Origin of the sequence: Staphylococcus sp. GDY8P67P (genome assembly GCF_017892545.1) — a bacterium.
GTDB lineage: Bacteria > Bacillota > Bacilli > Staphylococcales > Staphylococcaceae > Staphylococcus > Staphylococcus ureilyticus.
Genome location: NZ_JAESLH010000022.1, coordinates 1 through 115343, shown reverse-complemented (window position 1 = coordinate 115343; position 115343 = coordinate 1). Strand labels below are relative to the sequence as shown.

The window sequence follows — 115343 nt, the reverse complement described above, 5'->3', positions numbered from 1 at the left end:
TTTAGCTAACATACCTATGATGTCATTTACATACAATATCAATGTAAACTCTCTTGTTTCCTCTAATTTTTCGTCAACTGGAAATATCGTGTCTCGATATTTATAAAACGCACTGCGGGATAAATCGAATTGCTTCACTGCTTCAAATATGGACAATGATGGGTCATTTTTCAAAACTTCTTTGATTTGTAAGGTTTTAACCACTGATTCAGGTAAAACATCTTCACGAATTAAATAAAACTTTTTATTTTCATTTTTGTCCATATCAAGCACTCCTATTCAACAAATTCAAATTCTCCACCAAGTATTCTTACAATATCTCCATTTTCACAACCACGTTCACGTAGTGCATCGTCAATACCCATTGAACGCATTTGACGCGCAAAACGTCTAACGGCTGGATCACTGTTAAAGTCAGTCATTTTGAACATTCTTTCTATGGCTTTACCACTCACTACGTAAGCAGCATCATCGTCTCTTGTAATCGTAAATGCATCCTGGCTAGGCGTGTGTTTATAGACAACTCTATTAACACCCAAATCTTCTTCCTTATTAAAATCTACATCTTTAACTTCTTCTAGTGTATCAGCAATAGCATATAATAATTCATCAATATTGTCGTGCATTACTGTAGACAACGGAATAATACGTACACTGGTATCATTTAATTGTTCTTTAAAAATAGTTAGATTATCTTCTGCATCGGGGATATCCATTTTATTAGCAACAACTATTTGTGGTCGATCTTCTAATCTATGTTCATAAGCTTTTAATTCTTCATTAATAATTTGATAATCTTCGTAAGGATCTCGACCTTCTGAACCACTCATATCAATCATATGCACAATTACTTTGGTTCTCTCAACGTGTCTTAAAAACTGATGACCTAATCCGATACCTTCAGAAGCGCCTTGTATAAGACCAGGTAAATCCGCCATCACAAAACTTCGATGATCTTTGGTAGAGACAACACCTAAGTTAGGTTTAATAGTCGTAAAATGATAAGCTCCAATCTTTGGTTTTGCTTTAGAAACTGTTGATAGTAATGTAGATTTCCCAACACTTGGGAAACCGACTAAACCAACATCTGCAAGTAGTTTTAATTCCAAAGTAACCTCAATTTCTTCACCTGGTTCACCATTTTCACTAAAATCTGGTGCAGGGTTTCGTGGAGAAGCAAAGCGTGAATTCCCACGACCACCACGACCGCCTCTAGCAACTGTAGCACGCTGTCCATTCTCTACTAAATCTGCTAATACTTCTTCAGTTTCAACACTTTTAATGATTGTACCTGGTGGCACTTTTAATACTAAATGCTCAGCGTTTTTCCCGTGCATATTACTACTTTGGCCACCTTCACCTCTTTTAGCTTTGAAATGTGTTTGATATCTGAAATCTAATAACGTTCTTAGACCTTCATCTACTTCGAACACAATTGAAGCTCCGTTACCACCGTCACCACCAGCTGGTCCACCAAATGGTACGTATTTTTCTCTTCTGTATGCAGTTATGCCATTACCACCATCACCAGCTTTAAGTGATATTTTAACTTGATCAACAAACATGATTTCACCTCTTTTTTACTAAATTTAATTTACATATCTTGTATATTATAGCATTTTCTAGATAACTAGAAAATAAAGACAAAAATAAACACCAGAAGTCATCACTTCTGGTGTTAACATTAACAAAAATTACTCAGCAGCTGCGTATACAGATACTTGTTTTTTGTCTCGACCTTTACGTTCGAATTTTACAACGCCGTCGATTTTAGCGAATAATGTATCGTCGCCACCACGACCAACATTTTCACCAGGATAAATTTTAGTACCACGTTGACGGAACAAAATAGAACCGCCAGTAACGAATTGACCATCCGCACGCTTAGCACCTAAACGTTTTGATTCAGAGTCACGTCCGTTTTTTGTAGAACTTACCCCTTTTTTAGATGCGAAGAACTGTAAGTTTAATTTTAACATTTGGTTGCACCTCACTTATAATTTAATCTAATATTTTCTTTGTATTCTTCTTCAATTGTCTGCAAAGAGACTAACATTGCCTGAAGAATTAATTGCGCTTTTTCGTTATGTGTATCGACACTTCTAACATGGAAGTATCCACCGTCATCACTATAGTCAATGTCGGGTTTCTCGGTTGTTAATCCCATTATAGCATTAACACTACCGAAAATAACTGCAGATGCTCCTGCACATACAATGTCATAACCATACTCACCATGTTCGGCATGACCATCCATGACAACGTCTGTTACTTGGCCCGAATCATTTAATGTAACATCTACATTAATCATAGTTATGCGTTGATTTTGTCGATTGTTAATTTAGTGTATGGTTGACGATGACCTTTTTTACGTTTAGAGTCTTTACGACGTCTATAAGTGAATACAGTAATTTTTTTACCGCGACCTTGTTTGTTTACAGTAGCAGTAACTGTTGCACCTTCAACTGTTGGCGCACCAACTTTAACTGAATCTCCACCTACAAATAATACTTTATCAAAAGTGAAAGAATCACCTTCATTTACGTCTAATCTTTCAACGAAAATTTCTTGTCCTTCTTCAACTTTTACTTGTTTTCCACCTGTTTCAATAATAGCAAACATACTTTGCACCTCCTATAATTTAAGTCACGCCAAAATCAGGTGACATCACTGTACTTGAACCTGAATTTGAGCGGTTGTATGTAGCTAGAAACTACTCAACTACTGCATTTTAGCATTACAATCTTTTACTGTCAATCTTCAATTGGATTTTTTTGAGAAATTTTGTTATTAGCGGATACAAAATAATTAATAAAATAAAGTTTAGTATAAACGTCGGTAACATTCTAAAAATCACAAATTCAAATAAATTAAATTGAACTAATCCTAAAGCACTATATATAATTGCTACATAAATTTCTAACACGAGTGTACTCAACAATACGATTGTAAATAGCATCGAATGATCTCGATAAAATACTTTGAAGAAAAAATCCATGATGACAACTAATAAAATATAACCAAATAAATATAGTCCGTAAAAACTTCCATAATATAAATCGGTAATTAATCCTAAGACAATTGAGAAAACCATTGCTACACCAAAACCTCTATAGACACTCATGATTAAGATGTACATTATCGTTAAATGAGGCACGAAGATGATTTCATTTCCAGAAATTTGCATAGGTATCACTAGTGCAATTGCAGTATCAATATAAAAAAGAATGATACCAATAAGAAAGTAGTAAAACGTACGCATTAATTATCACCACTTTCAGTATCAGGCACCGTATTAGGGTCTCTTTTAGCAACATAAACATGGCTTAAATCAGCTAAATCAGTACCAGTTTTCACTCTAACTTCTTTAGATAAGCCATACTCATCATTTTCAACTTTTGCTACTTCACCTATGTATAACCCTGTTGGAAGCTGATCAGCTAATCCACTTGTAACTACTTTATCTCCTTTTTTAATACTGTCTTTATTGTTTATATCAGATATTACTAGCTCTTCAGTTTTAGCATCATAATGGTCTATGAGACCAAACACATTTTTGTCATCATGTTGAATATTGACAGATAAGCGATTCGCCCTTGTATTTGTTGATATTAAATCTACTTGTGAAGAGAATTGATTCACTTTAGAGATACGTCCAACTAATCCATCAGAAGTCATTACTGCCATATTATTTTTGATGCCATCTTTTGCACCCTGATTAATCACTAATGTATTCATCCACTGATCAGGATTTCTTGAAAGAACTGTGCTTGAAATTGGATCAAATTTAGATATATCTTCAATATCTAATTCTTTTTTATACTTTTTATTTTCTGATTTTAACCTTTGATTTTCTGCTTCTAACTGTTTTATTTCACTTGATTGCTTTTTGGAGTCGCCATTAGAAAAAATACTATTGATAGATCCAGTAACAAAGTGGACTGGATAACTCACAGCTTTTTGGCCAAAAGCAACCGTATCTCCCACATATTGTTCAACATGTGATTGTGATTGTGAGCGTAATGACACACCAATCAAGGCTATAAACACAATGATTGCACATAATATAACAATCAATTTGTTGTTTCTAAAAAACTTTGACAACCTAAACACCTCTATTAACCAACTATTTTATCTTCTTCTTATCATTTTATATTACTACTAAAACGAAATAAAGCACGAACATAAAGAATATAGAACAAAATTTATTTACGGATTCAAATATGAAGATAAGTTTATTATATTTTATATTCAAACATTGTGATAACTTGTATTATAGCAGTAATTATATAGAATAGTGTATTATTTAGTATTGATTTTAACACATCAATTAATTTTTATAATAGGCAACTAAAAATAACGTCAAGGTAACCCATTATTCATTTCAATAAATATCCAACCGCATAAAAAAAGAACGAGTCAAAATCAATCATATCCAAATCGACTTTAAAACTCGTCCTGCTTATTTATCCTATTTATTTTTAAAAATCTAAGAAATGCTTAGAAGCAGTGTAAACTGCTCTTACATACACATTCGATTAACTTTTAGTACTTGATTAAATAAATCTAATTTTTTTCTTCATCTGATGATGTTTTAGAGTCGTTAGACTTACTAGATTCTTTTTCATCTTCTTTATAAAGCGTTTCTTCTTTACGCCAACGTGCAAATAAATTTTGTGCTTTTGCTTGTTCGTCTGCTTTTTTTTCATTAGATTTTTCACTCATTATAAACACCAACCTTTTCTTATTACTTATATAAGGCTAACTTATTTATTAAAAGAATTCAAATCCATTACTCATAATTTGATGCTGGCTTTAATTCTATATGTTCACCTAATTGATTAAGGTCTTGATTCATCTCTATTTCAGTTTTATAAACTCTCATAGATTCAGAACCAAATTTATATATAATAAATTCATCGCCACGTTGCCCAGCCAAATAAGAGTCGTTATATCCCATTCTTTCAATACCAGTTACTGACATAAACTCTCGTTTATCAATCCAATTAAACATATTCTTCGTTTGACTAAGTGGAACGTTATTTAAAATATCATTATCTTCCACTGAATATCTTTGTCCACCTGTTAGATGCCCTTTATTTGCGCTATTATTTAAGGATGATTCATCATTGTGCATTGGATTCCAATCTTGGTCTTTTAAAAAAGGCGCGTATTTGAGTGCGAAAAATACAATTACTATAATGGCAATAATAGCTATAATATTCTTTATAATGCTAAATATGAAACGCATGAACCATCCTCCTATTTTATTCATCAAAATTATAGTATGTTCAATAAAGTTTATCATCAGACTATAGGTGTATTTATATTTTAACTATAGACCGATGTATGTTTCATGCATTAATATTAAACTATATTAAAAGGAGTGAATAGACAATGAGTATTTTATCTATAATCCTGCTTGCACTCTTAGTTATCTTATTATTTAGAGTAGGTTTATCTATTTTAAGATTTTTAATCTATGTTGGCATAATTGTATTATGTATTTACCTAGGATACCAAGGCATTCTTTGGTTAATGGAAAATTATAATCAATTTTTCAGTTTTATAAATTAAAATTTTAGCGCTTATAGACATTGATGTCCAATAAGCGCCTTTTTTTAATTCATATGACTGTTTTCGCAATTACACGCTTACATTAATAACAAGCACACAATAATAACGCCCAAATTAATCTAACGACGACCGTACTAAAAATGAATAATCCTAATCTTTCAAAAATTAAGACGCGTTGATGAAACTGTACCGCCAACCGTCAAAATCAAAATAGTACTATATAAATGCATTATAATCATTTTAATCATTTGCATTTAATAAATCACAGGTAATAATAGCGCAACTAAAAGTATATTGCCTACTGCTTAACCAGCTAATTTGATGTCTCGGATGTAAAATAACTATTTAGTATATAATGACAGAGCCATTCAATATCATCAGCAATATTAACTCCATTTAAACTAACACAGTTTAATCAAAATATCCTTCTTCTACCATACTTAAATATTCATGGTCTCCTATAATGACATGGTCTAATAAATCAATACCTAAAAGTTGTCCACATTCTCTAAGTCTTTCGGTGGTTTTAATATCTTCATTTGAAGGTGTTGTATCACCAGATGGATGGTTATGTAAAACGATAATCGCATTACTGGCACATTTAATCGCTTCACTAAATATTTCTCTTGGATGTACGATTGAAGCATTTAACGTACCTATAAATATTGTTTTCTTTTTTATAACGATATTTTTGGAATTTAAGAAAAGTACAATAAATTTTTCTTGTTTTAAGTGTTCCATCTGACCCATCATAAAGTCCGCCACATCTTTAGGGCTAGTGATTTGAATTTTATCATCGACGCTTCCAGAATGTATGCGCTCTCCTAATTCAAATGCTGCTTTCAATATAAGTGCTTTATACAGTCCCACACCTTTTATTTTGTTTAAATCGTTAATGGATAATGCTTTTAACTCCTTTAAATTATCTACTGATTTTAGTAATTCATTAGCTATGTCTAAACTTGAACTACCTTTTCTACCTGTATTAATTAGAATAGCTAATAATTCAGCATGTGATAAATACCTAGCACCCTGACTCAACATACGTTCTCTTGGTTTTTGATGATCTGCAAGTTCATTTATTTTCAATAAATAACAACTCCTATGAAATAATCTAGATGTATTACAATATTGGTAAACTTAATCATTTGTAATGTCATTGGAATAAGATTCTTTAGAAGATTTCAAAAGTGAGATGTATTTATTCTACTACGAATGATATCTCATGTAGACTTTTTTCTCATTAATCTAATAATTGTTAATTTCTAGCTAAAAATTTTTAATTCAATATGAAACAGTTGCATCATTAAAATTTATGATTATCAAAATGATTACTATCATGCTGATATTTTCTAAAACTATCTATTAAAACGAAAATGCCTAATCCAAGTATGATTAAAGGAAGTATGATGATGAAATATATTGTGAGTTTCCCAAATATATTAGTTAAAAATGCTAAAGCAAATATTATTAAAAATACAAAATTTAATAAACTTAATGGTGTCGTTCTATTCATAACTGAATCCATCCTTAAATTAATGTCTGTTCAAAGATATCTCATAATTGTGCGTTAAAATTCGACAAATAAAATCATACATTATATATAATTAAAAAGCATAGTAAGTTTCAACATGAAAATCTTACATATTAAAATAACTATGCTTTTAATCAAACTACTCTTCTTTTTTAACTTCTTCTACTGTTTTTTCAACTTCTTCACGTGTCATTTTTTCACGTCCATTTTTCATTGCTTTTAATGTTTTATGTGCGAACGCTAATGGTAAACGACAGAACAACAATATCGTTCTTTTATTGATAGCCTTCATGTATTCATCAGCTTTTGCTAAATTTTCTTCAGCATATACAAATAAATCTGCGCGAGTCCAACCATCTGGAACAAAGCTTACGTCACGTTCTTCAAGATCTTCTTCCTCGTTACGAAGGATGTTGACAGCCTGAAGTCCTCTACCGTAGCCTATTGCTAAATCTCTATCTGTTTTAACGTTTGCACAAACATCCCAGAGTTTAGATAGCATTACACCTACAAGCCCAGCCACATAATATGTATAATCATCTAAATCATCGCGAGATTTAATTCTCCAATTAGCTTTTGCCCATTTTGCCATACCATACGCCATTTCACTAGAAGATTCTCTAACGATTGACCGTGTGTGTTCAGGGCAAGCATCCAACCAATCTTCCAATCTTACTGTAACCTCTGGTAATTTATCTTTGACTGGATTTATGATTTCTAAATATTTTTCTGAATCAAAAGGTGTTTTAAGTAAATCGCTAATTTGCATTAACATATGATACTTTAAATCATTACTAATTTCTTCATGATCTTCAATTTCATCAATTGCACGCATAACTAAATATGCACAAGCTACAGAATGTTTTAGTTCTTTTTCTAAAAAAGTAATTGGAATATAAAACGTACGGCTTGTCTCTTTTAAAACGCGCATTGCATCTTTTGGGAATTTCTTTTCTGCCATTTTATGAGTTCCCCTCCCTTTTCTTGATATTATCATATTTTTAAATATTAAAATAGCATATGCTATACTGTTAGCAGATTTATACTTATGTTATTTAAATATATTAAAAAGCGAGAATAAAATCGACTAAAATTAATCAATTCTATTGCCCGCTTTTAGGAGTTAGCAAACACAGATTTTTAAAATACTAAGCTTCTAAAGATTTTAGTACTTAAATGTAACTTTAAATTCTATTATACAAACTCTTCGTATTCATAAGGATTTTGTCCTTCAACACGACCATTTTCACCTTTGTCTAATGCATCAATTTTAGCAATATCTTGATCTGATAGTTCAAAGTCTAGATATTTAAAGTTATCACGTTGATGGTTATATTGTGATGCTTTAACTACAGGAAAAACATGTTTTTGGTTTACCCAATTAATAATGACTTGTGCTGTAGAACGATGATATTTTTCAGCAATTTCTTTAATTGTATCATTCATTAGCACATCATTAATCTCACGACCCAATGGACTCCACGCTTCTGATAAAATACCACGCTTATCATTTTCTTCAATTAATTCACTATTATTAAAGTATGGGTGAATTTCTATTTGGTTAGTTACCGGAGTAACTCCTGTTGCCTCAATGATGTCATCTAAATGATCAGGCATAAAATTAGATACACCTATTGATTTTATTAATCCATATTTTTGAGCATCAACTAATGCTTGCCAAGCTTCTACATATTTACCTTGTTTAGGATTAGGCCAATGAACTAGATATTTATCAAAATAATCTAAACCTGTTCTATAAAGAGATTCTTGTATCAAGTTAATTGCCTTATCATATTCATGAGCCGAACCTGGTAATTTGGCACTGACATAAATTTCTTCTCTTGGAATACTAGAACGACGAATAGCTTCACCTACCATCCCTTCATTATTGTAGTTAGTAGAAGTATCAATGACGCTATAACCTAGATTTAATGCATTTTCTAATTCTTTAACACCTTTACCACCTTGAATATTAACTGTACCTAATGCTATATGAGGTAATGTGGTACCATCATTTAATAGAAACTTTTTATTTAAACTCAATTTATAACTTCCTTTCAATATTAGGTGAGTTTTGTTACAAATCAACCTTAAATTGATTTTAAATCATTACTTTTATATTTTACCCTCTTTTAAGCATTTTTAATCGCTATAGTTGCCTAAATTAATCATAAATATCTAAATCCTACTTCGAAAATTCTTAAATGTAATAAAACTGTCTCTATACAAAAAGCAAGATATATAAATGGGATAAGTGGTATTTTAATTTTTCGTTTTTTTGTTTGAAGCACTAATATCGTTGAAATTACACTGCCTAGTAAGAAAGTAAGAAAGAGTATGTTAATAAAGATGGAATAAGGTATTAAGTAAGATAAAAGTGAACAAATTAATATATCGCCATATCCAATAGCATGTTTGAACAAGAAATAAAATATGTGTAGAAAGAATGTAACAATGACAAAATAATTAAGATGACCCTCAAAAATTATTGCACTAACAAAAGCAAATATTAAAAATATATGTAATGGGATAGAAAGTGTTTGTATATCAAAGAGAGCAAAAACAAGCAGAAATAAATATAAACATATGAAAGTACTTAACGCTTGTACACTTGGATGAAATAGTGTATAAAGTGCTGGTACTACTGACAATATTTCACCTAAGATATAACATCTACTAAGCGTTTGTTTACAGCACGACGCCTTTCCAAAAAGTCTAATATAACTGAATATTGGTATGATATCTCTGTACCTCAATTGCTTATTACAGAAATCACATTTAGATCTACTTACCAAATACTTTAATTTAAAAGTTTCTACAAAACATAACTGGTAAAGAAAACTAAATAATACAGGACATACAACAAACAATAACAGCAATGAATCGCCTCCTCTTGCTTATTATACCTGCAAGAGCCTAGCTTTTTAACAAAAATATCATTTTTTAAAGAATAGTAAATATTTGTAGAAAAAGCTAGTTAACTATTTAACAAAAACAATAAATACCTTTGGTTAAGTTGTAAAATAGTAACTAGCTTTATGATATTCAAATAAAAATATTTAGAAATTCACTTTCGCTTTAACTTCACTAATGAAATACAAACTACCTGTAATGACTAATCCTTGTCCTTCATAGTTTTCAATAAATTGAACAAAATCATCTACAGTTTCTTTTTGCTCGAATCGTATTTCATCATAAATTTCTTCTTTTGTACATGCTTTTGGAAAATCAAAATCGGTAATATACATTGTAGAAGCAATTGTTTTTAATTGATCAACCATTGCGTGGATAGGTTTGCCATTAATAGCTGCATACAAAACGTCCACATTGTCTATTTTATAATAATCTTTTAATGTCTTTATGAGTGCTTCTATACTTTCTAAATTATGCGCACCATCTATAATCATCAATGGATCATCTTTAACCTTTTCAATTCTTCCTGTCCAATGCACTGCTTCAATCCCATTGATCATCTTGTTAAAATCTAATTCCACTAACCCTGATTCATTTAATTCGATTAATGCTGTAATTGCCAATGCTGCATTCTCTTTTTGATGTTCACCAAACATATCCAAAATAAGCGTTTCTAGTTCATAATTCTTATAGCGATATGTAAATTCCTCACCTTGTGAAATCACACTGATATCTCTATCTAACTCGATACCTTCTGCATTTTGTTGTTCTACAAAATCACGAATGACTTTAAGTGCATCTTCATTCTTCACAGCATATATAACAGGTGTTTCAGGTTTAACAATTGCACCTTTATCTTTGGCAATATCTACATATGTGTCGCCTAAAATATCAACATGATCTAAACCAATACTTGTTAAAATGCTAAGTATTGGTTTAAATACATTGGTAGAATCATTTTTTATACCCAAGCCTGCTTCTACTATTACAAAGTCAACCGGATGAATTTCTCCAAAATATAGAAACATCATCGTTGTAATAATTTCAAATTCTGTTGCTGTTCCAAGTTCTGTTTCTGCTTCTAATGCTTCACTTACTGGTTTTACCTTTTGAACTAATTCTACAATGGCATCATCGCTAATTGGTACACCATTTAAACTTATACGTTCATTAAACGTTTCTATAAAAGGAGATGTAAAGGTCCCAATTTCATATCCATTGTCAACAAGCGCTGACCTTAAATAGGCAACTGTTGATCCTTTACCATTTGTACCACCGACATGAATACCATTGATATTAAATTGTGGATTGTTTAATTTATCTAGCATCCACTCCATGCGTTTAACACCTGGTTTAATGCCAAATTTAGTTCGTTCATGTATCCAATATAAGCTGTCTAGGTAATTCATGTTAAGGACTCCTATGCTTTTAATTGATTAATGCGTTCTTGTACACCATCATATTTTTCTTGATATGTTTGCTTTTTCTCACGTTCTTCATTAATAATTTTTTCAGGTGCTTTATTAACAAAGTTTTCATTTGCTAGTTTCTTATTAACACGGTCTAACTCTTTTTCCCATTTTTTGAGTTCATTTTCTAAGCGCGTAATTTCTTTATCCATGTCAATCAAGCCTTCTAATGGTAATACGACTTCACCAGCAGAAGTAATAGATGTCATTGCTTTTTCAGGGATATCTATTGTAGTTTTAATAATCAACTCACTTGGATGACAAAATCTATCAATATAATTTGAATTATTTAATAAAGTCTCTTTTATATTTTCATTTTTTGCTTGAATAAAAATTGGAATTGCTTTAGATAATGGCGTATCTACTTCTAAGCGTGATTGTCTTACGGATTTAATTATTTCAACAAGTTGTTGCATCGTTTCTTTACTTTCATCAAATACTAACTCATTATTGGATTTTGGCCAAGCTGCATTGACAATCGTTTCACCTTCGTGTGGTAAATTTTGCCAGATTTGTTCTGTTACAAATGGCATAAATGGGTGCAACATTCTCATCGTATTATCTAATACATATGTTAATACAGAACGTGTAACTTGTTTTTGATCTTCATCTTCTCCGTTCATAGGTATTTTACTCATTTCTATATACCAATCGCAGAATTCATCCCAAATAAAGTTATATAAAGCTCTGCCAACTTCTCCAAATTCATAACGTTCACTTAAATCAGTGACTGTATCTATTGTTTCATTTAAGCGTGTTAAAATCCATTTATCTGCTAATGATAAATTACGAGTTAAGTCAACATCTTCAACTTTGAAATTGTCACCAATATTCATCAGACTAAATCTAGCAGCATTCCAAATTTTATTAATAAAATTCCAAATTGATTCAACTTTTTCCGTAGAATAACGTAAATCATGACCAGGAGATGACCCAGTTGCTAAGAAATATCTTAAACTATCTGCGCCGTACTCATCGATTACGTCCATAGGATCAACACCATTGCCTAAAGATTTACTCATTTTACGGCCATCTTCAGCACGTACTAATCCATGTAATAACACATCATTAAATGGTCGTTGTCCTGTAAACTCAAGTCCTTGGAATATCATTCTGGCAACCCAAAAGAAAATAATATCATAACCGGTTACAAGTACATTAGTTGGATAATAACGTTGAAAATCTTCGTTTTCAGTATCAGGCCAACCTAATGTTGAAAATGGCCAAAGCGCACTTGAGAACCAAGTGTCTAATACATCCTCATCTTGCGTCCATTCTTCTGAATTTTGTGGAGGTGTTTCACCGACGTAAATTTCTCCTGTTTCATTATGATACCATGCAGGTATTTGATGCCCCCACCATAATTGTCGTGAAATCGTCCAATCTCTAATTTCTTCCATCCAACGATTAAATGTTTTTTCAAATCTTTGAGGTACAAAATCAATTCTATTATCCGTTTTTTGGTTATTTAACGCTTGTTCTGCTAATGGTTTCATTTTAACAAACCATTGTGTGGATAGATAAGGTTCAACGACCGCACCAGAACGTTCAGAATGTCCAACAGAGTGTTCATGTTCTTCAATTTTAATCACTAAATCCTGTTCTTGTAAATCTTTTACTAATGCTTCACGACATTCAAATCTATCCATACCTTGATATTTACCAGCATGTGCATTCATATGACCAGACTCATCCATAACAGTAATACGCTCTAGATCATGACGGTTACCAATTTCAAAGTCATTTGGATCATGTGATGGCGTAACTTTCATCGCACCACTACCAAAATCGATATCCACATATTCATCTGCTAGAATTGGTAATTCTCTACCAATTATAGGCAAGATTACAGTTTTACCTATCACATCTTTATAACGGGCATCATTCGGATTCACCACGATTGCAGTGTCACCTAACATTGTCTCAGGGCGCGTAGTTGCTATTTCTATATACCCATTGCCATCTGCGTAAGGATATTTGAAATGATAGAACTTGCCTTGAACATCTTCATGAATGACTTCTATATCAGATAAAGCAGTACGTGCAACTGGGTCCCAGTTGATAATGTATTCACCTCGATAGATGAGTCCTTTATTATACATATCGACGAATACTTTTTTTACCGCTTTACTAAGTCCTTCATCTAACGTAAAGCGTTCTCTACTATAATCTAAACCTAAACCTAATTTTGCCCATTGTTGTCTGATAAAATCAGCATACTCTTCTTTCCAGTCCCAGGCTTTTTCGAGGAATTTTTCTCTACCTAAGTCATGGCGAGATAAACCTTCTTCTTTGAGTTTCGCTTCTACTTTAGCTTGTGTCGCGATGCCAGCATGATCCATACCTGGTAAATATAGTGTGTCATACCCTTGCATACGTTTCATTCTTGTTATAATGTCTTGTAATGTTGTATCCCAGGCATGACCTAAATGTAATTTACCTGTTACGTTTGGGGGTGGAATAACAATTGTATATGTTTCTTTTGAATGATCTTCTGCTGCTTTAAAATAGCCATTACTGACCCATTGATCATAACGCCCAGCTTCAACTTCGTTTGGATTATATTTGGGGTTCATTTCCATGTTTAAAATCCTCCTTAAATAAATAAAAACCCATCCTATAAAATAGGACGGGTTTACCGTGGTACCACCTAAATTCAAGAAATTAACATAATAATTTCAAGCACTTAAAATTATGATTAACGCTCAAACACGCTTTAACCTACTTTATTATCTTTGTTTTGACAAATTTCAGCTAAAGTTCAATGAGGGCTACCTTCAATAAGTTAAACTGTACATTTTCAGCGACCATGTACTCTCTGTTAAATTTCAGCTTATTTACTCTTCCCATTAGACAATATTTCTTTACTTGATTATAGTATAATGGATATGAAAATAAGTCAATAAAATGGAGTGAAATTTATGAATGAATGTGCGTTTGGCACTACAGATCCTGTATATATTAATTATCACAATGAAAGTTGGGGACATCCTATATATGATAGTTTGAAATTGTTTAAATTAATGGCGTTAGAATCCCAACATGCTGGTCTATCTTGGTTAACCATTTTAAAGAAAAAAGAAGCGTATGAACAAGCATTTTATAATTTCAATCCAGCTAAAATTGTAAAAATGACTTCAGAAGATATTGATAAGTTAATGGCATTTCCTAATATTGTTCATAACAGAAAAAAATTAGAGGCTATTGTCAATCAAGCTAAAGGTTATTTCAAAATTGAGCAAGATTACGGCAGTTTCAGTAAATTTTTATGGTCTTATGTCGATCATAAACCACTCGATTTAGGTTATATTCAATCAAGTGAACGGATTACAGTCGATCAACGTGCAACTGAACTTTCTAAAAAATTAAAACAATATGGATTTAGTTTTTTAGGTCCGGTAACTGTCTTCTCATTTTTAGAGGCAGCAGGACTATATAACGCTCACTTACAATCATGTCCTTATAATCCTAATATATACAACGGTGAGGGTTTTCATTAACATCAAACTAGTTTTGGTATAAAAAGTGACATGCTCCCTCATAGTTTTTATTTTTAAATGTCTACATGGAGGAGCATATTAGAGACTTTGTCGTCAGTCTGGCATGAGCTTTTGTTCATGTTTTTAGATTAAACAACTAGGAATCTTTCAAAAGTGAATCGATGTCATAAATATATAAATGATATGCATAAAATCATGAAAATTTAAATTTATAAAAACCACTCCGAAGAGTGGTCAAAAGGATGAAGTACTGGAGGTACTTCTCTTCTATAATATCAAACAGAAATGTGTTGTTCAATATATTAAATATTAAATTATTGTAAAAAAATAAAAGATTTACAAAGTTATATTTCGCTAATCATTTTTATTGCTTTCACGTTGACTTTCTCTAAATTTAAGAAAATAATTTAACATCGGTGCAATTAAAAATAATATAAAGAAAATTCTAAAGATATGATAACTAGATATCATCGCAACATCTGCGCCAGTTTCAATAGCAACTAATACGATTTGACTCATACCCCCAGGCGCAGCACCAAGGAATAGTTCATTTACTTGATGATGAGATACCGTTGCTATAAACAAGACCATGACAAATGCTAATAATATCAATAAAATATTCTGAAATGCTATTGCTATTGCAATTCTTCCTTTCATTTGGTCAAGTAATTTTGCTATTTGTATCCCTATTCGAATCATATATATGATTTGTGCTGCAGCAATGATGTAATTATCTAATGTGAAAGTCACGCCTGTAACTAAGTTCCAACATATCAGTACGAGGATAGGCGCAAGTAATTGCTTGGTTGGAAAATTTATTTTTGACATAACAAAATAAATAGCGACTATTGCGATAATGAGTAAAGCCATATTGGGAATTGTTAAAGCCCGTGTCAAAACTTCTGTAGATTGTCCAGACGTTGAATGATTTCCAGGGCTTTGAAAAAAATACGAAATAAATGGCACTAATATAACTACGAAAATGATTCTTGATGTTTGAGTTAAACTAACAACCATGATATTCGCTTTTTTATTTTCTTCTGCCATTATTAACATTTGACTTAAAGCGCCAGGAATTACACTTAAAATTGCCGTTTCAGTATTTACATTGGCAATTTTTTTGAAAAAATAAGCAATGATTAATGCTAAAATAAGTAACATAATTGTTATTAAAACAATCGTGAGCCAATCATCTTTAATGTCAAATATGACATTTTTAGTAAACGTAGAGCCAATTTGAACACCTAAAAGCACTAACCCGATTTGGCTCAACCAAAACGGCCACTTTATATCTAAATGTAAATAGCGTATACAAACGATACTAGCAATAATTGGACCAAACATAAATGGTAGCAAAACATGGGCAGCATTTAGTGCCAAACTAAAAATAAGCGCTAATATTAATACGATTATATTATTTTTAAAATGCTTATTCATATGCTCACAACTTTCCTTAGTATCGTTATATATACATGTCTAACTAAAACAATGGAGCGAGTTAGAAATCAAAATGCTTAATTTGATTTCGAATCCTCGCCCCATTAAGGTAAAAAGAACTCTAAAAAGTAAGTACAATTAAATATTTGTTAATGAAGCTTTTAAAATACTGTTTAATTTGGCTAAGTAGTAAATACCAACATTAAATTTTTAAATGACTAACATTAAACAATACGACTTAAAGCAGTATCAAATGCTGCTAATGTTTTTTCTATGTCCGCTTCTGTATGGGCAGTAGAAAGGAAAGTCCCCTCGAATTGAGAAGGTGGTAAAAATACGCCTTCTTTAGCCATTTCTCTGTACATTTGACTAAACATTTCTAAATCACTTTGGTTTGCTTCTTCAAAATTAGTTACCGGTCCTTCATTCAGGAAATACCCTATCATAGAACCTGCACGATTCACAGTTATGGGTACATTATGTTTTTTAAAAATATCTTTTAATCCACTTTCTAATATATCTCCCAGTCTATTGAAATAATCATATGACTCTGGTGTTAATTGTTTCAAAGTTTCATAACCGCTTGTCATAGCTAGCGGATTTCCTGATAATGTTCCTGCTTGATATATATTACCTGATGGTGCTATATGGTCCATGATTTCTTTTTTACCGCCAAATGCTGCTGCAGGTAATCCACCACCTATAACCTTACCGAGACAAGTTAAATCTGGCATCACATCAAAGTAACCTTGTGCACAATGATAACCTACTCTAAAGCCAGTCATAACTTCATCAAATATTAATAATGAGCCATATTCATTTGTGATATCTCTTAAACCTTGTAAGAATCCATCAACTGGTGGTACAACACCCATATTGCCTGCTACTGGTTCAACGATAACGCCAGCAATGTCATCACCAAACTCTTCGAAAGCTACTTTTAATGATGCCAAGTCATTATATGGCACTGATATTGTATTTTTAGCAATACCTTCGGGTACGCCAGGAGAATCTGGTAATCCTAAAGTTGCAACGCCAGATCCAGCTTTGATTAAAAGCGAATCGCTATGACCATGATAACATCCAGTGAATTTCACTATTTTATTTCTACCAGTATAACCTCTTGCTAAACGTAATGCATCTAATGTTGCTTCTGTTCCTGAAGATACCATACGTAGTTTTTCAATGGAAGGTACACGATCAATAACTAATTCTGCTAACTTGTTTTCAATTAATGTAGAAGCACCAAAACTTGTTCCATTATCAACAGCTTCATGTAATTTTTCATTAACTTGTTTATTTTTATGACCTAAGATTAATGGTCCCCAACTTAGAACATAGTCAATATATTCATTGCCATCAATATCGTATATTTTTGAACCTTCTCCATGATCCATAAAAATCGCAGGTGTATCTACAGACTTAAATGCTCTAACTGGACTATTTACGCCCCCTGGCATTAGATTTTCAGCTGTCTTCATTGCTTCTATAGAATTATTATATCCCATTTAAAATTGCCTCCTTATTGTTCATCAATATATCTACAAATATCTTTAGAGAAATATGTGATAATCATGTCTGCGCCTGCACGTTTCATTGAAATCATCTGTTCCATCACAACTTGTTTTTCATCAATCCAACCATTAAGTGCAGCAGCTTTTGTCATGCTATATTCACCACTTACATTGTATGCAATTACTGGTACATTAGTCGTATTTCGCACATCTCTAATAATGTCTAAAAAGCTTAATGCCGGTTTAACTATCATCATATCTGCACCTTCATGTAAATCACTGTCTAGCTCTCTCAATGCTTCTCTTCTATTTGCTGGATCCATTTGATACGTTTTTCTATCGCCAAATTGAGGTGCAGACTCAGCAGCATCACGGAATGGACCGAAAAAGCTAGAAGCATATTTTATACCGTAACTCATGATTGGTATATTATAATAACCAGCATCATCTAAACCTGCTCTAATTTCTGCAACAAAACCATCCATCATATTACTTGGTGCAATGATATCAGCACCCGCTTCTACTTGTGAAATAGCAGTTTTCACTAGTAATGGTAAAGATTTATCATTGTCTACATCATTTGTTTTTTCATCAATAACACCGCAATGACCATGGTCAGTATACTCACATAAACAAGTGTCTGCAACAACGAGTAAATCACTGTACATTGCTTTGGCTTTTCTTGTTGCTTCTTGAACAATACCATTATGATCAAAAGCGCCTGTACCGATGGCATCTTTTTCATTAGGTACACCAAAGAACATGATGCCTCTGATACCTAAATCATATGCTTCTTTAATTTCTTCATCTAGCAGATTTAAACTAAGTTGATACACACCTGGCATTGACTTAATTTCTTCTTTAACATTGTCTCGTTCTACCACAAAAATAGGATAAATTAAATCTTCTTTGTGTATATGTGTTTCACGAACCATTTCTCTCATAGATTTACTACTACGTAATCTTCTATGTCTATCAAATTGCATCATTTTCCCAACTTTCTTCAACTTTATTTATTAATGAATCTAACGTTTGAATATTTGATGTTGTTGCATCATAACCATATTGTTTGACCGTGTCTAAGGTTTGTTGTCCTATGACATAATAATGATTAAATCGCGGTGTTTCACTTTGCTCAAAAAAATATTTTACTGCAGATGAACTCGCAAAAGTAATGACATCTAGCTCATTATTTCGCATCATACGTTTAACATCTGCTATATTTTTAGTATGTGGTACTGGACGGTATAAATCAATTTTACAAACTTGATACCCTTGTTGATATAAACTTCTCTGCAATAAAGGACGTGCATAAGCACTTGAAGGAATCAATATTTTACTGTTTTTTGCAGTTTGAAAACATTTAAGAAAACCTTCTTGTGAATAATCTGAAGGATAAAATAATACATCTAATCCCAATGATTTACAATATTCTGCAGTTTTAGCGCCTATTGCAGCAAAATTTTTTACGTTCACTTGCGATAGAAATGGTTGAAAATACTTCACTGCGTTCTTAGACGAAAAAATAAGCCAGTCATAGTCGACATCTAATAAATTTATATCAAATGATAAAGGTTCTACATCTATAAACGGCTTGTGTAAAATATGCTTATCATCTTGTTTAAATTTAGAAGTTTGTGTCATAACTATAACTGGTCTCATTATTTTCACCTCGAACGATTATTGTTCTTCGTTTAGTGCTTTTATTATTTCGTACGCACCTTGTGCATTTAAGACTTCTGTTACTTTTTCACCTAATTCAACAGGATCATTCCCGCGCTCGGTATGTTCGTAACGTTCTTTACCATCAGGTGACATAATTAGTCCTGTAAATTCTATTGTACCATCGCTATTTTTACTAGCATAGCCCCCTATAGGCACTTGACAACTTCCATTCATGCGTTCTAAAAATGTACGTTCGGCAGTTACACATTCTGCAACATCCTCATTGTGGACTTTAGCAAGAAGCTCTAGCAGCTCCTTGTCATCAGAACGACATTCTATACCCAATGCACCTTGACCGATTGCAGGGATCAAAGTATGCTCATCTAAATATGATGTTACGATATCATCTGACCAACCCATACGTTTTAGCCCTGCTGCAGCTAATAATATGGCATCATAATCTTCATTATTTAATTTACTCAATCGTGTGTCAATGTTACCGCGAATCCATTTTATTTGTAAATGTGGATATTTTGCAAGTATTTGTGCACCACGTCTTAGCGAACTGGTACCAACAATACTTTGATTTGGCAATGATTCTAGCGGAACATGATTTTTAGCAATATATGCATCGTATGGATTTTCTCTGTCAGGTATGCAACCTAAAGTCAATCCATCTGGAATTACGCTTGGAACATCTTTTAAAGAATGAATTGCCATATCAATTTCTCCATTAAATAGGGCATTTTGAATTTCTTTAACAAATAGACCTTTTCCGCCCACTTTAGATAATTGTTTATCTAAAATTCGATCGCCTTTCGTTACGATTTCTTTTATTTCCACTTCTAAACTAGGATCTACCATTTTTAATTTATCAATAAATTGTCTACTTTGTGTTAAAGCTAACTTACTTCTTCGTGAACCTACTACTAATTTACGCATCATGCGCAACCTCCTAGAAACAAGTCTATTCATTCAACTAAATCACACTTCAATAAATACCTGTCCATTGATGAAAATCAGATATATGTGAAGCGAAAAATAAATTAATCATACTAAGACAAAACAATATGATATTAAAATAAATTAATTTGTGCTTTGTTAGCATTTTTTTAACTCTAAAAATTAAATAAATTCCATATAATAATGTTATGATTGAAGACATAATAACTTTAGGGTCTACAATGATATTTACCCCTAATGTATTAAACCCCCATTGTGCACCTAATACAATACTTAATATGATGAATATGAAACCAATTAAACTACTGTAAAATACCACTTGTTCAAGCGTAGCTACACTACCTATTCTAAAATATTTCTGGTCAAACCGTTTTTGCTTCAAATTATTGTATTGTATTAAATATAAGATACAATTTACAAACGCAAAGGCAAATAATGCGTAACTAATTACCGCCAAACTTATATGCACAATAAGCAATTCATTGATAATATTGAGTTTTTCACCAGTGCTTTGATAATGCATAGGTTGGAACGTATTGATTGCAATAAATAAAAAACCAATCATATTAAATAAAAATATAGATAAGTTTATTTGTTTTATCACATTGATTACTATGGAAATAGAAATAATAAGCCATGCTACAGCAAAAAACACATCAAATATATTACCTAATGGAATTTGTTTCGTTACATTTACATATAAAGATAAAGAGATTGTTTGTAACATCCAAACAATCCCCAATGAAACAAAACCAATCATTTTAACTCTATGATGCTTTTTCAAAAAATCATAAAAATAACAAGCAATGCTAAATAAATAAATTAATAATATAAGTTCATTTAATCTAATGAACGAAAATTCTTGCATATCATCACCATTTGCATTTACTTATTCAAAACTAAAAATTTGACTTGTTGTTGTTACATTGCGTTTTTTCTCTTTTGGTTTATAGGCTTGTTCAGCTTCAATGTCAAAAATGTTTTGAAATAGCTCTAATTTTTCGTTACTTTTTTTGTCACTACTCAACTCTTTTGCTTGCTTAATAGGATCTTTTAACATTTGATTTATGATACTTTTAGTGTGTTTTGATATCACTTTACGTTCTCTTTCTGTTAATCCAGGGAGTTTTCGATCAATACTACTCATTGTATCTTCTTGAATATCCATCGCTTTTTCTCTAAGCGCGCGAATAACAGGAACAACACCTAACATATTAACCCATTCATTATGTGCATCAATTTCTGCTGGAATTCTTTGTAAAATTTCATCAGCAGCATTTTGACGTTGTTTTAGGTTCGCGTCTACTAAACCTTTCAAATCGTCAACATCATAATTAAAAACATCTTGAATCGTATCTATGCCTGGTTCAATATCTCTTGGAACCGCAATATCTATCAACACGAGAGAATCATTTTTCCGTTGTGATTGAATCGTAGCCATCATGCTATTTGTAATGATATATTCATCTGAACTCGTTGAACTAATCACAATATCCGCATGTGCCAAAAGTTGTGGTAGTGCCTCTATAGATTCATATTTAACATTGTGTGCAGTTGCTAATTTCTGTGCTTTACTCACAGTCCTATTAACAATGGTTACATCAGTTACGTCTGAACCTATCAAATTCAAGAGTGATAGCTCACTCATATCCCCTGCACCAATAATCAAAGCACTTTTATTATTAATTTTGCCAAATACTTTTTTACTAAGTTCAACTGCTGCATATGAAACACTAACTGCATTATCTGCAATATCCGTTTCATTATGCGCTTTTTTCGCAAAAGTAATCGCTTGTTTAAACAGATGATTAAATATAGTACCAGTTGTATCTTCTTCTTGAGCAATAAAGAATGCATCTCTAATTTGTCCAAGAATTTGAGTTTCTCCTAACACTACAGAATCTAAGCCTGAAGTAACTTGCAATAAATGTCTTACTGCTGCGTCCCCCACAGTTACTTCAGTCATTTCTTTAATCTCTTCAACATCAAACCCAAAATTTCTCGCTAAAAAACGTTGAATATAATAGCGACCTGTATGAATTTGATCAACAACAGCATATACTTCTGTGCGATTACAAGTTGATAATATTACATTTTCTAAAATAGATTTAGTTTCGAATAAATCAACATTGGCTGAACGTATGGCATCATCTTTAAAAGCAACTTGTTCTCTTAGTGCTACATCTGCTGTACGATGATTAATGCTTATCGCAATTAAATGCATTTATAACGCCCTCCATACATATTACAATAACTAAATTATAACACAATTATCATTTGAGTTAAGCATATTGCACACGTAAATTAGAAATATTCTAATCTACATTCAAATAGTTGTCATAATTTATAGGCTTTAACCGTTTTCTCAACATTCTATATATATTTTGCAATTATATCCCATACTTGTTGTTGCTTATTCGCTTGGATAGAAGAATAACTGATAATTTCATCTTCAGGTTCCATTTCAAGTTTTCGCTGGACATTGGCTAAATGTTTCTGTACTTTACCTTTAGCGATTTTATCTTCTTTTGTAGCAACTACTAATGTCGGAATATCAAAATACTTCAAATAGTTATACATTAAAATATCATCTTCTGTAGGATTATGTCTCAAATCAACAAGCTGAATGACAAGTTTTAAAGACGTTCTCTGAGAAATATATTTTTCAATCATTTTTCCAAACGCTTCACGTTGTTTTTTACTCACTTTAGCATAACCATAACCTGGCACATCTACAAATACCAGTTGATTATCAATATTATAAAAATTGAGCGTTTGTGTTTTACCTGGTTGTTGTGAAGTTCGTGCCATATTTTTACGTCCAATCATACTATTAATAAAAGATGATTTACCAACATTGGAACGACCACTGAGTCCTACCTCGCTCAAACCAGTTTCAGGATATTGTTCAGGCTTTACCGCACTGATTAATAATTCTATTTCATTAGGATTTATTTTCATTACCGACCCTCTTTTCTATTAAAGTCACTTCATTATTATATTACACAATTTCACTTATTTATATGTATTTTTATATGATTTATATTCCATTTTAAAAGAAAAAGGCTAAGACACATTTATAATGTCTCAGCCTTTTAGTCTTAATTTTCAACATTGACTAATATAAAACTTTGATAATCTAATATATACAACGTTAATCAAAACTCATAGGGCAACCAGTACTAATCAATTGATTCGCTTTGATTCAGCCCTTTATTTTCAAACTATTTTATTAAGCAGAAGTTTGTTCCTTATTAACGAGATTTCCTTCTTTATCGTATAGTTCAGGATCTTTTTCATCATTAATCGTTTCTTCAGTGATTACCACTTTTACAACACCATCAGAAGATGGAACATCATACATAATATCGATTAATGCTTCTTCAATGATTGAACGTAAGCCACGCGCACCTGTTTTACGCTCAATCGCTTTGTTACTAATTGCAGACAATGCTTCGTCTGTAAATTCTAGTTCTACATCATCTAGTTCTAACATTTTTGTATATTGTTTTACTAAAGCATTTTTTGGTTGTGTTAAAATATTTTTCAATGCATCAACATCTAGTGTTTCTAGATTTGCAACAATAGGCACACGACCAATAAACTCTGGAATTAGACCGTATGATTGTAAATCTTCAGGTCTGATTTGTTCTAAGATAGCATCCTCATCATATTTAGATGCTTCACTACTAGAAAATCCAATGACTTTTTCACCTAGTCTGCGTTTAATGACTTCATCAATACCGTCAAATGCACCACCAAGTACAAACAAGATATTTGTAGTATCTATTTGAATTAATTCTTGGTTAGGATGTTTACGTCCGCCTTGTGGTGGCACGCTTGCAGTTGTACCTTCAAGAATTTTCAATAGCGCTTGTTGTACACCTTCACCTGAAACATCTCTTGTGATAGAAGTATTTTCTGATTTTCTAGCAATTTTGTCGATTTCATCGACATAAATGATACCTTTTTCAGCTTTATCTATATCAAAATCAGCTGCTTGAATTAAACGAAGTAATATATTTTCAACGTCATCGCCAACATATCCGGCTTCAGTGAGACTCGTAGCGTCTGCGATTGCAAAAGGCACATTTAATGTTTTAGCTAAAGTTTGGGCTAAAAGGGTTTTACCGCTACCTGTTGGCCCAATTAAAGCAACGTTACTTTTTTGTAATTCTACGTCATCTTCATTTGGACCTAAATTTTGAACACGTTTATAATGATTATATACTGCGACAGCTAAAGATTTTTTAGCTTTTTCTTGGCCAATAACATAATCATTTAATTGATCCATAATTTCTTTAGGAGTTGGTAATTCTGTTAGTCCTTCTGATTCTGATTGAGCTAACTCTTCTTCAACTATTTCTGAGCATAACTCAATACATTCGTTACAAATATATACGCCACTTCCTGCGACCAATTTTTTAACTTGGTCTTGATCTTTACCACAGAAAGAGCATTTTAAATTTTCTTCATCTTCATTGAATTTGAACATTCTATTTACACCCCTATTCCCTAAAGACTATACTAGATAGCATTTTAATATGCAACTTGAACAAATCTCAAGTTTTTTGCACAAAACATTGTAGCAGACACATTAATTGAATGCATCTGCTACTAGTTTACAATATTAAACAACTATACTTTGTTTCTACAAACAATATGCTTGTGACATTTTTAGTTATGCTTCAGAGTCATCTTTAGATGGTTCTACTAATTTCGCTTCTTCTACTAACATATCAATAACCTTTTGAATACGTACATCATTTTTAACAATGTCAGTGTTACCAAGTGTTTGTTTAATATCTTCTACAGATATATTAAACTGTTCACTCATTTTTTCTAATTCTTTGTCGATGTCAGCATCAGATACTTCTACTTCTTCTGCATCAGCAATCGCAGTTAATGTTAAATTTGTTTTAACGCGTTCCTCAGCATCATCTTTCATTTGCTCTCTTAATTGTGACTCATCTTGTCCAGAAATTTGGAAATAAGTTTCTAAATTAAGACCTTGTTGTTGCATACGTTGTCCAAATTCTTGAACCATGCGGTCTAACTCAGTTTTAATCATCGCTTCTGGAACATCAATTGTTGTGTTATTCGTAGCTTTATTAATAGCTTCTTCTTTTTGAGTATTCTCAGCGTCTGTAGCTTTTTGTTCAGCTAAACGTTTACGTAAGTTTTCTTTATACTCATCAACTGAGTTAGCCTCTGCATCTAATTCGTTTGCAATTTCATCATTTAATTCTGGAACGTCTTTATATTTGATTTCATTAACTTTTGTTTTGAAAGTAGCTTCTTTTCCAGCTAATTCTTCAGCATGGTATTCTTCTGGGAATGTTACATTAACATCTTTTTCTTCGCCAGTTTTAACACCAACCAATTGTTCTTCAAAACCTGGAATAAATGAACCTGAACCAATTTCAAGGTCGTAGCCTTCAGCTTGTCCACCTTCAAATTGTTCACCATCAACATAACCATCAAAATCAATGTTTACCGTATCACCATTTTCAACTGCACCATCTTCTTTAACAACCATTTCTGCTAGATGTCCAAGTTGATGATCGATTGATTCTTGTACTTCTTCTTCAGTTAATTCAGTATTTTGTTTTTCAATTTCTAAACCTTTGTAATCACCAAGTTCAACTTCAGGTTCAACTACAACATTTGCTTCAAATGTCATGTCTTTACCTTTTTCAATTGATGTTACATTGATTTCTGGTTGATCAACTGGTTTAATGCCAGTTTCGTCAATAGCTTCACCATACGCTTCTGGTAATAAGATATCAACTGCATCTTGATACAATGCTTCTACACCAAAGCGTTGTTCAAAAATTTGGCGAGGTACTTTCCCTTTACGGAAGCCCGGCACATTAATTTGTTTAACCACTTTTTTGAAAGCTTGATCAATTGCTTTGTCTACTTTTTCTGCTGGAACAGTAACAGATAAAACACCTTCGTTACCTTCCTTTTTTTCCCAAGTTGCTGTCATGTATAAAAACCTCCATGATTATCCTATTTTATTTTTTCAACTTCATTATTATAGCACACGTCAAAGCTCGACACAAATTATGAATTTTATATGAATAATTAATAAAAAGTTGAAATTTATTATAATTTTATATTACCTCTTAACTCCATTACCCATTTTTCATATGAGTTAATGATAAAACTACTTATTTTTCTTTATCTAACGACTCAATGAATGCAAGCACATGATTCGTTTCATCGATACTTTCTAAACCTAACATTGATTTGAAATAATTTGTATAACCTTCTATCCAAGTTTCCTTTGTTGCAATGAGTTCAACATTTAATGGATAAAGTAAAATGGCATGATTATTCAGCATATGAAGCGCTTCTTCTACAAGTTGTTGTGCTGCACCATCTTCAAGTTGCTTCAGAACGTTAGGTATAACTTCAGTTTTAAATAAAGTTTGTTCTAGCCCTTCAAGATTCTGTGGAATCACATTGATTTCATATCCATATTTATGAATAGAAATCGTTTGGTCATTTTTTGCAAAACGCAAGTATTCCAACATAATAGTTACGACATTCGGTGCGAGTTTCAGCTCATTCAACAAATGAATCACTGTATCTTGATAACGATATTGACTATGATCTATGAGCGTCAGCATAATGTTAACTTGTTCTTTAAGTGTTAATGTATCAAAACTTTGTAGCATTTGAGCTGCATGTTCATTATGTTTATCAATTTGGCTTAAAGCAAATTCCTTGATTGGAAATAATTCCATTCTAGTCTTATGATCATTGACTTCATCTATGATTTGATTAATAATTTCAACAACTTCAAAATATTGTCCTAAGCCATTTAAACTTTTAACATAATAAATCATCAAATCATCATAATTAGATATACCTTGTTTTAATAGAATGATTGCCTCTTCACGTAGCTCTAAATAATGTTCCATTTTAAAAAGCATCGCACATTTTAATAAAGCCATTTGTTCATCAAGTTCGAACTGAGCTTCTAATGACTCAAACAACTGATAAGCTTGTGCTAAATTATTTTCATTAAAAGCTTGTTTAATTTCTCTAATCAACTTTTCTTTTGATCTCGGAAATGGAATGATATCAGACATTAATCAACACCTCTATTGTATTGCCTGTAAAATGAGCGCACTCCATGTTTCAAATTCATCATAATTGTCTATCTTGTTATGGTTGACCCATTTAATTTTTAAAGTGTCGGTCTCTTTTGCTTCTACATCATTACTGTTAACATTAATCTTAAATACAACACCTAAATGTACTTCACCAACTTCATTTGTATCATCATTGATAAAGCCTATGTATGCTAAATTTTGTGATTTACTTTCAGAAAGGCCTACTTCTTCATTTAATTCTCTCTGAGCGTTCACTCTAAGCACTTCATTAATAGATTCAGCACCTTTAACGTCATTCATATGGCCACCAACACCGATCGAAGACTGACCATGCAAACGCGTTTCTCCGCCACCTGAGAGTCGTTCATAAACTAATATTTCATCGTGCTCATTTTCTAAAATGCAATACGAAATAAGTTGTTTATAACTTGGATCTTCTTCCATATCACCACGTCGTTTAATTTCATAATTCGATAGTGTTTCAAAAATGTCTTGTCCCTTGTTCGAATTTTTATCTAAAAATCCATTAAACTGATTATTTTCATTATCAAATAAAATTTTTCTTGGTACTACCGTAATCATTTCGTCAAATTTAGACATTAGTTTCTCCTTCATATGTGACTTCCTTGTCATTTTATCAAAACATTCACGTATCTCAAAACAATACTAATAGCAAAACGCTTACTCGCAGGTAAATTATTAATCATCTAATATTTCAACCTTTGAATCTAAATCATTAACCTTATAAAGGTATTAACACAAGCATATCTATCATAAAGTATTTACGCAGTGCCAATACCACATAAAAGCCTGAGACAATATGGTGTCCCAGGCTTTATTTAAAAATTATTTTAAAGCTTCTTTAGCTTTTGCTACTAATTCACCAAAAGCTTTGTCATCTGAAATCGCGATTTCAGAAAGCATTTTACGGTTTACGTCGATATCAGCTTTTTTCAAACCATTCATTAATCTTGAATAACTCATATCATGTTGACGTGCTGCAGCATTAATACGTGTAATCCATAATTTACGGAAGTCACGTTTTCTTTGACGACGGTCACGGAAAGCATATTGACCTGATTTCATAACTTGTTGTTTTGCAACTTTATACAATGTGCGTTTTGCACCAAAGTAACCTTTAGCTAATTTAATCGTCTTTTTACGACGCGCTCTTGTTACTGTTCCACCTTTTACTCGTGGCATAATAAATTCCTCCTTAAAATGTGTACATTCTTAAATTTTTCGCTGTTTCTCAGGCTATCTCATCAATTATTTTTTATAAGATAATAATTGTTTTACACGTTTCATGTCTGATTTGTGCACTAATGAAGCTTTACGTAATTTACGTTTTTGTTTAGTTGTTTTATTTGCAAACATATGTGAAGTGAAAGCTCTTGAACGTTTTAATTGACCTGAAGCAGTTCTTTTAACACGTTTAGCAGCTCCACGGTGGGTTTTCATTTTAGGCATGATTCATTTCCTCCTGTATTATCTAATATTATTTTTCGTTTATTGGGTTAAGCATAATGAACATTTGACGACCGTCCATTTTAGGTCTTTGCCCAATAGTTGCGATATCTTTACATTCTTCAGCGAATTTTTCTAAAACTCGTTGACCAATTTCTTTATGCGTAATCGCACGTCCTCTGAAACGAATAGAAACTTTACATTTATCGCCTTTTTCTAAGAACTTACGTCCATTTTTCAATTTAGTTTGGAAATCATGTTCCTCAATTGTTGGACTTAAGCGAATTTCTTTAAGGTTGATTGTTTTTTGTTTCTTTTTCATTTCTTTTTCTTTTTTCTGTTGTTCGAATTTGTATTTACCGTAATCCATAATCCTTGCAACAGGTGGTTTAGCGTTTGGAGCCATTAAGACTACATCTAAACCTACTCTTTCAGCCATTTCTAGGGCTTCGGATTTTGATTTAACACCAATTTGTTCTCCGTCTTGCCCTATCAAACGTAATTCTTTTGCGCGAATCTTTTCGTTAACTTGAGTCTGATCTTTTGCTATGGTTGACACCTCCAAGATTTTTACGAAATTATCCCAAGCAAAAAGAGCGAGTATATAATATACCCGCTCTTCTCTACACATGATATTTTCATGTATATATAGACCTGCCAACTGCATTTAGCGTCGCTACAGGTGAGAAGCGGGAGCTTCTACTTGGTTCGTTTCGTATTCAACATTACCTATCTTAGCAACTATCTTCAAATAAGTCAACAGTTTATTTTAATTATGTTTAATTTCGTCCATATCTATGTCTTGTCGTAAGTTCACTTTCTCTAATGGTACCATTTTCGTTTTATAACGTAATTTATGATAAATAAAGAATGCTAGAAATACTGGAATACCCATATATGTGATAATAAATCGGTTCAGGTTAAAGTCACCTGTTTTGATAAAATCTACGTCTTGTCCAATAATGACTAACACACATAGGACACCAGCAAAGATTGGGCCAAATGGGAATAGTTTAGCTTTGTATTTTAATTTAGATTTATCATAATTTTGCTTGTCAAATGCTTTTCTGAATCTATAATGACTGACTGCGATACCTACCCAAGCGATAAAACCAGTCATACCACTTGCAGCAACAATATATTCGTAAGCATCACCACTCAAATGTTGCAATACAAAGATGCCCACGACAATCACAGCTGTCGTAATTAACGATACATACGGTACGCCGTTTCTATTTGTTTTACCAAAAACTGGATATGCTAATTTGTCTTTACTCATGGAGTATAGCATTCTAGTCGATGCATACATTCCAGAATTACCAGCAGATAATACCGATGTTAAGATAACGGCATTCATAAATGATGCTGCAAATGCTAATCCAGCATTTTTAAATACAAGTGTAAATGGTGAGGTAGCAATATCATCGCCACCACCCATTAAAGAAGGACTATCATACGGTATTAACATACCAATTACAAAAATTGCTAATATATAGAAAATCAATATTCTCCAAAATACTTGTTTAATTGCTTTAGGTACTGCTCGTTCTGGATTTTCAGATTCACCAGCTGTAATACCGATTAATTCAGTACCTTGGAATGAGAAGCCTGCAACTAAGAATACACCAAGAATTGTCAGTAGACTACCACCTAAGCCGTCACCAAGAATTGGGCCACCGCCTTTAGAAAATGTGTCAAAACCTACGAATTCTCCACCCATAATTCCAAGTATAGTAAGTAGACCGATGGCAATAAAAATGATAACTGTAACAACTTTAATTAATGCAAACCAGTATTCACTTTCACCATAAACTCTAACAGACAAAGCGTTTAGTCCAAATATAATAATTAGGAACAAACAGCTCCAACTCCAAGCTGGTATACCTGAAAGAGGTGTCCAATATTGAATCACTTGTGCAGCAATCGTAACATCTGCAGCAACTGTAATAACCCAGTTGAACCAATAATTCCATCCCAATGCAAATCCAAGTGATGGATCAACAAAACGCGTAGCATAAGTACTAAATGAACCAGAAACAGGTAAATAAGTAGCCATTTCTCCTAAAGATGTCATAAGGAAAAATACCATTGCTCCAATAATTGCATATGCAAGTAATGCACCCAAGGCACCTGCATCATGAATTGCACCACCAGAAGTCATAAATAAACCAGTACCAATACAACCACCAATAGCTATCATGGATATATGACGATCTTTTAGCCCTCTTTTAACTCCATTATTTTGATTTACTTCTTTTGCCATAGATGCTCCCTTTCCTTTAAACTTAGAGGCCAACTTACTATGCGATTATAATTATACTTTTATAGTTATTAATAACCTTTACATCGGAATATACATGTTATTTAACCAATTTGCTATAAATTTCCCGTTTTAGTATGAATAATAATCTTAAACCTAAATAAAATGGTTACATACCTATTAGATATGCAACCATTTTAGTCATAGCATTTATATAGGTAGCACATCACATATGTGACAGTCCAGTCTCTTTCGAAAACTGACCCAACCAATAGTGAAAAATGGTCACTTTTGATTTCGGCATTTTTACCTTTCACAAATCCTACATACGCTCCAAATAGCTTACAGATTGTTACTGATTAAAAACGCAACCTCTAACTCAATTTTTTTATTTTTTTATTTCACTAAGATTCAATATACATGATTTCAACATTACTTTCAAGGTTATCTTTGTTTTTTAAGTCTGATTTCATCTACCAAATCCCAAATAAATGATTCTTTTTCAACCGTTTCTTGATCTTGCGAACCATATTTTCTAACATTCACTTCATTATTTTCCATCTCTTTATCCCCAACGACAAGTTGATAAGGGATTTTTTGCATTTGTGCTTCTCTGATTTTGTAACCCATTTTTTCATTTCGATCATCTATTTCGACTCTTATACCTTGTGATTTAAGTTCGTCTTGTAAATGTCGAGCATAATCATAATGCAAGTCAACGTTTACTGGAATAATTTCAACTTGTTTTGGTGCTAACCACGTAGGGAAAGCTCCTTTAGTTTCTTCTGTTAAAAATGCAACAAAGCGCTCCATTGTCGAAACAACACCACGATGGATGACTACAGGTCTATGTTGCTCACCGTCTTTTCCTATATATGACAATTCAAATTTTTCAGGTAGTAAGAAGTCTAATTGAGCCGTAGATAACGTTTCTTCTTTACCCATAGCTGTTTGTACTTGAACATCTAACTTAGGACCGTAAAAGGCTGCTTCCCCAATAGCTTCTTCGTATGCTAAACCTAGTTCATCAACCGCTTCTTTCAACATACTTTCTGCTTTATTCCACATTTCATCATCATCAAAGTACTTTTCTTTATCCTCAGGATCTCTGTAACTCAAGCGGAATTTATAATTTTCAAATCCAAAGTCTTCATAAACATCGACAATTAAATTAACAACGCGTTTGAATTCTTCTTTTATTTGATCTGGTCTTACAAAAATATGTGCATCATTTAAAGTCATTCCTCTAACACGTTGTAATCCAGAAACAGCACCACTTGCTTCATAACGATGCATTGTACCTAATTCAGCAATGCGAATTGGTAATTCACGATATGAATGTGGTTTATTCGCATAAATCATCATATGGTGAGGGCAATTCATAGGTCTTAACACCATTTCTTCATTTTCATCTAATTTCATAGTTGGGAACATGTCTTCTTGATAATGATCCCAGTGTCCTGATGTTTTATATAAATCTACATTTGCCATCACTGGTGTATACACGTGATCATAACCCATGCTTACTTCTTTATCTACAATATATCGTTCAATTTCGCGACGAATAGTTGCACCGTTTGGTAACCACAATGGTAAACCTGCACCTACTAATTGATTGTTTGAGAATAGTTCTAATTCTTTACCAATTTTACGGTGATCGCGTTCTTTGCGTTCTTCTAACATTTGAAGATGTGCCTTTAAATCTTTTTTATCGAAGAAAGCAGTACCATATATACGTTGAAGCATTTTATTATCACTATCTCCACGCCAATATGCGCCTGCAGTTGATAAAAGTTTAAACTCTTTAATTTTTGAAGTTGATGGTACATGAACACCACGACATAAATCAGTGAATTCACCCTGCGAATACAAAGTAACATTTTCATCTTCTGGAATAGCATCTATTAATTCTAGTTTATACGGATCATCAGCAAAATATGTTTTCGCTTCATCTCTCGATACTACTTTTCGTTCTATAGGATAGTTTTCATTGACGATTTGCTTCATTGTTTTTTCTATTTTTTCAAAATCATCAGATGACACGCTTTCAGACATATCAAAATCATAATAAAATCCACCATCAATGACTGGACCCACACCAAATTTCACATCTCCATATAAACGCTTTAAAGCTTGTGCCATTAAATGTGCAGTAGAGTGACGCAAAACTTCCAAAGCTTCATCACTACCAGGTGTTACAATTTCAATTTCACCATCTGTTTCGATTGGTCTTGTTAAATCAATCATTTGTCCATTTAACTTTCCTGCTACAGCTTTTTTTCTTAAACCAGGACTGATTGAGTGTGCAATCTCTTCTGTAGTAGTTCCTTTTTCAAATGCTTTCGCATTACCATCTGGAAAAGTAATATTTATTTGATCCATTTAAATTCCTCCTATTTATACTTGCCTTAAATCATCACGAAATGGTCATATTACAAACGTAAAACAAAAAGACCCCATCCCTAAAAGGGACGAGGTCTTCGCGGTACCACCCTAATTAAAGTAATTTTTATAATGATAAAAATACTTTACTCTACATAAGTTAACGGTCTTGAGCCGGATGTTGATTAGAACATCTATCATGAAGTAGTAACAGATAATGATACTTACCAAATTCTCATCACACATTGGTTCTCTGTGAAGTATGAAATTATCTATCATGTCTTCATTTTATTTCGCTTGATTTAGATTTAATTATATTATACAACATTTTTTTAATAATTCAATCGTTACGATAATTTTTGCCTTCCAAAAAATATGGTGTTGCTAACGATTTAATTCTTTCCATTATTCTAGCTGCTTTTGTTTTTTCAGTACCATTGCGCGTAACAGAAAGATGATATTCTAATTCTTCAAAGCTTAGGTTAGAGCTAAAAAACGTTGGTAATTCGTGAACCATTCTATAATGAAGTAATGGGCCAATTACTTCATCTCTTGCCCAAGGTGTAATCTCTTCAGCACCAATATCATCTAACATTAACACATGTGATTCACGTACTTTCGCTAACCTTGATTCGAAACTGCCATCTTTAAATCCACCTTTTAAAGTGCGAATAAATTCTGGTAGATATACAATCGTAGAAGGTACTTTTTCAACTTTTAATTCATTGGCAATCGCACCTAATATAAATGATTTTCCAGTTCCAAAAGGACCATGTATATATAAACCTTTGACTTGGGGCGCTTTTTCTACTATTTTTTCACAAATATCGGTTGCTGCCATTGCAACATCTATACGATCTCTTTTGTCCATATAAATATCGCTTAATTTCGCATTTAATGTATCTCGTTGCATATGATGTGAAGCAATTAAATGGGCATCAAATTTTTCTTCGTCATGTTTGATTTTACATGGACAAGGTAGGTAACGAATTTTTATGTGCTGATTTTCTACATATAATTCAGGCACATGACCCTTAACAAAGTTCGGACAATCTTTAAAGGCATGGCCATCATAATGTTTTTCTTGATCTTTGTATTCTTGTAAAATATTCAAATCTTCATCAATCATTGCATTAGTTACTTCTGATTGATGTGTCTCTAAAAACATTTTGACATCTGGATCATTGATAACATCTTTTTTTATCTTTTCAATTCGCTGACTTAAATCCTTAGAGTCACCCATAATATGATTGAAAGACTTCATATATTATTCCTCCTCTCGCTTACTATTCAATCGTTTTAACAACGCTTCACGGTCTCTTTTTAACGCTTCATCTTCATCTGGATTATTAAGTTCTTCAAAACTTTGACTTTTCGTTTCTTTACTATCTCGTTCTTCTAGCCATTTAGGTGTCATTTCCCTAGAAACGAGTTGTTTAGGTTTATAACTACCATTTTTAGTTTGATTTGACTGTTTGGATGTAGGTTGGTTCACCTTTTTAGCATAATGATACGCTTCTTCTGCAGTTTTGATACCCTTTTTTTTCCAATTTGATGCAATCTCAAAGATATAAGTTTTAGGAAGTTTCATGTCTTCTTTTAACATTACAAATTGTAAAAGTATATTAATTACACCAAATGGTAGTTGTTCTCTTTCAACTAATTCTTCGACCATATACTTTTGCTGCGTCGTCGGTTCAGATTCTGACCACGAAGCAAGCATATCGATGGGGCTAGTTTCGTCTAATTGTTTTAACCAATGATTTGAATCATCTTCTGTTATATTATTTTTTTCCGTGCTGACACCATCTATATAATTTGATTTTTTAGCCTTTAATTTTGGAAGCTGTTGCTCATGTTCTATGAGGTAATAGGTTCTAGCATGTTTACGCATTTCTTCAAAAGAGAGCTCTTGTGCACTAGTGATTGATTTTAAAATAATGCGTTTCATTGCTTCTGGTGTTAAACCATATAAAGTCGCAATCTGTGTGATCAATGCTTTAGCTTCACTATCAATTATTTTAGTGCTAATAAAATGATTTTGTAATAAATCATAAAGTACTTCAAAATCAAAATTTACATTAGATAAATCTGCACCACCATAAGTTTCTTCACTTTCAATCATCTGTGTATCTTCAGTCAGTGCTTTGTTAGGCACTTTAAACACATCAATGAATGTGCGCGTCACATCTTTGTACTGACTTAAGTCAATGGTCATTTGATCCTCGAAATGTGATTTCAGTTGCAAGTAGCGTTGCTTACTTACTTGACTATATAAATATACAGATAACATAGGATCATTAAAAAATTGCTCTGCTGATGGTGGTTGTACAAGCTTGTATACAAAAGAAGAGTGTTGTTTAGAATGATACGCAAAAGATTTTAATAATCCAATGCCTTCTAACAAATCCATTTCCTTTCTGAATTCAAGTAAGTTTATTTTTAATTCATTCATAATAATATAATGTGTCAACACAACATCTTGTTCAAATTCTACGAACTGATTCAAATAATGATACAAACCAATAGCATTTGAGCCAATCATTGGCGTAAATAATCTATTAAGTATTTCTAAATGTTTATGATTTAAATAAAAATGACGCAACACGTGGAAATCATCTTGTGGTCTTAAACCATAATCATAGGACTGTAATCCCATTTAAGAATCACTCCGTTTGTTTTCTGCTAAAATTCCTTGCATTGATTGTAATAGTTGATCAACATCTTTAAATTCTTTATAAACAGATGCAAATCGCACATAAGAAACTTGATCCACATGCATCAATAAATTCATGACGTGTTCCCCTATTTCTCTTGAAGAAATTTCGGCACGTCCTTCATCTCTTAATTTCCATTCTACATTATTAGTAATATCTTCTAATTGTTGATAACGCACAGGTCTTTTTTCACATGAGCGCACCAAACCATTGAGTATTTTTTCAGGTAAAAATTGTTCACGTGTGCCATCTTTTTTGACAACGATTAACGGTCTTTTTTCAATATGTTCAAACGTAGTAAACCTTGTGCCACATTGTTCACATTCTCTTCTACGTCTGATCGCATTAACTTCATCAGCATGTCGTGAATCTACAACGCGAGAGTGCGTTGAACTACATTTCGGGCATTTCATCGAATTACCACCCTCTCAATTTGATTACCATTCATTATACTATAAATCGTTATGCCACAAAAGAATCGTATTACACAATAACGCTATTTATTTATAATAAATACATTTAATCCTTCATATTTAAAATAAAACCTCTCTTTAAAGTGAAAATGCACATTCACTTTAAAGAGAGGTAAAGATATAAGTTAACAATAAATTAATTTTCTTGGATACGCAATTACAAAGCAGTAACCACATTAAATATTTACAGTAATTAGGCTATTAATTAACAACAGTTGATACATTATTTTTTAATAATTGACCAATTTCTTCGGCAACATCAACAACTCTATTTGAATAACCCCATTCATTATCATACCAAGCTATAACTTTCACTTTATTTTCACCCATAATCATTGTACTTTGTGTATCAATAATGGCTGAATGTGGATTTGTGTTAAAGTCCATAGATACAAGCGGTGCATCTTCAGTCGCAATCACATCTTCTAATGTGTTATTTCTGAAAGCTTCATTAACTTGTTCTACTGTGACGTTAGTATCTAAATCAACCACTAAATCAACTAATGATACATTTTTAGTCGGCACTCTTAAAGCCATGCCATGTAGTTTGCCTTCTAGTTCAGGTAAAACTTCTTTAAGTGCTTTAGCCGCTCCAGTCGAAGTAGGAATAATACTTTCATTACATGAACGCGCACGTCTTAAGTCTTTATGTGGATTATCAATATTATTTTGATCATTAGTAATAGCATGCACTGTTGTCATTAAACCATTTTGAATACCGAATTGGTCATTAAGTACTTTTGCCACAGGCCCAATGCAATTCGTTGTACAAGAAGCATTACTAAAGATATCATATTTTTCAATGTCTAATTGATCATTATTCACACCTTTAACAATCATTTGTACATCTCCACCTTTAGATGGTCCTGTTAACAACACTTTTTTAGCACCAGCCGAAATATGAGCGACTGCTTTATCACCGTGATTAAATTTACCAGTAGCTTCAATTACAATATCTACATCAAGTTCGCCCCATGGTAAATTTTCTGGATTTCTGTCAGCAACAAGTTTTATTTCACGGTCATCAACTTTTATACCATTCTCAATAGGTTCTACCTTTAAATCGAAATTACCATGTGTTGTATCATAATTGATTAGGTGAGCAATTGTTTCTGGTGGATAGCTAGCATTAATCGCGACTACATTCATATTTTCATTTTTTAGCGCTATTCTTAATACCATTCTTCCTATTCTACCCATTCCATTAATTGCAATATTTGTCGTCATTCGAAGCACCCCTCGTTTTAGTGTTATACTTTATGGAATTAGTATAACATAAATCGATAAATGCGAAAGCGTTTTCTTAAAGAAAAATTTAAAAAACTTAAAATAATTAAAATTGTAGTTTTCTAAACGATTAATTTTAGAAAAATCTTTATCCTTATTATTATTGATATACAAAAAAATCCCTCCAAAGTTTTCATTTATTAAATGTCCACTTTGAAGGAATCAAATAAGTATGATTTTAAAAACATTGTTATTTAAATTTCTTGCGAATGACCTGTTTCACTTTCGATATAACCTTCATCAGTTAATAATTGTTCTAAGTTTTGTTTTAAATCTAATTTAGAATCTCGATTATCGATAACATGGTCTGCCATTCTGCGTTTTTTATCTATGGATATTTGACTATAAACACGTGCCTTTGCATCCTCCATAGAAATATCATTACGTTGCATTAATCTATCAATTTGGATACTTTCAGAAGTATAGACAAGCCATACTTCATCGACTGTATCTTGTAGTTCATTTTCATAAAGTAATGGGATATCCATTATTACATTATATCCATCTTTTAGAAATGCTTCTTTTTCTTGTTCCATAATGGTTCTAACAATTGGATGTACGATTTCATTTAATTCTAATCTTTTTTCTGGATAGTTGAAAATAATATCTCCTACATATTCTCGGTTCATATTACCATCTTCATCGATTGCTTCTTCTCCGAATGTTGAACGCACCTGCTCTAGTCCTTCAGAACCTTTTTCAACAGCTTTACGTGATGCAATATCTGCATCAACAATTTTAAAACCATGTGCTGTTAACAATTCTGAAACAGTTGATTTTCCTGATGCGATACCACCAGTTAATCCAATAACTTTAGGCATAATTTCACTCTTCCTTCATTTTTGACATACAGGACAGAAATGACTATTACGTGTTGCAATGATTTGTGTCTCAATATCATTTCCGCACACTTTACATGTCTTTTGTTTATATACATTTAAATGTTGTTGCATCGTACCTGTACTTCCATCTGCATGGAGATAATCTGAAATACTGGTACCTCCATATTTAATACCCGCTTCTAACACTTCTTGAACATAATAAAATAACATTTCTTTTTCTTGATAATTTAAATCTTTAGATATACGTGCTGGATGGATACCTGCTCTAAATAATGCTTCACAGGCATAGATGTTACCACAACCTGAAACTACTCTATGGTCTAATATCATTTGTTTGATTGGTTTATTTTGATATAATTTTTTATCAAACCATGACATATAATGTGGTAATGCTTCTTTCTCAAAAGGTTCCGGTGCGATTTTTAAAAATGATGGATATCCTTCAAATGAAGCAACATTTCTAATCTCACCAAATCTCCGAATATCTGAGTAAACTAAGAGTTTGTCATTATCTAATTTAAAAATAACATGCCAATGTTTACGATAATTGGGAGCACTGATATCTTCTAAATGATCTACGACAAAAAACCCACCTGCCATACCTAAATGGCTAATAATTATTCTTTGTGTCGAACTATTTTCAATATAAAAAACAATATATTTGCTACGTCTTTCAATATTATGAATCGTGTAGCCTTTAGTATAATGTTTAAATGTATCTAAAGATAACCCTTTAATAATCGTTTCTTTATTATTATTTTTTCCTTCTATCACTTTATCAGAGAACATAATATCCTCAATTTTTTGCCCTTTTACAAAAGGCCTTATCCCTCTTGTAACATGTTCAACTTCAGGTAGTTCAGGCACCATATTCCCCTCTTTCTATTTCGCGTCATACCATGTTTGTCCATAACTAGATTCTACTTTCAATGGAACATCTAATTTCAATGCATTATCCATTATCTTTTCAATAAATTTTTCAAAGTCTTCTACTTCTTCTTCTGGCAATTCAAAAATTAACTCATCGTGTACTTGTAGTAATAGTTGAGCATGAAAATCTGTATGTTTAACCTCGTTAGCAAAATGAACCATCGCAAGTTTGATGATATCTGCTGCGCTTCCTTGTATAGGTGTATTCATTGCTGTTCTTTCAGCAAAACTTCTTAAATTAAAATTTCTACTTGTAATATCTGGAATATAGCGTCTTCTATGAAGCAGTGTCTCTACATAACCTTGCGCTTTACAATCTTTAACTATGTCTTCCATATATTGTTTAACACCAGGGAAACTGTCCAGATAATCATCTATAAATTTTTTGGCTTGTTTTCTAGTTATTCCCAAGCTTTGGCTTAATCCATAGTCACTTATACCATAAACAATACCAAAATTCACAGCTTTTGCTTGTCTCCGCATTAAACTATCAACATTTTCAGGTTCTACGTCAAAAACTTTCACTGCTGTGGCTGTATGAATATCTTCATCATTGATGAACGCCTGTTTCAAACTTTCATCTTGTGTAATATGTGCCAGTACTCTTAATTCAATTTGTGAATAATCGGCTGAAAAGATAACATTATTTTTATCGCTTGACTTAAATGCTTTTCTAATTTTTCGACCTTCTTCTAAACGGACTGGTATATTTTGAAGGTTTGGATCGATTGATGATAGACGTCCAGTTTGAGCCAATGTTTGATTAAATCGAGTATGAATACGATTATCTTCAGCAATCACTTTTTGTAAGCCTTCAACATACGTTGATTGTAATTTAGCTAATTGCCTATATTCTAAAATATATTCTATGATTGGATGTTCTCCTTGTAACTGTTCTAATACATCAACCGCTGTAGAGTATCCTGTCTTTGTCTTTTTAATGACAGGTAACTTTAATGTTTCAAATAATACAACACCTAATTGTTTTGGTGAGTTAATATTAAACTTTTCACCTGCAGCATCATAGATATTGTCAATTAAGACATCTAATTTACTTTGAATTTCTACTTCCATTTGTTGTAGTTCACTAAGTTCAGTATAAATGCCTGTTTCTTCCATTTTACTTAAAATACGAGCCAACGGTAATTCTAAATGATGTAATAAATCAGTTTGATTATAGTCATCCAATTGTTGTTGAATTTTTGGTTTAACTTGGTTAATGGCGTTGATAATAGTTCCCACATAAGGATTTAATACGTCATCTGATGGAATTTGTTTTTTCTTGCCTTTTCCATATATTGCTACACTTGATTGAACATAATGCTGACCATAGTTTGCTACCACAGAATTCACATCATCTATTGTGCGTGAAGGATCAATAATGTAACTAGCTAGCATCACATCAAACACAATATGCTTAATATTAATACCAAGTCGATGTGCTACGATATAAGACTTTTTGGCATCGTAGACGATTTTTTCAGTCTTCTCATTTTCAAGCCAAGCAACCAGTGACTGATTTTGTGAAAGTTGTTCGGCATTGACTACGACATAATGTTGACCATCGAAGAAGCCAAATTTCAAAATATTGTCTTTTAAGTAATTGGCACCATCTAACTCGAAATGGATGATTGCTGTTTTTAATGAGTTGAAATCAATTTTTGTAAAATCATCTTCTAGTTCAATATCCATCTCTTGAACGTCAGAGTCATTAATTGAAGCATCCATCTGGTCTAAGAGTTGGTTAAATTCTAATTTTTTAAATAGTTCAATTTTGTCATCAGTATCTGATTGATCAGGCAATTTAGTATCTTCTAATGATACTTCAATTGGACTATCACAATTGATAGTCGCCAACGTTTTACTCATTAAAGCATCATCTTTACTATTTTCAAGCTTTTCTTTCAATTTTTTACCCGAAACTTCATCAATATGTTCGTATACATTTTCTACTGTGGAAAATTGGTTTAATAGTTTAATAGCTGTTTTTTCTCCAACGCCTGCCACACCAGGAATATTATCAGAACTATCCCCCATTAGACCTTTCATATCAATAATTTGTTTCGGCGATAAACCATTATATTTTTCAGCTATAAATTCTGGAGTATAATGGTCGACATCTGTAACACCCTTTTTAGTGTAATAGATTGTAACATCGTCAGTAGCTAATTGTGTTAAGTCACGATCACCAGTAATGATTATTGTTTGGAAGTTTTCATGATTAGCTTGTTTGCTTAAAGTACCTATAATGTCATCTGCTTCATAGTTTTCTAATTCGTAACGTTTGATACGGTATGCATCCAATAATTGTCTAACGTATGGAAATTGCTCACTAAGTTCTGGAGGAGTGGATTGTCGTCCACCTTTATATTCACTATATTGCGCATGTCTAAATGTTGTTTTCCCAGCATCAAAAGCAACTAAAAAATGTGTGGGTTGTTCTTCTTTTATAATTTTTTCCAACAACATTGCAAAACCATAAACGGCGTTCGTATGAATACCAGCTTTATTTTGTAATAATGGTAACGCATAAAAAGCTCTAAAGCTCAAACTGTTTCCATCAATTAAAATTAATTTATTCAATATTTTAACCTCCAACACATATTTACCTTCCATTTTATCATAAATTATAGGTCAATCCGTATTCATTCGATGAGGTTGAGATAAAATAATTATTTCAATTAATCTCCATGTTATTGTCAGTCACTGTTAATCCACATATTATAGTTTAATGATTAAGCATCACTATGCACATGTTTATCGTCTCTATCACAGGAAGCTTTCCAACCTATTCAATCACAAGCACTTTTCTCTTTGTATAGGACAAAACAATGATTTCTAATAAATTTGAGTTTTTCTTACTCTATTTTTACTAACACAAAATAAAACGACCGATTAACCTTGGCCTATGATGGTTATGGTTAAATCGATCGTAGTTATTATTTTAATCAAAAAATGTGACTCTAAAAGTTGAACCCTTTTCTGGTTCACTAAACACATTAATTCTACCTTGATGGGCTTCCATAATATGCTTTGTAATAGATAAGCCTAAACCTGTGCCTCCTGAATCTCTACTGCGGGCTTTATCTACACGATAAAAGCGTTCAAAGATATGTTTTTGATCTTGCTTACTAATACCAATACCAAAATCTTGAACTTCAAGCACACGCTTATTACCTTCTTTGAAAACACGCACAATGACTTGACTAGAAACTTTAGAATAACTTATTGCGTTCGAAAGTAAATTAAGTGCTACTTGCGAAACTTTATCTTTATTTGCCTCAATAATAATATCTGGTTCAATCTCATTAACTATTGTTATATTTTTACTTTCTGCGATATTTTGCATATGCTTCATTGTTGACTCAGCAATTTCAGATAAACTTGTTGGTTCTGTTTCTAATTGTGTTTGTTGCTCAACATGAGACAAATCTAATAAGTCATATACTAATGTTTCAATACGATTCGATTCTTTAGAAATGATATTTAAGAAGTCATTTAATGTTTGTTCATCATTTTTAGCACCATCTAAAAGTGTTTCGGCGAAGCCTTTTATAGAAGTGATAGGTGTTTTCAATTCATGTGATACATTAGCAACGAATTCACGTCTTAAATTTTCTAATTTTTTCAAATTTGTAATATCATGTAGCACGACTACCATACCGTAAAGATTCTTTTTACTTTTAGATAAAATTGGAATACATGCTGTGTCAAAGTATTTTTGGTGGACTTGGTCAATTGTCAACTCTATTTGATCATAAGTTGATTTTTCAACTTTAAATGCTTCGGCGATTAACTTTTGAATCTCTGGATCTATAAAGTCGATATAGCTTTTATGTTCTACAACATTCTCAGGATTAAACACATCATAATATGATTTGTTTGCAATTACAATCTCACCATATTTATCTATCATTAAAATTGAACTAGGAATATTTTCTATCGTTGTTTTCAATCGATTAGATTGTAACTTTTGTTTATGATTTAATCGTTGTAATCTTCTGGCTAGCTCATTAGTGGTGACGAATAATTCTCTCGTTTCTTTAACATTACTTTCTGGAACCCTAACATGATAATAACCTTCGGCTAATAGGTTTGTTGCATATGTAACTTCATTTATCGGTCTAATGTAAGTTCTATTAATGCTTCTCACGACAAAGAAAATAATAACCAATACAAATAATCCAATTAAACCTACATATTTCCATATACCTATTTGTAGTTCTAATATTTGATTATTAACACCACTGATAATCACATCTTTATCTCTAATCGAAGTTTTAAAAGTGTATCTACGGTCATCCCCTATTTTATCGTAAATTATTTTGGAAGGATTCGCTTCATTATTAATATCATTATTAAATGGGGTCCCTGCTTTTGTGGAAAATACTTCATCGTTACCTTCAGTAAGTATCAAAGTAAAATTTTCGTTTTTTGCAATATCTTTGATTTCATCTGTTTTATCATGATTGTATAAACTGACTAAATGTTGTGCTTGGTGTTCTAAGTCACCTTGCTGGCTTGATATGACTGTATTGTAAATGACATGTGTAATTATTGCACCTAATGCAACAAAACTAATGATAACGATGGTACATAATAAAAATAAGAGTCTTTGGTGAAACTTCAACATTAGACTTTAGGTCTTTCCAATTTATAGCCTAAACCTCTAACTGTTTTGATCAATTTAGGCTGCTTAGGGTTCTCTTCCAATTTATCTCTTAAATGACTAATATGTACATCCACAATTCTTGAGTCACCTGCAAATTCGTAATTCCAAACAGAGTTTAGCATATGCTCACGTGTAATTACTCTGCCTTGTCTTTCAATAAGATATAGTAACAGTTCAAATTCCTTAGGTGTGAGTTCTAATAATTCATCACCACGGTAAACCTCAAAATATTCTGGTCTAATTCTGATAGAACCAATTAAAATATCATCTTCATCATTTTCAACTGGTACTGCTTCATTGATCATGGCAGATCGTCTTAAAATGGCTTTAACTCTAGCTACCACTTCTCTCGGTGAAAATGGCTTAGTCATATAATCGTCTGCACCAAGTTCTATACCTAACACACGATCAAATTCATCATCTTTAGCAGTTAACATTAAAATTGGCACTAAATTTTTATCAGATCGGATCGTTTTACAAACTTCGATTCCATCTTTTTTAGGAAGCATAACATCTAATACAACCAATTCTGGATTTACAGCATTCACTTTTTCTAATGCTTCTTCACCATCATAGGCAACATCCACGATATATCCAGCTTGCTCTAAATTATATTTTAACAAGGTTACAATTGATTGCTCATCATCTACTACAAGTACTTTTTGTGACATAGTATACCTCCAAATTTATGATTACAAATTAATTATAACGTAAATTTTAATAAAAATAACATACTTAAAAGTATTTTTACATAAACTTAATAAATAGAAAATAATTAGTTATTTGTAAAGAAAGCACAAAGAATTTGTATCGTCTACATAAACTATTCTTCAATGAATCAATAACTGGTATTGAATATACTTATTATTCCTGATTTTAATAATACCTTAACATTAATTTTATATTCTAACTATTAAATCTTTCGTTTAAATTATATTTTGCTAAGATTTGCTTGCTCGTAAAATATAATTTAATCAAAATAAAAGAGCGAGATAGAAATCATAATAATCATGATTTCATATCCTCGCTCTTAAGCTAAAGTATTTATTTTCCTTAGAAAAATACTTCTTTATTGTTATTTATTGTCATTTTATTTAATATTTTTGATTAATTCATCAGCGAATTCAGATGTAGATACTTCTTTTGCACCATCCATTAAACGTGCGAAGTCATAAGTAACGACTTTTGAAGCAATTGTTTTTTCGATAGACTCAGTAATCTTGTCAGCTGCTTCTTGCCAACCTAGGTGCTCAAGCATTAATGAAGCACTTAAAATTTCAGATGATGGGTTTACTTTATTTAAACCAGCATATTTTGGTGCAGTACCGTGTGTAGCTTCAAATATCGCATGGCCAGTTTCATAGTTAATATTTGCGCCTGGTGCAATACCAATACCGCCAACTTGTGCTGCTAACGCATCTGACACATAGTCACCGTTAAGATTCATCGTAGCTACTACATCGTGATCTGCAGGACGTGTCAATATTTGTTGTAAGAAAATATCTGCAATGGAATCTTTGATGATAATTTTACCGTCTTTTTCAGCTTGTTCTTGAACTTCATTAGCTTTTTCTTTACCATCTTTTTCAACAATTTCATCATATTGTTGCCATGTAAAGACTTTATCACCAAATTCATTATGTGCTAAATCATAGCCCCATTGTTTGAAAGCACCCTCTGTAAATTTCATAATATTACCTTTATGAACTAGAGTTACAGATTTACGATTATTATCTAGAGCATATTGAATCGCTGCACGAACTAAACGCTCTGTACCTTCTTTTGAAACTGGTTTCACACCAATGCCTGATGTTTCTGGGAATCTTATATTTTTAGCACCCATTTCATCTTGTAAGAAATCGATTAATTTTTTAACTTCTGGTGTTCCTTCTTTAAATTCAATACCAGCATAGATATCTTCTGTGTTTTCACGGAAAATAACCATATCAGTATCTTCCGGACGTTTAACTGGTGAAGGTACGCCTTGGAACCAACGTACTGGTCTTAAGCAAGTAAATAGATCAAGTTCTTGACGTAGTGCAACGTTTAATGAACGAATACCTCCGCCGATTGGTGTAGTAAGTGGTCCTTTAATTGCAATTAAATATTCATTGATTGTATCTAAAGTTTCTTGTGGTAACCATTCGCCTGTTTCATCATAAGCTTTTTGACCTGCAAGTACTTCTTTCCATTCAATTTTCTTTTCACCGTTATAAGCCTGTTCTACGGCTGCGTCAATGACTCTACTAGCAGCTGACCAAATATCTGGTCCAATACCGTCACCGATAATATAAGGAATGATAGGATTATTTGGTACAGTTAACCCTTCTGCTGTTTTTACTACTTTTTCTCCTGCCATGTAAAAATACCTCCATCATTTGAATTGTTTTATTTATGTTAATTCGTGATTATCTTTCTTCAATTGGTTCATAAGTTCTATTAGTTTGACCAATATATTGTGCTCTTGGACGCATAATTCTATTATCTCTATATTGTTCAAGAATATGTGCAATCCAACCTGAAGTTCTACTAACTGCAAAAATAGGTGTGAATAAATCATGTTCAATATTCATACTGTGATATACAGTTGCACTATAGAAATCCACATTAGCAATAAGGCCTTTTTCTTCTTTCATTTTATCAGCTATTTTTACAGATATATCAAATAACTGGCTTTGGCCTGTTTCGGATGTAATCTTTCTACTCATCTCTTTTAAGAATTTCGCTCTTGGATCACCATTTTTATATACACGGTGACCGAATCCCATTATTTTCTCTTTATTTTTAATTTTATTATCAATGTATTCATCTACATCATCAATAGACTTAACTTCTGATAACATACTCATTACACGCTCATTTGCCCCACCGTGTAATGGACCTTTTAAAGAACCGACGGCTGCTACAATACCTGAATACATGTCTGATAATGAAGACACTGCACATCTTGCAGTAAAGGTAGAAGCATTCAACTCATGATCTGCATGTAATACCAACGCTTTATTAAATGCTTCAACTTCGATATCTGTTGGTAATTCACCACGTAACATATATAAGAAATTACCAGCATAATTTAAATCACTGCTAGGTTTAACAGGTTCTTTGCCTTCTCTAACTCTAGCATATGCTGTAACAAGTGAAGCGATTTTAGCTTGAATGCGTACTGCACGTTCCATCGTTTGATCTTCACTTTCATCCTCAGCATGTTCATCAAAGTGCGCAACGTAAGACACTGATGTTCTTAATGCTGTCATTGGATGTACATTACTAGTAGCGTACTCTTTAAAATGATTATATACTCTAGGATTTAATGTCATATAGTTAAAGAGTTTTTCTTTAAATGATTGTAATTCTTCTTTATTAGGTAATCGGTAATGCCATAATAAAAAGACTACTTCTTCAAATTCAGCATTTTCGGCTAAATCATCAATTTCATAGCCAGCATATGTAAGTTGACTATCAATGATAGAGCTCACTTTAGTTTCTGCTGCAATTACCCCTTCTAAACCTTTTTGTAACTCTGCCATATATATTCCCCTTTTCTATTTCATAATGAAACGGCTTTCATAAACTATTATAGCCAATATTTACGTTTTTGTGAATATTTCAGTTTAAATTCCTAGTTAATCATTAAGAAATGATGATTTGTTTATATGCCCATAAACACGCCATAATTAATGAACGTTGTTATATCATCATTCTAATATGTAATTACCCTTTCTTCAATTTATCAAAGTTTTTAATTGGTTATCATGATTAATAACAAATTATTAATATAATATTACACTGACTTTTTTAAGATACAACTATAAAAAAGTGTTGTTTTATTTTAAATTGCGTATCATAATAATAAATAACTTAATAAAGGAGTTAAAACTTATGGCAAAACAACAGTTACAAAGAGAACTCAGCAATAGGCATATACAGTTAATTGCAATTGGAGGTGCAATCGGCACAGGGCTTTTCTTAGGAGCAGGTCAAACCATAGCATTAACTGGTCCTTCGATTTTACTTACATATATCATTATAGGATTTATGTTATTTATGTTTATGCGAGGCTTAGGTGAAATTCTTGTAACAAATACGAATTTTAAATCTTTTGCTGATGTAACAAATCAATACATAGGTTCATTTGCTGGATTTGTTACCGGATGGACATATTGGTTGTGTTGGATTATTACAGGTATGGCAGAGGTTACAGCTGTTGCTAAATACGTTAGTTTCTGGTTCCCACATATACCCAATTGGATAAGTGCTCTATTTTGTGTATTAATTTTAATGTCACTCAATTTATTAAGCGCTAAACTTTTTGGAGAACTAGAGTTTTGGTTTTCCATCATCAAAGTAGTTACAATCTTAGCACTTATTGTCGTTGGCATTGTAATGATTGTCATGGCATACGATACACAATTTGGACACACCTCGTTAACTAATTTATATCAACATGGTATTTTCCCAAAAGGGATTAGTGGATTTTTAATGTCATTTCAAATGGCACTCTTTTCCTTTGTAGGGATTGAATTGATTGGCGTGACGGCTGGCGAAACAAAAGATCCAACTAAAACGATTCCAAAAGCAATCAACAGCGTTCCGATTAGAATTTTAGTATTTTATGTTGGTGCATTGACTGTAATTATGTCAATCATCCCTTGGAACAATATTAATCCAGAAGAAAGTCCCTTTGTGAGATTATTTGCTTTAATTGGTATTCCATTTGCAGCAGGCATCATCAACTTTGTAGTATTAACAGCTGCTGCTTCTTCTTGTAATAGTGGTATATTTTCAAACAGCCGTATGTTATTTGGGCTTTCAAATCAAAAACAAGCACCCCCTATTTTTGAAAAAACAAACAAAAATGGTGTGCCTCACATAGCAATCTTAGTCTCATGTGCTCTATTGTTAATTTCAGCCTTATTGAACTATATTATTCCAAACGCAACTTTAGTATTCACATATATTACAACTGTTTCAACTGTACTATTTTTAGTCGTTTGGGCTTTAATTATTGTTGCTTACATTAATTATCATCGCCAAAACCCAGAAATGCACAAAAATGCTACATATAAATTATTTGGTGGTAAATATATTGGGTATATCATTTTGATTTTCTTCTTTTTAGTATTTTGCTTACTTTTCGTAAATGTAGAAACAAGAAGAGCAGTCTATTTAACACCTATTTGGTTTATCATCTTGAGTCTTATGTATCTAAGATATAAAAAATTCGCTACTTCAGATATGAAGTAATCCTATCAACAACTATTGTTGAATGCTTCAACACATCAATAATCTAATACAATAGCCTAAGACATAAAATGGTCTTGTGCTATTTCTGTATAAAAAAGAGAATTGATGCTACATCGTTATGTGTAGTGTTTAACAATAGTATTTGAGTATCTCAATACACGGTGTATATATCATATCGAATTCATTTAAACAGATAACTTTTGACATGCTTAACATGTGTTTTATATCAATCAAATAAGCGCAATCTGTTAATGTTTTTATGGTATGATGTATTACTTTAAGTGACGATTATAAATCGAGTAACGATGTTAAAGTTTTATATCTAGAAAAAATGCACTTCCATTTATAAATGGAAGTGCATTTTTAATTTGTATTATCACTTATGTTGCTTATATTATGAGTAAGGATTTAGCATATGATAACTATGATTAAAGTACGTTCGCATATCCTTCAAATACTTTTCCTTGATTTGCATCTACCGTAATCAAGATATCATTTTGTATCTCTTTAGTCGCATTTTCAACACCTACAATTGTTGGAATGCCTTTTTCTAGACCTATAATTGCGCTCGGAGAAGTGATGCCGCTCTCTTCAGCAATTAAGCCACTGGCTTTTTCAATGTAAGGGACAAGCGTTTCATCTACAGAAGTTGTGACAATGACCGTTTCACTTAAATCTTTGCCTTCAAGTTCACTCGCATCATTCACTACTAAAGTATTTCCAACAACTGAATTTCTACCGATACCTTGACCTTTAGCTAATTCGTCACCTACTAGATGTAATTTCATCATATTTGTTGTCCCTTTTTCTCCTGTAGGTACACCTGCTGTAATAATGATTAAATCACCATTTTGAACTTTTTCAGTTTCGACCGCTGTAGCAACTGCTGTGTTCAACATAGCATCTGTTGTTTTACGTCCTTCTTTAACGACAGGGTGAATACCCCAAACCAATGCACATTGACGCGCAGTTTCAGCATGTGGTGTAACCGCAATAATATCTGATTTAGGACGATATTTAGAAATCGTTCTAGCAGTAGAACCACTTTCAGTTGCTGCTACAATCGCTTTGACATTTAAATTTAATGCTGTATGCGCTACTGAAACACCAATTGCATTAACTAATGAAGTTTGCACTAATTTAGTTCGATCGGATAATAATCGTTTATAATCTTGTGCAGCTTCAGCTGAAATTGCAATATTACGCATTGTTTTGACTGCTTCTTCTGGGTATAATCCAGCAGCTGTTTCGCCTGATAGCATAACTGCATCTGTACCATCATAAATGGCATTCGCAACGTCACTTGCTTCAGCACGTGTCGCACGAGGATTACGTTGCATTGAGTCTAACATTTGCGTCGCTGTGATAACAGGCTTACCTAATTTATTACATTGTCTGATTAAGTCTTTTTGCACCATTGGTACGGATTCAGGTGGTATTTCAACACCCATATCACCACGAGCAACCATTAAACCATCTGAAACTTCAAGTATTTCTTTAATATTGTCAATACCTTCTTGGTTTTCGATTTTAGGTATAATGCTAATGTTTGTGTTTTTACCATCTTCAAGTAATTTACGAATGTCTAGTACATCACTCGGACGACGCACAAAACTTGCAGCGATAAAGTCAATATTTTCACTTATACCGAATTTAATATCTTCAGCATCTTTATCAGTGATACCTGGTAAACTTACTTTAACACCTGGTAAGTTTACGCCTTTTTTATTTTTTAATTCTCCAGTGTTTAAAACATCACATACAACTTCACCGTTTGCTTTATCTATTTGTTTTACTTGTAATTCAATAAGGCCATCATCTAATAAAATATATGAGCCTTCTTGAACATCATTTATTAGATTATCGTACGTTACTGAGAATTTTTCAGGTGTACCTTCAACTTCAGTCATACTTACGATGACTTCCGTACCTTTTTCAAGTTCAATAGCACCATCTTTCATGTTGTGAGTACGGATTTCAGGACCTTTAGTATCCAATAATATTGCAACTGTTTTACCTAATCTTTGAGATACTTCACGAATTCTATCAATTCTAGCTTTATGTTCTGCATGATCACCATGTGAGAAATTTAATCTCGCAACATTCATTCCAGCTTTAATTAATTTCTCAAGCATTTCTTCAGACTCAGATGCAGGTCCAATTGTACAAACAATTTTAGTTTTTCTCATTATTAATGCCTCCCAGTATTTTATATCGATAATTCATTTGCTAAAGCAAATGTTTCAAAATCAAACTTGTGTTCATTTGACCTAAATATTTCTTCAAATGAAGTGTCTGTTAATTCATTGTTGCGAATACCAACGCCGATTGCTGTTTTTCCTTCTAGTAATAAGTCTACAGCATGTCCACCTAATCGTGAAGCAAGCATTCTATCTGCGCCACTTGGACTGCCGCCACGTTGGATATGACCAAGCACAGATACACGTGCATCAACATTAATATACTTTGTCAGTTCTTTTGCACAATCTTCTCCAGACATACAACCTTCTGCAACCATAACAATGGAATGTTTTTTCCCACGTCTTATTCCGTTGTCAATTTTTTCAGCTACATCTTTAATATCTGTTTCCACTTCTGGGACAATGATTGTTTCAGCTCCTACTGAAAGTCCAGCCCATAGTGCTAAATCTCCACAATCACGACCCATAACTTCTATGATGAATGTTCTTGCATGACTTGAAGCCGTATCGCGAATTTTATCAACACAATCTATAATGGTATTTAATGCAGTATCAAATCCAATTGTAAAGTCTGAACCGTTGATATCATTATCTATCGTACCTGGTACACCTATCGTTTGAATTTCTTTACATTCTTCGCTAATGCGTTGCGCACCTCTATAGCTACCATCTCCGCCTATTACTACTAGGCCTTCAATACCTCTTTTGCGCAAGTTCTCTATTGCTTTTTGTCGAACTTCTGCTTCTTTAAATTCAGGACACCTTGCTGAATACAGAAAAGTTCCGCCACGTTGGATTGTATCTCCAACAGAACCGAGCTCCAACTTCTCGATATCATCGTTTAATAATCCTTGATAGCCTTGGTAAACACCGTAAACTTCAATATTATTATAAATCGCTTTTCTAACAACAGCTCTAATAGCCGCGTTCATGCCTGGTGAATCTCCACCGCTAGTCAACACTGCAATTTTTTTCATGACGACATACCTTTCTAACATGTATTTCTTATTCTAAAAATACCATAAAATTATAGAAGGTGCCATTAAAATAGGGCATTGTAACTCATGTAAACGTTTTTAATTATTGTAAAAAAACATTTTACAATACGAAAGCGTTTCCTTATATTTTATATTTTCAAAACAATGATACTTTATCATACCTTTAACTTTACTTTATTAAACAGATATCTCAAATTCCCACTTTTGACTTACTTTACTCAATAAAAAAAGAGCACTAATATGAAATCAGGGGGCTGTATACCTGATTGCAATTTAATGCTCTTTTAAAACCTTAGACTTTAAAATCCACATGGTTAGTATGAATACTATAAAAAATGGCTTTGCAGAAGTATATTATTTCGTGTCTTTTTAATTATTCATTAAAAGAGCCGATATTTCTAAATTTGTCATAGCGATCATCTATGATTTGTTGTTCATTAAACGCACTTAATTCATTCAAATGTTTTAAAAATGCACTTTTTATATTTTGAGCTTGCTTTTCAATATCATGATGAGCGCCACCAAGTGGTTCTTTTAAAACTTCATCGGCAATTTTCAATTCATATAAATCTTCTGCAGTAATCTTCATTGTTTCCGCAGCTATTTGTGCTAAATTACTATCTTTCCATAATAATGCAGATGCACCCTCTGGTGAAATTACAGAATATGTGCTGTTTTCCAGCATTAATAAACGATTCGAAATGCCAAGACCTAAAGCGCCACCGCTTCCACCTTCACCAATTACAACCGCAATGACTGGCACTTTAAGTGCTGCCATTTCGATAAGGTTTTTAGCAATAGATTCACTTTGACCACGTTCTTCTGCTGCTTTCCCTGGATAAGCTCCTTTTGTATCGATAAATGTAAAAATAGGTCTATTAAATTTTTCAGCTTGCTTCATTAAGCGTAAGGCTTTTCTATATCCTTCAGGATGCGCCATACCAAAGTTACGATAAATATTATCTTTGGTATCTTTCCCACGTTGTTGACCAACAACTGTAACTGCTTGGCCATTTAAATAGCCAATACCGCCAATCATAGCTGGATCATCTCGGAAATTACGATCACCATGTAACTCAATAAAGGAATCAAAAATATGAGGTATATAATCTAGAGATGTAGGTCTTTCTTGTAAGCGCGCTAATTGTACTCGATCCCATGGCTTTAAATGAGTATATACCTTTTGTGTTTCACGCTCTAATGAAGCCTCAAGCATATCAATTTCTTCCTGTAAGTCCACGTCATTTTTTTCTTGTGATTCTTTTAACGATTCAATTTTGTTTTTTATTTCAAAAAGTGGCTTTTCAAAGTCAAGCATTCGTTTTCACCTCTTGGTGCATTTTTAAAATATTAGATAGTGTTACTTTCATTTCTTTTCTATGTACAACTTTATCTAATTGTCCATGCTCTAATAAAAATTCAGCAGTTTGGAAGTCGTCAGGTAGCTTTTCATTAATCGTTTGTTCAATCACTCGTCTACCAGCAAAACCAATAAGTGCTTTAGGTTCACTTAAATTAATATCACCAACTGAAGCAAAGCTTGCCGATACACCACCTGTTGTTGGGTTTGTAATATACGAAATATATAGCAATCCATGATCCATATGTCTTTTTAAAGTGACACTGGTTTTACCCATTTGCATTAAAGATATGATACCTTCTTGCATTCTAGCGCCACCACTAGCAGAAAATAGGATGAACGGTAAACGATGCTCAGTACAATATTCTATAATTCTACATATCTTTTCACCAACCACTGAGCCCATGCTACCCATTCTAAATCTAGCATCCATCACAGCTACGCCAAATTCAATACCTTCTAAATGTGCTGTACCAGTAACAACAGCTTCATTTAACTCTGTTTTTTGTTGATCTTTTTGAATTTTTTCTTCATAACTTGGAAAATCCAATGGATTCGCAGAGGTCATTCCTTTATCAAATTCTGTGAATGTACCTTCATCAGAAATGGCTTCAATTCTTTTATACGCTGTTAAAGCGATGTGATGATCACAATTGAAACATACATTTAAATTTTCAGCTAATTCTTTAGTATACATGATCTTCTTACATTTCGGGCATTTTGTCATAATTCCTGCTGGAACATCACTTTGTTTTGAATCGGAAACAGTCACATACTTTTTCTTTTTACTACTTCTATTGAAAAAATCTTTAAACATTTTAAACCTCCACTTAACCATTACTGTCTTCCCAATATTATAAACACAATATTTTGAGATCAGTATTCATGAATATTATTTATCTAAATCTGTTAATTTCATTGTTTTATTATAAATTTCTTCTGGGTCCATATCTGTTCTTGCTACCCCTGTTTCCATTGCTGCTTTTGCAACTTCTCTAGCAACAGAAGGTGCCACACGTTTATCAAATGGACCAGGAATACAGTAATCTGGATTTAATTCTTCTGGTTTAATTAAATTTGCAATTGCTTCTACTGCAGCTTGTTTCATCTCTTCATTTATATGCGTAGCTTCTACATCTAATGCACCTCTAAAAATACCAGGAAATGCAAGGACATTATTGATTTGATTTGGATAATCCGAACGACCAGTTCCAATTACTTTAGCACCTGCTTCTTTTGCTACATCAGGATTGATTTCAGGATTCGGATTTGCCATAGCAAATATAATTGGATCTTTAGCCATTGATTCAACCATTTCTTTTGTTAACAAATCGGCTACAGAAACGCCAATAAATACGTCAGCATCTTTTATGACATCACTTAACGAGCCTTCTACTTTATCTCTGTTTGTCCATTTAGCTACAAATGCTTTTGTATCATTCATACCATAAGAACGACCTTCGTAAATAGCACCTTTGGAATCACACATAATCATATCTCTAACACCATATGAATAAAGCAATTGAACAATTGCCATACCTGCTGCACCTGCTCCGTTAAGTACCACTTTTATATCAGATAATTCTTTATCTATAATGCGCAGTGCATTAATCATACCTGCAACTGTTACAATTGCAGTACCATGTTGGTCATCATGAAAAACAGGTATTTTTGTTTCTTTTTTTAAACGCGCTTCAATTTCAAAACAACGTGGTGCAGAAATATCTTCAAGATTAATGCCACCATAGTTTGGTTCTAATAATTTTACCGTATTTACAATTTCATCTGTATCCGTAGTATTTAGTGCAATCGGCACACCATCAATGCCTGAAAAACTTTTAAACAAAACTGCTTTCCCTTCCATTACTGGAATACTAGCTTCTGCACCAATGTTGCCCAATCCAAGTACAGCTGTACCATCTGTAACAACCGCGACTGTATTTGCTTTCATTGTATATTCAAATACTTTTCTAGGGTCTTCATGTATTTCTTTACATGGTTCAGCTACACCGGGTGAATATGCCAAACTTAGCTCTTCTTTATTGGTCACTTGAACTTTTGGTGTAACTTCTAATTTACCTTGATTAATTCTATGCATTTCTAGTGCGTCGTCTCTTAATGTCATGTAAACCTACCCCTTACATTCAATAATTTTAATCAGTCATATATATTTTTATTACAATCTAACAAAAATTACAAATGTTATCGTTAGCATTAAATCATAAGCACATGTTGTATGATAACTTTTGTAATAAAAACATATATTTTACATGTAGTATTTAAACTATCATTTAATATAAACTGATGGTAAGTATCAACTTAACCATCAGTTTACTATATCATAGTTTATAGACTTGATAAAGTTAAATTATCCTTATATCCCATGGTGAAAACTTGGCTATCAGCGTTTCAATTTTTTCTTTTTTACGTGTTATAAAACCTATAATTTTAAATTGATTTTGGTTTTCTTGAAAATATTTCACTGGGATGTCATCTGCCGTTGCTTGTAAATTTAACTGCTTTTTTATTTCTGATAAATCTTCTATATTTCTAATGATGATTTGTTTTGCATTTGCTAGTTTATTACTTTCAAACGACGCAACACTTTCTATTTGGTTAATAATAAGTTGTTTTTTATTATTTCTATATTCAAATTTACCTTTCACAATAAGTGTATCTGTCTTGTTTAAGTATATTTCGAATTTTTTATATGCGTCTGGGAACACTACCCCATCTAAATTATTAAGTCCATCATTTAACGTAATAAATGCCATATTTTGTCCGTTTTTAGTACGAATACGTTTTAACTGGTCGATTTGAATAAAGATAGGTTGATTATCTCTAGCATTATTAAGCTTATAAATACCAAGATATTGTTTTTCTTCAAACGCCTTCTCTACAGGATGTGTCGAGACATAAAACCCTAAATATTCTTTTTCATAATCACTTAGTACTTGATCTGGTAATTCTTCTTTGTCTTCATAAGATGTTTTTGGGGTCAATACATCAAAAATAAAATCATCTTGTTCCACATTGGATACGTCATCTAACACTTGATCAATCGCATGCAATAACGTCGCTCTATTTTTACCAAATGTATCAAAAGCCCCGACTAATATTAATGCTTCAAGTAATTTTCTACTCTTTATTCTTTTAGGTATACGACGTGTAAAATCAAAGAAATCTTTATATATACCATTACTTTTTCTTTCATCAACAATAAGTTTAACACTCTGATAGCCGATGCCTTTAATTGCGCCTAAAGATAGATAGATACCTTTGTTGCTTGCTTTATAAAACCAATGACTTTCATTAATATTGGGTGCCAATATATTTAATTGCTGATGTTTCGCTTCATCGATCATTTGTGCTGTCTTCTTTTCACTACCAATTGAATTACTTAGGATATTGGCATAAAAATAATTAGCATAATGTACTTTTAAATAACTCATAATATAAGCTATTTTGGAGTAACTCACCGCATGTGCACGTGCGAAGCCATAATCTGCAAATTTTAAAATCAGATCAAAAATTTGTTTGCTTAATCGTTCATCATACCCGTTACTTAAAGCACCTTCCACAAAGTGTTGTCGCTCACTCTCTAATACTGCACGATTCTTTTTACTCATTGCACGTCTTAATATATCTGCTTCACCATAACTAAAATTAGCAAACTTACTCGCAATTTGCATAATTTGTTCCTGATAGATAATAACACCATACGTTGTTTTTAATATAGGCTCTATGTCTTTATGCAAATATTGTACTTTTTCAGGGAAGTGTCTCCTAGTAATATACGTTGGTATTTCTTCCATAGGTCCAGGTCTATACAAAGAAGTTACAGCTACAATATCTTCAAATTGTTCTGGTTGTAATTTTTTCAATACATTTCTTATACCATCAGATTCTAATTGGAATACACCTGTTGTATCACCATGTGAGAGTAACTGAAATACTTTCGAATCATTAAAAGGAATGGCTTCAATATCTATATCAATGTTCATATCTCTTTTTACTTGCTTAACGATTTGATGAATAATAGATAAATTTCGTAAACCTAGAAAATCAATTTTCAACAGACCAATACGTTCCGCTTCGGTCATAGTCCACTGTGTCAGTATGCCAGTATCACCTAAAGTTAATGGTGTATACTCATATAAAGGGTGGTCGTTTATAATGATCCCTGCTGCATGTGTTGACGTATGTCGTGGTAGACCTTCTAATTTTTTACAAATTTCAAACCAGCGTTCATGCCGATGATTTCTATGCACAAATTGTTTAAATTCCTTTTTCTCATATGCCTCATCTAATGTAATGCCTAATTTATGAGGGATTAAAGATGAAATTTCATTTAATGTTATTTCATCAAAACCCATAATCCGACCGACGTCTCTTGAAACTGCCCTTGCTAATAAATGACCAAATGTCACTATACCAGAAACATGATTATTGCCATATTTTTCCTGTACATATTTAATCACTTTTTCTCTATGTGTATCTTCAAAATCAATATCAATATCTGGCATAGTAACACGCTCAGGATTTAAAAAACGCTCAAATAACAAGTTATATTTAATGGGATCAATCGTCGTAATATCTAATAGGTAACTAACTAAAGAACCAGCAGATGAACCACGACCTGGACCAACTAATACATCATGCGTTTTAGCAAAATGTATTAAATCACTTACAATTAAAAAATAGTCTTCAAAACCCATGCGTGTAATAATTTCATATTCATGATTAAGCCTGTTGTCGTATCTTTGTAATGATGCTTGGGATAGATTTAACTGTTTCAAATTTTGTTGAAGCATCTCATAAAGATAATCTTTAGACGGCTGATTATTTGGTGTTTTAAATTTAGGTAATAATGATTGATGATATTGTAGTTCGGCATTACAAATGGATGCGATGTAATTTGTATTTTGCCAAATACGCTCACTAACATGGAATGTATCTAGATCAGCTCTACTAAACATATGTGCGTTGTAATCATGCACTTCTTTAACTAAATCTAATTTCTCATTATTTTTTATAGCAGCTAATGCCGTTAAAGTATCCGCATCTTCTTCATTTAAATAGTTTGTACTTTGTGCCCACACGGCCGGAAAATCTAAACCTTGTTGGCTACTATGATTTACAAATATATCTTCATTACCAATAAAATTTTGTAATATGCTTTGGTGTGCTTCATTTACATCTTTAAATATGACAATCAAATGATCAATATATTTATTAAGCCACTCTAAGGGCGTTTCAGACTTTTCTTTCATTTTTATTGCAGACGATAATTTAAATAAATCTTTTAGACCTTGATTATTTTTAGCAAGGACAATGGTTTCAACTGAAGCTAAACCATCTGTGAGATAAATCGTCATACCAAATATTGGATGAATATTTGCTGCTATGCACGCGTCGTAGAATTGGGGATAACCATATAAAACATTTGTATCTGTAATTGCTAATGATGTGTAACCTTCTTTCGTTGCTTTCGCAATGACATCTTTAATTTTAATACTTGAATTCAATAAGTCATACGATGTATGAACGTTTAAATGCGCAACCATCAGCAAATACCTCCCAAATCTTACAATTTATTATTTAATGCTTGTGCTAATTCTTCAAATTGTTGCCAATCTGCAACGGAAACACCAGATGCATTCGGATGGCCTCCACCACCAAATGCATTAGCAATATCATTAATGACGATACCTTTAGAACGAATGCGACATCTAATTTCAGTTCCTTCATCTACCGCAAAAACCCATATTTTCAATCCTTGAATATCAGCAATCGCATTGACAAATAGCGAAGCTTCATTCGCTACAATATCAAATTTTTCTAGTACATCTTTTGTGATTTTCACCTTACAAAAACCTTTATCATTTAAATCAAAATTTTGTAAAACATAGCCTTGAAATGGCAATAATTTAGGATCTTTTTCACCCAATTTATTCAATTCTTGTTGATGATTAAATGAATATTTTAATAATTGGCTTGCGACTTCCATCGTATGTGGTGTTGTATTATTAAATAAAAAACGCCCAGTATCTCCAACAATACCTAAATACAATACTCTTGCTACAGAATCATCAATCAGAGATTGATCGTTAAAATGACTTATGAAATCAAAAATAATCTCACTCGTTGATGATGCTTCATCATTGACATAATTTATATCTCCATATTGGTCAACTGCTGGGTGATGATCAATTTTAACAAGACGTTTGCCAGTATTGAATCTATGGTCACTGATTCTCGGTGCATTAGCAGTGTCGCATACGATAACCAATGCTTCGTTATATTGGTCATCACTAATATCATCAAAAGTACCGATAAAATCAAGCGACGGTTCTCCTTCTCCAACTGCAAAAATATTCTTTTCTGGAAATTTAAGTTTTAAGTAATTTTTCAAGCCGAGTTGCGATCCATAAGCATCCGGGTCTGGTCTCACATGTCTATGTATAATTACTGTTTGAACCGCTTTTATTTCATCCATAATTTGATTAAATTCCATCGTCATTTTATATCTTCCTTTTTATAATTTATATATACTCTTTAATCTATCATCTGACAAATGATCATTGCTTTTGCAACATGTTTACCATCACTTGTCATCGTTACCTCTAATTTAGCAAAATTTCTACCTACATCTAACATATCATAATGTACATTAATTTCAGATTCAATTTGCACAGTCTTAATGTAAATGATATTTAAACTTTCTATCATTACTTCAAGTTTCTTTAATTTCCGCATTTCATAACGAACGGTTTCTTCAATAATTGCTACAAAAACCGCTTTACTCAATGTGCCAAATTGATTTGTAAGTAAAGGCGAAGTTTGTACTTGAATATCATCATTTGCAATTGTAATATGTTTAGCTACTTGATCATTAATGGTTTCACCTACTTGTGGCTGACGACTCAGCAATTGCATTGCTGTTAATACATCTTTTCTGGTAATTACACCTATTAATTTTTTGCTTGGTGAAATCACTGGTAATAATTCAATACCTTCCCAAATCATCATGTGTGCACAATTTGCAACAGTAGTTGAAAGTTGTACATTGAGTGGAGACTTCGTCATAAAATGTGCTAAAGTATCATTGTCATCCATTTTAATTATTTCTTTACTTGTGATAATACCAACTAAACGCCAATGTTCATCAATAACCGGGAATCTGGAATGTCCTGTGCGTTTTGCTTTTTCTTTGTAATCGTGCAAGGTCATATTATCAAAAACCACAGTATCTTCATTCACTGATTTAACTATGTCTTCAACGACCAATATTTCTTTCCGAATCATTTGATTATACATCGCTCTATTAATAATATTTGCAACTAAATATGTATCATAATTAGATGACAGTATCGGTAAATCATGTTCATCGGCATATTTGATTATCTCATTAGACGTTCTGAAACCACCAGTAATCAATACTGCGCTTCCTCTTTTCAATGCGGCCAATTGGACATCTTTACGATTTCCTACAATCAATAATGTGTGAGGACTTAAATACTTTACCACATCTTCAATTTCCATTGCGCCAATTGCAAATTTTGATAATGTCTTAATAAGGCCATTTCTTCCTCCTAATACTTGTCCATCAATTATTTTTACAATTTCTCCAAATGTAAGTTGTTCAATTTGTTCACGTGATTTCTTTTCTATTCGGACAGTACCAACTCTATCTATTGTTGCTACTAAACCAATTCTACCGGCATCTTTAATCGCACGATACGCTGTCCCCTCAGAGACATTTAAATCTTTCGCTATTTTTCTAACAGAAATCTTTTGTCCTACTGCTAAAGATTCGATATAAGATAAAATTTGCTCATGCTTTGTCATTTTAATAACCTCATTTTTGACATTTTCTATGATATTATAACTTTTTATAGCTAAAATTGCGATTTAATCACTTAAAAAATATATTTTAACTATAATTATGACATATATTCAGTAATATATTAATATTTATAAAACTTTTTACTCTGTTACTATGAAAATATATAATTTTTAATTTGATTTGTGATAAACTCTAATTAGAATAGAATTAAGGAGGGATGGAATAATGTTTAAAAATATTTTACTCGGTGTTGATACCACACTTAAAAATGAAAAAGCACTAGAAGAAGTTTCAAAATTAGCTGGTGAAGGTACTGTTGTAACAATTCTTAACGCAATCAGTGAACAAGATGCACAAGCATCGATTAAATCTGGTGTTCATTTAGATAAACTTGTTGAAAAACGTAGTAAAGGTTTAGAAAATACACGAAATACGCTCGATGAATATGGCATTAAATATGATGAAATCATTGTTCGTGGTAATGCTAAAGAACAATTGGTAAAAGAGGCAAATAGTGGTAAATATGAAATTGTTGTACTTAGTAACCGTCGTGCTGAAGCCAAGAAAAAATTCGTGCTAGGTAGTGTGAGTCATAAAGTTGCTAAAAGAGCAAGCATCCCTGTGCTTATTGTAAAATAGCATAACACTTAATATGACTCTAATAGTCACCTCATTGCATCAAACGATCCAATTCTATAAAACCAAAGAAAACGCCAATTCCTCTAAAATCCTAGTAGAAATTGGCGTTTTTGTTTTATCCAAGATTTTTTATGTCACAATCACTTTAAAGTTGGACTGCATCACCTGGATTTAATATCTGTACTTCACCTTCTGAAACAGCTGACTTGAAATCTTCTGGATTTTGTTTAATCAAGTCAAATGTATTGTAGTGAATTGGTACTGTAATTTTAGGTTTAATGAACTGATTAATTGCAAAACTAGCATCATCAATGCCCATTGTGAAATTATCACCAATTGGAATAAAACAAATGTCAACTGGATGACGTTCAGCAATTAATTTCATGTCACCAAATAATCCTGTATCACCAGTATGATAAATCGTCTTGCCTTCTATTTCTAAAATTAGCCCCATCGGCATACCTAAATATACGGGAATACCATTGTCATCAGTCAAGCTAGAACTGTGAAACGCTTGTACAAACTTAACCGTTCCAAAATCAAATTCTGCTTTACCACCAATATTCATAGGTCTAACATTTTCAACATTTTTAGTAGTCGTTAAATAATCACCTAATTCAGCTGAACCAATAACTGTTGCATGGTTTCTATTTGCTAATTCAACTGTATCACCAAAATGATCGCCATGACCATGTGTTAAAATTATATAATCTACTTCTAAAGTTTCAGCATCTAAATCAGATAAATCGTTTCCCGTAATAAATGGATCAACAATTACTTTTTTGCCATTTGCTTCAAAATAAATCGTTGATTGTCCATGAAAAGATAATTTCATATCGATAATTCCTCCCATAAAACTATTTATTTTATATATACCACAATGATTAATAGTTATAACACACTTTACCAAAATACGTGTTTATGAACGATAAATTTTTTTATAATTTTAGCAATATACTTTATTTCAACATATTATTTTTGAATTCCTTACACAACTAACATAAAATTAATATAATCATATATTTAGGAGGCAGTAAAATGAAGTTACAACAAGTTATAGAATCATTAAAGTCACAACAAGCTGATGCAGCATGGATTACTACCCCATTAAACATCTTTTATTTCACCGGCTATTTAAGTGATCCTCACGAACGGTTACTAGCTCTTTTAATCAAAGCGAATGGTGATCAAGTTTTATTTTGCCCACAACTTGAAGTTGAAGAAGTTAAAGCTTCACCTTTTGAGGGAGAGGTCATTGGTTACCTTGATACAGAAAATGCATTAGATAAATATCCACATACTTTCAATAAAATGTTAGTAGAAGCGGCTCATTTAACTGTACAGCGTCAACGTGAATTAATCGAAGCTTTCAAAGTACAATCGTTCGGTGACATAGATCAAACGATAAAGTCACTACGTAATGTTAAAAGTGAATCTGAAATCGCTAAAATTCGGAAAGCTTGTGAACTAGCAGATAAATGTATAGAAATTGGAGCAGATTTCTTAAAAGAAGGTGTGACAGAACGACAAGTTGTTAATCACATTGAATATGAAATCAAAGCTTATGGCGTAAATGAAATGAGCTTTGATACAATGGTCCTTTTCGGTGATCACGCAGCATCACCACACGGTATACCTGGCGACCGTCAATTACAAAATAATGAATTTGTGTTATTTGATTTAGGCGTCATTTACGAAAATTATTGTAGTGATATGACCAGAACAATTAAATTTGGAAAGCCTAGTTCAGAAGCTCAAAACATTTACGATACCGTATTAAAAGCTGAACAAGCGGCGATTGCTGCAATTAAACCTGGTGTACAAATCAAAGATGTAGACGCTATTGCTCGAGATATTATCACAGATGCTGGTTATGGAGACTACTTCCCTCATCGATTAGGACATGGCCTAGGATTAGAAGAGCATGAATACCAAGATGTTTCTAGTACAAATACAAATGAATTCGTACCGGGTATGGTTGTAACAGTCGAACCTGGCATCTATGTTCCAGGAGTAGCTGGTGTGCGTATAGAAGATGATATTCTTGTTACTGAAAATGGAAACGAAAGCTTAACAGGTTACGAAAAATGATCAAAGAGGCCGTAGTCGAAACAATCCAACAAGTTGAATACGCAATTGAAAATGGTGCAGATCGTATTGAATTATGTGATAACTTACATGTCGGAGGTACCACACCTAGTATTGGAATGATTGAAATTGCTACTGAAATTTGTAAAGCAAATCACGTAGAAATTGCTATCATGATACGCCCTCGCGGAGGCAACTTTGTATATAGCTTATACGACTTTGAAATTATGCAACGAGATATTAAAGCTATTAAATCATATGATATTGACTACTTTGTTTTCGGTTGTTTAACAGAAGATAATACACTGAACGAATGGCAAATGAAAACTTTAAAACAACTCGCATCACCAATACCTGTTGTTTGTCATATGGCTTTCGACGAAATTCATTTAGAAGGACAGGTAAAAGCATTACACAAATTAATTGAACTAGGTTTTACCAGGTTACTGACACATGGTGGTCCAGCAGAAACTGATATTTTTGATAATTTAAATCAACTTGGTAAATTGGTCGTGAATTCTGGTGGAAATATTGAAATCATGCCTGGTGGTGGTTTAACAAAATCTAATGTTCAAGCGCTCGTTGCTGCATTTCCTTTTCAAGAAGTACACGGTACAAAAATTGTATAGCAGTATCAAATAATCTTATATGACATTCAAATGCTTAACTGCAACACAAATTTCATCATATTGTTGACCATTCAGTTTATAATGCTATGAAATTAAACGATTGTTGTGTTCGTGTCACAATATTTAGATTATATTTTACAATTATCATTATTTAAACACATTAAATTTCATAAATTATTTTAAAATCCAAATTAAAAACTGGTAACCTCTACTTTATAGAAGAGATTACCAGTTTTTGTTTGTTATTTTTTATTATTTAAGAGAACTTTCAACATTAGAATAAGGTAAATTCAAAGCTTCACCTACACCTTTATTTGTTAATACACCATTAATTGTATTTAAACCAAATGATAGAGGTTCGTTATCTTGTAATGCTTTTAAGTAACCTTTTCCCGCAATTTGTAATGCATATGGTAACGTTGCATTATTCAATGCAATGGTAGAAGTACGTGGTACTGCACCAGGCATATTAGCCACAGCATAATGTACAACACCATGTTTTTTATACGTTGGATCATCATGCGTTGAAATACGATCAGTTGTCTCGAAAATACCACCTTGGTCTATAGCAATATCCACGATTACCGAACCGTCTTTCATGGATTTTACCATGTCTTCAGTAACTAGATTTGGCGCTTTGGCACCTGGAATTAATACCGCACCGATAACTAAGTCGCTGTTTTTAACACATTGTTCAATATTTAATGGGTTAGACATAATTGTGTGCACACGACCATCAAATAAATCTTCAAGCTCTTGTAAACGCTTAGGATTAACATCCAAAATTGTTACATCGGCACCTAATCCTAATGCTATTTTAGCAGCATTTGTGCCAGCTTGACCTCCACCGATAATCGTTACGCGGCCTTTAGAGACGCCAGGCACACCGCCAAGTAAAATGCCCATGCCACCTTTATATTTTTGTAAAAATTCTGCCCCAATTTGAGCAGACATACGCCCTGCTACTTCACTCATTGGCGTTAATAGTGGTAATGATTTATCTGGCAATTGAACCGTTTCATAAGCAATACCTATTACTTTATTATCTAATAAAGCTTGTGTGAGTTTCTTTTCATTTGCTAAATGTAAATAAGTAAATAGTATGAGTCCTTCCTTAAAGTATTGGAACTCTTCTTCTAATGGCTCTTTGACTTTCATAACCATATCCACGTTCCATACTTCAGCTGGTCCATCACCAATTTTCGCCCCAGCCGTAACATAATCATCATCTTCAAAATATGAACCTAAACCAGCAGATTTTTCAACAATGACTGAGTGACCTTGTTCTACTAATGCATGTACACCACTTGGTGATAAACTCACCCTATTTTCATTGTTTTTAATCTCCTTCGGAATACCTATTCTCATTTTATCCACCTCCAAATTTATAGTAACGCGTATTATATGAAAGCGCAATCATAGTTTAGGGTATTTTTACAACATGTATTAAGGGGAATTATGTTAATATTCTGTAAATAGTGGTATAATATAAGCAAGAAGATGAAGGAGGTAATTGTGATGCTAACGTATAAAAATATTTTAATCGCTGTCGATGGATCACATGAAGCTGAATGGGCATTTAATAAAGCTGTAGAAGTAGCAAAACGTAATGACTCTAAACTAACAATCGTCAATGTTATTGATTCAAGAACTTACTCTTCTTATGAAGTTTATGATGCTCAATTTACTGAAAAATCAAAAAATTTCTCAGAAGATTTGTTAAAAGGTTATAAAGAAGTAGCAACAAATGCTGGTGTAACCGCGGTTGAAACAAGACTAGAATTTGGTTCACCTAAAGCAATCATACCTAAAAAGTTAGCAGCTGATGTAGAAGCAGATTTAATTATGTGTGGTACGTCAGGATTAAATGCAGTTGAAAGATTTATCGTAGGTTCTGTGTCTGAGGCAATTGTACGACACTCTCCGTGTGACGTGTTGGTGGTACGCACAGAAGAACTTCCAGAAGACTTCCAACCACAAGTAGCTACAGATGAATTTAGATCTAAGTATCAAGCACACTAACTTTAATATTCGACCTATTTAATAAAAGCATACAGATTTAAAAGAAGAGAGATAGTTTGCACGATATATAGTGTTAAACTATCTCTTTTTATTAATTTTCTTAACATCTATAATTTACTTGTTATCCAATTGTTATATTAAATTCAAATGCGCTTCATATCAGGTAAGTAAAATAAAATTAAGACATACCCCTAAAGGAGTCAATGATATGAAACAATTTAAGAGACTGATGATACTTAGTTTTGCCATTAATGCTTTTTTGATTTCTGCACCAACACATACATACGCATCTTCAACTGATGATATAAAAAGTGAAAAAACAGCTACTCGATTAAATTATATAGATACGGAAACAATTCCTTATAATAAATCATTTAATGATACAAAAGTAGGCGGTCTTTCTGGCATTTCCTATGATGCCAAATCCAAAAAATGGCTTATGATTAGCGATGACCGTTCAGAAGAAAATCCAGCCAGATTTTATGAAGCTCAAATTCATTATAATAAACACAAATTTAATAAAGTAAAATTCACTCGAATGCACTATTTAACACAAGCTAATGGAACAAAATACCCAAATAAAGCATCGTATAATCCCCATTCACAAGATGTTGTAGTTGACCCAGAATCAATTAGAATTGACCCTCTCAATCGTAACCATATACTTTATACAAGTGAAGGTGATCGAAATCTCGGTTTCAATCCCTTCATAAGAATAGCTACTAGAACTGGAACATTGATCAATGATTTGCAAATCAATAACCCTATCAAAAAGGATGATCAAAATAAATATGGATTTAGAAATAATCAGGCGCTAGAGGGGAGTACGTTTTCTGAAAATGGTAAGTATATCTGGACTTCTATGGAAGCACCTTTACTTCAAGATGATCAATTACCAACCACTGAATCAGGCGCCCTAACACGCTTAACAAAATATAATCGTCAAGGAGATGTTATAACAGAAAAAGCTTATTCTCTAGATCCAATTCCTAAAAAACCTGGAAAAAATAAAGATGCTGAAAATGGAATTGCTGAAATTTTAACCTTGAATCAAAAACAATTACTTGTACTTGAGCGTGCCACTGTTCAAGATAAAAATAGTAATTTCAAAAATTATATTCGCGTCTATAAAGTCGATATAGCCAGTGGAACAGATATTAAAAATATTAAATCTCTCCAAAAATCTCACGTCGCACCGGTAAAAAAACAACTGATCGCAAATCTTAATGAGCAAGACATTGGGCATATCGACAATATAGAAGGAATGTCATTTGGCCCGAAATTACCTAATGGTAACGATAGCTTGGTCTTTATTTCAGATAATAACTTCAATCAAAAACAACAAACGAACCTAACTGCATTCGAAATAAAACCTTAAAAATACAACAATCAGCTTATGTTTTTCAATTCAAGTATATTTTTTTAAAACTTAATAACTAGTTAAAACATTAATAATAAAACAAAAGAAAACGTCAATTTCTATAAGCTTGCAATAGAAATTGACGTTTATTTATAAATCAAAATGCTTATATTCAAGATTTTGTTTTGAAACTTTTTAAGATTTTGAACTGAATCAAGTCTCTATACTTTGAAATTAAACAATCTCTAGTTTTGTTTCAAACTTATTCTAGATTACCAAATTTAACTACATCGCGTGCAATCATGACTTCTTCGTTTGTAGGAATAACAATGACTTTTACTGGTGAGTGAGGATAGTTAATGAAACCTTCTTCTCCATGAATCGCTTCATTTTTCTTAGCATCCCAATAAACTCCCATAAATTCTAAACCTTCTAAAACTTTTGCTCTAACAGGATCAGAGTTCTCGCCTACACCTGCAGTAAAGATGATTACATCTACGCCGTGCATACGTGTCGCATAAGAACCAATATATTTGTGAATTCTTGATGCAAAGACATCTAATGCTAATTGAGCACGTTCTTTACCTGCTTTAGCTTCATCAATAATGTCTCTTAAATCACTTGAAGTACCAGAAATACCTAATAAACCTGATTCTTTATTTAATGTATTCAAAACTTCTTCTGCATTTTTTCCTGTTTTTTCCATAATAAATGGAATTAATGCAGGGTCAATATTTCCTGAACGCGTACCCATAGTAACACCAGCAAGTGGTGTGAATCCCATTGAAGTATCAACAGATTCTCCGCCATCTATTGCAGCAATTGATGCACCATTACCGATGTGACATGAAATCATGCGTAATTCTTCAATCGGTTTGCCCAAAATCTCAGCTGCGCGTTGAGATACATATTTATGACTTGTTCCGTGGAATCCATATTTACGAATACCATAATCTTCGTAATATTGGTATGGTAAGCTGTATAAATAAGATTTTTCTGGCATAGTTTGATGGAACGAAGTATCAAAAATAGCTACATGTGGAATTTCTGGTAACAATTTACGGAAAGCACGAATACCCATTAAGTTTGCAGGGTTGTGTAAAGGTGCTAATTCACTTAATGACTCAATTTGTTCTTCAACTTCATCCGTAACATATACTGAATTTGGGAATAATTCACCACCATGAACGACACGATGACCTGTTCCATCAATGTCATAAATGCTATCAATCACACCATGTTTTTTGAAACTTTCTAACATGATATTAACCGCTTGTTCATGGTCTGCAATATCTAAAGTTTCCTTGTGTTTTTCTCCACCCACTTCAATGGTAAATACAGAATCTTTTAATCCAATACGTTCAATTAGTCCTTTAGTAACAATTTTTTCTTCCGGCATTTCAATAAGTTGAAATTTCAATGATGAACTACCAGCGTTAATAGCCAAAATTAATTTTGACATAGCATAATGCCTCCAATTTAAATTAAATTATTTTATATCCATATCTATTTAATCATTAATACAGTAAGAATTCAAGAATATTACAGTTTAATTTTCAGGATGATTTTCCATCATCCAAGCGTTTAAATCTTGTAAAAAGGCTTGAAATTGTTGAGGGCTTTTGAAATCAGGTATATTCGCTAACAGAACCTCTACTGGCTTTGTTACATTCGTTTCTTTCTTCTGCAGTATAAGTATGGATTTACGCGCTTTTTCATTTTTAAATAGTGTAGATGGCAAGTTTAAAAAAGCTTGCATTTCTGTTTCTGTTGCAATGAAATTTTGTAACTGTTTCACATTTGTACTTTCAAATAAATTACTAGGTACTACTAAAAATGCATATCCTGATGTTTTTAAGGCTGTTACTGCTTGTTCAATTAATAAATAGTGAGAGAAGCTATGCCCTTCTTCAAACCCTAGTTGCATTTCTTTACTTCTTTCATCTACTGGATAATACCCTATCGGTAGATCACCAATAACAACATCTGCATCTTCAAAAGGTAGTGGCATGATAGCGTCTTGAGGATAAACATCAAATGGAATTTCTAAAAAGTTTGCCAAATGTACACTCACGCGTGATAATACAGGATCCACTTCAACCAGGTGATGCATAATCGTATGTTCAGTGAGTACTTCATGTACAGAAGCGCTCAAATGTCCAGCACCACTCGCAATATCCGCTACATGGAATTCATCTTTGTTTTTTAAAAAACGTTCGGCAAGGAATCCTAGAATCATTCCAATTGAATCAGGTGTAATTTGATGATTTGCTTGAACATCCTCTTTTTGCATTAAATTTAAATAAGCAAATTGAAACGCTTTACGTCTATCTTGTAGCGTGGCTTGTTCCAACAATGACCTTTGATTAGTATAAATATTTTCCATTGCAAGTCCTAAATTTTCTATGAAACTTTGACCATTCTCTTCATTTAAAGATTTGGTTTTTTCATCAAGTGCCTTAAATAATTGTTCCATTACTGTCTCTTCTTGTGCCATTTAAAAGTCCTTTCTAAAAAAACTGTCCATAATTTAATTGAAATTAAGTCAGTACCCTAACTTATATTACCAAATAATTATGGACAGTTTAATTTATAATGTCAACGATACTGTTTTGTGAGTTTTACTAGTTTAATCATATGACAATATTATATTATTTATAGATTACGATAAGCTTCTAAAGCAGCATCAAAGTCTGGGAAATTTGTACCTTCAGAAACAATTTCAGTATAAACTACTTTATTGTTTTTATCTAAGACAAAAACAGAACGTGCTAATAAACGCAATTCTTCCATAACAACGCCGTACGTTTTACCGAAAGATAAGTTTCTATGATCACTTAAAGTGATTACATTATCTAAACCATTTGAAGCACACCATCTTTTTTGTGCAAATGGCAAGTCTACAGAAATAGTTAAAACCACACCATCTTCCTTAGCAGCTTCTTCATTAAATTTACGTGTTTGTTGATCACAAACACCTGTATCTATAGACGGAATAACACTAATTAATTTCTTATGTCCGTCATAACTTTCTAAAGTTACTTCATTTAAATCATTGTCTAAGACAGTAAAATTTGGAGCATATTCTCCTTTTTTTACTTGTGAACCATATAGTGTTACTGGTTCTTGTTTAAATGTAATTTGTGCCATATTGCACGCCTCCTATTAAATAGTTCTTACAACCATAGTATACCTATCTATCGTATCAAAATAAACTCATAGCTCAGTAAAATTCACATTTATTTTTTTAAATAAAACAACTTTTCAAATTTATTTCTGATTACGACTGTATCAGCGAAGATATCATGGATACCCTTGTGTTTATTTGTAAACAAAACAACCAAGTAAGGTAAGTTAAATAAAACGCCACTTATAATACGACCAATCCATTCTCTAAACAACACATCTGCCCATGTAAGAGATTGACGATCTATCCGTTCTACTCGAATGTTACAAATCATTTTACCTATCGTTTGTTTGAAAAATTTAGTTAATAATACAAAATATAAATAAAATACAAGCGCATCTAAAACGTGACCTAAGCTAAAATAATCAATCCATAACTTAAGTTCATCAATTTGCGTAAAATGGTATATCGGTTTTAATAATAGTCCTTGAATGCCAAATATAATGAGTAAATCAATAATAAAACTCCAAAACCTTATACCAAAACTAGCATATACAGACTTTGTTAATTGTTCATGATACATTGCTTCTATATCAGATTTATCATTTTCTGGGGTTGACTGTAATGTTTGTTGATTTGTATACTGCTCCATTATATACACCTAACCTTTATATAGATACATAGGTTCAGCTTCTGTATCATTGCTTATAATTGATTTCAATTCACTTAATTCATTTTTGAATTGATGTAATGTTGTTTTAGTTGAATAAATAGAACTAAACCAACCTTCGTCTTCACTATATTTAAACACTTCAGCATCCTTTGCTTTTATGTCTTTCTTAAGTGCTTTTAACGCATTATCGTTATAACCAATTTCATCAATCAAACCATTCTTTTCGGCTTGTTGCGCACTATATATACGTCCATCAGCTAACTTTTTAACCTTTTTCTCTGGCATATCTCTACCTTTAGCAACAATACCAACAAATCTTTCATAACTATCATTTAATACTGATTGCATGATATCTTTCTCTTCATTAGTCATTTTTCGAGAACTACTCATAATATCTTTATGTTCACCAGATTTAATGACATTTTCCTTAACGCCTAATTTTTCTTGTAAACCAGAATAATCAACGTTTGACATAATAACGCCAATAGATCCAGTAGTCGTTTGTGGACCAGCATATATTTTATCAGCAGGGGCAGATATATAATATCCACCAGATGCAGCCATCGCATCCATATGTACATAAACCTTTTTATCTTTTTTCTTTATTTCTTTAATTTTTTTATAAATTTCATCACTTGGATATGTACCTCCACCTGGTGTGTTAACGGTTAATAAAACACCTTTAATCGAGCTATCTTTTTTAACTTTATCCAACTGTTTAAGAAATGCTTCATGATTATAACCAGAACTTCCAAACATTCCTTCACCAGTACCCTCACTAATTTCACCATTTAAAGTTAAGTGTACAATGCGTTTTGAAGTATCACCTTCTGATTCTACCGTTTCAGTAAATGGATCTATTTCTGACATACTATCTTCACTAAAAAGCGAAGAAATCACAGTAGATATCGAACTCATAACAATACCACCAAGCACGATAATTACGGCAAGTACTATTGCTATTATTCTCTTTTTCGACATAACGTATTCACTCCCAGAATATTTTTTCAATCGTTTCAAATACAATTTAAACATAATCAATTCAATAATGTATACCATTATACGAAAATAAAAAAGGATTAAGATAGCAATAGGCTAGTATGAGTGTCTATTTAAAATGAAAAGAAGCTGAGACAATTAATTGTCTCAGCCATGTTCACGTATCTGAATACCTTTGAAATATAGCAAATTCTTTTTCCAAATGATCAATTTATTAATTGCATTATGTAATCGTAAGCATTTTTAATAATCAATATGGCAGTTACAACAATAAATAAAGTTTTTACATAACTGACACCTTTTTTAATTGCAAAAGCTGCCCCAACATATGATCCACAAATCATACTTGCTGCCATAATTAAACCATAAAAATAGTCAACCTGATCTAATATCATAAACAAAATTAAAGCGCCTAAATTGGAAGCAAAATTTAATACTTTCGCATTTCCGGCAGCACTTAAAAAATCAAAACCGAACATAAGTAAAATAAAAAGCATAAATGAGCCAGTGCCACCACCTAAAAAACCATCATAAAATCCTATGAGTGACATAAGACTCATAAATAAGATTGCTTTACCAAGCGACAATTTTGTAAATGTACGCACATTTCCCCAATCTTTTTTAACTAACGTATAAATCATCACTAACGTCAAAATAATGATAACTAATGGTTTTAACAGTTCAGCGGGTAGAAATGTAGCAACGCTAGCACCACATATTGCTAAAATAAATACAAATGGAAATAACTTTCCTACTATCTTCAAATCGACATTACCCGACCTCAAGAAACGAAATGCACTTGTAAGTGAGCCAAATGAACTTGCTAATTTATTAGTACCCAATGCAATAGCGGGGGGCATACCAACAGCTAATAATGCCGGGATAGAAATTAAGCCGCCCCCACCTACAACTGCATCAATAAACGCCGCTAAAAATCCTAGAAGTATAATTATAAGTACGATTGAAATATCCCAATCTAGCATGATTCCATCCCCTATCTGTTTTATCCTTATGTCTAATTAACTCATGTTGTTCGTATGGAATTGAATACTCAAAGTAAATATTAAAATAAATGATCTGCCAATGCTTGCGTTTCAGTATCTTTTTCACTTTGATAGTCTGGCGTAATTGTTAAAGTTTCTATTTGTTCAAATGCTTCTTGTACAAGAGGTTCAAAATCATATACCGCTTCAAATTTTTCGACTTTTTCAATGTCTGGCTCCGTCGCAGGATTTTTAGGTGTAAAGATGGTACAACAATCTTCATATGGCTGAATAGATGTCTCAAATGTACCAATTTCTTTGGCTCTCTTCACGATGTCTTCCTTATCTAATGTTAAAAGTGGTCGTAAGATTGGTGTAGATGTCACATGATTGATAGCATACATACTTTTAAGGGTTTGACTAGCAACCTGTCCTAAATTTTCACCATTTACGATGGCATGTCCATCAATATCATGCACAAGCTTATCCGCTACCCTCATCATCATTCTACGTGTTGAAGTCATCGTATAGCGCTCATGTACGACTTTATTAATTTGTTTTTGTAAAGCAGTGAAGGGTACAATATGCAATTTAATAGGACCAACATGCGCAGACATAATTCTTGTCAGTTCAATTACTTTATCTTTAGCCTTTTCACTCGTGAATGGTGGACTATGAAAATGAATGGCTTCTACAGTGACACCTCTTCTCATAACTTCAATACCAGCTACTGGAGAATCTATACCTCCGGATAACATAAGTAATGTCTTACCACCCGTACCAACTGGTAATCCACCAGATCCTGCAATGACTTGATCATAAACATAAATAGCGTCTAATCGAACCTCAACTTTAATCGTATGGTTCGGGTTGTGTACATCTACTGTTAGATCATCAGTTGCGTTTAATACGGTTCCACCGAGTTCTTTTTGCAATTGATATGTATCAAACGAAAAGTTTTTATCTGAGCGTTTGACATCAATCTTAAATGTATCTCCATGTGCATAACCTTGAGCAAATTTTACAGCTATATCACGTACTGCTTCTATTGTTTTATCAATTTTCAATACGGGACTGATAGAATAAATACCAAATACTTTTTCTAAGCGGCGACACATTTCTTCAATATCTGCACCTTCATCTAATTCAATGTACATTCTATCTCTATTGGCTTTGACTTTATATCCTTGCAGTGGCATTAATGCGCGTTTAACATTTGAACGTAATTTATTAACAAACATCTTACGGTTAGCACCTTTTAAGGTTAACTCTCCATATCTCACTAAAATGTGATCATAAATCATTTTAACAACTCCTTCACTTCTTCATATACAAGATTAAATTTCTCCTTAAAATCACGTATATCATCAGTAGTAGTATTGGCACCCATTGATATTCTGATACTGCCTTCTATTTGCGTTTTAGGGATATCCATTGCTAAAAGTACTTCGTTCAAGGATGCCTTTTTGGATGAACAAGCACTTGTAGTAGATAGCATAATATCATATTTTGAAAATGCATTTACTAATACTTCACCTTTCACGCCGGGAAAACCAACATTCAAAATATGTGGTGATGCGCCGCTAGGAGAATTAACCTTTACACCACTATATTCATTTAAAAATTGTATGATTTCCTGATTGAACTCACTTAATTTTTCATATAGTTGCGCACTTTCTTTTACAGCGACTTTTAAAGCTTTCACGATGGCTATATCAATAGGAAGATTGACTGTGCCACTTCTAAGTCCGTATTCTTGACCACCGCCATGAACAATTGGCTCAATTTGATGTAAATTACGAACAAATAAAAGGCCTTGGCCTTTTAAGCCATGAAATTTATGACCACTTAAACTCATTGTGTCAGCAGATTTAAAATCTAACGCAATTTTACCTATTGCTTGTACTGCATCAACATGTAAGTGTGCTTTAGGGTATTGGTGAACAATTTTTGCCACCGCTTCGATAGGTTGAATTTGTCCCATGATATTATTGACTTGCATACACGTTACAAGAGCTACCTTATCTGACATCAACGATTTCAAATGTTCTAAATCAATTTGTCCATCTTTAGTCACGTTTACATATTTTATATCGAAACCTTCATTTTCTAATGAACGAACAACCTCTAAAACAGAGGGATGTTCTAAAACTGAAGTAATTATGACATTTGCAAATGCTCTTTTCTTGTAAGCAATCCCTTTGATAGCAATATTATTGGATTCAGTTGCGCCACTTGTAAAAACAATATCAAAATCTTTTTCTAATTTAAATAGTTCTTTAATTTGATCTTTTGATTGTTGTAATAACTGCTCTGCTTGTATACCTGCTTTATGTGGGCTGTTTGGATTAAAATATAGCGATTCATTTACTTTTAAAAAGGTATCTAATACGTCTTGTCGCGGTTTCGTTGTCGCTGCATTATCAAGATAAATCAATGTTTTCACTCCAATTCTATATCATTTTATATTTAAGGATTTTTCATATTTATTTTTTATATCAACATATCATTTCGTATTTTAAAGTTTCCCTTTTAGCATTATACTCGGTTTTATTAAAAAGAAAAGAGAGTAAGACAGAAAATGGTTTTTTAAATATAAATTCTTCATCACTGTCTATATGAATTTTTAAATAATCATTAAATATTAATAATTTGTTCATACAAACATCTAGCGCCAAAAAATTATTTGAGGCTGGAACAATTTTATGTTCCAGCCTCAAAAACATTACTATTATTTAGTTAATAACTTGTGATTCAATTTGTTTTGTAACACCTGGTTCTACACTCTCTAGTGCTTGTTCAGATATTTCAATTGAGCGTTTGTAACGATTATTTTTAAATAAACGCTCTGCTTCATTAAGACTTTTATCAATATTTGAACTTTCTTTACGATAGCGGTTCCCATATTCAATCAATTTTTCAGCATAGACTGCATTGACGAGAACATCTGTTGCTTCATCTTCAAATTTATTCATTTGTAGAACTACTTTAGAGACTTTATCTTTAAGTTGTTTTACATGGATGGGTCTCACACTAAATTTTTTGTTTACTTCACGCACTTCATAATCTATTTCATTTTTCATAATGATGAATCTTTCAGGTACACTCGGTAAATTTGAGGCCAAGAGTTTTCTATAAACTTCCTCTTTTTTACTTTGAACACGCAAGATATTTTCTTCTGCTTCTGCTTCATCTTCTCGAAGTTGAATTAAATGATTTTGTAGTTTTTCTTGTTTTTCATTGATGACATCAACATGTTCTTCGATATATTTCAAGTTATCTTGGACTTCGCTATATCTTACTGCTGATTTCGCCATTTCTTGTAATATTTCATCATATACTGAAATCATGCTCTGAATTTCATTTTCAAACTGTCTTACATTTTGAACATCACTTTCGTTTATATAATAATTTTCGCGCACATATTCAATTTCAGTTTGTAACGTATAATTCATTTCTTTAGCTCTAAATAGATTATCAGTGATAACTTCTTTTGTTTCTTCTACTTCATTTTTTGCTTTTACTTCATGTTCGATTAATTCATACATTTCATCAAGACGATCATTAATACTATTTAATTTATCATTTGCTTCGTCTAATTCTAATCTACTGATCATTGGTTCAACGAAACTCAATTCTGTTTTAAGCGTCTGTAATGAACTATCAATTTTGACATGATCTAAATCATAACCCTCGACTTTCAAGTCGCGACATCCATATTTTAAATCTTGGAATTGTCCTGGTAATTCTTTTTGTGCTTCTCTAATCAATTCAGGAATTTCATCCATATCTTTTTTAAGATAATTCATATCTTCATTAAGCGTTTTGATGTGATTGTACGCTTGGTTATAATTGCCGTCCTCTTTTAATGTTTCATATGTTTCCATTTCTGGAACAAATGATTCAATTTCTTGTTCCAATGGAGCAGCCGCTTCACCGAATTGATGTCTATTAGCTAACACATCACGTTTCATTTCACGATAATCCACCTTACACGCTTCATATAGGTGGTCACTTTCTTTATGTAGATTTAAAATATTTTCAACTTTTGAAGTAAGTTCATTGTAGTTTTCTTCATATTTATCCATCAATTCATGTGCTTCATCAATTTCAGTTTGAGCTTGTGAAAATTTAAATTTATCAAGCAATCCTTCTGCATCATGAATTTTTTCTTCTACTGGTAATAAATATTGATTTTTACTATCTAGTGCATTTTGTTTTAAACTGTTATAAGTTGTTTTTGTCTCCCCTGTTAAAGTTAGCTCAGACAATTGAGATAGACTTTCATCATAGGGTAATTGTTCTACTTTTACTTTACGCGTTTCAGCCTTTTCAATTATTTGGCTTTTGTTGGAACGCATATAGAATAATATACCGACAATAATCAGTATAATGACAATAATTGCTAAAATGACATACAATACCATATGTTTTCTCCTCCTATTTTATCACTATTCATTATAACGTAAGATACCTACCCATTAAAGAGAAAATGAGTGAATCATCTCAATTATTTAAAATTAGTCATTAAGTTCTTTCTTTCCTAATCATATGTATAACGATAATTTTAAAATAACTTCTAAAATCAATTGATTGATTACTATTAAAACAGTCTTTATACTAAATGAAAAGTAAAAAGTGAGGTTTTTTTATGCTAGAGGTTAGTGAAACAAATTATGATTTATTACAAAAGCAAGTTTCAAGTTTAATTGAAGATGAGTCCAATATGATTGCCATCCTTAGTAACGTATCTGCACTGTTAAATGATTCATTAGATCAAATTAACTGGGTAGGGTTTTATTTAGTAGAAGATAACGAATTAATTCTTGGTCCATTTCAAGGACACCCTGCTTGTGTACATATCGCTATTGGTAAAGGCGTGTGTGGGACTGCTGTTGCCAAAGATGAATCACAATTAGTAGCAGACGTAAATGCATTTCCTGGACATATTGCTTGCGATGCTAACAGTAAATCTGAAATTGTAATACCTATTCATAAAGATAGCAATGTCATAGGTGTTTTAGATATAGATGCACCTATCACAAACCGTTTCAATAATGAAGATAAGCAAGGCTTAGAAAACATTGTAGCTATCATTGAAAATCAATTATCATAAACTAATCCTGTTCTATTACAAACAAACGCAAGGTCAACTATTGACAGATTAATATATCATGGTACAATGTTCTTTGTGTGAATAAACGAAATTAGCAGTTGTATATTAATTGGCGCTATGTTGTTCCCAAAGTGGGCGTGCCGTGTAACCGTAGCTATGAGGCGAGGACACATAAAACAATATATCCAATTAAGCATGCAACACTCTTTTTTGTTTTTTCATAACAACAAAAAAGAAAAAGGAGGAGTCTATTTATGGCTCGATTCAGAGGTTCAAACTGGAAAAAATCTCGTCGCTTAGGTATTTCTTTAAGTGGCACAGGTAAAGAATTAGAAAAACGTCCTTACGCACCAGGACAACATGGTCCTAACCAACGTAAAAAAATGTCAGAGTATGGTTTACAATTACGTGAGAAACAAAAATTACGTTATTTATATGGCATGACTGAAAGACAATTCCGTAACACATTCGAAATTGCTGGTAACCAACATGGTGTACATGGTGAAAACTTCATGCAATTACTTGCTGCACGTTTAGATGCAGTTGTATATTCATTAGGTTTAGCTCGTACACGTCGTCAAGCACGTCAAATCGTTAACCATGGTCATATCGAAGTTGACGGTAAACGTGTTGATATCCCATCATACACACTTAAACCAGGACAAGAAGTTTCAGTACGTGAAAAATCTGCTAAATTAGATATCATTGCTGAATCTGTTGAAATCAACAACTTTGTACCTGATTACTTAGAGTTTGATGCAGACAACTTAAAAGGTAAATTCATTCGCATTCCTGAACGTAGTGAATTACCAGCTGAAATCAATGAACAACTTATCGTTGAGTACTACTCAAGATAATAATTTTTATATTAAAGCACCGACAAATTTTTTGTCGGTGTTTTTTTGTATCCAAATTTGTAGACAGTGACTCATTACGCAATCATTTCTAAGCTAAAATAATAAACGTAGCATATTGAAAGGCTTCAAGATATCCCCCATTGTATTCACTTAATGTTAAAGGAAAATAAAAGACCTTCCGCTGTATTTCTTTTCAATTTTACATTTTTCTTTACTTTGTTTATATTTAGTAAAAAGGAGTGTTAACATTGAAAATTAGAGCTTTAGAAGAAACAGATTTGGACTTTGTACATCATTTAAATAATGAATATTCCATTATGTCTTATTGGTTTGAAGAACCATATCAATCTTTAAGTGAGTTACAATCACTCTATAAAAAGCATCTATTAGATGAATCTGAAAGAAGATTTATTATCGAAAATGATTCTGAGCGTATCGGCGTGGTTGAATTGGTAGAAATTGATTTTATACATAGTAATTGCGAAATACAAATTATCGTAGATGAACAATATGGTGGTAAAGGATATGCCTCACAAGCCTTTAAAATGGCCATAGATTATGCCTTTTTAGTGTTAAACCTTCATAAAATATATTTATTTGTAGATGTTACAAACGAGAAGGCTGTACATATCTACCAAAAACAAAACTTTAAAATTGAAGGTACCTTACAAGAACATTTCTATACGCGAGGTAAATATAATGATTGCCATGTAATGGGTCTTTTAAGAGATGATTGGATTAATCAACAAAAATAAATGTAACCCCCACTTCTCAACTTGTTGAGTTAGTGGGGGTTATGCATGAGCTTTTGCTCAGGTAATCCTTAAAACCACTTCCAAACTTGTTGGGTTAGTGGTTCTTATGCATGAGCTTTAGCTCAGGTAGTTATTGAATTAACAAAATAAGCGATGTGGTTTGTCAGAAATAAGACCATCGACACCAATACGGATTAGTTTTATCGCTTGGCTTTTTTCATTAACAGTATAAGGCATTACTTTTAATCCATGATAATGTGCTTTTTTCATAAAGGTTTTCGTTACTAAGGAAAAGTGTGGATTCACGTAGTCAGCATATTCAGCTATTTTTTTAAAAGATGGCATTTTATACCAATATCGTTTTTTGCTAATTAAAACACCTAATCGATAGCCATATTGCTTCAGATATAGTTGCTTTATAAAATTTTGATCAAAAGATTGAATGATCACTTGATTTTTATCTAGCTCATATTGCTTTAGTTTATCTATTAAATCATTTTCAATGCCAGGATAATTTTTAGGTTGTTTCATTTCTATTAATAATGCCTGAGACGATGCTTTGATTAATGTTAATACTTCATCAAATGTCAGCAATGTTTGTTTGGTATATCTTGGACTACTATTTATACCATAATCATATCGTCTTAAATCATTAAGTGTTTGTTCTCCAACCTTCCCACTACCATTTGATGTTCTGTCAATAGTGTCATCATGTATCACAACTAACTGACCATCCCGCGTTTTATGTAAATCTATCTCTATGATATCTGCATTGCTTTGAAGGGCAGATTGAATAGCAATACTGGTGTTTTCTGGATAATCCATTGCCAAGCCACGATGCGCAACTAACATTATATGATGTTTTTCGTATTCAAATGACATAAAAAGTGCCCTCCCCTTTCATTATAAACTAGAATCCACTAAACTTAAGTTATCATAAAAACAATGGAGGTCAAAGCAATGGTCCAACATCAATTTAAAGTAACTACAAAATGGGAAGATGGACGAGAATCAGTCGGTAAACTTTCTGGTGATATTTTGAATGAACAAATATCTATCCCAGCAGGTCTAGGCGGAAATGGAACTGGTACGAATCCTGATGAGTTATTAGTATCCGCAGCATCATCTTGTTATATCATTTCCCTTGCGGCTGTATTAGAACGCTCAGGTTTTACCAATATTGATATACAACAATCAACTATTGGATTAGCTATATTTGAAAATGCCAAATTTAAAATGGATACCATTACACATTATCCTGAAATAAATGTAGATACAACACAGAAAGAACAATTAAAAAAGAAACTACCAAAGTTACTAAAGATTGCAGACAATAATTGCATGATTTCAAATTCTATAAGAGGCAATGTCGACGTCAAAATAGAACCTATATTAAAATAATTTTGCAATCATTTTATGTATGACGGAATATGATTATAATAACAATGTATGCCCTTACATATTATTAGAAATTTGAATATATTTAATTATTTTAAATTTTTACACTTTTATATTTTCTGAAAATTTGCTAAACTTGACAATCATAAGCATTGGGGGGAATTACACATGAAATATTATCATCCTTTGTTACTTACACCAGGACCAACACCTGTACCAGAACATATATTACACGCTACACAATTACCAATGGTCGGACATCGATCAAGTGATTTTGAAGCAATCGCAGAACAAGCTTTTAAATCACTTAAACCTATCTTTGGTTCTAAAAATGAGGTTATGATACTTACTTCAAGTGGAACCAGCGTACTTGAAGCGAGTATGCTAAATATAGCAAATCCAGATGATGACATCGTTGTAATTGTTTCTGGTGCATTTGGCAATAGATTTAAACAAATTGCAGAAACTTATTACGATAATGTACATATATTTGAAGTTGAATGGGGACAAGCGGTCAGTGTTCCTGACTTTATCGACTTTTTAAAATCTTTAAACACTGAAATCACAGCAGTCTTTAGTCAATATTGCGAGACTTCTACGGCTGTATTACATCCTGTTCATGAACTTGGCAAAGCATTAAACGACTTTGATTCATCGATATATTTTGTGGTTGATGGTGTTAGTTGTATTGGAGCTGTTGATGTAGATTTAGACCGGGATTATATCGATGTACTTGTTTCAGGTAGTCAAAAAGCAATTATGCTTCCACCCGGTCTCGGATTTGTAGCTTATAATAATCGTGCAAAAGAACGATTTAACGCAGTAGAAACGCCTAGATTTTATTTAGATTTAAATAAATATTTAAAATCATTGGCTGAACATTCAACACCTTTCACACCCAATGTATCTTTATTTAGAGGTGTAAACGCATACGCCGAACTAATCAATGCAGAAGGTTTAGATCAAGTTGTTGCTAGGCATTATGCGATAAGGGATGGATTAAGACAAGCATTGAAAGCATTAGATTTGGAATTATTGGTTCAAGATGTTTATGCGTCTCCTACTGTCACTGCGTTCACTCCAAAATCTAAAGATGAACTCAACTATATTAAGAGTGAATTAAAAAATAGATTTGCCATTACAATTGCTGGTGGCCAGGGTCATTTAAAAGGCCAAATATTACGTATTGGCCATATGGGGCAAATATCGCCTTTTGATATTTTACAAGTTGTATCAGCGTTAGAAATACTATTGTCAGAATTTAGAAATGAATCTTATGTTGGTAAAGCTATCACACAATATATGGAGGTCGTAAAAGCATATGTATAAAATTTTAGTTTCAGATCCAATTTCACCAGATGGTTTAAAAAATTTAACAGATCATGGCGATTTTAATGTCGACATTCAAACTGATTTGAATGAAACAGAATTAGCTGAAATCATTCCTAACTATGAGGGACTGATTGTACGTAGCCAAACACAAGTCACATCTAATATCATTGCTGCTGCACCAAACTTAAAAGTCATCGCACGTGCAGGTGTTGGTGTGGATAATATTGATGTAGAAGCTGCTACTAAACATGGTGTTATCGTTATTAATGCACCTGATGGGAATACAATTTCAGCTACTGAACATTCTATGGCAATGATTTTATCCATGGCACGTAACGTCCCTCAAGCCCACCAATCATTAAAAAATGGTAAATGGGATCGTAAAGCTTATAGAGGCACTGAACTTTATAATAAAACATTAGGTGTTATTGGTGCTGGGAGAATTGGAATCGGTGTAGCAAAACGTGCACAAAGCTTTGGTATGAACATACTTGCTTTTGATCCTTATCTGTCAGAAGACAAAGCTAAAGAACTTAATGTGACACGTGCTACAGTTGATGAAATTGCTGAACAAGCAGATTTTGTAACAGTGCATACACCGCTGACTCCAAAAACAAGAGGTATTGTAGATAAAGCATTTTTTGAAAAAGCAAAACCGACCCTTCAAATTATCAATGTTGCGCGCGGAGGTATCATTGATGAAGATGCGCTTGTCGAAGCATTAGATACTAATCAAATTCAGGGCGCTGCAATTGATGTATTTGAAAGCGAACCTGCAACTGAATCACCACTTGTTGCGCATGATAAAATCATCGTCACACCACACCTGGGTGCATCTACTGTTGAAGCACAAGAAAAAGTTGCAGTCTCCGTTGCCAATGAAATCATAGACATATTTGAACACGGTAATGTCGTTAATGCGATTAACGCACCAAAAATGTCCTTCAATGAAATTAATGATGAATTAAAGCCATATATTGAATTAAGTAAATTAACTGGTGAAGTAGGTATTCAATTATTGGAAAAAGCCCCTCGTGAGTTACAAATTAAATATAAAGGGGATATCGCACTGGATGATACAAGTTTACTTACTAGAACCCTTGTATCAGGTGTATTACGCCAAGATTTAGCAGAACGTGTCAACTTAATAAATGCCTTAGTATTACTAAATGAGCAAGGTGTATCATATAATATAGAAAAAGATACCAAACATCGTGGATTTAGCAATTATATTGAATTAACTTTAATTAATAAAGACACACAAATTAAAATTGGTGCAACTGTACTAAATGGCTATGGCCCAAGAATCGTACGTATTAATGAATACCCTGTTGATTTCAAACCTGAAAAACATCAATTGGTTATCAATCATAACGATAGACCAGGTATTGTAGGACGTACAGGTCAAATATTAGGTGAATACAATATCAATATCGCTTCTATGCATTTAGGACGCACCAACCAAGGTGGTAATGCGTTGATGATTTTATCGATTGATCATCCTGTAACACAAGATGTAATCGATGCTTTATATGAAATTGAAGGATTTAATCTAATAAGAAGTGTAGAATTAGATGTTGCAGCTAATGAAAATTACAATATTTAACAATAATAAACTGACAGGACAACAAAATGATTGTCCTGTCAACTTTTTATCAAGATACATTTAATTTGAACTATTATTAACTGTCTTATTCATATGAAATACTATTTAAGCGTCTGGACATAAATAGCAGAAAAATAAAGGCTGGGACTTAAATCCCCATTTTCAAAATAAGAGGGGCAATCCTTAATATGGATTGCCCCTCTTTATATTTAAAATACTACGATTTTAATCGTACATGCTTGCCTGAGGATATGGCTCGAGCCTGTAGTCTCTCACTCATATCATTCCCCCTGGCGTCAACACATTACAAAATCGATACAATGTATATTTTGTTATTCAAAAAATAAGGCATTTCGTATAATTTAATAAATTCACTAAAATTAACGAAGTGCCTTATGTATATAGATTACAACATGACTCAACTTACACTACCAATGGAAACTTCAATTCTTATTCCCACAAATGATATATCACGACATGTGAATGAAATCGTTGAAACAATCACTGAAAATGTAATCCATGCATTCAAAAAAACATCGTGGTGCTACTCATATCATCCAAAATGTTTATATATACGCTTTCGTTCAAGTAAACCTTGTAAATCATTAATGGTAATCATCTTTATCAAGATGTGATTATATACATTTATATTTCTTATATACCTCAATTGTCAACGTTTGTATTATAATAAGATATCTCGAATTTCACCAACATGATTGACAATATATTCAGCATCATAGCTTTCTAATTCCTCACGTGCATTTTGTCCTTTCAAACCGGTTAAAGGACCGATAAAAGTTGCGCCTATCTTTTTCGCACTTAATAAATCAGCTAATGAATCACCAACAATAAATACTTCATCTGGGTTTACACGATTTTCTTGATTTGTTGCATATTTTTTATAATGTTGCAAATCATTACCATCTAGCGTTGCTAAATAGCTAAATGGATTGGGTTTCCCTAGCGGCTTTAAATCAGGAAAATGTTCTTCTGCAATCAATACATCACTAGCAGTCACAATATGTAAATCGTCAAACAATGATTTAATCCCTAATGTTTCAAATGGAACGATTGTCTCAGTACGTGGTCGGCCTGTAGCAATGGCAATTTGGTAACCAGCCTCTTTTAAATCTTCTAACAATTGCTTGATTTCACTAACAGGTCTAAGCACTACCTCTTGATATATATAGCCTTTTTTAAAGTCAGTGCGCTGTTGTTTCTGTTCTACTTCATGATATAATTCGCAACCTAAATACCATTCCTGATATATTTCTTGTGCTAGCATCCAGAAAGGACTTTTCAACTCAAATAATTCAACATCTTTTGTATTTAACTGTACTTTTGCATGTTCAATTAATGCTTGATATATATTTTCTTTACCAGAACTTAAACCATCTAAAAATGAAAGTGGTAATTCAAAATTAAGCTCAATATCAGAAATATGATCACCGAGAAATTGTAGCGTTTTTTCACTAAAGCTTTTTGAATTCAATGCAATAGACAATTCCTCTTGAGTAAGTGATTTGCATAAGTCAATGTAATGTAATGCAATAACAATAAATAACATATCCCAGTTTGAATTCAACCCTAAAGATTTTAACTTTGTTAAGATCTCATCATGGTAAAAGACAATATCTCTTATTTCAGAAATTTGCTCGTCATCCAGTTCATGAAAATCTATAGATGGGTCAATAGCAATATAATCTTTACTCATTAACATTTCATAAACCGTTAATGCAGATACATCAAAGCACCTTTCTTCACTTAAAAACACACCATCAACATCAAATAATACCGACTTCATCTTAGTTCCTCTCCTTTAATCAGAAAATTCTGATACTAGTATATCGTACTATTTACATGTGAAAAGAGCAATGTATTTCCAAAAGATATATATATAGAAATATATTATTAATTTCATGAAATTAATTTGAAAATAAAATCACGCTTGAAAATGAAACGATAACATGTACTTATCGCTAATTTCCAAACGTGATTGTATGAATTGCTACAACTTTATAATAAAACTTTCAAACGACGTCTATCTAACTATGATCTTCTAGTTGCGCTTCCATTTCGTCTGCTACTTGTTGTACTTGCGTCCCAATGATAACTTGGGTGTTGTGTTTACCGCTTGTAGTAACACCTACTGCACCAGCACTTTTAATCTTAGTTTCATCAATAATACTATTATCATTGAGTTCCATACGTAAACGAGTAGCACAATTTGTTAAAGAAGTAATGTTTTCTTTGCCACCAAGACCTTCTACGATTTGACTTGCCGTTTTTGAATACTTATTTTTCTGTAACTCCCCTTCAGACTCAGCTGAATCTGCAGTGTCACCTGTTGTAGCTTCTTCTGATGTCGGGTCAGGTAGTAAGTTATCACCACGACCAGGTGTATTAAGTTTCAACCATTTTATTGCTAATCTAAATACAACATAATAAATCACAAAGAACACTACACCTTGAACCATTAACATCAGTGGATGATTTGCTACTGGATTAATCAAAGATAGTAAAAAGTCAATTAACCCCGCACTAAATGAGAACCCTGCTGTCCAGTGAAATAGCGCTGCAATAAACAGAGATAAACCAGTTAATAGTGCATGAATAACAAATAGTATTGGTGCTACAAACATAAATGAAAATTCGATTGGCTCAGTCACGCCAACGAAAAATGCTGAAATCGCTCCACCAAACATTAAGCCATAAACTCTTTTTTTCTGTTTTGTCTCAGCAGTATGATACATCGCTAATGCTGCTGCTGGAATCCCAAACATCATTACTGGGAAGAAACCAGCCATATAGCGTCCTGTGATACCTTGAACAGCACCATCACCTGTTTGGAATTTAGCGATATCATTAATACCTGCTAAATCAAACCAAAATACTGCATTCAATGCATGGTGTAATCCTGTCGGTATTAACAAACGGTTGAAAAAGCCATATAAAAATGCACCACCAGGACCTAAATCTAATATCCATGTTCCAAATGCAACAATTGCTGAGTACACAACTGGCCAAACAAACAACATAATAACCGCGATAAATATACTAAAGAATGCAGTTAAAATAGGTACCAAACGTTTACCACTAAAGAACGATAACGCTGTTGGCAGTTCTGTTTTACTAAATCTGTTATACGTATATGCAGCAACTAAACCGATAATCAAACCGATTAAGACGTTTTGATTATTCATTTGTTCGAACGCTTCATTTACTCCTGTTTCTTTTACACCCAATAATGGTGCTAATTTTTCAGGACTAAGCACGACGGTTGTTAAGAAGAAACCAACAGCTGCAGCAAGCGCCACTGCTCCGTCATTTTTTTTCGCCATACCTAAAGCGACCCCAATTGCAAATAATATTCCCAGTTGCCCTAGTATCGTTGAGCCTGCTGTTGAAAAGAACGCAGCTATGGTTGGCAATATACCAAGTGCTGTTAATGCATTACCAATACCAACGATAATAGCAGCTGCTGGTAACACTGCAACTGGCAACATGAGCGATCTTCCCAAACGTTGAAAGAAACTATACATAATCATTCCCCATTTCCCAATAAATTACCTAAAAAATCACCACATGTACAAAATGTCCACGTGGTGAATGAAAGCGTTATACTTGTTGTCATTGTACAGTTCCATAATAACACAAGTCTTATAAATTTCGTATATAAAATAAGATTCAAAATGAGTAAAATGAATTATTTATGTGCTACAGATGCATTTAATTCATTTTGTAATTGAATTGTTCTTTTTTCCAATTCTTTTGTTAAATATTCTAATTTTTCATTTCGTTTCATATCTTTTGGTAAATTTTTAGTGTCGATAGGTTCACCAAATTTAATAATTGATTTGCCTGTGATTAAGCCCTGAATTTTTTTGGGTCCAATATATGCCGCTGGTAAGATGGGTGCTTGCGCCATCATAGCAATTGTAACTGCACCTCGTTTCATCGGTGAACCTTCGTCATATTTCATACGATGGCCAGTTGGAAAAATACCAACTGTTTTATTTTCTTTTAATAATTTAATTGGCTTTTTCAACGTGCTTGGACCAGGATTTTCTCTGTCGACTGGAAAAGCATTAAGTGAACTTAAAAATCCACCGAACCACTTATTATTAAACAACTCTTTTTTGGCCATATAATGAATTTGATTTGGATAAATAGCCATACCTAACATAATGACTTCATTGTAACTTTCGTGAGTACAAGTGACGACATACCTATGTAATTGAGGAATATTTTCTTCCCCTTGCACTTCTAATGATTTACATATTTTACGTATAATTAAATTTAATATACTGCTAATAAATCTATACATTTTTCCACCTACTTTTTTCACCTTATATTACCTTATTGATTCTATCATTTAGTGCATTAATGAACAAGATAATTTATATTTCAGTCTAAAGTTGTATAGTGATATACTAGAAAAAGTTGGACAAAGCTTTCATAATAGGAGTTAAAGAATAAATCGGAGGTATAATATGTCAGATTTGAACAATGATCAAAATACAAACAATAAACAACCTGATGCGCAAACATCAAATTACAGCCGACCAACATTTAGTAAACGAACAAAACCAAAATTTCCATGGTTCAAAACTGTACTTGTTGCACTCATAGCTGGTATCATAGGTGCACTCATCGTCTTAGGTATTGGTAAAGTAATGGAAAATACAGTTTTGGAAGATAACGGTTCAACTGTTAAAGAAGCGAATAATAACAATAATGCTGGTAATTCATTAGATGGTAAAAGTGATAAGTATGATTCTGTGAATCAAATGATTACAGATGTGTCACCTGCAATTGTTGGTGTCATCAATATGCAAAAAGCTCAAAATTTAGATGACTTACTTAAAGGAAAATCTGCTAAATCAGAAGAAGCTGGCGTGGGTTCTGGCGTGATTTATCAAAAAAACAATGGATCCGCATATATTGTTACAAATAATCACGTAATCGATGGTGCTAGTGAAATTAAAGTACAATTACATAACTCTAATCAAGTAGATGCCAAATTAATAGGTAAAGATGCACTCACTGATATTGCTGTATTAAAAATTGATGATACCAAAGGTACAAAAGCGATAGACTTTGCAAATTCTTCTAAAGTAAAAACAGGTGACAGTGTATTTGCAATGGGTAACCCACTTGGTTTAGAATTCGCAAATTCTGTAACATCAGGTATTATTTCAGCAAGTGAACGTACCATTGATACGCAAACATCAGCAGGTGCGAACAAAGTAAATGTACTACAAACAGATGCAGCCATTAACCCTGGTAATTCTGGTGGTGCGTTAGTAGATTTAAATGGGAATTTAGTAGGTATAAATTCTATGAAAATAGCGAATGAACAAGTTGAAGGTATTGGTTTCGCTATACCTAGTAACGAAGTGAAAGTTACAATTAAGGAACTCGTTAAAAACGGAAAAATTGATCGCCCTTCTATCGGTATTGGTTTACTAAATTTAAGTGAAATACCAGATGAGTATAAAAAACAATTAAATACGGATAGAAAACAAGGTATATATGTAGCCAAAGTATATGCTGATAGTGGATTAAAAGAAGGCGATATTATTACAAAAATTGATGATGAAAAAGTCAAAGAAGATACAGAACTTCGCTCTTATTTATATGAACATAAAAAACCGGGGGATAATGTTAATTTAACAATTGAAAGAAAAGGTAAAACACAAAGTGTTGATGTAAAATTAACAGAACAAAAGTCTAATACCACAGACTCATCTAAAGAGGAAGCCGTCCCTTTTAATTAATAAAATGAGGTAATATGTTAAGAAAACAAGACACAAAACTTAATCTTTAAAAAAAGGAGTTTGGGACATCAATGATGTCCAGACTCCTTTATATTGTCAGTAGATGATAAAGTCCCACTACTCAATAAATTGAGTAGTGGGACTTATGCATGAGCTTAAGTTCTAATTTTTTCAAATGTAGTCTTCACTATTAGTGGTGGGACGACAAAATCATTTTAATAAAATTAGATTTCAGTTTCACTCACCTTTTATCTTTCAACTCTTACGATTAAAAATGTCCTTATTTATAATTAATCATAAAGTATTTTTTCTTACCTCTACGCACAATTGTAAATGCATTATCGATCTTATCTTCATCTGACAATTCATAATTTACATCTTGTTGTCTTTCACCGTTTATATAAATCGCACCATTATTTATGTCTTCACGTGCTTGTCTTTTAGATGAAGATATGCCCGTTTCAACAATGGCTTCAACAATGTTCGAAGTCGTGTGGTTTAAGTCAACTTGTGGTACATCTTTAAATCCTTCTTTTAATTCTTTAGCTGAAAGTGATTTCAAATCACCTGAAAATAACGCTTGTGAAATTCTAATTGCATCATCTAATGCATCTTGGCCATGAATAAATCTAGTTACATTTTCAGCTAATGCTTTTTGTGCTTCTCGTAAATGCGGTGCTTCTTGCAATGATTTTTCTAAATCATTTATTTCTGCTTTACTTAAAAATGTGAAGTATTTTAAAAATTTAATAACATCTTCATCTGTTGAATTAATCCAAAATTGGTAGAATTCATAAGGACTTGTTTTGTCAGCATCTAACCATACTGCTCCACCTTCTGTTTTACCAAATTTTTTACCATCAGATTTAACTACTAGAGGAATCGTTAGACCAAATGCTTCATTTTCTCCATACATACGACGCATGAGTTCAATACCACTAGTGATATTGCCCCATTGGTCTGAACCACCCACTTGAATTTTACAATTGTATGTTTGATTAAGATGTCCGAAATCAATTGCTTGTAAAATTGTGTAAGTAAATTCTGTAAATGAAATACCGTGTTCTAAACGCGTTTGAATAGAATCTTTGCCTAGCATGTAATTTACACCGACATGTTTACCATAATCACGTAAAAATTCAATTAATGATATTTGTCCAAGCCAATCTTTATTATTAACTAGTTTTGCACCTTTATTTGTGTCAAATTCAAAAATTTTATGCATTTGTTTACTAATACCTTGTACATTGGTTTCAACTTGTTCCTCAGTTTGTAACTTTCTTTCTTCTGATTTACCAGATGGGTCACCTATCATTCCAGTACCGCCACCAATTAACACAAGTGGTCGATGACCATGCTCTTGAAAACGACGTAAAGTTAAGAACGGCAATAAATGACCAATGTGTAAACTATCTGCAGTTGGATCGGCACCACAGTATAACGTAACTTGTTCTTTATTTAATAAATTTTCAATACCTGTTTCATCCGTTTGTTGATAAATTAAGCCTCTCCATTTTAATTCTTCAATTAATGCATTTGTCATGATATCAACCTCCTAATTAAATATTGATAAAGTTTTGAATAGGCTTTATTTGCATCACTTCTATGATTCAAGAAAATAATCTCAGAAAATGCAAAAAAGCGCCCTTACATAATTATGTAAGGGCGCATATGCACGGTACCACCATACTTTAAGTCAAACAACTTTATTAATGATACGTTCATTAACTAAAACGTTTGGATAATTACGCTATAAAGGTGTATTCATATAAAGACCAACGTTAGTTCGCAGCAATCACTAACTCTCTGAAGATGATACAATATATTACTTCTCCTCTATCCAAAAACGATATCGAATTGATATTAATTATATTTAATTCTATTTTAAAAGTCAACACTCTGTATTATGTTATAATACTGTTTAGCTAAGGAGGACCACTATGGAAAAACAGACGTTTGATATAGACAATCATAAAAATAAACAACTTACTAGACTGGAACAGTTTGAATTTATTTATAAAAAAATCAAACACTTTTTCGTAGGTTTGTTTTTCATATTTAGCTGTTCTTTGGTTATCTTACTCGCAATATCTGTACTTTATTTTCAAAATTTAACAAAAGAAGCAACGCATATGTCAGATAATGAATTAAAACATAAATTATTAAATGTGTCTGGTAATGAAGATATTGATTATAAAAGTGATAACATTTTATCAGAATATAACAATTCTATTAATACACTTATCGTTGGTCCAAAACATGTTAATAGTAATGTGATCAAAGCATTAACCGCTTCAGAAGACAGCTTGTTCTTTCAACATAATGGTATTTTACCTAAAGCCGTTTTAAGGGCGATTGGTCAAGATATATTTAATTCGATGGATGCTACGGGCGGTAGTACAATTACACAACAACTTGTTAAAAATCAAGTTTTAACCAATAAAAAAACATATAACCGAAAAGCAAATGAACTAGTACTCTCAATGCGTGCTGAAAAAATACTGACTAAAGATGAAATTTTATATACATATTTAAATATTGTTCCTTTTGGTCGTGATTATAATGGCACAAATATTTCTGGGATAGGTTCAGCTGCTTATAGTATTTTTGGCAAACCTGCTGAGGATTTGAATATTGCTGAATCTGCTTATTTAGTTGGGTTATTACAAAGCCCCTACTATTACACACCCTATAATGAAGATGGCTCACTTAAACCTAGTGATCAAATCCAAGTCAGTTTAAATAGACAGCATTATGTATTAAAACGTATGTTAGTAGAAGATGAAATTACCCTTTATGATTATAGACGTGCAGAAAATTATGATATTAAATCTCATTTAATGACTAAATAAAATTATTCATTAATATATTTTACCAAAGTAAAGACTAATCCTACGTAAATGAGTTAGTTTTTATATCTCTAAGATAAACAACATTGCACATAGAAAAACACTTTCGAATGATTCATTTAAAACGAATCCAACGAAAGTGTTTTTATTTAGTCTCACTGATTGAGGTCAGTTTCGTTATAAATTGACCCCTATTTTAAAGTCAGAAATCGTTAGGCCTTTTTCTAAACTTTTTAAACAAATATTTAGAATAAACCAACTGCATGTCCATCATCTGTAACATCCATTTTTAATGCGGCAGGTTGTTTAGGTAAACCAGGCATTGTCATTATTGCACCAGTCAGTGCGACAATAAACCCTGCACCTGTTTTCGCTTCTAATTCACGGATTGTAATTTCAAAACCTTCAGGTGCACCTAATAACGTTGCATCATCTGAAAATGAATATTGTGTTTTGGCCATACATACAGGATAATGATCCCAACCATTTTCTTTAAATTGTTTTAATTGTTTTTGAGCTTTACTACTAAATGTTACTTTGCTACCGCCGTAAATTTCTTTTACGATTGTTTCAATTTTATCTTCTAATGGTTGCTCTAGTTCATATAAATGTTTGAAATCTTGTGGTTGTTCGATCACTTCTAACACTTCGTTAGCTAAATCGATACCACCTTTACCACCTTTTTCCCAAACTTCTGTTAAAGCTAGTCGTACACCATTTTCTTTTGCCCATTCTTGAACAAATTTAGTTTCTGCATCTGTATCGTGAATAAATGCATTTAATGCAATCACTGGTTCTAACCCATATTTTTTCACGTTATTTACATGGCGTTCTAAGTTTACAATTCCTGCTTTTAATGCATCAACGTTTTCTTCTTTAAGGTTGTCTTTTGCAACGCCGCCATGCATTTTAATCGCGCGAATCGTAGCTACTACTACGACTGCTGATGGTTCAAATCCTGCTTCACGTGCCTTGATATTAATAAATTTCTCAGCACCTAAATCTGAGCCAAAGCCTGCTTCTGTTACGACAATATCAGCTAATTCTCTTGCTGTTTGAGTAGCAAGAATTGAGTTACAACCATGTGCAATATTTGCAAATGGGCCACCGTGTACTAATGCAGGTGTACCTTCAATCGTTTGGACTAAATTTGGTTTGATTGCGTCTTTAAGTATCATTGCTAATGCACCTTCAACTTTTAAATCCGCAACAGTGACAGGTTTACGATCTCTTGTATAACCTACTGTAATTTTGCTGATTTTAGATTTTAAATCTTGAATATCATTAGCTAAACATAAAATTGCCATAATTTCTGAAGCCACTGTAATATTGAAACCATCTTCACGTGGTACACCTTGCGTTGGCCCACCTAATCCTACGATCACATTTCTTAGTGCACGATCATTCATGTCTAAAACGCGTTTCCACTCAATTCTTCTTTGGTCAATGCCTAAGTCATTGCCTTGATGAATATGGTTATCAATAAATGCTGATAAAGCATTGTTCGCTGTAGTAATCGCATGGAAATCACCATTAAAATGCAAGTTAATATCTTCCATCGGTAACACTTGAGCGTATCCGCCACCTGTCGCTCCACCTTTAATACCAAACGTTGGTCCTAAAGCTGGTTCACGTAATGCAACCATTACATTTTTCTTTAATTGGTTAAATGCATCAGACAAACCAACAGTAACTGTTGATTTCCCCTCACCAGCTGGTGTTGGGCTCATAGCTGTTACTAATACGACTTTCCCTTTGTTATCTTTTTGTTTAACTTGGTTAATATCTATCTTAGCCTTATAGTGTCCATATGGTTCTAAAGCATCTGCTGGAATACCTACTTTTTCAGCTATGTCCCCTATAGGTTGTAATGTTGATTGATTAGCAATATCTAAGTCTGATAAATGTGCCAAATTCATTCGCCCCTTCTTTTATAAATTTTAATCACTTTTAAAAATCAAATTTCAATCAGTGAGTCAAAATTCCTTACATATTCATAATAACCAAATAATGTTGTGTTGTCGATTAATAGAGATAACGCTTTCAAAATAATAAGCTACTTTTGTAAAATTATGATATACATTTATACTCATATTGTTTTATTACACTAAAAACTCCTTTATTTCAAAATTTTAAGCAAAGTTAAAACCTATCAATAAAGGAGTGTTTTTAGCAAGTTTTGCATGTGAAATAAAACTTTAACACTTTGTATTTAATTAATCTTCCATCGTACTTAAGTCGCCTTCTGGCAAGTCAAGTTCCCATGCTTTTAGTACGCGACGCATAATTTTACCTGAACGTGTTTTCGGTAATTTTTCTTTAAATTCTATTTCACGTGGTGCAGCATGTGCAGCTAAACCTTCTTTAACAAACTTACGAATTTCTTCTTTCAACTCATCACTTTCCTCAAATTCAGGGCGTAACGCAACAAATGCTTTAATAATTTCACCGCGTACAGGATCTGGTTTACCAATGACGCCTGCTTCTGCAACTGCTTCGTGCTCCACTAATTTCGATTCTACTTCAAATGGACCTACGCGTTCACCAGCAGTCATGATTACATCATCTACACGACCTTGGAACCAGAAATATCCTTCTTCGTCTTTATAAGCTGAGTCTCCAGATACATACCAGTCACCAATGAAATACGATTCATATTTTTCAGGATTATTCCAAATAGAAATCATCATGGATGGCCAACCTTTTTTAATTGCCAAATTACCCATGCGATTAGGAGGTAATTCATTACCTTGATCATCTACAATTGATGCCTCAATACCTGGTAATGGTTTACCCATTGAACCTAATTTCACATCCATCGAAGGATAGTTTACAATCATATGGCCACCTGTTTCAGTCATCCACCAAGTATCTAGCACACGCAGTCCAAATACATCTTTTGCCCATTTAATGACTTCAGGGTTTAATGGTTCTCCGACAGATAAAATACTCTTTAATGATGACAAGTCATATTTTTCAACAATATCATCACCAGCACTCATTAACATTCTTAATGCTGTTGGAGCCGTATACCATATAGTCACTTTAAATTCTTCTATCATACCATACCATGCTTCAGGAGAAAATCTACCTCCCGCAATACAATTCGTAACGCCGTTTAACCAAGGGCTAAATATACCATAAGATGTTCCAGTGACCCATCCTGGATCTGCTGTACACCAATACACATCATCATCTTTAAAATCAAGTACATATTTACCTGAAATATAATGTACTAACATCGCTTTTTGCGCATGTAATACACCTTTAGGTTGACCAGTTGAGCCTGATGTATAATGTAAAATCAAACCATCATCTAAATCTAACCATTCCGTTTCAAATTGATCACTCGCTTGTTCAAATTCACTATTGAAATCTACATATGCACCATCTACATCATTATCAACTACAATGATTGTTTCTAAATTTGGTAACTTATCTACAGGTATTCTTGGCAATAAACTGTTAGTAGTAACTATTACTTTTGCCTCACTATTTTCTAGTCTATCCCCAACAGCTTTTTCCATAAATGCTTCAAATAATGGGCCTACAATTGCACCTATTTTCAAAATACCAAATAACGCAAAATAAATTTCAGGTGTTCTTGGCATAAAAATAAATACACGATCACCTTTTTCAACGTTGGCTTTATCTTTTAAAACATTTGCAGCTTTATTTGATTTTGATTTCATTTCACTGAAAGTATAACTTTCTTGTCGCTGATCATCTTTATAATGAAGTGCAACTTTTTCTCCTTTACCTTCATCCACATGGCGATCGATACATTCATGCGCCATATTCACTTTACCTGTGTCATACCATGAAAATGCTTTTTCGACCTCTTTCCAATCAAAGTTGTTGTATTGTTTCTCATAGTTTTGAAGGTTAAAATTTCCTTCTTCCCCTTTATATACTTCTACTTTCATTCTAAATCCCCCTCTTAATGAAATCGAATGCTTAATGCATATTATAACTAACAAATTCACAATTTTCAAAATAATTAGTGTAAACGGATACATTTTCGTGTTAATTTCCTCCGAAATCACTTATACTAAAAGTATTAAAGGGTGAATATGACATTCATCTACAGTCGTTTGGAGTGAAAAAATGGAACATATAAAAACGTATCAATTTCAAACATTTCATTTGGACGAAGGTACATTTATAATAGAAGGCCCTGTCTCTAGAGAAAATCTTGAACTTATGACTTTTGATGATGGACTTTCTGCTTTTCGACAACCTAACGATCAATTTATAGCTATAAAAGAAATTAGTGAATTAAAAGAAGGTAGAATTTTTGTGATTAGAAAGCATGACCATATTGTAGGTTATGTCACTTATCACTATCCTGATCCATTAGAACGTTGGTCTGATGGTAACCTTGAGTATTTAATTGAACTGGGTGCGATAGAAATCAGTTTACCTTATCGACATTTACATTTAGGCAGTAAACTCATTCGTTTAAGTTTGGCGGCTTATGAATATGAAGATTATATCGTTTTAACTACTGAGTATTATTGGCATTGGGATTTAAAAAATTCTGGTCTAGATGTTTTTGCTTATAAAAAATTAATGCAAAAATTAATGGGTTATGGGGGCCTAGAAATTTTTGCTACAGATGATCCTGAAATCACTAGTCATCCAGCAAATTGTTTAATGGCAAGAATAGGTGCACGCATTTCCATTGATCAATTACAAGCATTCGATGATTTAAGATACAAGAATCGCTTTTTCTTTTAAAGGGGAGTTAAATCAATATGAGCAATACCCAAAAAACTGGTTTTGTTTATTCAAACGAAATCTTACAATACCGTTTTAGTAATCAACATCCTTTCAATCAAATGAGATTGAAACTGACAACTGAACTATTAAGTGATTTAGGTTATTTAAAACCTGAACACATTGTTAAACCGCGAATCGCTACAGATGACGAATTAAATTTGATTCATAGCTATGATTATATACAATCTATTAGACGTGCATCACATGGCATTTTAAATGACAATGAAGCCAAGAAATATGGCTTAGATGGAAGCGATACACTACAGTTTAGAATGATGCATAAACACAGTGCACGCATTGTGGGTGGTGCCCTTAATTTAGCTGATAAAATTATGGACGGTACATTCACCAATGGTTGCCATTTAGGTGGTGGATTACATCATAGTTTGCCAGGTCGTGCCAATGGTTTCTGCATATACAATGATGTGGCAATTACGATTGCTTATCTCATCAAGCATTATGATTTACGAGTAATGTGTATAGATACAGATGCACATCATGGGGATGGAACACAATGGAGCTTTTACACTAACAACGATGCATTAATTTATTCTATACATGAAACAGGCAAATTTTTATTCCCTGGTTCGGGAAACTATACAGAACGCGGCAATGAACAAGGCTTCGGTTATACCGTCAATATACCACTTGAACCCTACACAGAAGATGATTCTTATCTAGAAGTCTTAAATGAAACATTAGAACCTGTGGTTGCCTCTTTCAAACCTGATATCATTGTGAGTGTGCACGGTGTAGATATTCATTATTTAGACCCACTCACACATATGAGTTGTACATTAAATGCACTATATGAAATCCCCTATAAAATTAAAGCATTAGCAGATAAATATACTGATGGAAAAGTAATTATGTTTGGTGGTGGTGGTTACAATATTTGGAAAGTTGTACCTAGGGCATGGACGCATGTTTTTTTAGCATTAATTGGTGAACAACAACAGCAAGGCGAATTACCTGAAAAGTGGATTGCTAAGTGGACACCCTATGCTACTTGTGAATTACCTACAACTTGGAAAGACCAAAAACTAGATTATCAATTAATACCTAGACGTAAAGAAATTACAGAAATCAATATGAAACATGCAACTCAAGTATTAAGTTGGTTTAAATAACATTGGTATTCATTATTTTATTACATAAAAATACAGACATGATAAAGCCCCACTACTCAGTTCGTTGAGTTAGTGGGGCTATTGCACGAGTTGCAGCTCAGGTGACACTTAAATCCTGTTCATTCTTACTTAACTCGGACAACGAAATCATGTTACATAAAATTTATGTCCAAATTCTGCTGTTTTATTAACTTTATTTTGTAGTACCTCTGTATTCAATTCTATGTGGTAAAATCACATTAGGTTCATCAATTTCTTCTTCGTTCATATATTTGGTTAATAATCTCATTCCCACTGCACCAATGTCATACAACGGCTGAATCACACTTGATAATTGTGGTCTAACCATTTCAACTAAACGTGTGTTATTAAAACTAACAATTTGTAAATCATCTGGAACAGTTACACCTTCATCTTGTGCTGCATGAACTAAACCAATTGCTTGTTCATCACTAATTGATAAAATAGCATCTGGTTTAGTAGATTTTAATGCACCAAATGCACGTAAACCATCTTTATAGGTCTCATTGCCATTGAAAACTAATTGTTCATCTAATGTTAATTGATTTTCTGATAAAACCTCTTTTAATCCTTCTAACACATCTTCTTGTGCCTTTTTGGAATAGTCTCCGCCTACAAAAGCAAATCGTTTTGCTCCTTTTTCTATTAAGTGCGCTGTGATTTCTTTTGCAGCTGTTTGGAAATCGATATTGACAGATGAAATTCCTTCATCTTTACCGTTCGTACCTGACACGACTACTGGTACAGATGATTTATTAATCAATTCTTTAATTTCTTCTGATATCGTTCCACCTAAAAAGATAATACCATCTACTTGTTTACTTAATAAATTATTAAAAATTTCTTTCTCTTTGCCAGGGTCATTATCAGAATTCGATATGATTGAGTGATATTTGTACATTGTAGCAATATCTTCTAAACCACGTGCGAGTTGTGAATAATAGACATTTGAAATATCTGGGATGATTACCCCAACAGTCGTCGTACGTTTACTTGCTAATCCTCTTGCTACTGCGTTGGGACGATAACTCAACTTTTTAATAACTTCGTTCACTTTGTCTCGTGTTTCCGGTTTTACATTTTGGTTACCATTTACGACACGCGAAACAGTAGCCATAGATACCCTTGCTTCTCTAGCTACATCATAAATTGTTACAGTCATAAACTTCCTCCTTGAAAGCGATTTCTTTATTATTATACTCTGTTTTCATAACATTTTCAAAGTTTACCATATTTTTCGCAAATGTAAAATCATTTTGATTTGAATGTCATAATAATGTCAATTTCATAATAATTTATTAAATCTTATTTAAGTATATGTTTTTATTTCTATTACAATCATTTTCAAAAATAGTAATTAATATTAGTATAAATTCGTATAAATTGCTATTAAAAAGAAATATAAAAACCTCTATATGCACCTAAATAATTAGTATGCAAAATAGAGGTTATAAAGTCATCGTATGATATAAATTATTTTAATTGTTTATTGTTATACATATCAGCTAATGGTTTTAATTCATTGTAGAATTTTTCAAATTCATTTAAATCCATTTGTTGACCGCTATCACTTAATGCAACAGAAGGATCTGGGTGAACTTCTGCCATAATACCATCAGCACCAACAGCTAAACCTGCTTTTGCAGTTGGTAACATGATATCTTTACGTCCAGTACTATGTGTAACATCTACTAAAACTGGTAAATGTGTCCCCTGTTTTAAAATCGGTACTGCTGAAATATCTAATGTATTTCTTGTAGCTTTTTCATATGTACGTATACCACGTTCACATAAAATTATATTTTCATTACCTTGCGATGCAATATATTCAGCTGCAAAGATAAATTCTTCGATTGTAGCGGCTAATCCACGTTTTAATAATACTGGCTTATTAGAACGTCCTGCTTCTTTTAATAATTCAAAATTTTGCATATTACGCGCACCAATTTGGAAAACGTCTAAATATTGATCAGCGATTTCAAAATCTGCTGGATTTACAATTTCACTTACAACATTTAAACCATATTTATCTTTTGTATTTTTAAGTATTTTTAGTCCTTCTTCACCTAAACCTTGGAAATCATAAGGTGATGTACGAGGTTTAAACGCTCCACCTCTAATGAACTTTTCACCTTTGGCTTGTAAATCTGCTGCAACTGTATCTACTTGTTCTTGTGATTCAACTGAGCATGGACCAAAAACAAAAGATTTATTACCGTCACCGATAATACCTTTATTATCAAACTGAACAATCGTATCTTCTGGTTTCAATTTTCTAGATACATATAAATGTTTTTCATTCTCTGATTTTTGCAAGTCAGTAGAGGCTTTAAATATTTCTTTAAATAGTTGTTTAATCACATTATCATTAAACGGACCTTCGTTTTTATCTAATAGTTGGTTAATCATTTCTTTTTCACGTTGAGGGTCATAAACCATTGTACCCTGCTTGCGCTTTTCTTCACCTATTTTTTGTGCAATCTTCCCTCTTTTAGATAAAAGGTCTAGTATTTGTTCATTAATTCCAACAATTTCATCTCTGTATTCTTGTAATTTGTCTGTCATTTTAGTCACCTCTATGAAAATTTTACAGCGATATTTTATTCTGCTTTAAAGCGATAAAATATTTGTTAAACGTAATTCTAACAATAACTGAATATAAGTTCAAGTCTCAAACGTAAAAAATCACTTTTAAAGTGAATACGTTTAATGATAACTGAATTTTCTGTTATTTTCTAGCCGTATTTTTACACTATTCCATAAATAATCAATTTATACCAACGCTCATCACAGCGTATGCAAGGATATTAAACCCCACTTAACATAAGTAACTATACTTATGTTAACTAATGCGGGTAGTTGATTCGTTAATTTTTAGTTTACTGATAATTGTAGGAATAAGTACTGAAGTGTCCATTGACAGTGTATGTTGAGTAAAGATATACATTTCACATATAAGGCATTTCGTTAATTTAGTTGAGTAATGTTTATTAAATTATACGTAAGTGCCTTATTTTTTGAATAACAAAATATCAATTATACTGATTTTGTAATGTGCTGACACCCAGGGGAATCTTATGAGTGAGAGACTACAGGCTCGAACCATATCCTAGCCAAGCATGGACAGTCAAAAACGTAAGATTTTAACTATAAAGAGGACCAATCCATATTATGCATTGGCCCTCTTATTTTGAGTATAGAATTTATGTCCGAGACTGCTTTTGATTATAGAATTTATTCCAAAATCACATAACAGTTTTAATCATTAAATGTTCTTTTATCTATTTTACTTTTTGCTTTTTCAGTCTTTTTGCTTTGCAATCTATTTTTTGAATATGTTGGCACCTCATTGTCAGAATTAGAGCTATCAGTACTATTATTAGAAGATTGCTTACTAATACCTTGTTCAGCATTATCATGTACAATTATACCGTCTTTAAACGACACACTTTTATGTGTTTGTTTAACACGTTGCTCTGCAGCCTGAGGTGTATTTTTAGTTGAAGATTGATCATGTTTATCAGCAGAATTTTCTACTTTATTATTATTTTCAACTGCATTATCTAATTTCTTTGTAACTAAATTAGGCACTTCTTGATTACCTTTGACTGTTAAAGATTCAGGTTTTAATAAATTAACGGTTTTTTCAGCTACTTTTGGGTCTTTAGACATTGCATCACGTTTTTGACTCGCTGCTAATGCTAATCCCGAAGCAGTAATACCATCTGCAATTGTTGCTGAATTTAAGCTATCTTTAGCTTCAGTCTTGTCATTTTTTGTAATTAAATTAGGTACTTCTTTTTTAGAATTAGATTTTACACTTTCTTCAGTTACAAGTTCAGTTGTATTTTTCTTAATTGTCGGGTCATTTGTTAAAGCTTTATTTTTTTCTTCAGCAGCATTGGCTAATTTCGTAGCCGATACTGTATCATTTTTTTGTGATTCGTTAGACGTTGAAGCAACTGTAGAATCAGCTAAATGATGTGTTTCTGACTCTTTCTTGATTGCATTTTTTTGAGCATTCTTTTCACTATCAGTTGGTTGTACTTGTTCATCAATATTATTCAAGCCTTCTGATGTTTCATCCGATTGTTGTTCAGTTAATGTATCTTGTGCTTGTGGTGACGTATCAGATAAGTTGTGAGTAGCCGTCTCTTGTTGAATTGCAACTTTTTGCGCACCTAATTCATTGTTTGTAATTGCTTTTTCTTTAATATGCGCAACTTGACGTTCTGCTTCTAGTTTGTCATTTTCAGCTTCTTTAACTACATTTGATTTGAATGTTTTATTACTTTTAGGAACGGATTTCTCACTTTGACGTGATTTACTAATAGACACTAATCCTACAGCCGAACCTATCACAGCACCTACTATAAATCCATAAACAAACACATTTCTAGCACCAGATGTAAAATATTCTGGTACTTCATAACTTTCTAAATTTCTTTCGTAATCATCTCGATTATAGTACTTCATATTTGAATGCCTCCTATAACAAATGCACTTAAATAAGTTTATACCTCATTTAAGTGCATTTGTTTTTTAAGTATATAAATGATTAATGGTCAACACGTGTAGTATAGCTGTGATTTGCATCATTTGCTACGCTACTTGTTTTATAATTTGCACTTTCTCTACGATTTCTTCTGTTTTGCCATTTGTCAGCAACTTCCATTGCAACATTTGACCATTGTACAACTTGAGAAATTTTATCTTCATTTTGAGAAATATTGTGCGTGATTGAGTTTGTTACTCGATCAACAGAACCATTTAATGTTTGAACTGAATCACCGATACCTTTAACAGCATCAACGACAGAGTTTAAACGTTCTGATTTATCTTGAATATCTTCAGTTAAGCGATTCGCTTTATGAAGTAAGTCAGTAGACTCACGTGTAATCCCTTGAATTTGTCCTTCAACTCCATCAAGAGTTTTAGCAACGTGATCTAAATTTTTCTTAACTGAAAGTAATACAACAACGATTCCTATACATAACACTAAAAAAGCAATCGCTGCAATTATTCCAGCTATAGGTAAAATCCATTCCATTAAAAACGCCTCCTAAAAAAACATATGTTGTTATTTAATATAAATACCCACATCATTTTAACATAAACATATTAAAATGAGGTAGTTACACCGATATTTTCCATATATGCGCGCTGGATTTTTTGTATATCGCCTGCACCCATAAATAAGATAACCGCATCTTCATATTGTTCTAAAGTATTTACACTTTGCTCATCAATAAGTGTAGAACCATCTACCCTTTCAACCAAGTCTTGAATAGTTAGTTCGCCATTGTTTTCTCTTATTGAGCCGAAAATTTCGCATAAAAATGTTTTATCCGCAAGACTTAAACATTCAGCAAATTCTTCTAAAAAAGCTTGTGTTCTACTGAAAGTATGTGGTTGGAAAACAGCTATAACTTCTTTATTAGGATATTTTTTTCGTGCTGTCTCAATTGTAGCACTAATTTCTCTTGGATGGTGAGCATAATCATCTACTAATACTTGTTTACCTGCCTTAGTTTCATTAAATCTACGTTTTACACCACCAAATGTTTCTAACGCTTCTTTAATATTATCAACGTTCAATCCTTCTAAATAACTGATTGCTATTACAGCAAGTCCATTTAAGATATTATGGTCTCCAAATTGTGGAGATAAGAAGGTATCATAAAAATTATTATTAATATAAACATCAAATTGTGTACCCTTCTCACTAATTTGAATATTATCCGCATAAATATCGTCATTTTCAGAAAATCCATAATAATAAATAGGTACATCTGCTTTTAAATCACGAAGATATGGATCATCTCCCCATGCGATAATTGCTTTTTTTACATTTTGCGCCATTTCTTGAAAGGCATTAAAAACATCATGCACATCTTTAAAATAATCTGGATGATCAAAATCAATATTTGTCATAATTGTATAATCCGGATGATAACTTAAAAAATGTCTACGGTATTCGCATGCTTCAAAAGCAAAGTAATCACTAGCTGGAATACCTAATCCAGTACCGTCACCAATTAAAAAGGATGTTTTTTTATCTCCATTCATAACATGTGATAGTAAACCAGTTGTTGATGTTTTACCATGCGCACCTGTTACAGCAACTGAAGTATATTGGTTAATAACATGACCTAAGAAATCGTGATAACGAATCACTTCTAAATTTAAATCATGCGCGCGTACAACTTCTTCATGCGTATCAGGAAATGCATTACCTTGAACAATGACCATATCTTCCTTAATATTATCTGCATCAAAAGGGAGAATTTTTATACCTTTATTTTTTAATGCGACTTCTGTAAAAACATAATTCTTAATATCTGACCCTTGTACTTCATTTCCAAGATCATGCATGATTTGTGCTAATGAACTCATTCCGGCACCTTTAATGCCGACAAAATGGTAATGTGTCATTGTAACACTCCTTTATCTCTATATTAATTATCATTTAAATCAGATTCAGTGATATACACATCTCTGGGTTTAGAACCATTTGCTTCCGAAATATAACCTAACTGTTCTAATTGGTCTACAATTCTAGCAGCTCGATTATAACCGATTTGGAAATGTCTTTGTATCAGTGAAGTAGAAATATGTCCTTCTTGTACCATAAATCGACATACATCGTCGAATAAATCATCTTGCGGATGACTTTCTACTTTTTTCAACAATTCTTTTTCTTCAAAAAGATAATCAGGTTCACGTTGCTGTTTTATAAAATCAACGACATCATCAATTTCTTCATCAGAAACGAAAGTTCCTTGTACACGTATTGGTTTGTTCATTCCACTTCCTAGGTAGAGCATATCTCCATAACCTAATAAGCGTTCTGCTCCACCACTATCTAAAATTGTACGTGAATCTACGCTTGAAGATACCATAAAAGCAATACGTGTCGGTATGTTCGCTTTGATTAGCCCTGTAATTACATTTACAGATGGTCTTTGTGTTGCAACTAACATATGAATTCCACATGCGCGTGCTTTTTGTGCAATTCGTGCAATTGATTGTTCAACCTCTTGTGGCGCCATCATCATTAAATCAGCTAATTCATCTATTACTATAACAATTTTTGGCATTCTATCTTCATAATTTGCCTTTTTATTAAATGCAGTAATATTTCTAACATGATATTTAGCAAATACTTTATAACGACGTTCCATTTCTTCCACTGCCCATTTTAAACTTTGTGTAGCAGCTTTAACATCTGTAATAACAGGAGATACCAAATGTGGCAAACCATTATATGGTGCCAACTCAACCATCTTAGGATCGATAAGTAATAATCTTAGCTCCTCAGGATGATTTTTATACAATAATGACATTAAAATGCTGTTAATAGATACTGATTTACCTGAACCTGTAGCACCAGCAATTAATGCATGAGGCGTTTTTGCTATATCCATAACTAACGGCTCATTATTAATTCTAAGTCCCATAGCAACTGTTAATTTAGATTCAGCATTTTTAAAAGTATTATCTTCTATGATAGAACGTAAATTAACAGGTGTTGAAGACTGATTTGGCACCTCAATACCTACTAAACTTGTACCTGGAATAGGCGCTTCAATACGTATGTCTTTTGCTGCTAACGCCATTTTAATATCATCTTGTAAGTTAGTGATTCTTGATACTTTTACACCTTTTTCTACAGATAATTCAAAACGAGTCACACTTGGCCCTTCTGTAACAGTTTGAACTTCCGCAGGTACATTGAAATAGTAAAATGCTTCATTTAATTCTTGTTTCTTTTCTTCAATCCACTGATTATCTACTTCATGGACCTTAGGTTCATCCAGTAAATCAATACTCGGAAGTTTAATATTTGGACCTTTTCGTATAGTTGTTTTGCTTTCTTGGGATGCTTGCATGCTTTGGTTCTGCTGATTCACAGAATTTGATTTATGAGAAACGGTAGCATCTACAGAATGTTTATCCACATGATTGGTTTCTGCATTTTGTGGTTGTCCATTATACCTGTGACTTATAACTTCATTTTTGTCATCTATGCTGGATGCTACTTCTTCATCCTCAGTCAACGTTTCAGATTCCGTATTTATAAACGTATCTTTTGACTCATTAGCATTAGAATTATGTTCTTCCAGGTTAGTTTCAGTTTGCATTTGTTGATTAAATGCAGCAGTTGATTCATCTTTTTCACTTTGTGCCGTTTTATCTATTTTTTCATCTGATTGTTGTAATTCAGTATCATTTGAGTTCACAAAAGCATGTGTGACGTTAAGATTTTTCTTGGCATCAAGCATTCTTTTTTTGTCAGATGGTGTCATTACTACATTGAAAGGTTTTGGTTTGCTTCCTTTCGAGTTGATTGTATTTTTATGTTGTTGATTGTTTTGTTCATCGCTATTCGCTTTAGCGTTTGTTTTAACATGATCTTGTTGTGCTTCATTTTCGTTATTCTCTGACATTTGTACGTCATTAGCAACTGTTTCTTCACCATTTTCATCCGCTTCAGTTGAAGTTGATAAATCTTCTTCATTCCGTGATTCATTCTGATTAATATCATTAGACTCATCTACATATTGCTCATCTTCTCTTTCAAAATGATGATTGGTATGCAATGATGTATTATCTAATACATCATCATTTTCACATTGTGACGTTTTTCGTTCATTGTTATTAGTTTGTTGAGTCAAATCAACTGTATTTTGTGTCGTATCTTTTTGATTATCTGAAATTTCTCTATAGGTAGCTTCCGAAATACCAGTATTATCAATAGTTCCATTTGAATTTTCGTCATGTTGGTGCAAATGATTGTCTATATCTGCATGATCAATATCTTGAGAAAGATTTGACTCATCGTTAGCATGATTCGTTGATGATTCTGTAAGATTTGATGCTGTTTCTACATTTTCTGTTTGATTTTCATTTGTATTTGAAACATCGTCAGAGTCGTTAATGTTATGTACATTACTTATATTGTCTAAATTAATTTCTTGATAATTGTATTGTGACGTATCAATTTGGTCAGTTGTATCATGTTCATCCGTTGCATCTTCACCAGACGATTTTGTTGAATAGTCTGTATCACTAATTTTATTTTGTGCACCATCTAATGAACTTTCTCCAATATATTGTTTTGCTTGCTGTGCATACATTTCATCAATTGCTTTTTGAATTGTATCTTCATCATTTTGTTGATTTTCTTGACGCTTCTGTTGCAATGCTTTTTTAAATTGACGTTTTTGAAGCACTTTACGTTCACGTTCGCGACGAATTTCTTCAACAATTTGAGAAGCATAGATATTTTCTATATTGATGGTATTATTCTTTTTTGGAGTAGTAGTAGCTTGTGATACATTTTCTTGTTGTATCGACTTATCTTGTAGTTGTTCATTGCTCTTTTTAGCTGATGGTTGTTCGCTATCAACTTGAGAAGGTTGAGCAAACGTTGTTTCAGCAGTGTCATTATGGTCATTATTAGAATTTGACTTGCGTTCTTCTTGCACTTTATTTTCATTATCATCTTTAAAACGATGATTAGGATTTATCACACCATTTTCTAAAGGGTGTGGTTTTTTAGTGCCAAAAATAGCTGACGGAACCTCGCTAGCTTTAAATTCACTTTTATGATATTGAGGGGTAGTGGGCTCATGTCTTTTTGTACTATGACCATTTTCACGTCCAGTACCACCTAAAACGTCTGTTTGAATTCTTGTTCTTTTGCCTTTGTGTTGTCTCTTTTCTTTTTGAACTTCATTATCTAATGACGCATTTGTTTTACTACGAGATGTTGCATATGATTCTTTAGATGATTGAGTAAATTTATCTGTAGCATTTTCATTAGCCATTTGTCTTCTTCTTCTATGACTGTGATTCTCAGTATGGTGACTAGTTGATTTATGGTCAGAATTTTTAAATTCATTTTCTGATTTTCCATTAATAGCGTCCTCAGTTTCACTATTTTCTTCTAAAACACGCATTGGAAATCTAAATTTCCCTTTAGGTCTCTCATAAACATCGTTATTTTGAGGAAGTAATGTGTCTTGATGTTCTTGACTCTTTTGACGTCGTTGGTTTCTTTTATTTAGATAGTCTTTATTAGGATCATTTTCTTCTCCAAATAATTTGTCGAACCAGCTCATTCGGACATTACCTCCTTCTATTCTTCAAAAAATGCCTGTCCAACTTTGTATTCATCAGACAATACCATAATACCTTTTTCCTGTGGTGCATTTGGTAAATTTAATTCTTTCATAGAACAAATCATTCCACTTGAATCTACACCGCGTAAGGCTGCATCTTTAATAACCATTCCACTAGGCATTACTGCACCTACTTTTGCAACAACGACCTTTTGCCCTGCTTCAACATTCGGCGCACCACAAACAATTTGTAGCTTTTCTGTTGCTACATCTACATTCAATACACTTAATTTATCAGCATCAGGGTGTTTTTCTTTAGTTTCAACATAACCAACAACAAATTTTGGTGATAAATCTGCATTTAGTTCAAACGTGAAACCAGCATTTTTAATTGCTTGTTGTAAGTCCTGAATTAACTTCTCATCCAATTTTATATGTCCATTTCCATCAATATCTGACACTTTTGATGCATTGAATATATTAAAACCTACAATCTTGTTATCTTGACGAATTGCTACTACATCATTCTTCGTCTCATACGTAAATTCGCCTGTTGCGGGCTCAATTTGTAAAAAAGCTACATCTCCTACAGCTTCTTTATTGTAAAATAAATTCATTTTTTTAACTCCTTATTCCTTATCTTTATTTTCATATTGTTTTCGAGTTGCTTCTAATCTTTGGATGACATTTGGGTTTCTTTTTTGTTTATTATTTTTGCCCAAAATAAATATTGGCTCAAAATGTCCATTATCATAAGCTAATGAAAGTGACGTAATTGGAACTAATCCTTTCGTGAAGAATTCCATCGTTAAGTGTGCCATAACATCGTAACCTGTTTTATTTCGAATATCAGCAATAATCAACACGTCTTGATGCGGTACTGCCACCAACATTTCACCTTCACATTGCGCTTGTATGTCATTTAAAAAGGTAGAATTTAAAATTCTACTGGCATCGTAACCATCATTTGAATTTACAAAATAGAAGATATTACCCTTAACTTCATCGGTTTTATATTTGTTTTCAAGTTTTCGAACATTAAATAAAGCCATTTCTTTCACTTGTTGTTTAGTAAGATTTAATTTTTCTAACATTTGCTCATCTATCAAGCGATAAGATTTTCCTAAATCTACTGCATAATAAATATTAGTTTCTGCAGTATGTTTATCTATAACAAATGAATTACCTTCTTTGTCTTTTTTATCAAAACTAGGCGACCTTAATACAGGCATTATCTCAATATTCTCTGTTTCAGATAACGCCTCCCCTTTCATTTGTTCAATCGCTTCTTCGACATAATATACAATTTCATCTACAATATTTTCTTTTTGTTCTTTATATTTCGCTACAATTGTTGAAAGTTTGACAGTGACACCTTTGCCATTATCATTTCTAGATACGCGTAGCGTTTCTTCATCACGATTAAAACTAAATTTGACATCTAAATGTTTTAATCTATCTTTTAATTTATCTCTCATTTGAAAGACATTCATCGTTAACACTCCTATTTACGTGTCTTTATACAGTTTACAATAAATATACCCTTAGGAACAGAAAAAAAGTAAGTTCTAAGGGTATATTTTTATCGTGCACTTAATAAGATTCATTCACTTTATGTTTATAAAGAAGCTAAAAAATTATCTATCTGTTCAATGGATTTACGCTCTTTTCCAATATAACTTCCAATTTGTTGTCCATTACTAAATACTAAAAAGCTAGGAATGCCCATAATACCATGTTCAATGCAAATATCTATAAATTTATCTCTATCCACTGATACAAATTTATAATTTGTATACTTCGCTTCAAGTTGTGGTAAGTCTGGTTCAATCACTTTACAATCTGGACACCAATCAGCAGTAAATAAAAATACAGTGTCCCCTCTTTTAAATTCTAAAAATTGTTGTTCATTTTCTAATTGTTCCATCTAATCACTCCAAAACATTATTTATACTGTAAAGTATTTATTATTTCGTCATCTAAATTTTTAACTGATTGTAATATTAAGTTTCTTGCAGCGTCATAATCACGAAAATCAAATACTGCATTTGTACTGTGAATATAGCGTGCACAAACACCAATAACTGCAGTTGGAATACCAATGTTTGCTTTGTGAATTTCTCCTCCATCTGTACCGCCTGGAGACATATAATATTGATATGGAATTTGAAATTTATTTGCTAAATCTAATAGAAAATCTCTAAACGTTGGTTTTAGTATCATCGTACCATCTTTTATACGAATCAATGTCCCTTGACCCAATTCACCGGAAAGATTTTGCTTTCCTTTCATATCATTTGCTGGCGAACAATCTACTACAAAAGCTACATCCGGATCGATTAATTCAGCAGAGGCTTTTGCACCTCTTAACCCTACCTCTTCCTGAACATTTGCACCAACATATAAATCAAAATCTAGCTCAACGTCTTTTAATAATTCTAATAATTCTATACCTAATAAACAACCATAACGATTGTCCCACGCTTTACTAGCAAACCTATGCTCTGATAACTGTGTGAACGGTGTGTCTGGAACAATAGTATCACCAATTTGAATGCCTCGATTGATAACATCTTGTTCACTTTCACAACCTATATCTAATAATAGATCCTCAATTTTTGGTGCACCTTCGTTACCTGTCCTAAAATGTTTCGGTATATTCGCTACAACTCCTATGATTTCTTCATTGTTTCTTGTTTTAACTTTTAGTCTTTGACCTTGCCATATATCAGTCGCTACACCACCTAAATTCGTGAATTGTAAGAGCCCATTATCTGTGATGTGCGTTATTAAAAAGCCCACTTCGTCCATATGAGCAGCAACCATTATTTTCTTTGAATTTTTAGATTTAGCTCTCTTAACTCCATAAAAGCCACCCATTCGATTGTATACAAAGTCATCTACATACGGTGACATTTCAGATTTCAAATATGATTTAACGTCATCTTCAAATCCTGGCGCTCCATGTAATTCTGTTAATATTTTCATTCTTGATAATGTTTTACTTTTGTCTATACTCAATGTCATTCACTCCTTAATATTTATTATATCATCTTCATTATGGTAAACTATAAATATGAATTTATTGGGGGTAGATTGTAATATGTTGAATAAAAAAAGTTGGTTCTTCATCGGCTTAATTTCAATAACAACTATTGTTGGATCAATTTATTTTTATACGCGTCAAAAGCAACTACAAAATCGTAATCCAGAAGCTATTATTACAGATGTAAAAACTTATTTTATGAATGTTGTAGGTTCTTACATACTAAATGAAACGATAATGTATCAAAATGCTGGCGATCAATTAGAAGTCTTTCAAGGTGGTATCACTACCCTTCATAACGGCAAACGCACTTATTATGATTTTTATGCCGACGCTAAAACTGGTGAAGTGATAAACATCATTGAATGTAAATGATAAACGGTTAAAGTTATGAACACACTTGTATCATGTAGAAAATATTTGTCGACTACACTGAGATGATTACAATGAAAGAAACAAACTATATTACTGCTCAAACTATGAAGACATTGATTGTATTTTTAGTTAAGTTATAGTGCTATTTCAAATGTTCAAAACTTTAACCTTTTATTTTATTCTCTTGTAATGTAATGCTCGATTTCAGATGGTTCCTTTTGATTAAATTTTACAGCAAAGTAATTTACATCATGATAATATAAAAACCAGTAATTTTCTAAAATGAATCTAGGTATCATGCGTTCTTTTTCTCTTATAGACTGCATTGGATAATCATCGTAAGCAGTTACCCACAGTGGATTTTTATGTGCGACTGTAGGAAAAATATCTCCCATATGTACTGCTTTTTCTCCTGCATTTTCTACTGTAATAATAGAGTGACCGTAACTATGGCCGCCAGTATGATACATATTAATCCCTTTGACGATTTCAATTTCTTTTTCAAACAGCAATAATTTATCGGTGAAATCACCATTATTTTTCTGCCAATAAGTTGATTTACTTCGTATATTTGGGCTAACAAACTCATGCCATTCATCTTGTTGAATAACATGAATCGCATTTTTAAAAACTGCACGCCCTTCACTATCAGTTAATCCTGACGCATGGTCAAAGTGTAAATGTGACATTAAAACATAATCAATATCATTCGTTGTCAAATTAAATAATTTTAAATCTTCTTCTATATTACTTTCATAATGCACACCAAATATTTTACGCTCTTTTTCGGTAAGCTTATGATTACCAATACCAGTATCAATAATAAAGTTAAATTCTTCCGTTTGTATTAAAATTGGATGTGTAGGTAATGGAATCCGATTTTCCTCACTTTGCTCATATTTTTTAGCCCATAAAACTTTCGGAACCACACCAAACATCGCTCCACCATCAATATTTGTAATGCCACCGTTCAGGTAATGTATCTTGAAATTTCCTAATTTCATAATCAATCCCCATTTCTTGATTTAATTACTAATTAATTAATATAGTAATATAATACACAGTACACGTAAAATAACGAAATTTGTTAGTCTTCTGCTACAACAAAATTTCATGGTGATTTTGTTATGTACTGATGCCTAGTGAAATGATATGAACGAGAGACTACAGGCTCGAGTCATATCCCCAGGCAAGCATGTACAAGCAAAATCGTAGCACGCTTATAATAAAAAGGACTAATCCGTCATTTGATATGCTCCCTTCAAAGT

99 protein-coding genes, 3 pseudogenes, 1 riboswitch and 3 other annotated features (1 of these 106 running past the window's edge) are annotated in these 115343 nt (G+C 32.6%); of the genes and pseudogenes, 20 read left to right on the top strand and 82 right to left on the bottom strand.

Features of this window, described 5'->3' with window-relative positions; translation table 11 throughout:
- The 9 genes from KA833_RS08405 to KA833_RS08365 form a co-directional block, all read right to left on the bottom strand.
- Window positions 1-264, bottom strand: the 5' portion of a protein-coding gene (locus tag KA833_RS08405; RefSeq protein WP_046207921.1) for an ACT domain-containing protein. It extends 192 nt beyond the left edge of the window; the window shows 264 of its 456 coding nt (coding positions 1-264); it begins with the start codon at window positions 262-264; its stop codon lies off the left edge, out of view.
- Window positions 265-275: 11 nt separating this feature from the next.
- Window positions 276-1565 carry a GTPase ObgE gene (obgE, locus tag KA833_RS08400; protein WP_046207922.1) on the bottom strand — a complete coding sequence of 430 codons (1290 nt, stop codon included), beginning with the start codon at window positions 1563-1565 and terminating at the stop codon, window positions 276-278.
- 129 nt (window positions 1566-1694) lie between these two features.
- The gene (gene rpmA, locus KA833_RS08395; protein WP_019468507.1) at window positions 1695-1979 is read right to left on the bottom strand and encodes a 50S ribosomal protein L27; all 285 of its coding nucleotides are present in this window, start codon (window positions 1977-1979) and stop codon (window positions 1695-1697) included.
- A gap of 11 nt (window positions 1980-1990) precedes the next feature.
- On the bottom strand, window positions 1991-2311 hold the full coding sequence (locus tag KA833_RS08390; RefSeq protein ID WP_046207923.1) for a ribosomal-processing cysteine protease Prp: 321 nt from the start codon (window positions 2309-2311) through the stop codon (window positions 1991-1993).
- A 2-nt stretch (window positions 2312-2313) separates the two neighbouring features.
- On the bottom strand, window positions 2314-2622 hold the full coding sequence (gene rplU, locus KA833_RS08385) for a 50S ribosomal protein L21 (RefSeq protein WP_046207924.1): 309 nt from the start codon (window positions 2620-2622) through the stop codon (window positions 2314-2316).
- Between the two features lie 12 nt (window positions 2623-2634).
- Window positions 2635-2708, bottom strand: a sequence feature (ribosomal protein L21 leader region).
- 29 nt (window positions 2709-2737) lie between these two features.
- The gene (gene mreD, locus KA833_RS08380; protein ID WP_046207925.1) at window positions 2738-3262 is read right to left on the bottom strand and encodes a rod shape-determining protein MreD; all 525 of its coding nucleotides are present in this window, start codon (window positions 3260-3262) and stop codon (window positions 2738-2740) included.
- Window positions 3262-4104, bottom strand: a complete 843-nt coding sequence (gene mreC, locus KA833_RS08375; RefSeq protein WP_046207926.1) for a rod shape-determining protein MreC — start codon at window positions 4102-4104, stop codon at window positions 3262-3264. Before mreC ends, mreD begins: the two co-directional genes overlap by 1 nt.
- Window positions 4105-4566: 462 nt before the next feature.
- Window positions 4567-4725 (bottom strand): hypothetical protein, encoded by a 159-nt coding sequence (locus tag KA833_RS08370; RefSeq protein WP_164987239.1) that lies wholly within the window; start codon window positions 4723-4725, stop codon window positions 4567-4569.
- 67 nt (window positions 4726-4792) lie between these two features.
- Window positions 4793-5251 carry a DUF4930 family protein gene (locus KA833_RS08365; RefSeq protein ID WP_046207927.1) on the bottom strand — a complete coding sequence of 153 codons (459 nt, stop codon included), beginning with the start codon at window positions 5249-5251 and terminating at the stop codon, window positions 4793-4795.
- Window positions 5252-5397: 146 nt separating this feature from the next.
- Between KA833_RS08365 and KA833_RS08360 the strand changes: the two genes are divergently transcribed.
- A complete protein-coding gene (locus tag KA833_RS08360) occupies window positions 5398-5577 on the top strand; it encodes a hypothetical protein (protein WP_019468500.1) in 180 nt (59 codons plus the stop codon).
- Between the two features lie 411 nt (window positions 5578-5988).
- Here the strand turns inward: KA833_RS08360 and radC are convergent, their stop codons facing one another.
- From radC to KA833_RS08325, 7 genes are all read right to left on the bottom strand, one after another.
- Window positions 5989-6666, bottom strand: coding sequence for a RadC family protein (radC, locus tag KA833_RS08355; RefSeq protein WP_070039347.1), 678 nt, complete (start codon window positions 6664-6666; stop codon window positions 5989-5991).
- Window positions 6667-6883: 217 nt separating this feature from the next.
- On the bottom strand, window positions 6884-7093 hold the full coding sequence (locus KA833_RS08350; RefSeq protein ID WP_210128449.1) for a hypothetical protein: 210 nt from the start codon (window positions 7091-7093) through the stop codon (window positions 6884-6886).
- A 157-nt stretch (window positions 7094-7250) separates the two neighbouring features.
- Window positions 7251-8072 (bottom strand): squalene/phytoene synthase family protein, encoded by an 822-nt coding sequence (locus KA833_RS08345; RefSeq protein ID WP_046207647.1) that lies wholly within the window; start codon window positions 8070-8072, stop codon window positions 7251-7253.
- 233 nt (window positions 8073-8305) lie between these two features.
- A complete protein-coding gene (locus KA833_RS08340; protein ID WP_107365351.1) occupies window positions 8306-9154 on the bottom strand; it encodes an aldo/keto reductase in 849 nt (282 codons plus the stop codon).
- Window positions 9155-9279: 125 nt separating this feature from the next.
- Window positions 9280-9981: a prepilin peptidase gene (locus KA833_RS14100; RefSeq protein ID WP_481906379.1), complete on the bottom strand. Its 702-nt coding sequence runs from the start codon at window positions 9979-9981 to the stop codon at window positions 9280-9282.
- A gap of 189 nt (window positions 9982-10170) precedes the next feature.
- A complete protein-coding gene (locus KA833_RS08330; protein WP_064208865.1) occupies window positions 10171-11433 on the bottom strand; it encodes a bifunctional folylpolyglutamate synthase/dihydrofolate synthase in 1263 nt (420 codons plus the stop codon).
- 11 nt (window positions 11434-11444) lie between these two features.
- The gene (locus KA833_RS08325; RefSeq protein WP_210128448.1) at window positions 11445-14075 is read right to left on the bottom strand and encodes a valine--tRNA ligase; all 2631 of its coding nucleotides are present in this window, start codon (window positions 14073-14075) and stop codon (window positions 11445-11447) included.
- A 40-nt stretch (window positions 14076-14115) separates the two neighbouring features.
- Window positions 14116-14356, bottom strand: a binding site (T-box leader).
- A 58-nt stretch (window positions 14357-14414) separates the two neighbouring features.
- Between KA833_RS08325 and KA833_RS08320 the strand changes: the two genes are divergently transcribed.
- Window positions 14415-14993, top strand: coding sequence for a DNA-3-methyladenine glycosylase I (locus KA833_RS08320; protein ID WP_046207652.1), 579 nt, complete (start codon window positions 14415-14417; stop codon window positions 14991-14993).
- A gap of 354 nt (window positions 14994-15347) precedes the next feature.
- Here the strand turns inward: KA833_RS08320 and KA833_RS08315 are convergent, their stop codons facing one another.
- The 28 genes from KA833_RS08315 to KA833_RS08180 all read right to left on the bottom strand — a co-directional run bounded on the left by KA833_RS08315 (window position 15348) and on the right by KA833_RS08180 (window position 48256).
- The gene (locus KA833_RS08315; RefSeq protein ID WP_064208863.1) at window positions 15348-16430 is read right to left on the bottom strand and encodes an AbrB family transcriptional regulator; all 1083 of its coding nucleotides are present in this window, start codon (window positions 16428-16430) and stop codon (window positions 15348-15350) included.
- Between the two features lie 224 nt (window positions 16431-16654).
- The gene (hemL, locus tag KA833_RS08310) at window positions 16655-17938 is read right to left on the bottom strand and encodes a glutamate-1-semialdehyde 2,1-aminomutase (RefSeq protein ID WP_046207654.1); all 1284 of its coding nucleotides are present in this window, start codon (window positions 17936-17938) and stop codon (window positions 16655-16657) included.
- 14 nt (window positions 17939-17952) lie between these two features.
- The gene (hemB, locus tag KA833_RS08305; RefSeq protein ID WP_046207655.1) at window positions 17953-18930 is read right to left on the bottom strand and encodes a porphobilinogen synthase; all 978 of its coding nucleotides are present in this window, start codon (window positions 18928-18930) and stop codon (window positions 17953-17955) included.
- Entirely contained in the window at window positions 18920-19606 is a 687-nt protein-coding gene (locus KA833_RS08300; protein ID WP_046207656.1) for a uroporphyrinogen-III synthase, read from the bottom strand. The genes hemB and KA833_RS08300 overlap by 11 nt, the downstream gene beginning before the upstream one ends.
- A gap of 18 nt (window positions 19607-19624) precedes the next feature.
- Window positions 19625-20551, bottom strand: coding sequence for a hydroxymethylbilane synthase (hemC, locus tag KA833_RS08295; protein ID WP_210128501.1), 927 nt, complete (start codon window positions 20549-20551; stop codon window positions 19625-19627).
- Window positions 20552-20600: 49 nt separating this feature from the next.
- Window positions 20601-21440, bottom strand: coding sequence for a cytochrome C assembly family protein (locus KA833_RS08290; RefSeq protein WP_064208860.1), 840 nt, complete (start codon window positions 21438-21440; stop codon window positions 20601-20603).
- A gap of 21 nt (window positions 21441-21461) precedes the next feature.
- On the bottom strand, window positions 21462-22796 hold the full coding sequence (gene hemA / locus KA833_RS08285; RefSeq protein WP_046207658.1) for a glutamyl-tRNA reductase: 1335 nt from the start codon (window positions 22794-22796) through the stop codon (window positions 21462-21464).
- A 149-nt stretch (window positions 22797-22945) separates the two neighbouring features.
- Window positions 22946-23533 (bottom strand): ribosome biogenesis GTP-binding protein YihA/YsxC, encoded by a 588-nt coding sequence (gene yihA / locus KA833_RS08280; RefSeq protein ID WP_046207659.1) that lies wholly within the window; start codon window positions 23531-23533, stop codon window positions 22946-22948.
- 271 nt (window positions 23534-23804) lie between these two features.
- Entirely contained in the window at window positions 23805-25067 is a 1263-nt protein-coding gene (gene clpX / locus KA833_RS08275; protein WP_046207660.1) for an ATP-dependent Clp protease ATP-binding subunit ClpX, read from the bottom strand.
- Window positions 25068-25253: 186 nt separating this feature from the next.
- Window positions 25254-26564: a trigger factor gene (tig, locus tag KA833_RS08270; protein WP_046207661.1), complete on the bottom strand. Its 1311-nt coding sequence runs from the start codon at window positions 26562-26564 to the stop codon at window positions 25254-25256.
- A gap of 184 nt (window positions 26565-26748) precedes the next feature.
- Entirely contained in the window at window positions 26749-27675 is a 927-nt protein-coding gene (locus tag KA833_RS08265; protein WP_046207662.1) for a hypothetical protein, read from the bottom strand.
- A 12-nt stretch (window positions 27676-27687) separates the two neighbouring features.
- On the bottom strand, window positions 27688-28299 hold the full coding sequence (locus tag KA833_RS08260; RefSeq protein ID WP_046207663.1) for an NUDIX domain-containing protein: 612 nt from the start codon (window positions 28297-28299) through the stop codon (window positions 27688-27690).
- 246 nt (window positions 28300-28545) lie between these two features.
- Window positions 28546-28902 (bottom strand): 50S ribosomal protein L20, encoded by a 357-nt coding sequence (gene rplT, locus KA833_RS08255; protein WP_019468478.1) that lies wholly within the window; start codon window positions 28900-28902, stop codon window positions 28546-28548.
- Between the two features lie 66 nt (window positions 28903-28968).
- Window positions 28969-29169 carry a 50S ribosomal protein L35 gene (gene rpmI, locus KA833_RS08250; RefSeq protein WP_019468477.1) on the bottom strand — a complete coding sequence of 67 codons (201 nt, stop codon included), beginning with the start codon at window positions 29167-29169 and terminating at the stop codon, window positions 28969-28971.
- A 28-nt stretch (window positions 29170-29197) separates the two neighbouring features.
- Entirely contained in the window at window positions 29198-29725 is a 528-nt protein-coding gene (gene infC, locus KA833_RS08245; protein ID WP_037539866.1) for a translation initiation factor IF-3, read from the bottom strand.
- A 23-nt stretch (window positions 29726-29748) separates the two neighbouring features.
- Window positions 29749-29877 (bottom strand) — a sequence feature (ribosomal protein L20 leader region).
- A gap of 58 nt (window positions 29878-29935) precedes the next feature.
- Window positions 29936-31429 (bottom strand): amino acid permease, encoded by a 1494-nt coding sequence (locus tag KA833_RS08240; RefSeq protein ID WP_046207664.1) that lies wholly within the window; start codon window positions 31427-31429, stop codon window positions 29936-29938.
- A gap of 208 nt (window positions 31430-31637) precedes the next feature.
- Window positions 31638-31811, bottom strand: a riboswitch (Lysine riboswitch).
- Between the two features lie 59 nt (window positions 31812-31870).
- Window positions 31871-33808, bottom strand: coding sequence for a threonine--tRNA ligase (gene thrS / locus KA833_RS08235; protein WP_210128447.1), 1938 nt, complete (start codon window positions 33806-33808; stop codon window positions 31871-31873).
- Between the two features lie 340 nt (window positions 33809-34148).
- Window positions 34149-35072: a primosomal protein DnaI gene (dnaI, locus tag KA833_RS08230; protein ID WP_046207666.1), complete on the bottom strand. Its 924-nt coding sequence runs from the start codon at window positions 35070-35072 to the stop codon at window positions 34149-34151.
- A 3-nt stretch (window positions 35073-35075) separates the two neighbouring features.
- Window positions 35076-36467 carry a replicative helicase loading/DNA remodeling protein DnaB gene (locus tag KA833_RS08225; protein WP_145381219.1) on the bottom strand — a complete coding sequence of 464 codons (1392 nt, stop codon included), beginning with the start codon at window positions 36465-36467 and terminating at the stop codon, window positions 35076-35078.
- The gene (gene nrdR, locus KA833_RS08220; RefSeq protein WP_046207668.1) at window positions 36468-36938 is read right to left on the bottom strand and encodes a transcriptional regulator NrdR; all 471 of its coding nucleotides are present in this window, start codon (window positions 36936-36938) and stop codon (window positions 36468-36470) included.
- 261 nt (window positions 36939-37199) lie between these two features.
- Entirely contained in the window at window positions 37200-38225 is a 1026-nt protein-coding gene (gene gap, locus KA833_RS08215) for a type I glyceraldehyde-3-phosphate dehydrogenase (protein ID WP_046206880.1), read from the bottom strand.
- A gap of 254 nt (window positions 38226-38479) precedes the next feature.
- Window positions 38480-39106 (bottom strand): dephospho-CoA kinase, encoded by a 627-nt coding sequence (coaE, locus tag KA833_RS08210; RefSeq protein WP_046206879.1) that lies wholly within the window; start codon window positions 39104-39106, stop codon window positions 38480-38482.
- A 15-nt stretch (window positions 39107-39121) separates the two neighbouring features.
- Complete coding sequence (gene mutM / locus KA833_RS08205) at window positions 39122-39994, bottom strand: bifunctional DNA-formamidopyrimidine glycosylase/DNA-(apurinic or apyrimidinic site) lyase (protein ID WP_210128500.1); 873 nt, start codon at window positions 39992-39994, stop codon at window positions 39122-39124.
- Window positions 39995-40009: 15 nt separating this feature from the next.
- Complete coding sequence (polA, locus tag KA833_RS08200; protein ID WP_210139546.1) at window positions 40010-42640, bottom strand: DNA polymerase I; 2631 nt, start codon at window positions 42638-42640, stop codon at window positions 40010-40012.
- 361 nt (window positions 42641-43001) lie between these two features.
- A complete protein-coding gene (pnpS, locus tag KA833_RS08195) occupies window positions 43002-44690 on the bottom strand; it encodes a two-component system histidine kinase PnpS (RefSeq protein WP_210128446.1) in 1689 nt (562 codons plus the stop codon).
- The gene (locus tag KA833_RS08190; RefSeq protein ID WP_210128445.1) at window positions 44690-45400 is read right to left on the bottom strand and encodes a response regulator transcription factor; all 711 of its coding nucleotides are present in this window, start codon (window positions 45398-45400) and stop codon (window positions 44690-44692) included. The genes pnpS and KA833_RS08190 overlap by 1 nt, the downstream gene beginning before the upstream one ends.
- 419 nt (window positions 45401-45819) lie before the next feature.
- Window positions 45820-47088 carry an NADP-dependent isocitrate dehydrogenase gene (icd, locus tag KA833_RS08185; protein ID WP_046206875.1) on the bottom strand — a complete coding sequence of 423 codons (1269 nt, stop codon included), beginning with the start codon at window positions 47086-47088 and terminating at the stop codon, window positions 45820-45822.
- 49 nt (window positions 47089-47137) lie between these two features.
- Window positions 47138-48256: a citrate synthase gene (locus KA833_RS08180; RefSeq protein WP_210128444.1), complete on the bottom strand. Its 1119-nt coding sequence runs from the start codon at window positions 48254-48256 to the stop codon at window positions 47138-47140.
- A gap of 352 nt (window positions 48257-48608) precedes the next feature.
- Between KA833_RS08180 and KA833_RS08175 the strand changes: the two genes are divergently transcribed.
- Window positions 48609-49973: an amino acid permease gene (locus KA833_RS08175; RefSeq protein WP_070039334.1), complete on the top strand. Its 1365-nt coding sequence runs from the start codon at window positions 48609-48611 to the stop codon at window positions 49971-49973.
- Window positions 49974-50401: 428 nt separating this feature from the next.
- Here the strand turns inward: KA833_RS08175 and pyk are convergent, their stop codons facing one another.
- The 9 genes and pseudogenes from pyk to KA833_RS08135 all read right to left on the bottom strand — a co-directional run bounded on the left by pyk (window position 50402) and on the right by KA833_RS08135 (window position 62383).
- A complete protein-coding gene (gene pyk / locus KA833_RS08170) occupies window positions 50402-52162 on the bottom strand; it encodes a pyruvate kinase (protein WP_046206872.1) in 1761 nt (586 codons plus the stop codon).
- A gap of 20 nt (window positions 52163-52182) precedes the next feature.
- Window positions 52183-53151, bottom strand: a complete 969-nt coding sequence (pfkA, locus tag KA833_RS08165; protein ID WP_046206871.1) for a 6-phosphofructokinase — start codon at window positions 53149-53151, stop codon at window positions 52183-52185.
- A 394-nt stretch (window positions 53152-53545) separates the two neighbouring features.
- Window positions 53546-54490, bottom strand: coding sequence for an acetyl-CoA carboxylase carboxyltransferase subunit alpha (locus tag KA833_RS08160; RefSeq protein WP_046206870.1), 945 nt, complete (start codon window positions 54488-54490; stop codon window positions 53546-53548).
- Window positions 54483-55349, bottom strand: coding sequence for an acetyl-CoA carboxylase, carboxyltransferase subunit beta (gene accD / locus KA833_RS08155; RefSeq protein ID WP_046206869.1), 867 nt, complete (start codon window positions 55347-55349; stop codon window positions 54483-54485). Before accD ends, KA833_RS08160 begins: the two co-directional genes overlap by 8 nt.
- A 75-nt stretch (window positions 55350-55424) precedes the next feature.
- Complete coding sequence (ystJ, locus tag KA833_RS08150) at window positions 55425-56657, bottom strand: NADP-dependent malic enzyme (RefSeq protein ID WP_064208848.1); 1233 nt, start codon at window positions 56655-56657, stop codon at window positions 55425-55427.
- A 409-nt stretch (window positions 56658-57066) separates the two neighbouring features.
- Window positions 57067-59616 (bottom strand): annotated as a pseudogene (locus tag KA833_RS08145) (DNA polymerase III subunit alpha); the annotation flags it as partial.
- 113 nt (window positions 59617-59729) lie between these two features.
- A pseudogene (locus KA833_RS14095) lies at window positions 59730-60099 on the bottom strand (PHP domain-containing protein); the annotation flags it as partial.
- A 20-nt stretch (window positions 60100-60119) separates the two neighbouring features.
- Window positions 60120-61055 (bottom strand): DHH family phosphoesterase, encoded by a 936-nt coding sequence (locus KA833_RS08140; protein WP_046206866.1) that lies wholly within the window; start codon window positions 61053-61055, stop codon window positions 60120-60122.
- Between the two features lie 35 nt (window positions 61056-61090).
- Window positions 61091-62383: a DRTGG domain-containing protein gene (locus KA833_RS08135; RefSeq protein WP_046206865.1), complete on the bottom strand. Its 1293-nt coding sequence runs from the start codon at window positions 62381-62383 to the stop codon at window positions 61091-61093.
- 223 nt (window positions 62384-62606) lie between these two features.
- Between KA833_RS08135 and KA833_RS08130 the strand changes: the two genes are divergently transcribed.
- The gene (locus KA833_RS08130; RefSeq protein WP_046206864.1) at window positions 62607-63020 is read left to right on the top strand and encodes a universal stress protein; all 414 of its coding nucleotides are present in this window, start codon (window positions 62607-62609) and stop codon (window positions 63018-63020) included.
- 145 nt (window positions 63021-63165) lie between these two features.
- Here KA833_RS08130 and KA833_RS08125 read toward each other — a convergent pair whose 3' ends face one another.
- Window positions 63166-63855, bottom strand: a complete 690-nt coding sequence (locus KA833_RS08125; protein ID WP_046206863.1) for a metal-dependent hydrolase — start codon at window positions 63853-63855, stop codon at window positions 63166-63168.
- Between the two features lie 203 nt (window positions 63856-64058).
- Between KA833_RS08125 and KA833_RS08120 the strand changes: the two genes are divergently transcribed.
- Together KA833_RS08120 and KA833_RS08115 are read left to right on the top strand one after the other, a co-directional pair.
- On the top strand, window positions 64059-65111 hold the full coding sequence (locus tag KA833_RS08120; RefSeq protein ID WP_046206862.1) for a M24 family metallopeptidase: 1053 nt from the start codon (window positions 64059-64061) through the stop codon (window positions 65109-65111).
- The gene (locus KA833_RS08115; RefSeq protein WP_046206861.1) at window positions 65108-65737 is read left to right on the top strand and encodes a copper homeostasis protein CutC; all 630 of its coding nucleotides are present in this window, start codon (window positions 65108-65110) and stop codon (window positions 65735-65737) included. The genes KA833_RS08120 and KA833_RS08115 overlap by 4 nt, the downstream gene beginning before the upstream one ends.
- A gap of 252 nt (window positions 65738-65989) precedes the next feature.
- Here the strand turns inward: KA833_RS08115 and ald are convergent, their stop codons facing one another.
- Window positions 65990-67105 carry an alanine dehydrogenase gene (gene ald / locus KA833_RS08110; protein WP_046206860.1) on the bottom strand — a complete coding sequence of 372 codons (1116 nt, stop codon included), beginning with the start codon at window positions 67103-67105 and terminating at the stop codon, window positions 65990-65992.
- A gap of 150 nt (window positions 67106-67255) precedes the next feature.
- Here ald and KA833_RS08105 point away from each other — a divergent pair, with 150 nt between their 5' ends.
- Together KA833_RS08105 and KA833_RS08100 are read left to right on the top strand one after the other, a co-directional pair.
- On the top strand, window positions 67256-67759 hold the full coding sequence (locus tag KA833_RS08105; protein WP_046206859.1) for a universal stress protein: 504 nt from the start codon (window positions 67256-67258) through the stop codon (window positions 67757-67759).
- A 208-nt stretch (window positions 67760-67967) separates the two neighbouring features.
- Window positions 67968-69137: an esterase-like activity of phytase family protein gene (locus KA833_RS08100; RefSeq protein ID WP_145381227.1), complete on the top strand. Its 1170-nt coding sequence runs from the start codon at window positions 67968-67970 to the stop codon at window positions 69135-69137.
- A 244-nt stretch (window positions 69138-69381) separates the two neighbouring features.
- On the opposite strand, the gene KA833_RS08095 is transcribed toward KA833_RS08100, so the two are convergent.
- The 9 genes from KA833_RS08095 to ezrA form a co-directional block, all read right to left on the bottom strand.
- Window positions 69382-70581, bottom strand: a complete 1200-nt coding sequence (locus KA833_RS08095) for an acetate kinase (RefSeq protein ID WP_046206857.1) — start codon at window positions 70579-70581, stop codon at window positions 69382-69384.
- Between the two features lie 87 nt (window positions 70582-70668).
- Window positions 70669-71616: a class I SAM-dependent methyltransferase gene (locus KA833_RS08090; RefSeq protein ID WP_046206856.1), complete on the bottom strand. Its 948-nt coding sequence runs from the start codon at window positions 71614-71616 to the stop codon at window positions 70669-70671.
- A gap of 158 nt (window positions 71617-71774) precedes the next feature.
- Window positions 71775-72269, bottom strand: coding sequence for a thiol peroxidase (tpx, locus tag KA833_RS08085; protein WP_046206855.1), 495 nt, complete (start codon window positions 72267-72269; stop codon window positions 71775-71777).
- 89 nt (window positions 72270-72358) lie between these two features.
- Window positions 72359-72898, bottom strand: coding sequence for an RDD family protein (locus KA833_RS08080; protein ID WP_046206854.1), 540 nt, complete (start codon window positions 72896-72898; stop codon window positions 72359-72361).
- A 9-nt stretch (window positions 72899-72907) separates the two neighbouring features.
- Window positions 72908-73900, bottom strand: a complete 993-nt coding sequence (gene sppA / locus KA833_RS08075) for a signal peptide peptidase SppA (protein ID WP_046206853.1) — start codon at window positions 73898-73900, stop codon at window positions 72908-72910.
- Between the two features lie 224 nt (window positions 73901-74124).
- The gene (locus tag KA833_RS08070) at window positions 74125-74901 is read right to left on the bottom strand and encodes a sulfite exporter TauE/SafE family protein (RefSeq protein WP_046206852.1); all 777 of its coding nucleotides are present in this window, start codon (window positions 74899-74901) and stop codon (window positions 74125-74127) included.
- An 80-nt stretch (window positions 74902-74981) separates the two neighbouring features.
- Entirely contained in the window at window positions 74982-76205 is a 1224-nt protein-coding gene (gene thiI, locus KA833_RS08065) for a tRNA uracil 4-sulfurtransferase ThiI (RefSeq protein ID WP_070039324.1), read from the bottom strand.
- Window positions 76202-77338, bottom strand: coding sequence for a cysteine desulfurase family protein (locus tag KA833_RS08060; protein WP_107360055.1), 1137 nt, complete (start codon window positions 77336-77338; stop codon window positions 76202-76204). Before KA833_RS08060 ends, thiI begins: the two co-directional genes overlap by 4 nt.
- Before the next feature lie 298 nt (window positions 77339-77636).
- On the bottom strand, window positions 77637-79328 hold the full coding sequence (gene ezrA, locus KA833_RS08055; protein ID WP_046206848.1) for a septation ring formation regulator EzrA: 1692 nt from the start codon (window positions 79326-79328) through the stop codon (window positions 77637-77639).
- A gap of 224 nt (window positions 79329-79552) precedes the next feature.
- Between ezrA and KA833_RS08050 the strand changes: the two genes are divergently transcribed.
- The 3 genes from KA833_RS08050 (at window position 79553) to KA833_RS08040 (ending at window position 81629) form a co-directional block, all read left to right on the top strand.
- On the top strand, window positions 79553-80017 hold the full coding sequence (locus KA833_RS08050; RefSeq protein WP_070039318.1) for a GAF domain-containing protein: 465 nt from the start codon (window positions 79553-79555) through the stop codon (window positions 80015-80017).
- Between the two features lie 254 nt (window positions 80018-80271).
- Window positions 80272-80874, top strand: a complete 603-nt coding sequence (rpsD, locus tag KA833_RS08045) for a 30S ribosomal protein S4 (RefSeq protein ID WP_019468598.1) — start codon at window positions 80272-80274, stop codon at window positions 80872-80874.
- 248 nt (window positions 80875-81122) lie between these two features.
- Complete coding sequence (locus tag KA833_RS08040) at window positions 81123-81629, top strand: GNAT family N-acetyltransferase (protein WP_046206846.1); 507 nt, start codon at window positions 81123-81125, stop codon at window positions 81627-81629.
- Between the two features lie 138 nt (window positions 81630-81767).
- On the opposite strand, the gene KA833_RS08035 is transcribed toward KA833_RS08040, so the two are convergent.
- Entirely contained in the window at window positions 81768-82511 is a 744-nt protein-coding gene (locus tag KA833_RS08035; protein WP_210128442.1) for a glycerophosphodiester phosphodiesterase, read from the bottom strand.
- 78 nt (window positions 82512-82589) lie between these two features.
- Between KA833_RS08035 and KA833_RS08030 the strand changes: the two genes are divergently transcribed.
- The 4 genes and pseudogenes from KA833_RS08030 to KA833_RS14090 all read left to right on the top strand — a co-directional run.
- Window positions 82590-83030, top strand: coding sequence for an SACOL1771 family peroxiredoxin (locus KA833_RS08030; RefSeq protein ID WP_046206844.1), 441 nt, complete (start codon window positions 82590-82592; stop codon window positions 83028-83030).
- A 165-nt stretch (window positions 83031-83195) separates the two neighbouring features.
- Entirely contained in the window at window positions 83196-84356 is a 1161-nt protein-coding gene (locus KA833_RS08025) for a pyridoxal-phosphate-dependent aminotransferase family protein (RefSeq protein ID WP_064208837.1), read from the top strand.
- Window positions 84349-85965 (top strand): phosphoglycerate dehydrogenase, encoded by a 1617-nt coding sequence (gene serA / locus KA833_RS08020; RefSeq protein WP_210128441.1) that lies wholly within the window; start codon window positions 84349-84351, stop codon window positions 85963-85965. Before KA833_RS08025 ends, serA begins: the two co-directional genes overlap by 8 nt.
- A 395-nt stretch (window positions 85966-86360) precedes the next feature.
- A pseudogene (locus KA833_RS14090) lies at window positions 86361-86534 on the top strand (IS5/IS1182 family transposase); the annotation flags it as partial.
- 113 nt (window positions 86535-86647) lie between these two features.
- Here KA833_RS14090 and KA833_RS08015 read toward each other — a convergent pair.
- The 3 genes from KA833_RS08015 to KA833_RS08005 all read right to left on the bottom strand — a co-directional run bounded on the left by KA833_RS08015 (window position 86648) and on the right by KA833_RS08005 (window position 90292).
- Window positions 86648-87769 carry an HAD family hydrolase gene (locus KA833_RS08015; protein WP_210128440.1) on the bottom strand — a complete coding sequence of 374 codons (1122 nt, stop codon included), beginning with the start codon at window positions 87767-87769 and terminating at the stop codon, window positions 86648-86650.
- 241 nt (window positions 87770-88010) lie between these two features.
- Entirely contained in the window at window positions 88011-89507 is a 1497-nt protein-coding gene (gene nagE, locus KA833_RS08010; RefSeq protein ID WP_046206840.1) for an N-acetylglucosamine-specific PTS transporter subunit IIBC, read from the bottom strand.
- A 164-nt stretch (window positions 89508-89671) separates the two neighbouring features.
- Window positions 89672-90292 (bottom strand): lysophospholipid acyltransferase family protein, encoded by a 621-nt coding sequence (locus KA833_RS08005; RefSeq protein ID WP_046206839.1) that lies wholly within the window; start codon window positions 90290-90292, stop codon window positions 89672-89674.
- A 166-nt stretch (window positions 90293-90458) separates the two neighbouring features.
- Between KA833_RS08005 and KA833_RS08000 the strand changes: the two genes are divergently transcribed.
- A complete protein-coding gene (locus KA833_RS08000; RefSeq protein WP_210128439.1) occupies window positions 90459-91745 on the top strand; it encodes a S1C family serine protease in 1287 nt (428 codons plus the stop codon).
- 280 nt (window positions 91746-92025) lie between these two features.
- On the opposite strand, the gene tyrS is transcribed toward KA833_RS08000, so the two are convergent.
- Window positions 92026-93288 carry a tyrosine--tRNA ligase gene (tyrS, locus tag KA833_RS07995; RefSeq protein WP_064208832.1) on the bottom strand — a complete coding sequence of 421 codons (1263 nt, stop codon included), beginning with the start codon at window positions 93286-93288 and terminating at the stop codon, window positions 92026-92028.
- A 397-nt stretch (window positions 93289-93685) separates the two neighbouring features.
- Here tyrS and KA833_RS07990 point away from each other — a divergent pair, with 397 nt between their 5' ends.
- Window positions 93686-94597 (top strand): biosynthetic peptidoglycan transglycosylase, encoded by a 912-nt coding sequence (locus KA833_RS07990; protein WP_064208831.1) that lies wholly within the window; start codon window positions 93686-93688, stop codon window positions 94595-94597.
- A gap of 242 nt (window positions 94598-94839) precedes the next feature.
- Here KA833_RS07990 and KA833_RS07985 read toward each other — a convergent pair whose 3' ends face one another.
- On the bottom strand, window positions 94840-96507 hold the full coding sequence (locus KA833_RS07985; RefSeq protein WP_046206835.1) for a formate--tetrahydrofolate ligase: 1668 nt from the start codon (window positions 96505-96507) through the stop codon (window positions 94840-94842).
- Window positions 96508-96810: 303 nt separating this feature from the next.
- Window positions 96811-98520 (bottom strand): acetate--CoA ligase, encoded by a 1710-nt coding sequence (gene acsA, locus KA833_RS07980; RefSeq protein WP_210128438.1) that lies wholly within the window; start codon window positions 98518-98520, stop codon window positions 96811-96813.
- 181 nt (window positions 98521-98701) lie between these two features.
- On the opposite strand from acsA, the gene KA833_RS07975 reads away from it, so the two are divergent.
- Both KA833_RS07975 and KA833_RS07970 read left to right on the top strand, forming a co-directional pair.
- On the top strand, window positions 98702-99334 hold the full coding sequence (locus KA833_RS07975; protein ID WP_210128437.1) for a GNAT family N-acetyltransferase: 633 nt from the start codon (window positions 98702-98704) through the stop codon (window positions 99332-99334).
- A gap of 17 nt (window positions 99335-99351) precedes the next feature.
- Window positions 99352-100506 carry an acetoin utilization protein AcuC gene (locus KA833_RS07970; RefSeq protein WP_064208830.1) on the top strand — a complete coding sequence of 385 codons (1155 nt, stop codon included), beginning with the start codon at window positions 99352-99354 and terminating at the stop codon, window positions 100504-100506.
- 193 nt (window positions 100507-100699) lie between these two features.
- Here the strand turns inward: KA833_RS07970 and ccpA are convergent, their stop codons facing one another.
- The 10 genes from ccpA to KA833_RS07920 all read right to left on the bottom strand — a co-directional run bounded on the left by ccpA (window position 100700) and on the right by KA833_RS07920 (window position 113675).
- Window positions 100700-101689 (bottom strand): catabolite control protein A, encoded by a 990-nt coding sequence (gene ccpA, locus KA833_RS07965; RefSeq protein ID WP_192945927.1) that lies wholly within the window; start codon window positions 101687-101689, stop codon window positions 100700-100702.
- A 311-nt stretch (window positions 101690-102000) separates the two neighbouring features.
- Window positions 102001-103092 carry a bifunctional 3-deoxy-7-phosphoheptulonate synthase/chorismate mutase gene (locus tag KA833_RS07960; RefSeq protein WP_046206831.1) on the bottom strand — a complete coding sequence of 364 codons (1092 nt, stop codon included), beginning with the start codon at window positions 103090-103092 and terminating at the stop codon, window positions 102001-102003.
- Between the two features lie 693 nt (window positions 103093-103785).
- Entirely contained in the window at window positions 103786-105003 is a 1218-nt protein-coding gene (locus tag KA833_RS07955; RefSeq protein WP_210128436.1) for a hypothetical protein, read from the bottom strand.
- An 82-nt stretch (window positions 105004-105085) separates the two neighbouring features.
- Window positions 105086-105577 carry a DUF948 domain-containing protein gene (locus KA833_RS07950; protein WP_046206829.1) on the bottom strand — a complete coding sequence of 164 codons (492 nt, stop codon included), beginning with the start codon at window positions 105575-105577 and terminating at the stop codon, window positions 105086-105088.
- Window positions 105578-105648: 71 nt separating this feature from the next.
- Window positions 105649-106962 carry a UDP-N-acetylmuramate--L-alanine ligase gene (gene murC / locus KA833_RS07945; RefSeq protein ID WP_046206828.1) on the bottom strand — a complete coding sequence of 438 codons (1314 nt, stop codon included), beginning with the start codon at window positions 106960-106962 and terminating at the stop codon, window positions 105649-105651.
- A gap of 23 nt (window positions 106963-106985) precedes the next feature.
- Complete coding sequence (locus KA833_RS07940) at window positions 106986-110654, bottom strand: DNA translocase FtsK (RefSeq protein WP_210128435.1); 3669 nt, start codon at window positions 110652-110654, stop codon at window positions 106986-106988.
- 17 nt (window positions 110655-110671) lie between these two features.
- Window positions 110672-111271, bottom strand: coding sequence for a YtpR family tRNA-binding protein (gene ytpR, locus KA833_RS07935; RefSeq protein ID WP_046206826.1), 600 nt, complete (start codon window positions 111269-111271; stop codon window positions 110672-110674).
- 12 nt (window positions 111272-111283) lie between these two features.
- Window positions 111284-112147, bottom strand: coding sequence for a DUF1444 domain-containing protein (locus tag KA833_RS07930; RefSeq protein ID WP_046206825.1), 864 nt, complete (start codon window positions 112145-112147; stop codon window positions 111284-111286).
- A 125-nt stretch (window positions 112148-112272) separates the two neighbouring features.
- On the bottom strand, window positions 112273-112581 hold the full coding sequence (locus KA833_RS07925; RefSeq protein WP_046206824.1) for a thioredoxin family protein: 309 nt from the start codon (window positions 112579-112581) through the stop codon (window positions 112273-112275).
- A 17-nt stretch (window positions 112582-112598) separates the two neighbouring features.
- A complete protein-coding gene (locus KA833_RS07920; protein WP_064208825.1) occupies window positions 112599-113675 on the bottom strand; it encodes a M42 family metallopeptidase in 1077 nt (358 codons plus the stop codon).
- A gap of 82 nt (window positions 113676-113757) precedes the next feature.
- Between KA833_RS07920 and KA833_RS07915 the strand changes: the two genes are divergently transcribed.
- Window positions 113758-114075, top strand: a complete 318-nt coding sequence (locus KA833_RS07915) for a hypothetical protein (protein WP_046206822.1) — start codon at window positions 113758-113760, stop codon at window positions 114073-114075.
- A 176-nt stretch (window positions 114076-114251) separates the two neighbouring features.
- Here the strand turns inward: KA833_RS07915 and KA833_RS07910 are convergent, their stop codons facing one another.
- Window positions 114252-115079 carry a YtnP family quorum-quenching lactonase gene (locus tag KA833_RS07910; RefSeq protein ID WP_046206821.1) on the bottom strand — a complete coding sequence of 276 codons (828 nt, stop codon included), beginning with the start codon at window positions 115077-115079 and terminating at the stop codon, window positions 114252-114254.
- Between the last annotated feature and the right edge of the window lie 264 nt (window positions 115080-115343).

Coding starts and splice junctions, on each gene's coding strand:
- coaE (WP_046206879.1), bottom strand. CDS start 39,106: ATGCCTAAAGTTATTGGATTAACTGGTGGTATCGCATCAGGAAAATCA.
- KA833_RS08315 (WP_064208863.1), bottom strand. CDS start 16,430: ATGAATAAGCATTTTAAAAATAATATAATCGTATTAATATTAGCGCTT.
- KA833_RS08115 (WP_046206861.1), top strand. CDS start 65,108: ATGATCAAAGAGGCCGTAGTCGAAACAATCCAACAAGTTGAATACGCA.
- rplU (WP_046207924.1), bottom strand. CDS start 2,622: ATGTTTGCTATTATTGAAACAGGTGGAAAACAAGTAAAAGTTGAAGAA.
- KA833_RS07930 (WP_046206825.1), bottom strand. CDS start 112,147: ATGAATGTCTTTCAAATGAGAGATAAATTAAAAGATAGATTAAAACAT.
- KA833_RS07925 (WP_046206824.1), bottom strand. CDS start 112,581: ATGGAACAATTAGAAAATGAACAACAATTTTTAGAATTTAAAAGAGGG.
- nagE (WP_046206840.1), bottom strand. CDS start 89,507: ATGTATAGTTTCTTTCAACGTTTGGGAAGATCGCTCATGTTGCCAGTT.
- KA833_RS07975 (WP_210128437.1), top strand. CDS start 98,702: ATGGAACATATAAAAACGTATCAATTTCAAACATTTCATTTGGACGAA.
- hemB (WP_046207655.1), bottom strand. CDS start 18,930: ATGCAATTTGATAGACATAGAAGATTACGTAGTAGTAAATCTATGAGA.
- pnpS (WP_210128446.1), bottom strand. CDS start 44,690: ATGTTGAAGTTTCACCAAAGACTCTTATTTTTATTATGTACCATCGTT.
- KA833_RS08365 (WP_046207927.1), bottom strand. CDS start 5,251: ATGCGTTTCATATTTAGCATTATAAAGAATATTATAGCTATTATTGCC.
- KA833_RS08180 (WP_210128444.1), bottom strand. CDS start 48,256: ATGGCAGAGTTACAAAAAGGTTTAGAAGGGGTAATTGCAGCAGAAACT.
- hemL (WP_046207654.1), bottom strand. CDS start 17,938: ATGGGATATAATAATTCTATAGAAGCAATGAAGACAGCTGAAAATCTA.
- tpx (WP_046206855.1), bottom strand. CDS start 72,269: ATGGCACAAATTACATTTAAACAAGAACCAGTAACACTATATGGTTCA.
- KA833_RS07970 (WP_064208830.1), top strand. CDS start 99,352: ATGAGCAATACCCAAAAAACTGGTTTTGTTTATTCAAACGAAATCTTA.
- gap (WP_046206880.1), bottom strand. CDS start 38,225: ATGACGACAAATATTGCAATTAATGGAATGGGTAGAATAGGAAGAATG.
- KA833_RS08035 (WP_210128442.1), bottom strand. CDS start 82,511: ATGTCATTTGAATACGAAAAACATCATATAATGTTAGTTGCGCATCGT.
- KA833_RS08130 (WP_046206864.1), top strand. CDS start 62,607: ATGTTTAAAAATATTTTACTCGGTGTTGATACCACACTTAAAAATGAA.
- rpmA (WP_019468507.1), bottom strand. CDS start 1,979: ATGTTAAAATTAAACTTACAGTTCTTCGCATCTAAAAAAGGGGTAAGT.
- icd (WP_046206875.1), bottom strand. CDS start 47,088: ATGGCAGGAGAAAAAGTAGTAAAAACAGCAGAAGGGTTAACTGTACCA.
- serA (WP_210128441.1), top strand. CDS start 84,349: ATGTATAAAATTTTAGTTTCAGATCCAATTTCACCAGATGGTTTAAAA.
- KA833_RS08125 (WP_046206863.1), bottom strand. CDS start 63,855: ATGAAATTATCTTTTCATGGACAATCAACGATTTATTTTGAAGCAAAT.
- KA833_RS08320 (WP_046207652.1), top strand. CDS start 14,415: ATGAATGAATGTGCGTTTGGCACTACAGATCCTGTATATATTAATTAT.
- ald (WP_046206860.1), bottom strand. CDS start 67,105: ATGAGAATAGGTATTCCGAAGGAGATTAAAAACAATGAAAATAGGGTG.
- KA833_RS07950 (WP_046206829.1), bottom strand. CDS start 105,577: ATGGAATGGATTTTACCTATAGCTGGAATAATTGCAGCGATTGCTTTT.
- pyk (WP_046206872.1), bottom strand. CDS start 52,162: ATGAGAAAAACTAAAATTGTTTGTACAATTGGACCTGCATCTGAGTCT.
- KA833_RS08330 (WP_064208865.1), bottom strand. CDS start 11,433: ATGAATTACCTAGACAGCTTATATTGGATACATGAACGAACTAAATTT.
- ytpR (WP_046206826.1), bottom strand. CDS start 111,271: ATGAATTTATTTTACAATAAAGAAGCTGTAGGAGATGTAGCTTTTTTA.
- KA833_RS08345 (WP_046207647.1), bottom strand. CDS start 8,072: ATGGCAGAAAAGAAATTCCCAAAAGATGCAATGCGCGTTTTAAAAGAG.
- KA833_RS08300 (WP_046207656.1), bottom strand. CDS start 19,606: ATGAGACCAGTTATAGTTATGACACAAACTTCTAAATTTAAACAAGAT.
- rpmI (WP_019468477.1), bottom strand. CDS start 29,169: ATGCCTAAAATGAAAACCCACCGTGGAGCTGCTAAACGTGTTAAAAGA.
- KA833_RS07990 (WP_064208831.1), top strand. CDS start 93,686: ATGGAAAAACAGACGTTTGATATAGACAATCATAAAAATAAACAACTT.
- accD (WP_046206869.1), bottom strand. CDS start 55,349: ATGTTTAAAGATTTTTTCAATAGAAGTAGTAAAAAGAAAAAGTATGTG.
- thrS (WP_210128447.1), bottom strand. CDS start 33,808: ATGGATCAAATAAATATTACTTTTCCAGATGGTAATGCGAAAGCATTT.
- KA833_RS07955 (WP_210128436.1), bottom strand. CDS start 105,003: ATGAAGTACTATAATCGAGATGATTACGAAAGAAATTTAGAAAGTTAT.
- KA833_RS08000 (WP_210128439.1), top strand. CDS start 90,459: ATGTCAGATTTGAACAATGATCAAAATACAAACAATAAACAACCTGAT.
- KA833_RS08095 (WP_046206857.1), bottom strand. CDS start 70,581: ATGTCAAAATTAATTTTGGCTATTAACGCTGGTAGTTCATCATTGAAA.
- KA833_RS08190 (WP_210128445.1), bottom strand. CDS start 45,400: ATGTCACAAAAAGTACTTGTAGTAGATGATGAGCAATCAATTGTAACC.
- KA833_RS08080 (WP_046206854.1), bottom strand. CDS start 72,898: ATGGAGCAGTATACAAATCAACAAACATTACAGTCAACCCCAGAAAAT.
- KA833_RS08050 (WP_070039318.1), top strand. CDS start 79,553: ATGCTAGAGGTTAGTGAAACAAATTATGATTTATTACAAAAGCAAGTT.
- KA833_RS08100 (WP_145381227.1), top strand. CDS start 67,968: ATGAAACAATTTAAGAGACTGATGATACTTAGTTTTGCCATTAATGCT.
- yihA (WP_046207659.1), bottom strand. CDS start 23,533: ATGAAAATAAATCCTAATGAAATAGAATTATTAATCAGTGCGGTAAAG.
- pfkA (WP_046206871.1), bottom strand. CDS start 53,151: ATGAAAAAAATTGCAGTGTTGACTAGCGGTGGAGATTCACCAGGCATG.
- hemA (WP_046207658.1), bottom strand. CDS start 22,796: ATGCATTTAATTGCGATAAGCATTAATCATCGTACAGCAGATGTAGCA.
- KA833_RS08225 (WP_145381219.1), bottom strand. CDS start 36,467: ATGGGATTACAGTCCTATGATTATGGTTTAAGACCACAAGATGATTTC.
- thiI (WP_070039324.1), bottom strand. CDS start 76,205: ATGATTTATGATCACATTTTAGTGAGATATGGAGAGTTAACCTTAAAA.
- ezrA (WP_046206848.1), bottom strand. CDS start 79,328: ATGGTATTGTATGTCATTTTAGCAATTATTGTCATTATACTGATTATT.
- KA833_RS08135 (WP_046206865.1), bottom strand. CDS start 62,383: ATGACAAAGCATGAGCAAATTTTATCTTATATCGAATCTTTAGCAGTA.
- KA833_RS08265 (WP_046207662.1), bottom strand. CDS start 27,675: ATGTCTGATATCATTCCATTTCCGAGATCAAAAGAAAAGTTGATTAGA.
- acsA (WP_210128438.1), bottom strand. CDS start 98,520: ATGAAAGTAGAAGTATATAAAGGGGAAGAAGGAAATTTTAACCTTCAA.
- KA833_RS08260 (WP_046207663.1), bottom strand. CDS start 28,299: ATGTCTAAATTTGACGAAATGATTACGGTAGTACCAAGAAAAATTTTA.
- KA833_RS08240 (WP_046207664.1), bottom strand. CDS start 31,429: ATGGCAAAAGAAGTAAATCAAAATAATGGAGTTAAAAGAGGGCTAAAA.
- KA833_RS08030 (WP_046206844.1), top strand. CDS start 82,590: ATGGTCCAACATCAATTTAAAGTAACTACAAAATGGGAAGATGGACGA.
- sppA (WP_046206853.1), bottom strand. CDS start 73,900: ATGTCGAAAAAGAGAATAATAGCAATAGTACTTGCCGTAATTATCGTG.
- tyrS (WP_064208832.1), bottom strand. CDS start 93,288: ATGACAAATGCATTAATTGAAGAATTAAAATGGAGAGGCTTAATTTAT.
- KA833_RS08015 (WP_210128440.1), bottom strand. CDS start 87,769: ATGAAGTCGGTATTATTTGATGTTGATGGTGTGTTTTTAAGTGAAGAA.
- dnaI (WP_046207666.1), bottom strand. CDS start 35,072: ATGAAGTCTTTCAATCATATTATGGGTGACTCTAAGGATTTAAGTCAG.
- KA833_RS08140 (WP_046206866.1), bottom strand. CDS start 61,055: ATGACGATGGAATTTAATCAAATTATGGATGAAATAAAAGCGGTTCAA.
- KA833_RS08290 (WP_064208860.1), bottom strand. CDS start 21,440: ATGCAAGAATTTTCGTTCATTAGATTAAATGAACTTATATTATTAATT.
- KA833_RS08325 (WP_210128448.1), bottom strand. CDS start 14,075: ATGGAAATGAACCCCAAATATAATCCAAACGAAGTTGAAGCTGGGCGT.
- hemC (WP_210128501.1), bottom strand. CDS start 20,551: ATGCGTAAATTAGTAGTAGGTTCACGAAGAAGTAAGTTAGCTTTAACA.
- KA833_RS07960 (WP_046206831.1), bottom strand. CDS start 103,092: ATGACAGACAAATTACAAGAATACAGAGATGAAATTGTTGGAATTAAT.
- KA833_RS07915 (WP_046206822.1), top strand. CDS start 113,758: ATGTTGAATAAAAAAAGTTGGTTCTTCATCGGCTTAATTTCAATAACA.
- KA833_RS08120 (WP_046206862.1), top strand. CDS start 64,059: ATGAAGTTACAACAAGTTATAGAATCATTAAAGTCACAACAAGCTGAT.
- mreD (WP_046207925.1), bottom strand. CDS start 3,262: ATGCGTACGTTTTACTACTTTCTTATTGGTATCATTCTTTTTTATATT.
- KA833_RS08350 (WP_210128449.1), bottom strand. CDS start 7,093: ATGAATAGAACGACACCATTAAGTTTATTAAATTTTGTATTTTTAATA.
- murC (WP_046206828.1), bottom strand. CDS start 106,962: ATGACACATTACCATTTTGTCGGCATTAAAGGTGCCGGAATGAGTTCA.
- KA833_RS08370 (WP_164987239.1), bottom strand. CDS start 4,725: ATGAGTGAAAAATCTAATGAAAAAAAAGCAGACGAACAAGCAAAAGCA.
- KA833_RS08175 (WP_070039334.1), top strand. CDS start 48,609: ATGGCAAAACAACAGTTACAAAGAGAACTCAGCAATAGGCATATACAG.
- ystJ (WP_064208848.1), bottom strand. CDS start 56,657: ATGACATTAAGAGACGACGCACTAGAAATGCATAGAATTAATCAAGGT.
- clpX (WP_046207660.1), bottom strand. CDS start 25,067: ATGTTCAAATTCAATGAAGATGAAGAAAATTTAAAATGCTCTTTCTGT.
- KA833_RS08105 (WP_046206859.1), top strand. CDS start 67,256: ATGCTAACGTATAAAAATATTTTAATCGCTGTCGATGGATCACATGAA.
- KA833_RS08090 (WP_046206856.1), bottom strand. CDS start 71,616: ATGGCACAAGAAGAGACAGTAATGGAACAATTATTTAAGGCACTTGAT.
- KA833_RS08360 (WP_019468500.1), top strand. CDS start 5,398: ATGAGTATTTTATCTATAATCCTGCTTGCACTCTTAGTTATCTTATTA.
- KA833_RS08160 (WP_046206870.1), bottom strand. CDS start 54,490: ATGCTTGACTTTGAAAAGCCACTTTTTGAAATAAAAAACAAAATTGAA.
- ccpA (WP_192945927.1), bottom strand. CDS start 101,689: ATGACTGTAACAATTTATGATGTAGCTAGAGAAGCAAGGGTATCTATG.
- KA833_RS07910 (WP_046206821.1), bottom strand. CDS start 115,079: ATGAAATTAGGAAATTTCAAGATACATTACCTGAACGGTGGCATTACA.
- tig (WP_046207661.1), bottom strand. CDS start 26,564: ATGACAGCAACTTGGGAAAAAAAGGAAGGTAACGAAGGTGTTTTATCT.
- KA833_RS08390 (WP_046207923.1), bottom strand. CDS start 2,311: ATGATTAATGTAGATGTTACATTAAATGATTCGGGCCAAGTAACAGAC.
- KA833_RS07940 (WP_210128435.1), bottom strand. CDS start 110,654: ATGAGCTGGTTCGACAAATTATTTGGAGAAGAAAATGATCCTAATAAA.
- rpsD (WP_019468598.1), top strand. CDS start 80,272: ATGGCTCGATTCAGAGGTTCAAACTGGAAAAAATCTCGTCGCTTAGGT.
- KA833_RS08070 (WP_046206852.1), bottom strand. CDS start 74,901: ATGCTAGATTGGGATATTTCAATCGTACTTATAATTATACTTCTAGGA.
- KA833_RS08025 (WP_064208837.1), top strand. CDS start 83,196: ATGAAATATTATCATCCTTTGTTACTTACACCAGGACCAACACCTGTA.
- rplT (WP_019468478.1), bottom strand. CDS start 28,902: ATGCCACGAGTAAAAGGTGGAACAGTAACAAGAGCGCGTCGTAAAAAG.
- obgE (WP_046207922.1), bottom strand. CDS start 1,565: ATGTTTGTTGATCAAGTTAAAATATCACTTAAAGCTGGTGATGGTGGT.
- KA833_RS08005 (WP_046206839.1), bottom strand. CDS start 90,292: ATGTATAGATTTATTAGCAGTATATTAAATTTAATTATACGTAAAATA.
- nrdR (WP_046207668.1), bottom strand. CDS start 36,938: ATGAAATGCCCGAAATGTAGTTCAACGCACTCTCGCGTTGTAGATTCA.